Source organism: Paralcaligenes sp. KSB-10 (assembly GCF_021266465.1).
Classification (GTDB): Bacteria; Pseudomonadota; Gammaproteobacteria; order Burkholderiales; family Burkholderiaceae_B.
In genome coordinates this window covers 1603791-1719133 of sequence record NZ_CP089848.1, presented here as the reverse complement: position 1 = coordinate 1719133, position 115343 = coordinate 1603791, and the positions used below count along the sequence as shown (strand labels likewise).

The following is a 115343-nucleotide window of genomic DNA, read 5'->3' as shown; positions in this document are numbered from 1 at the left end:
GCCACTTCCGGCGGCAATTGCTGACCTTGAACCGACGGAATAGGGGCTTGGTCGGGCGAGTTTTGAGCCAGGTTTTCAAGCACCTCCGCCAGGGGGTCCTTATCGCCGCCGTTGTCCATGATGGCCATCAAGGGATCCTGGGCCACCTTGGGGTACAGGTCGAGGACCAGGCGGAACTTGTATTCACCCACGGGTTTGAGTGTAAAGACCTGGGGTGCGATAGCCTGCTTCAGGTCGAATACAAGGCGGATCACATCGGGACGGTTTTGAGCGACGCGTACCGAGGAAATATAGGGATCGTTGGGCCGTACCTTGGAAACCAGGTCGTTGATCGCGCGGCTCATCGACAAACCCTGTATATCGACCACCAGCCGATTGGGGTTTTCGAGCGTGAAATGCTCGGCCTTGAGCTCGGTGTCCATTTCCAGCGTGACACGGGTGTATTCGTCGGCGGGCCAGGTGCGTACGGCCAGGATGGTTCCCGCCATGGCCAGGCTTGGAATCACGGGCAGTACGAGCAGTGTGGCGGCGGTCGCTATGAGGCGGCGCCGGGATTGTCCTTTTTGGGAGATCCCGACGGGAGAAGGGCGAGTGTAGTCAGCCATAATTGTCCTCTGTTGCTATATGCGGTCAGACGGGCTGATCGGCCGATTTCTGCGTAGCCGAGGCTGATTTCAAGGTCGGGAGGAGGTAATAACGCGCCTGCTTGCTCTGGCCACTCGATCAACACTACAGCTTCTTTTTGCAAAATATCCCGAAACCCGGCGTCTATCCATTCGCGTGAATCTCTAAATCTATAGAAATCAAGATGATAGAAGTATAAGTTAAAAAGTTTATAGGTTTCAAGTAGCGCGTAGCTCGGACTCTTTATTCTGCCGGTGATTCCAGCCGCTTGTAACAGGGCTCGTGCGAAGCTGGTTTTGCCTGTGCCCAGGTCTCCTTGAAGATGGATGCGGCCGCCCCGATGCTCGGGCCCCAGCGTTTCATCTGTGCCGCACAACAGAGGTGCAAATCGCTTGGCCAGTGCTATTGTGGCTTCTTCATCTTCCAAATACAGTTCAACTGTACTGATTGCATGGTTATCGTGCACGATGGGTATGCCTGTTTCAAAGAGAGCCGATCATCAGCCAAAAGGGAATGGTCAAGGCCGACAGGAGGGTTCCCAGCGACATGATTCCGGCGACCAGTCGCCCGTTTCCGCCCATCCTGGCTGCCAAAACGTGCGCCGAAGAGGCTGTTGGAAGAGCACCAAATAACAACAGTATTTGTCGTTCCGCGGGAGGCATATGCAGCACCCAGCCAATAAAAATGGCCGCTATCGGCGTCAGCAGCAGGCGTACGGCGACCATCCAGCCGATCAGTTTCTCCTGGCCCCGGCCGCTGGACAGCGAAAGCGTAGCGCCGACACACATGAGCCCGACCGCAATCGCGCATGCGCCCAGTCTGCCCAGGGTGACGTCTATCGGCTTGGGAATGGGTACGCCCAGCATATTGGCCAGCAGCCCCAGGACGGTGGCAATGATGAATGGGTTGCGAAGAATTTCCTTGAATACCTTGCCGCCATTTTGCCGTGCCAGGGCATGGACCGCAGCCATATTGCTGAACGGCACGGCAATCCCGACGATGACCGCCATAGTGGTCTGGCCTGCTGCGCCGCCCAGGCCGCCCGCCAGCGAAAGCCCTATGAAGGTGTTGAAACGAAAGGCGCACTGCGTGGCCGACGCGTGCGCGACGGGATCGGGGCGCAGCAGCGGAACAGCAAGCCAGGCCATGGCTACGCCAAAGGCCATCACGCTTATCGTGGCCTGGAATAGCAGAGAGGCGCTGCCCAGGCTGAGGGGCGTCTGTGTGATGGAATGGAATAGCAAAGCTGGGAAAAGTACGAAGTAAACAAGCTTTTCGGCATTCTGGAAGAATTCACGCGAGAAATTCAGCTTGTGAAGCAGGGTCCAGCCCAGCGCAATAAGCAGGAAATCGGGCAGTACAAGCGGGATAACGGACATTGAAAGTGGCGTATCTGATGGGTTCTTAGGGTAATTGCGGCGTATCAATATGCATCAATGATGGTATCCTGCTGCCTTTGCTGCCGGGCGCAAGGCAAGAATTTTAACTGCTCGGCAGAATTATAAATATCTACCTTTAGGAGAGCGTTTAATGACTTTGTATTCCTCGAAATTCGCGGCTTTGGCTATCGTAGCCGGATGCGCCTCGGCATTTGCCGCCCCATCCGTCCATGCCGCTGGTTTCCCCGAACACTCCATACGAGTCATCGTGCCCTTTGCTCCCGGCGGCTCAACCGACATCGTCGCACGAATCGTGTCGCAACGCATGAGCCAGGTGCTGGGCCAACCCATGGTGGTAGAAAACAAGGGCGGCGCGGGCGGCGCAATTGGCGCGACCGAAGCCGCGCGTGCCAAACCCGACGGATACACGCTGTCGATCGCCACCGTGTCGACCATGGCGGTCAACCCTGCCTGCCGTCCCAAGGACCTTACCTACAATCCGCTTACCGACTTCCTGCCCGTCACCAATTTTGCCAATGTGCCGAACGTGATCGAAGTCAATCCGAAATTCCCGGCACAAAACTTCAAGGACTTTGTTGCCGTCCTGAAGAAGAACCCAGGCAAATATTCCTTCGGCAGCTCGGGTACATGCGGTGTTCTGCACCTGTTCGGCGAGGCCTTCAAGATGGCTACCGGTACTGACATCGTTCACGTTCCATACAAAGGTTCGGGCCCGGCTGTAACCGATGCCGTCGGCGGCCAGATCGAAATCCTGTTCGACAACATGCCTTCTTCCATGCCGCAAATCCAGGCAGGCCATTTGCGTGCCCTGGCCGTGGCGTGGCCTGAGCGCCTTACTGCGCTCAAAGATGTGCCGACATTGGCCGAATTGGGCTACCCCCAGTTGAATCAGCCAGCCTGGTACGGCTTGCTGGCTCCCAAGGGAACTCCGGTGGAAATCATCAATAAATTGCATGATGCCGCGGTCGTTGCCCTGAAAGACCCCAAAGTCATCGATGCTCTTGAAAAGCAGGGTGCAAAACCCTCGGGCAATACTCCCGCCGAGTTCGCCAAGGAAATCAAAGAGCAATACGATTGGGCCAAAGGTGTGGTCACCAAAGGCCATATCAGCATGAAGTAACACCTGTGCTGCCTGCGGGCCTTGCAAGATCCGGCGTTTTGGCGCCGATTTCGAGGTCCGGTTTTCAGGCTGCCGACAAGCCCCGCTGGTTTCTTGCCGCGGGGCTTGTTTTTGATGGTCTGTTTGGCACCAGCCCAAGACAGCATGCGCTTCTTGCTATACTTCCGCTTTGCATACGTCTCCATAGTTAAATGGATATAACTTTCCCCTCCTGAAATTTTGGGCACCTGGCAGCGAAAGGGCCAGCGTGAATGCGCTTAACGTCGGTGAACCCCCTGTGCAAACGAGGCAATACCGAGCGAAGCCTGCCATGCAGGAACGTGTAGAGACTCGACAGGCGCAACCTGCGGCCAAGGCCATGGTTAAGATAGAGTCCAGACCACAAACCAGACGGGCGATGAAAATCGTAGTGGTATGAAGGGAAGATTGCAGGTTCGATTCCTGCTGGAGACGCCAGATATCGGTATACAGACATCTGCAACCTTATACGAAACCCGCATACTTATTGGCATAGCGGGTTTTTTTTGTCTGTGAGTGTCTGCATGAATGGATAGTCAGTGGCGTTCGACTGGGGGGTACATTAGGGGTATCTGATGACATGCTTGTAGGAGGTACCCTCGCATGATGCTCAAAGACACTCGGTGTAGGTTTCGGCTAGTTCGGTTTCAGGCTAGTACCGTTTTGGCACACCTACCCCTATTCAGGGCGCCTGTGTCGATGATTTGATTGGCTTAATTGAGTAACTACGAAAATACCTTGCCTTATGTAGTTAGTGTAACTACAATAATCATATGGAAATCACATTCGATCCAGCCAAGGATATCGTAAACCGTGAAAAACACGGTGTATCGTTGACATTGGCGGCGAGATTTGAATGGGATGAGGCTGTAGTCTGGGAAGATGCACGGCGTCCTTACGGAGAGGCACGCCAGATTGCCCTGGGCTACATTGGTCAGCGCTTGCATTGTGTCGTGTTTGTTGACCGTGAAGAGCAGCGCCGAATTATCAGCCTGCGTAAGGCTAATAGTAGGGAGGTAAATATTTATGCCCAAGCTTAAACCTGGAACGATTGTTCCAACTCCTGAGGAAGATGCTGCGATCAACGCCGGCATCGCGGCTGACCCAGACACCTACGAACTGAGCTCGGCCGAAGTAAAGCAATTAAAGCGAGTCGGGCGCCCCCGTAGCGAATCGCCCAAGGTGGCGCTGACGGTGCGGTATGACGCGGATATTATCGAAGCATTCAAGTCTGGGGGCGAAGGGTGGCAGACACGGATGAATAGTGCGTTGCGGGATTGGCTGCGGACTCATCGGGTGTGAGTATCCGGCTGGATGCACCCCTTGATAGGGGGCGGGGCAGAAGAAAACCCGCCGGGGTGCGGAAAGTTGTGAGGCTGGCTTTAATGTCGATTACGCAGATTGGGATATCGATGGTATTTCATCGTCTAAAACTTGGAGATTGTTGCTGAAGAACATAATCTCGGATCCAACGTACCGTTTTTGTGCGGTGTAGCTTAAACCATAGGTTAAAGACCGAGACAGGGCATACATGGTTTGGATTTCCTTAACGTTGTCGTATGAGACTACCCAGGGTCGTTTAAATTTTCCACTTTGTCTTTGTAATAGGGTAGCGATTTGTTCGTGATCTTCGTGTCCGTAGAAGTTCCGATAGAGTCCTTGTCCCTTCATGTAATACGGAGGGTCCAGATAAACTAAAGAACACTTTGGCAATAGCTGATGACACCTGGATAGCAGCGTCAATGCGTCTTCGTTGTATACCGTGATATTCTTTGCTGAGGCTGCGATTCTCTCAATGCGCTTGACCAGCACATCTTTTTTGAAGCGGGCGTCAAGCTTGTATGCGCCGGCCTGCTCAAGCCCACCTATCACCCCAGCCTTGAGGATTCCCGATCGATTGGTGCGGTTCATAAACAGGGTAGCGAATCCACGTTCAGGCTGATCAACCTGAACGTTTCCGCGAAGTACGTCACGCCAGTAATACCACTGTTCCATAGTAACAGGCGTGTCGCGAACTAATTTCAGGACAGCTTCTGGCGTCTGTGTCACGCTAATCCAGAAATCGTAGACAGCTGGGTCATAGTCATTGATGTGAACATGCGCTGCGAAGCCGTGAAACAAAAGCTCCAATGCAACGGCGGCGCCACCCGCGTAGGGCTCCAAGTAATGGCCACCGGCAAGTCCATTCGCCTCCATTGTGCTAGCAATGAATGGAGCAAACTTGGCTTTCCCACCAGGGTAACGTAGTGGTGTGTAGAGCTTATTTGAATACATGAGAGATTGCAGTCTACCAGTGTCATATGTGCTTGGTCAGCCACATTTTAAAGGCGTTCAGCTGTGCGTGCTGCGGCGGCAGTGAATGCAGCAACAAATGCGTCAGCTTCCTTAGAATACACTTTGCTCCAAAGAGTTAACACTTCCCAGCTGTTTAGAGCCTTCCAGTGTTTCCGCCACCACGCTTTGCTTTTTTCACGATTATTGTTTGAACCGTCTCCGTCTAAGAAGAAAGTGCTAGTGATCTTGTTGCTTGTTGGATTTTTGGTCTTCAGGAGGCGCAGCGCATCGTAAAGTGGACCGTCGTCTGCCCTACACATTGCTCGCAAGAAATTTTTGATAGTGTTTTCCGGCGATCTATCTGTCCCAGTGGCGGACGGTGTGCATGGTAGCTTGACAACATTTCCATGACGCCCCGCCTTTTTTGTAACTTTCGTATCGCTATCGACGACTAGGACCCGATCGCAAAAAATTGGATCGTTATTAGGCAACGCTGCCAATATTGACCCGCCAACGCCAAGAGAAGTTAATTTCAAGGAATGGCCTAGTTTGCGTGACAATGCCCCTCGCTTTCCCCGTGGGATCAACGCCTCACAGAACTGCTTTGCTTCCACATCTTCGAAATAAACACATAGCTTCTGTGCATCCTTCACCGATGCCGTCTCGTCTGCATCGGGCTCCAGCGCCATGTCACTCAGAATAGCGTCTAAGGACTGGTCCTCCGCTAGCCGCGGATGCTTCGTGTCCACCAAATATACGACCGAATCAGGGGCGTGCCCATCTCCCTTTCCGTCGGGATGCAATGCAGCTATCATTCGCGGCGAATGCGTCGTAGCAACGATCTGCAGACGTAATTGATTCGCCTTGGTTTTGAGAGCAAGAATAAGCCTGTCGATGGCATGCGGATGAAACCCGACGTCCATTTCGTCAATAATAAGTAGTCCGCCAGGATAGGTATCTCCTAGTTCTCTCTGCAGCCGATTGAATGAAGCTAGGGCTGTGGCAATGCTGCCGAGGCTATCTTGCCCCATAGAAATCGCCAGCGTTTCATGTCCAGGATAGCCAGGGTGGGCAGAGCGTTTTCTAACACCTCTTATCGATTGGTGTGTGATTTCGCTGGTCACATCGCTGCCAACAATCACTGAATTTACGAAATCAGCAATAAGTTGACGGTCGGACCCTTCCATCTCTTTGAGCGGGGTGCTAGTCACTTCCTTTTCATCTGCCTCACCGACAGAAGCAAGTCGTCTCATGCCAAGATAGATGGTTGGAAGTGGGATTTTTGCATCAGGCCCAATCCAATCATCATCAATTGGATCCACCGTACGGGGAACCATCCTTGCGCGTCGATATTCGCTGCGACGTGTTAGCGAACAACGCTTGCGCACAAGCCGCTCTCCAACGGCTGCATCCACAATTGGTGCTGCGCTTGGACTCTCTTGGTTGATATCGACCTCGTTAAGAGCGACATAAATTATACGCTCTATATTAGTATAGAACGGTTCTCGAAAATAGCTTTTTTGCTCACTGTCCGTAAGTCCAAAAGTGTTAGACAGCAGGCCGAGGATGGTAGATTTACCGATTCCGTTGTGACCGGCGATGAGAGTGATTCTTTCGGATATATCAATGCGGCAATTGCGAAGTTTACGAAATGGGGGGGTGTTAAATGTGATCGCAGATACCTTGATTTGATTTTCGACGTTTGTTACCACCTCTAGTTCTCCTGAAACGCGTTCGCGCACGAAACTCTAGCGGACTCAGCAATTGCTGCATTTCCGCACATAACTCTTCTTTCCTCTATCCGAATAGCAGAACGTTCCGACCCCTTCCAGCAAAGCCAAACCAGAATCACGACCCTGACAGCAGTAATTTGCCTCTGGCATCCAGTCGTGTACTGTGTGGATCATTTAATCAGCATCCTCATGGGCATCATTCGCAGGGAAACACCTTGACCATCGTTCCATAAAAGATAACGGCAGCTGGAAGATGTCTAAGAGCAGGCTCGTCGTGGAGTGCCTTTATGAATATATCGGCGACCTGGCCGTAAGTCACCTTGTCCGGTTTGCAGTAGGAAGGGGTCTGTTTGTTGGCAATGGCCTGTATCGCAATACCTTGCGCAAGACCGGCTGTATACAAAACACATTCTGCGCGTCCGGTGCTTCCTCCCTTGCACATCTCATACATAAAGTTCCCGCTATCAATATCCTCAGGTAGGGATGATGCCTTGGCGGCAAATACGCTTGCGGATGAAACACAGAGAAGGATTAGAGTGGCGGCGTGGGTGAGTTCAGATTTCGGTACGGCTTTCATCTTGGGTTTCCCGTAGGCGGAGGCCTAGCTCCGATTATTTTGTTAATCAGATAACGCTCCCCACTACTACATCTGATTGTATGTGTTTGTAACGCCATGGGACAAAATTATCAACCTTTCATTGAATGTGGCTTTGCAACCCCAATGCGTGATCCTTGGGGGTACATTTGGAGGTATTTTTAGATATTAATTTTTCTATACCGTTTTATTCATGCGGTGTTCAAATCGTAGTTCGCCGTCTGCTGGGACGCCAACTATCAATATACAGACATCTGCAACCCTATACGAAACCCGCATGCTTATTGGCATGGCGGGTTTTTTGTTGTCTGTGATCGTCTGTTTGAACGGATAGTCAGTGCCGGCATTTAGGCGGTACTTTTGGCGGTATCTTCACATAACAGCCGCTAATAGCTTGTCAGTGTGATGGAGGCGGTCTGAATTTTGTTATAACAATAAAAATCGTATTTACATGACATTATTTACGATGCTTTCTGGATAGTGAAATGATTTTTGAGTTTTTCACAAAAATTGTGATATCAATTTAATTTTTAATTATCTAAAATCTTCCTAAATACCCTTAAATTAGAATTTAATTTTTAAATTAATATATTTTTGAAATAAAAATGCATTAAAAGGCCTTGTTTTTGGTCTTTTGGTTCTGTTAGTATTGTTATAACAAAATAAATGGAATTCCTTTGAAGCCCGACTCCAATCCCGTATTTGATCGCAGTCCAGTACTTGGCAGACTGAGCATTACCGAGGGCAACAACACAGAACATGCTCCTGAGTCTCCTGCGCTCGACCGCGAAGGCAATCTCGAAGATGCCGCATACGAGAACATGCGCGAGGCGCTGATGGAAGGTCGCTTTAAGCCCGGCCAGACCTTCACTATTCGTGGCCTCGCTCAAGTATTCGGCACCAGCGTAATGCCGGTGCGAGACGCTTTGAAACGGCTCGTCGCCGAGCGTGCCCTGACACTGCTGCCGAATCGTTCCGTCATCCTGCCGCTGATGTCGCGCGAACGCTTTCAAGAGATTTTGCAGATTAGGCTCAGTCTCGAAACCATGATCACCGAGCGAGCCGCGTTGCTTATCGGCCCCGACATCATCGAAGCCATGGCTCGCGATCACGAAGACATGTGCCGCGCGGCAGCTTCTGGCGAAAAAGAGCTATACCTCTCCGCTAATCGCCGTTTCCACTTCCGTCTCTATGAATCGGCCAAAAGCCTGGTCATGCTGCCTTTCATCGAGAGCCTGTGGATGCAGATCGGCCCATATCTCAACCAGATATTCAAACCTGGCGAGCGCAGCATCGATATCGCCGACCACCACCATACCGACGTGCTGCGCGCACTGCGGCGCCGCGATGGCGCCGCAGCTGCCCAGGCCATATGGCATGACCTATCCGATGCCGCTGATTCGATTCTCGTCACCAACTTGTTTTCTGAGGATTTGCATGGCTAACATTAAGCCCGAAGGCCGGGTCGCCCTGGTAACCGGAGCCGCGCGCGGAATCGGCGCCGCCACGGCCGTGGCATTGGCTCGGCGCGGTATAGCATCTGTGCTCGCTGTGCGAAAACCCGAAGCGGCTCATGGCACCGCCGACGCCGTCGGAAAACTCGGCATTGCATGCCGGGTCGAAACCTGCGATGTAGCCGACCATGCCTCAGTCGAGCGCTGCATCGCCAGCACGCTTGAGGCCTGGGGTAGGCTCGACATAGTCATCAACAACGCAGGCCAGGTCGAACCTCAGGCGCCACTGGCGCAGACCGACCCCGCCGAATGGGAACAGGCCATTTCGGTCAATCTTGTCGGCCCGTATAACGTCATTCACGCCGCACTGCCCGAATTGCTCCGACGTCAGGGCACCATCGTGAATATTTCGACCGGCGCGGCGCACGCACCCCGCGACGGATGGTCAGCCTACTGCAGTGCGAAAGCCGGGCTTTATATGCTGAGCCGCTCGTTGCTCAATGAATATGGCAAACAGGGCCTTTCGGTCTACAGCCTACAACCGGGGCTGGTCGATACCGAAATGCAAGTGCGCATCCGTAACGTGGGTATCAACGAGATCAGCCGCGTGCCGCGGGAAAAGCTGGCGCCGCCGGAGTTGTCGGCCGGTGTGATCGCGTGGCTTGCCGCGACCTCCCCGCGCGACCTGATGGGCAGCGACCTGTCAACTGGCGACTCGATGCTGCTCGAACGCGCTTGTGTCGCGGGCTGACTGAGGCATCGAATCTCCAACTATCGTCAATTTCCCTCACGACAATCTCTTCTGCCGGCAACCTATACAGGACATTTCATGGCTAAAAGACGCAAAGTCATCATCAGTTGCGCCGTCACCGGGTCGATCAATACACCTTCGATGTCGCCCCATCTACCAGTGACCCCGGAGGAAATCGCAGCGGCATCCGTTGGGGCCGCTGCCGCCGGCGCCGCTATCATCCATTTGCATGCGCGTGATCCCATCGACGGGCATCCGGTCCAGGAGCCGGAAATGTTTATGCGCTTCCTGCCAATCATACGCGAGTCGTGCGACGCGGTGGTCAACATCACCACCGGCGGCGCGCCGACAATGACTGTTGAGGAAAGACTGCAGCCCGCTTTGCAGTTGAAACCCGAAGTGGCATCGCTGAACATGGGCTCGATGAATTTCGGCCTGTATGAGGTTCTCGATCGCTACAAAACCTTCAAGCATGATTGGGAACGCCCATATCTGGCCGATAGCGATGATCGCGTCTTCAAAAACACTTTCAGAGATATCGCCTATGTGCTCCAGTCCTGCAGCGGTAACGGAACTCGCTTCGAGTTTGAGTGCTACGACATCAGCCATCTTTATACGGTCGCGCATTTCCTCGACCGCGGACTGATCAACGGGCCGCTGTTCATCCAATCGGTGTTCGGCATACGCGGCGGCATCGGTCCGCATCCGGAAGATGTGCTGCACATGAAGCGCACTGCGGACCGTCTGTTTGGCGATGAGCTGGTCTGGTCGGTGCTGGGGGCCGGACGCAACCAGATGTTCGTCGCCGCGCAGTCAGCTGTCATGGGGGGCAATGTGCGGGTCGGTCTGGAGGATAGCTTGTGGCTCGGACCTGGCACGCTGGCACAAAGCAATGCCGAACAGGTCTCCAAAATCAGGCGCATCCTGGAAGAACTCGGCCTGTCTATCGCTACGCCCGAAGAGGCACGCGGCATGCTGGAACTGAAAGGCGCCAGCCATGTCGCCTTTTGATTGGCCCAACTTTCGGGCCCACCCAACTCACGTAGAAAACGAGGTGTTTTGATGAGCAATAGCAACGTGGCCGACCGCGTCGGCGTCGACAAGATCACCACCTATATCGGTGCCGAAATCTCCGGTGTCGATCTATCCAAGCCGCTCGATGACCCAACCTTCCAGGCCATCCATAATGCGCTAATGGACAATCTGGTCATTTTTTTCCGGGACCAGGTGATGGCTCCGGAACAGCAAAAGGCATTCGGCCGTAGATTCGGCGAACTGCATATCCACCCGGGTGCACCCATTTTGCATGAGGAAGAAGAGGGCCGGCCACGCCTAGGCGAACTGACCCATATTCCCTATGCATATGGCATAGAAGGGCACCCCGAGGTGCTTGCCATCTATGCCGATGAGAACTCCAAGCGCATCGCGGGCGAGGAATGGCATTCCGACGTTTCCTGCGAAGCCGAGCCGCCGATGGGAAGCATCTTGCGTCTTACCCAGGTACCGCCTAGCGGAGGCGACACACTGTTCTCCAGTATGTATGCCGCCTACGATGCGCTGTCCGAGCGTATGAAGGATTTCCTTGGCGGACTTACGGCCTCGCACGATGGCGCAACTTATGGCAAGAATTTCGAAAACCGGGCGGGTAAAACGCATCCGCACGCCGAGCATCCCCTCGTTCGCACACATCCCGTGACGGGACGCAAGGCCTTGTTCGTGAACCGAACTTTCACCACACGCATCGTTGAGTTGAACAATGCGGAAAGTGACGCCTTGCTGCAGATGCTGTTCCGCCATTGCGAAAACCCGGTATTCCAGTGCCGTTTCCGCTGGAGACCGAATTCGGTCGCATTCTGGGATAACCGCTGCGCCATGCACAACGCCATGTGGGACTACTACCCGAACCGTCGCCATGGTTATCGCGTGACCATTCAGGGGGATCGCCCGTTCTACAGAGCGTAGAAGATAGAACAGTACAAGGTGCGCACCCTATGGTCAATCCATGTGCCACGGCTGGATTGGAATGCAAGCCACTACTAGTAAAGGTCTGCGCTCGAGACGGGCTTGGTGGCTATAAAAAAGGAGATAAGGCATGAAGAAATCGTTATTCTGTTCCATCGCCACCGCAGCCATAATTGGCGGTGCTTTTGTTCCAGCACACGCCGAAAGCGCCTATCCCGTCAGGCCAATTCGCCTCCTTGTCGGATTTGCGGCGGGCGGTCCGACAGACGTCATAGCCCGAGTCCTGGCCAAGGATATGTCAGTAACCTTGAAACAAAACATTTATGTTGAAAACAAGGTGGGCGCAACGGGCATGATTGCGATCCGGGAGGTAAAAAATGCCGCTCCAGACGGCTACACACTGCTTTTTTCAGCTCCCGGGCTGAATGTCGATCCACTCATCATGGGCAAGAAAGCAGGGTTCGACCCGAAGACTGATTTTGCTCCAATTTCCAATGCCGCCACGCTGCCTATGGTGATAATCAATGCGTATAGTTCGCCGATCAAGACTCTACCGGAGCTGCTCGAGCAAGCGCGCACGAAACCGGGGACAGTCAGTTTTGGCTCTTCAGGCATAGGCGGCCCCGGGCATCTTGCGGGCGAATTGCTTGCCACGCGGGCCAAAGTCAAAATGATGCATGTGCCGTTCAAAGGCAATGGGCCCGCATTATTGGAAGTAATGGCTGGACGGGTGGATTTCATCTTCTACCCGATGCTCGGCATTCCCAGCAATGTTGCCGCCAAGCGTATCAAGATCCTGGCGGTCGGTACCCCAAAAAGGCTTCCTCAGTTCCCCGATGTGCCGACGATGTCGGAAGCGGGCTTTCCTGGTTTTGAGGAAACCGCGCCATGGGTCGGCATGCTCGCTCCGGCCCACACTCCTCCGGCCATTATCAATCGTCTGAACGAGGCCATGGTGAAGGCGCTGGCCAAACCAGATGTGAAGGCGCAGCTGGAAAATCTGGGCGCTGTGATCGTGGGAGATACACCGGCCGAATTCGCTTCCTACCTCAAGCGCGACTATAGCCGTTGGGAAAGCGTCATCAAGGCGGCGGCAATCAAGCCAGAAGACCACTGAGCCCACCTTGTTCCAAACTCCATCCAAGCTGGCCGGTGCTATTGAAATAATCCATGCTGAAAAAAGGAAGCCCACATGAAAACGCAAAGAACCTCTGATTCAACCCCGCTATCCGATGACCATATGGCGCGCGGCGATTGGAATCCGCTATGGGACCAGTTACGCGCGCTTGATCCGGAATTCATGGAGGCCTATCTGGCCCTGCGCAGCGTGCCGATTCGCAACGGTCCGCTGCCAGCCAAGTTCAAAGAGTTGATCCTGGTTGCCATCAATGCGGCAACCACTCACCTGTATGCCCCGGGTGTACGCCGACATATGCGCAATGCATTGAAACTTGGCGCTACGCCGGAGGAAGTGCTGGAAGTGATCCAGTTAACCACTTTGCTGGGCGTCCATTCTTGTAATCTGGCCATTCCAATCCTGATGGAAGAAGTAGCCAGCAATTCAAAAGAAAATAGATAAAACATAGCGCTATATAGTAGCCAGGAGACATATCATGACTGTCCGCCGTACTTTGCTGAAATCAGCCGTATTCTTTTTTGCCTTCCCTGCTCTGGCGCTTGCGGGGAGCCCGGAGCCGAGCTATCCGTCGCGGTCCGTCACCATCATCGTGCCTTTCGCGCCGGGGCAATCCGGCGACATTCTTGCCCGCGTGCTTGGCGAATGGCTGGGCAAACTGTGGGGCAAGCCTGTGCTGGTCGAGAACAAGGGCGGCGTGGGCGGCTCAATCGGCAGCATAGCCGCAGCGCATGCCGCAGCCGATGGCTATACCTTATTGATGGGCTCCACCGGCCCGACCGTGATCTCGCCGCAGTTGTTGAAAAGCGCCCACTACGATTCGCGCAAGGACTTCACGCCTATCATCGCCGTAGCGGGTGTACCGCAGATGATGCTGGTTGCCGCCAAGTCGAAATACAAAACCATGCAGGATGTGATTGATGATGCAAAGAAAAATCCCGGCAAGCTCAGCTACGGCTCAGGAGGCAACGGCTCGTTGGCACAATTGACCATGGAAATTTTCAAGCATCGCGCCGGGGTTGATATTACCCATATTCCATACAAAGGTGCGGCCCCGGCTTATACAGATCTGCTCGCCGGGCGCCTTCAAGTTATGTTCGATACCACTCCAGCCGCGATCGGCTTTGTCAAATCTGGGCAACTGCGATTTTTGGCCGCATCGACGTCGAAGCGGACACCTGCGGCTCCGGATGTTCCAACAGTCAGCGAAGCCGGCCTGCCCGGTTTCAATGTGCTCGGATGGCTAGGAATTCTGGCGCCCGCCGGTTTAAAGCCGGAACTACAGCAGCGGCTGAATCATGATTTCCAGAAGGCGCTGGATGATCCGGGGGTCAGGCAGAGGCTGCACACTCTGGGGATGACACCGATAGGAGGCAGCGCGAACGAGTTCAAGAAGTTTATCGATGATGAATATGAGAAGTTTGGCAGTGCGATCAAGGCTGCGAACATACGACTCGAGTAATGTGGCAATTGGGTGAGCGTTTATCGGCTCGATCAGTTCAGGGGCTGCCGAAAAACTCGCCCGGCGTCGCGGCTAAGTGCTCGCGAAAAGATGCCATGCCATTTACGGATGAGGGCATGCGCACGACGTGCAGATCGTGGAATATTACTGAGGGAGTTGATGATGGTTCGTGAAATTGCTTCAGTGACCCCGGGGAGCTGTTGCAAGAAGAGTTTTTGACTCCGATGGGCATCAGTCAGTACCAACTGGCCAAAGAGATTGGCGTGTCGGCGCGGCGCATGACACAGAGATCGCCAAGGACGCGCTGGCCGATGTGCTGGCCAAGATTCGACCGCTGGAGCATGCCTAAGCAAAGAAAGACCCGCCGGAGCGGGTGTCGGTTTGATTATGGTTGCAATTGGCTATAAGCATAATTGAGTTAATCGAAGAACGTTTAGACGGCCGCACATTGACTCGAGTAAACTAGCGCTTCTGCTTTCCGAGGAGCTCGCATGAAAAAGACAGGATGGTTCGAGGCGCAAGAGAAACCTTGCCATGTGGGCTTCTATGAAGCCAAGTTTCCGGATGGGCGCGTCAAGCGCATCCGGTTTTCCAAAAATAAATGGGCGAGTGGCGGATTCACGCATTGGCGCGGCCGAACAGTGATATTGGCTGATGAAAAAAGAGATGAACTTCGGGCGCGATTGAGCCCAGCCCCGGACTCGGTACGATCCAAAAAGGTTGCCAGCGCTGCTAAACGGCTGGCCCGCCATTACGTAGGAATTGAAAGCAAGGGTATTGATGTTGTCTTTTTCTATCAAATAGCCCTGGCGCGAGGCGCAAAATTATTGCTTGCGGACAAAAAGGCGCTTAAGCGAGCGGTGGAAAAGCTTACAAGTAATGACAGAATGAACGTAGAGAAAAAATTAAGCGGACTAGGTATAAGTTCGTTGAAAGCATCTTAAAACCAATTCATAGTTCGCCGTCTGCCGGCTTGGCCTACGGATGCCAGGTTGCCCGTGCCTTGATAAGCCGCTGTGCCGCCCCATCACTTTCATAGCTCAGCGCGGCCGACAGTGCTTCGGCTGCACGCTTAAGCTGTGGCGCAAAGCCGGCAAGCTTGGTCTCGACGCCGGCTTCCGCCGGCGCGCCTATGCATAGTGCCCCGATTATCCGCCACCGACTCCCAAAAACGGGTACTCCAATACTTGCGGAGGTCACTTTCGCCTCGCCGACGGTGACGTGATAGCCACGAGCCCGGATCTCGTCATAAAGCTTTCCCTGCTGTCCCGCCGCGGCGAGTATCACTTTTCCCGCCGCGCCCCGATCCAGCGGCATTGATTCACCCACTGTCGCACGATTATGTTGAGCGTCCGGATACTGAACCTTGACCAATCGAATGCGCCGGCCGCCGTCTCGCACGAAGAAGGAAGTGTCCTCTCCAATTGAGTCGGAAAGCCTGCGCAGCGCAGGCTCGATGTTTTCTCGAATGTCGAATGCTATTTGATAGCGGGCGCCAAGCGATGCCGTGGCTGGACCCAGCCGCCACTGTGCGTTGTCGTTCTGGACGGCATAGCCGCTGGACTCCAGGGTTTTGAGCAGCCGTAGCGTTGTTGATTTCGCAAGCCTGACCCGCCGTGCAATTTCGCTTAGCCCGAGATGAGGTTCTTCCATCGTGAAAATATCGAGGATGGCCAGAGCGCGTGTTGCGGCAGTAACCAGGGTTGATTCAGGGTTTGCACTCATTTCCAGATACCTATCGGTCCATCAGACGGAACGATATTGTAATGCCTTGGCCTCGGCCCTAAGCTTCGTTTTCAGAGCAAGGGTCGGAAGGATTGCTTGCTTTAAAGAGCCTGGCATCAAGGTTTAATTATCAAGGAGACAATATGAATCGACGTTTTGTACGACTGGCGCTTGCCGCCGTTGGGCTTTGGGGGGCCCTTATTGGTACCGCGGCTGCCAAATATCCGGACAAACCCCTGCGTATGATTGTTCCCTATGCCGCGGGCGGCGGAGTGGACAATATAACGCGAGTCGTGGCCAAAGGACTGGGCACTCGACTTGATCAGTCTATTGTCGTGGATAATCGCCCCGGTGCAAGTGCGAATATCGGCGCCAATATGGTTGCCAAGGCCTCTGCGGATGGCTACACCTTGCTGATCGGCGCCACGTTTCTTGCGTTCAACCGGGCTACGACGACAAACTTGCCCTATGACGCGGCCAAGGATCTCATCCCAGTGGCGCGTTTGGGCAAAGCGCCTTTTGTGCTCGTAGTTCCTGCTGTCTTGCCGATCAAGACGGTGGCGGAACTCGTGGCATATATGAAAGCGAATCCGAACAAAGCCTCGTATGGCGCTGTGGGCGCCGGTTCTCCGACGAACTTGATTTTCCCGAAGAATACGAACACCCAGCCCATTCAGATTCTTTACAAGGGAGGTGCTGCCGCCATGCCTGACCTGATCGCGGGCCGGCTTACTTTCATGATTCAAACCGCGAGCGAGGTGTTGCCGCTTATCCGCAGCGGGAAGCTGCGCGCCTTGGCTGTTACTGGTTTGACGCGCTTCAATCAACTTCCCGACGTTCCGACCATGAAGGAGGCGGGTGTTCCCGATCTGGAGAGCACGGGCTGGTGGGGTGTGTTTGCTCCCGCGAATACGCCCGCGGCTATCGTTAAACGGCTTTCAGACGAGGTTCAACTCGTCATGAAGCAGCCAGATGTGATTGCCGCCCTGTACAAGATGGGCATTGAATCCGCGCCTATGCCGAGCTCTGAATTCCGGCCATTTTTTGATCAGGAATTAAAGAGTTACGCCGATGTCGCACGCCAGTTCAACCTGACGGTCAATTAGCGGCATTCATTCTCCGGGGCTCTCAGGAACCCCAGTCCTTTATTAAGGAATTCTCATGCAGGCAGGTTTTCAGGTTCTTAAGCGTCGTAGCGCTGTTGGTAGCGAGTGGGCAGACAAATTTTCCGCGATTCCTGTGGCTAATATTAGCGATTCGATGTCACGCTTGAATTCCGGTGGTGCTGCGCTGCGCCCGCTCCATGCCGGTGGAGTGCTGTGCGGGCCGGCATTGACGGTAAAGAGCTGCCCCGGCGACAACCTGATGACACACATGGCGTTGAACCTGGCTGTGGCAGGTGATGTGATTGTCGTGGATGCGGGCGGCGACCTGAGCAACGCGATCATTGGAGAGCGGATGCTTGCATACTGCATCGCCAAGAAGTTTGCAGGCATTGTCATCAATGGCGCAGTACGTGACTTCGGCTGGATTCGCCGCCAGAGTTTCCCTGTGTATGCTTGCGGCATTACCCATCAAGGCCCCTACAAGAATGGGCCGGGTGAAATCAACACCCCGGTTTCGATCGGTGGAATGGTGGTCGCCCCTGGAGATCTGATGGTGGGCGACGACGACGGGCTGATCTGCATCCCACAGGCGAATGTGGCGGATGTCTACGCCAAGTCAGCCGCCAAGTTCGAACACGAGAGTCGAACTTTCGCCGCCATCGGGCAAGGGGATAACAATGCCGATGGCTATCGTGCCCAGCTCATGAAACTCGGGTGCTATTTTGAGGAGTAGGGCTCTGGTGGAGCAAGCGCGCCAAGCGCTCTGAAAATGCGCGACTGCGTACAAACTACATGGCATCCAGCCACCCGTTTCAGGACATAGATAAACATGATCATAGATTGCCACGGCCACTACACTACCGCCCCTGCGGCGCTGAAAGACTACCGGGCCCGCCAGACTGCCGCATTTGATGTGGGCCAAGTACTTGCGCCCGATTTTACGATCAGCGACGATGAAATCCGAGAATCCCTGGAAAAAAACCAGTTGCGCATTCAGCGCGAGCGCGGCGTGGATGTCACGCTGTTCTCTCCTATTGCCGGCGCCATGGCACACCATGTCGGGGACGCGGCGACCAGCCAGCACTGGACGCGCGCCTGCAATGACCTGATTCACCGGGCGGTGGAACTGTATCCCGACCAGCTCGTGGGGGTATGCCAATTGCCTCAATCGCCGGGCGTCGGCCCGGCAAACTGCATTGAGGAACTGGTACGTTGCGTGGAGGAGCTGGGTTTTGTTGGCTGCAACCTGAATCCCGATCCAACCGATGGGTATTGGACTGATCCGCCCCTGACTCAACGACATTGGTATCCGCTGTTCGAGAAGCTGGTGGAACTCGACGTACCCGCAATGATTCACGTAAGCTGCTCATGCAATCCCAATTTCCATCACACGGGAGCACACTATCTGAACGGCGATACCACGGCATTCATGCAGTTTCTACTGTCGGATATTTTCAAGGATTTTCCGACATTGCGATTCATAATCCCTCATGGCGGCGGCGCGGTACCCTATCACTGGGGGCGCTATCGTGGCCTGGCGCAGCAACTCAATCGACCGCTCCTGGAAGAGATGATGAGTAATGTGTTCTTTGACACCTGCGTGTATCATCGGCCCGGCATCGAGCTGCTGCTTGATGTGGTGCCGGCCGACAATGTGCTGTTTGCCTCCGAGATCATTGGTGCAGTTAAGGGTATAGACCCGCGCACGGGATATCACTATGACGATACCAAACGGTATATCGATGCGGTGACTTGGCTGGCACCGGAACATCGCTCCAAGGTCCTGGGTGGGAATGCATTGCGGGTCTATCCGCGCCTGGCGCAACGTTTGCGCGCGCGCGGACTTTTAAGCGCCCCGTCGCAAAGCTAATTCTTTAATCAATATTTGCCTATTAAAATAGGTAATTTGCTAAATATCCTACTTTAATAGTATTTCCTATTGATTTTAAGCGCCTGCTAATATAGGATATTTAATAATTATCCTATTTTATCAGACATGACCACGCTTCTTCAGCTTTCCATCTGGCTTCGCCAACAGTTGTCGCGCTATGGCGGCACACAAGAGTCTTTGCGTCTCGATGCGGGCATCTCGCGTCAGACGCTGACTAATGTACTGAGCGGCGCCGTTGATTACAAGGTGACGACGCTGCTTGCCGTTGCCGACCGGCTTGGCCTCGATGTGGTGCTGGTGCCCAAGGGCGCCGCCGCGGGCCTTCAACTCACCCCGCCCGATGCCTCGCCGCTTGTGAAGACCGGTGTTCAGGCTGCTCTTGAAAAGCTTCGCGCCGGTGCAGGCCACCAGGAGAATGGGTCGTGAATGTCAAAGCCTTGGAAATCCGTATTGGCGCCCTGCGGGTAGGCGTGCTTTTTCAGTATGCGCAGGAAGGGGCTCCAGTGGTCAATAGGTTTGTGGCAGATCCGGTGTTTATCGAGACTCGCGAACCGCCGCTGGTGTCATTAGCGTATCTGGCGGCAACCCCCCAGGAACAGCCGCTCCTTTGGCGCGATTATCGCAGTGCGCGATTCAACGGCCAGCTCTCGAAAGATGGGCGCTCCTGGCTTTTGCCGGCATTTTTTCAGAATCTGCTGCCCGAAGGCGTGTTTCGCGACCAGATTGCGAAACTTCGTCATTGTGAAAAAGATGATCACTTCGAACTGCTGGCGGCCTGCGGCAAGGATTTGCCCGGCAATGTCTACGCCTTGCCCACGCAGATGAGCCGCGAGGAACTGGGGCACTATGTCACGCAAGACGCCGATGCGCTGGAGATGACCGTGACGGCCGACCCTCTGGAAGAAGGTGTATCGCTTTCCGGGGTGCAGCCCAAGCTGGGGGTCATCAAGGACGGCGACCGGTATGTGGGGCGCACCAAAGATCAGGACACTCACATTATCGCCAAGCTGCCGGTGGTGGCTTATCCTTTGCTGCCCGAGGTTGAAGACCTCTCCCTGCGATTGGCCGCGGCAGCCGGTGTTCGTGTGTGCGACGCGTACCTGGAGCCGCTGGGCCGGCTGGCCGCTCAACATCATTACGATCTGGGCGAGCCCGACAAAAAAACGAATTTTCTGGCAGTCGTGCGTTATGACCGTCAGCCGGGTGCGCGAACGCATTGCGAGGACTTCGCCCAAATACTGGGGGTCATGCCGGAGGACAAGTATTCGCTCGATTACTCCTATCTGGATATCGGCGCCACGTTTCTCGCCTATCCGAGTCTGGGCGAGGCGGCGGTGCACGAGCTGTTGCGCCGCATAGTGGTCAACGAGATGCTGGGCAATCCGGATATGCATCTGAAAAACGTGGGGCTATGGTACCCGGACGGGAAAACCCCTGAATTACCCCCGGCCTACGATATAGTGGCGCACATCGTGTACACCCCGCTTCAGGGGCATGGCCTGCGTATACTGCCGGCAGACTACGCCGCTCAGCTGCCAAAAAAGGATCAGGCCGCCACCCCCCCACGCAAGCTGGCCATGTCGCCAGCCGTGTTGCGCAAATTTTGCGACGCACTGGGGATTGCGGAAAAGCCCGCCGCAACGGCGGTGGCCAATTGCGTCAAACAAGCGTACGAGACATGGCCCGCGCTGATCGACGCTTCTTTATTGACGTTAATGCAGAAAGAAAAATTGGCTTCTCATTTCAGAGCGCACCCTCTTGTGGCCGGGTTGTTTCGCCGTAGGTATTCTTGACCCGTCTGGATACCAGCAAATAGCAAGTCCAGGTGGCTGCGAAGAGGGTGGTGGCGGCCAACGATGAGTAGTCTTGCTCCAGCAAATACTCGCCAAAATACGAATTCGCCATGGCCAGCTCCGCACTGGCGGATATCGGGCCCGCAATCCACAGCGCGGCAATAACTGCTTTTATGGTGCTTGCAGTTTCGCGCCTGACGAGCAGGAATACGCAGGCGAGCAGCAATAATGTTTCAAACCAGGCCATGCTCATGGCGTAGCGCATGTATTCATGATATTTGGGATTGCCCAGCGCGGAGGGGACAAGCGTCTCTATTTGATCTTTGACACGATAGAACTCGCCGAGCTCTTGCGCGCCCCAAAAGATCAAAAAAACAGACAATACGATCAACCATCCGCCATAGCCGGCAATGGCCGCTCTTTGGCCAGGATTCTTTTTATCGGCCGATCTGGCGTTCAGGACGCCCAGGCCGGCGACGGCGATAAAAACAACAAAATGCCAAATGTTCCACGTTCCCATTTCATCCTCTTTCACTATGAAACCAAGTAATTTGCCCTAAGGCTTATTTTGTATCGACGGATTGCCGGTATTTGAACGGGCTCCTGCCGCAGGCGGTTCGCCGTACGAGTCGCCGGATTGGCCCTGTTGGTACGTTGGCGAATTGCCGTATTTGTCGCGCCGGCCAGTGGGCTTGTCGGTAGGCGTGCGGTCGTGCCTGTCTTGCAGGGAGTCATAGTTGGGCAGGCGGATCGGGCCGGGGTTGCTATCCATTTGCGGCTGCCCGTAGCCGCCATGGTTATCGGAGTAGTTTGGAAGCCGGAGTTGCCCTATTGCAGGGACGGTCATGGCCAGGGTCGCCAGGGCAAGCAGCAATTGAGCGATAGTTTTCATTTTTTTCGTTTCTTTTTATGGCAAGGGCCGTAACGTTCGTACTTTATTACGAATTATGTGCATGTGTTTGTAATGCTGTCCGGGAAAAGTATCAAGCTATTTGATAGCCTTGGGCATGCCGGCAGGCAAATTCTTTTCCGGCACATGATTTACAAGGAGTTCACCGCCACGATTTTGGTGTGCGTCATGCAGTGTGCGTTGATTTTGTATAAAAAAACGAAATAGCCTATGCCCAGGGTAACGATGCTGATCAGGATCCAGAGCAGGATGTTGCCTATGATGCTGGCCAGGTCGATAGTGCAGACCAGGCGGCCGATTTTTTTCCCGGTTCCGTCGTAGGCGTATGTTTTTCCAATGATGAACTTCTGCATATAGTAGGGAAAAACGAACAGGGCGATGCCGAACGTTACAAGGGTCAAAACAATCCATATGATCAGATGCCCGATGACGTCCATGAAGCCCAATTCCGACTTCAGTTGCAGATTCTGGAATCCATGGGCTACCGGGGATTTCGGTACGTCATGCGGCTGTGCGCTTGGCGCCTTGGGTGCCGCCGCGTCGAAGTGCTGTTGGTAGGACATGGGTGAAGCCTCTTGAAAAAAGTTTATGCATAGTGGGAAGCCCGTGCGAGGTGCGCTCTCTGGGCCGGGATGTGTTACGGTGGTCGGCAGGTCATCAACAGGAGGCCGCCATGAAGCAGCTCATGCTATACCGGCAGATCAATCAGCGCCGTATGAGTGCATTTTATCTTTCACCGCAACACGGCAGTGAAGCGAAGCCGTTCTCGCAGGACCAGCTTTTTCTCGACACGCATGTCCCCACCGAAGACCGCCCTCGATCATTGCGGGAAATGTTTGCGGATATTGAATACGACAATGAAGATGACGGCCTTTAAGCCATTGATGTGGCCAAGAGCCACAACATATATTGCTTTGAGGAACCTTGACAAGGTGGTGCATGATAGTTGTGGCCTGTTGCTACATCTTGGCAAATGCTGATTTCAAATAGTCGACAAAGACGCGTACTGCTCGCGGCACATAGGCGCTGTAAGGGCGTATGGCGTAAATGGCATCGCCAAATACGCCTACTGGCTTCCAGTCGGGCAATAAATGAGTCAGGCGCCGCGCGGCCAGGTCTTGCAGCGCGCTGAAGTCGGGCAGCAGTGCGATGCCCTGGCCGGCCAATACGATTTCACGCAGTGCCTCGCTGTTGTTGGCGCAAAAATTGCCGCGAATTGCCACGCTGCGCCGCTCTTTTTTGCGTTGGCCCGACTCGAAAAGCCACGTTGGCGATGTCGCCGCGCGTAAATAATACAGGCAGTTATGGCCGCTGAGGTCTTCCGGTTTTTTGGGCATGCCCTGTTTTTTCAGGTAAGCCGGGGTTGCCACCAACAAGGTTCTTGAAGGCCGCAATAGCCATGCCACGTGGGTTTCAGGCACATTGGTGGTGTGGCGTATGGCTAAGTCGAAACCTTCTTGCGTCAGCGAGCTCAGGTGATCGGACAGTTCGATTTCCAGGCGTATGTCCGGGTAATCTTGCAGGAATGCATTGATCAGGGGAATGATTTTCTGCCTTCCCAATGCTACAGGCGCGGTAATACGCACGACACCGCTAGGCACGTCGGCCAGGTCTTTGATGCTGGCGAAGCCTTGTTCGATGGCGTCGAAACTGTGCCGTGTGTTCTTCACCAGCGCTTCGCCGGGTTCGGTGAGCCGCACGCTGCGCGTGGTGCGGCGTACCAGCGCAACGCCGGCAAATTGCTCCAGCTCCGCAATGCGCAGGCTGACCGCAGCTTTGCTGACGCCGAGGCGTTTTGCCGTGGCGGTATAGCTGCCGGTGGTTGACAGCATGGTCAGCCAGTAAATGTGCGACCACATCAGTTCGTTTTTATGTTCTTTCATATGTGTATTGTCTATTATTTTAAACAATGAATCCAGTAATCTGGCCTTGTTTGGGTGTAATGATCTGCCTATACTTGGTTCATCACTACCCCTACATCCATGGAAAACCTGTGAGCACTCCCCAAGCCTATACCGATCGAAATGATGTCGTGAATTTTATAAATGGCGCTGCCGTTGCCGGCACCAGCCAGCGCAAGCAGGACGTATTCAACCCGTCCACAGGCGTGGTGGCCCGCCAGCTTGTGTTGTCCTCTACAGACGATGTCGCCGCCGCGGTGGCAGCCGCCAAGGCCGCGTCACAGGGCTGGGCGAATACGCCTCCGGTCCGCCGCGCGCGCATCATGAATAAATTCCTCAACTTGATGAATGAGCACACCGATGCGTTGGCCGCCATGATTACGGCCGAGCACGGCAAGGTATTCACCGATGCGCAGGGCGAAGTGGCTCGAGGCATCGACATTATCGAGTTTGCCTGCGGCATTCCGCAGTTGTTGAAAGGAGACTACACCGAACAAGTCTCCAACGGCATCGATAACTGGACCATGCGCCAGCCTTTGGGCGTGGTCGCCGGCATTACGCCTTTCAATTTTCCATGTATGGTGCCTTGCTGGATGTTTCCGGTTGCCATTGCAGCGGGCAACACTTTTGTTCTGAAGCCCAGCGAGCGCGATCCAAGCGCTTCCCTTTATATGGCCAGGCTGCTGAAAGAAGCCGGTCTGCCCGATGGTGTCTTTAACGTCGTGCAGGGCGATAAGGCCGCGGTGGATGCCTTGCTGGAACATCCCGATGTTGCGGCAATCAGCTTCGTGGGTTCGACGCCGATCGCCCATTACATTCACGAACGCGGCGCGCATTTCGGCAAGCGCGTGCAGGCACTGGGCGGTGCCAAGAACCATATGGTCGTCATGCCCGATGCCGATATCCCACGTACGGTCGATGCTCTTGTTGGAGCGGCTTACGGGTCGGCCGGTGAACGCTGCATGGCGATTTCCGTTGCGGTCATGGTGGGCGATGTGGGAAAGAAAATCATGCCTTTGCTCGAAGAGCGCGCCAAAACATTGAAGATAAAAGACGGCATGAACCTTGACGCCGAAATGGGCCCGGTGGTTACCCGGCAAGCCAAGGAGCGCATCGAGGGCTATATCGAAGCAGGCGTGAAGCAAGGCGCCAGGCTGGTGGTCGATGGCCGGGGTCATAAAGTAAACGGTCACGAAAACGGCTTCTATGTGGGCGGCACATTGTTCGATGACGTAACGCCCGACATGACGATTTATAAAGAAGAGATCTTCGGGCCTGTCCTGGCGTGCGTGCACGTGCACGATTTTGGCGAAGCGGTCGATCTCATCAATAAACATGAATTCGGCAACGGGGTTTCATGCTTTACCAGCGACGGTCATATTGCCCGCGAGTTTGCGCGCCGTATTCAGGTTGGCATGGTGGGCATCAACGTGCCTATTCCGGTTCCCATGTCATGGCACGGTTTTGGCGGCTGGAAGCGCAGTCTGTTTGGCGACACGCATGCCTTTGGCGAAGAGGGCGTCCGCTTTTATACCAAGCAGAAGTCGGTCATGCAGCGCTGGCCCGAGAATATCGACAAAGGCAACGAGTTCGTGATGCCGACGGTATAGCATCGGATCCGGGTTGTTCTGCGGTATGGGGCTTCGGCCCCATTTTTATTTGGGCCTGGCAGAAATGAAAGTAAATGTAATTTAATTTGCCGTAAACCGGGACTTTCCTTACGATTCAATAAATATTTTAAAAATAAAAGTTCGCAATCCGAATATATAGGAGTTCATGGAGATGAAAACAGCAGTCCGCCTCTTGGTTTCTTTAGTAATAAAATAAAAATTCGCAATCCGAATAAAAGGAAACCCCTGTGAAATCGACCAAACCCGAGGTGCTTAAGGCTGACGACGATCGTTCCTCGTCGAAGAATACGGTTATGTCGCTCGCCAAAGGCTTCAAGATTCTTGAAGCCTTCACCGCCGCTCAACCTGATCTGACCATGGCCGAGGTAGCCAGGCGGGCAGGTATCGATAACGCCACGGCATTCCGTTTTTTGAATACGCTGGTCAATCTGGGTTATGTAGAAAAGGTTGCCGATACCCGCTTGTTCCGCTTGTCTTTCAAGGTACTGGACCTGGGCTTCAATGCCATTGCGCATTCCGACCTGCGCACCAATGCCCGTCCGATCCTGAGGAGCCTGGTTGGCGAGGTGCGCGAGGTTGCCTCCATAGGCGTGCTTGAGGGCTCCGAGGTGCTTTATGCGGAGCGCGTCCAGGCGGGGCTTACCCGGCTGGGCGTCGATATACGGATAGGTAGCCGGGTTCCCGTTTATTCCTCGGCGATAGGTCATGCCATTCTGGCGTGGTGCCCAAGGGAATTTCAAATTCAAGTCCTTGAAGGGGCGCCGAGAAAACAGCTTACGACAACCACATTGGTTGGCCTGGGCGAATTGATACGGCGCCTCGAAGAAGTCAGGAAGCAGGGCTATGCCGTGTCCAATCAGGAAACCGTGTCTGGCCTGTATGTGGTGGCGGCGCCGATTCTGGATATCGATAGCGTGCCTCTGGCTGCGTTGAGCGTGGCGACACCTGCCTTTAACACGACCCTGAGCCAATTCAAGAGCGACGCAATCGGCCCGGTGACGGATGCCGCGAAAAAATTATCGAAAGCATTGCAAACCAATGGCGGTTTTACCTTGTCGAGTCACGCATAAGCGCAAGACAAAGCCGGCCGAATCAGGATTTAAAAAGGAGACATCGTGTCAAACGTAAATTTTCACGGAATTATTCCGGCCATTGCGGTTCCATTCAACGACGATTTCAGCATTGACGAGCCCGAGCTGCGTCGTTTTGCGCGCTGGCTCGCCCAGCAAAAAGGCGTCACGGCGCTGATGACCAATGGCCACACGGGCGAGGTGTTTTCCTTGACTGCCCGCGAACGGGCCCAAGTAACCCGGATTACGGCCGATGCGGTCAAAGATATATGTCCCGTCGTTTCTTCTATCGTCTGCGAAGGAATCAGCGAGGCCAAGGAACATGTGGCGATGGCGAAAGAGGCAGGCGCGCAGGCCCTGGATGTCATGCCGCCTCACCACTGGTTGCGCTTCGGCTTCAAACCCGAACATTGCATCGACTATTTCACGGCGATCGGCGAGGCCAGCGGGCTTCCGCTGGTTGCCCATATCTACCCGGCCTGGACTCGCGCCTCCTTCCCCAGCGCGTTGTTGGCGGAATTGGCAAAGCTTCCGTATGTTCATGCGTTCAAGATTGGAACGCGCGAAATGAATAAGTATGCCCGCGATTTGAAGGCAATCAGGGAAGCCGATGCTTCCAAGGCACTTTTGACATGCCATGACGAATATCTTCTGGCTTCGATGGTTCAGGGTATAGACGGTGCTCTGGTCGGCTTTGCGTCGTTGGTGCCAGGCCTTATCTATGAATTATTGCAGGCGGTGAAAAAAGGCGATCTTACTGAAGCGATGAAAGTGCAGGCGCTGATCGATCCCTTGAAAGATGCCGTGTACGGTGCGGGAGAACCTACCGGCGAGGCGCATGGCCGCATGAAATCGGCCATGGCGCGAGCCGGGATCATACGCAGCGACACGGTCAGACCGCCTACCCATTCTCCGTCTGTGGCCGAAATGAAGGCCATCGATGCCGCACTGTTGAACGCGGGGCTGTTAAAGAAAAATGCCGCGTGATTTTCAGCTCTGGTATGGCTGATCGGGCTGGCTGATGGAAAGTCCGAGTATGCCGATTGATAAGATTGGAGACATAAATGGCTGTTCTAATGGAGGCGCCCCAGCAAAGCGCAACAGCGGATCGATCCGCGGCTGACCCGATTATCGAGATCAGGAATTTAAGCAAAACATACTATACGCAGTCGGGCGATGTAAAAGCCTTGAACAACATTTCCCTGAATATTGCCAGCGGCGAATTCGTCACGATTGTCGGTCCTTCGGGTTGCGGGAAAAGCACCTTGCTGCGCATGCTGGCGGGGCTTGAGGATTGCGAGGAGGGGGTTCTCGCCCTGGACGGAAAACAAATCAAGGGCTCGTCGCACGATGTCGGCGTTGTGTTCCAGGCGGCCAATCTGCTGCCCTGGTTCACGGTGCGGCAGAATGTGCTGCTGCCTACGCGGGTTGGGAAGCGGGGCAGCGAGGGCTATACCGACGTCGATGAGCTATTGGAAATGACAGGCCTGGCCGATTTCGGCAATAAGTATCCCTATGAGTTGTCGGGCGGGATGCAGCAGCGCGCGGGTATTTGCCGGGCTCTTGTGCGCAATCCCCGGATATTGTTGATGGACGAGCCTTTCGGTGCCCTGGATGCATTGACACGCGAGCGCATGAACCTCGAGCTCCAGCGTATTTGGCGGGCAAGCAATAAAACGGTCATCCTGATTACCCACAGCATTTCAGAGGCAGTGTTTCTTGGGGACCGGGTCATTGTGATGTCGTCGCGGCCAGGCACCATACTGCAAGATTTGAAAGTCGATATCGACCGCCCAAGGGCCTTCGACACTATCCTCAACTACCCGAGCTATGCGGAATTATCGCGCGAAATTCGCGGGCTCCTGAATGCCGAAGGAGGTATCGAATGAATACGGCTCTATCTCAATCCGGCGCCAATTCAGCGTCTCCGGTTCTGTCCATGACTCAAGGCCGCGATATGGCTCCAGCTTCAAGTAAAAATACGGCTGTCGGTGTGCAGAAACGTCGTAAACAGAAAGGCATAAACGGTCCGCTCATAACGACTATTGGCCTGATCGTGATAATAATTATTTGGGATCTGAGTGTGCGTTTTTTGCATGTTCCCAAATATATTCTCCCTTCTCCCGAGTCGGTCGCCTATGCCTTGTGGTCGGGCCTGGCTGTGTCGGTTACCAACCCGGTGGGCTTCTACGTACCCTTGTGGAGTACCTTTTCGAACGCGGCCATAGGGTTCTTTTTCGGAACGGCGGCGGGCCTGGTTCTGGGTTCGTTGATGGCTGAAAGCCGCACCGTTGAAAAACTGGTGATGCCATACGCCTTTGCCCTGCAGAGCTTGCCGAAAGTAGCCATTGCGCCGCTTGTGGTGATTTGGCTTGGGTTCGGCGACGGTTCGAAAATCGCCATTGCCGCGCTGCTGGCTTTCTTCCCTATCCTGATCAACAGCTTTACCGGTTTGCGTTCAACAGAACCGGAGCGGATCGACCTGATGAAATCCCTGTCCGCATCGGCCTTTGAAACATACCGGTTGGTGAAACTGCCCAATGCCGCGCCCTATATTTTTGCGGGACTGGACATGGCTGTGGTGTATGCCTTGCTGGGCACTATCGTGGCCGAATTCCTGGGCGCTCAACAAGGGATGGGTGTTGTCATTACACAGGCCCAGGCCGTGACCGATGTGGCCGGTGTTTTTGCCGCACTGATCATTCTGGGAGCGATGGGCATTGGATTGCATGCCCTGGTGCATGGAGCGGAAAAACGCATTGTCCACTGGACAGAACGCAACAAAAACTAAAGTGTATTTAAAGGAGAGAGACATGAAAATTTCACGTAGAGAGTTTGTGATGGCGTCGGGGGCATTTGCCGCCAGTTTGGCGGTAAGCCCGAAAATAGCGCTGGCCGCGGCAGATTTACCGAAATTGAAGTTGGGTGTGGGCTTGAAAGCCATGAGTCCGATCGTGATTAATCTGGTCATAGGCGAAGTGCTTGGCTATAACAAGGCCGAAGGCTTTTCGGTTGTCGCTCAGGTATTGGGATCGAATGCGAACGTCCAGGTTGCGGTCGATCGCGGCGAAGTTGATTTCGGCGTTGGCGTGCCTTCGTTCGGCCTGCCGGTATTGGCGCAAGGAGAATGGAAAAAATCCATTAACTTTTATGAATACACCTATCCGTATAAATGGGATATCGCGGTCCTGCCGAAATCCACCATCAACAGCTACAAAGATCTGAAAGGCAAGCGAATAGGTGTGTCTGGGTTCGGCGCTACCGATTATCCCGTCACCAAGAACGTTCTGCAGTCGCTTGGCTTCGACCCCGACAAAGACTTCAAATGGGTTGCCGTGGGCGGCGGCGTGCCCGCGGGTGTCGCCCTGGAGCGCGGCCAAATCGATGCACTGGCCTACTATGACGTGGGATTCGGCCTGATCGAAGCCGCGGGCCTGCCGTTCAGGCTGGTGCCGCGTCCACCCAAGCTGCCGCTGATCGGCGGACAATTCCTGGAAACTCAGGTGGATCGGCTGCGAAAGAACAAGGCCCAGGTCATTGGTTTGGGCCGTGCTGTTTGCAAGTCTTCGAATTTCATTCTTGCCAATCCCAAGGCAGGAGCTCTGGCATTTCTGCGCATGTACCCGGAGGCTGCGCCGCGGGGAAGCTCACAGGAGAAGGCGGTCGATTCAATCTATCACGCCATTGACCGGCGGATAAAACTGTATTCTCCGCCTTATCCCGGCGCAAAAATGGGCAGTATCAATGTCAAAGAGCTGCAGACCGAAGCGGCAATGAATCACTGGAATATTTCCGACTATGGTCCCTTCTATACGAACGATCTGATTGATGAGATCAACAACTTCGATCTTGAAAAAATCCGTCGCCAGGCCAAGGAATACAGCTAGTGAGCGCAGCAGAAGGAGGGCGCGAAAATGACGAATCCTCCAGAACCAGGCATGCCATTGTCACCGGAGCCAGTTCGGGAATAGGCGCGGCCATAGCCCAGTGTCTGCTTGCGCACGGCTGGCGGGTTACCGGGCTTGACCGTCAGGAAACTCCTGGCGGGCCTAAGCCCGATGGCTATGAGTTTGAACGCATCGACCTTTCCGACACCGGCGCTATCGCCGCTTTGTTCTCCGGATATCGGGCCGTCGATGCATTAGTCCATGCCGCCGGCTTTATGCGTGTCAATCCGGTCGGTGCGTTGAACATGCAAGATGGCGAAGCCATGTGGCGTGTTCACGTCCTGGCTGCCGAAGCCATGATCAACGCAATGGTTCCAGGTATGCCCGATGGAGGAAGAATCCTATTGGTAGGAAGCAGAACCGCGATGGGAGCGGCGGGCCGCAGCCAGTATGCGGCGACCAAGGCGGCCTTGCTTGGACTGGCCCGGTCCTGTGCCCTGGAGTTGGCTTCCCGAGGCATTACGGTTAATGTAATCGCTCCGGGAGCCACTGAAACACCTATGCTGCACGACCCCGCTCGCCAAGGGACCCCCCCAAGGCTGCCGCCGATCGGGCGATTCATCCAGCCGCGCGAGATAGCGGAGTTGGCGGCTTATTTATTGGGCCCGTTCGGCGCAGCGATTACGGGTCAACAAATTACCATTTGTGGAGGAAGCTCTCTTTGAGCGGCCTGTGGGCCGATTATTGAATCATCAGTATTCCCCTGAGCAATTCAAAGAGATGGACGATATGAAAATACTTGAAATTCGTGAAGTCACCAAGCCGATCGCTTCACCGATCCGCAATGCCTATATTGATTTTTCAAAAATGACGAGCAGTCTTGTCGCCGTTATTACCGATGTGGTCAGGGACGGCAGGCGGGTTGTAGGCTACGGGTTCAATTCAAACGGCCGCTACGGGCAGGGCGGCCTGATTCGCGAGCGCTTCATGCAGCGGATAGCCGATGCCGATCCGGTGTCTTTACTGAACGATGAGCACGATAATCTGGACCCCGACCGGATATGGTCGACCTTAATGACCAACGAGAAGCCGGGTGGGCATGGTGAGCGGTCCGTGGCGGTGGGAACCATCGATATGGCGGTTTGGGATGCCGTGGCAAAAATCGCGGGCAAGCCTCTGTTTCGCTTATTGGCGGAGCGCCACAAGCATGAGGCCAACCCGAAGGTGTTCGTGTATGCGGCAGGCGGCTATTATTATCCGGGCAAGGATCTGTCGGCGCTGCGGTCAGAGATGCGCAGCTATCTGGACCGCGGCTACAACGTCGTCAAGATGAAAATTGGCGGAGCTTCCGTATCCGACGATGCGAAGCGAATAGAGGCCGTATTGGCCGAGATCGGCGGCCAGGCGCAACTGGCTGTGGATGCCAACGGACGCTTCGATCTGGATACCGCGATCGACTACGCCAAGATGCTCAGAGCCTATCCCTTGTTTTGGTACGAAGAAGCGGGGGATCCCCTCGATTACCGTCTGCAGGCCGTGCTGGCCGACTATTATCCCAATCCGATGGCGACCGGCGAAAATCTCTTCAGTCATCAGGACGCCCGCAATCTGCTGAGGTATGGCGGGATGAGGCCGGACCGGGATTGGCTGCAGTTCGATTGCGCGCTGTCGTACGGCCTTTGCGAGTACCTGCGTACGCTGGAAGAGCTGAAAATCGCCGGATGGTCTTTCGACCGATGCATTCCGCACGGTGGGCACCAGATGTCCCTGAATATTGCTGCGGGCCTGGGTTTGGGCGGCAATGAAAGTTACCCGGATCTGTTCCAGCCTTATGGCGGCTTTCCCGATGGTGTTGCGGTCGAGAACGGCCATATCGTCATGCCCGAGCTGCCAGGCATAGGGTTTGAAGGAAAGCAGGCGCTATACCAGGAGATGCGCAATCTGGCTCAATGACGCGTATCAAGGCGTGTCGTGTCTTGCATGGGGCCGATGGCCCCATTTTTCTTTCCGCGGGCGCCTGTAACGCAGCGAAATAACTACTTTCCACAAGACTCTCTCAGTCTCCATCCAAAGGCTTATGATGCTCACGTCACGCACTTGAGCATCGTATTCAGGTGTCCCGCACAGGCGCGTGGCGGCTCCCGGAAGCTCAAGTCCTGGGAGAAAATGTTGGAGTTCATCTCATGAAAAAAGCAGTGGTGTCCGCAGCCTTGTTTTCCTTGTTTTTGGGCGGCTGTGTTGCCTATGTGCCGGCGCACAGAAGAGTCGTCGTCGAACATCCCCGCGTCGTGGAAGTTCGCCCCGCGCCGCCTCCAGTCATTGTGGTGCAGCCTCGGCGCAGATACTATTACGGTGGCCCGTCTTACTAGGAAAGTCGATGCTGCTCAGCCTTTGGGCAGATTGACCTGTACCGGTTTGGCTTGCAGCAGGCGGGCCAGGGTGTCCGAGGGCAGGCTGATGATATAGCCGCGGCGCCCGCCGTTCAGATAGATCGTCGGATAATCGAGCAGGCTGGCTTCCACCCAGACCGGCATTTTCTTGCGCGTGGCAAAGGGCGAAGTGCCGCCTACCTGGTAGCCCGAATGCTTTTGCGCAATGTCGGGTGCGCAGGGGCCGACTTTTTTGACACCGATCTGGCGCGCCAGATTTTTGGTCGACACCTCGCAATCGCCATGCATGAGAACAACCAGGGGGTGGCCGTGTTCATCTTCCATGATCAGGGTCTTGGCCATGGCGTGCGGGTCGATGCCCAATTGTCTGGCGGCTTCCGGCGCTCCGCCGTGATCGATATATTCGTAAGAGTGCTCGGCGAAGGCAACGCCATTTTTTTTCAGGAATTGCGTGGCCGGGGTTTCCGAGACGTGTTTGGCTTTGGACATGGCGTGTGATGGCGGGAATAAAAAGGGTCAGGCGCGCGGGTGGTGCTTGGCATGCAAAGCCTTGAGCCGCTCGCGCGCGACGTGAGTATAAATCTGGGTGGTCGAGATATCGGCATGCCCCAGCAGCATTTGAACGACGCGCAGATCGGCGCCATGATTGAGCAGGTGGGTGGCAAAGGCGTGCCTTAAAACATGGGGCGACAGCGGAGTGTTTATATCGGCCAGCAAGGCGTATTTCTTGACAATCAGCCAGAACGACTGGCGTGTCATGGCAGCGGCCCTGGCGGTGACGAACAAGGCGTTGCAGCTGCGGCGCCCAAGCAGCGCGGGGCGCGACTGCTGCAGATATAGATCGATCCAGTGCGAGGCCTCGGCGCCCAATGGGACCAGGCGATCCTTGCCGCCTTTGCCCATGATGACTCGTACCACGCCTTCGTTAAGGCTGACGTCGAGCAGACTCAAGTTGACGAGTTCGGATACTCGCAGGCCGGTGGCGTACAGTGTTTCGAGCATGGCCCGGTCGCGTCGTCCGAGGTCGCTGCGTTCGTCGGGCGCGTCCAGTAATTGCTCAACCTGGTTTTCCGATAGGGTTTTGGGAAAGCGCGCAGCCTGTTTGGCGGCATGCAGGGTCAGGCAAGGGTTGCCGTCGGCTCGTCCCTGGCGCAGGGCCCAGATGTAATAGCGCTTCAAGGCCGCCAGGCGTCGATTGGCCGTGCTGGCCTTGGATGTGGCGTGGCGTGCCGCAAACCAATCCTGGATATCGGCTGCCTGGGCCTGATCGAGGTTTTTTTTTGTCTTGCCGTCGAGCCACTGGGCAAAGGCGGTGAGATCCCGGCGGTAGGCAGCCAATGTGTTCTCGGCCAAACCGTCTTCGAGCCAGACGGCGTCCAGGAACGTGTCTATCGAAGCGGGGGCGGGAAAAGTCAAGATGCTGGCCAAAAAGGTGGGTTCATGCATGAACAGGGTATCTGGCTTTTATTCTATACGACACGAATCAGGGCTTGTGAAGAAGGATGCGGATTGGGATGCTGACAGAGCGATTCCGCCAATCAGGGTTTGACTATCGTTATATACCTATATATATTTCGATACGGTACCGCCGGAAGTTGCGATGGTCGGCCGTGTTGGGCCAGCGCCGTCCCGGTCGGCCGCTTGTCAGCCGAAATTGAAAAAGGAGACCGCAGTGAAAAAATGGTTGCCCGCAGCAGCTATGGCCTTGAGTGCCCTGCTTTGCATGCCGGCCGCGTCGGCCGATGAACTGGTGATATCGGCAGCGGCGAGCTTGACCAATGCATTCAAGGCAGTGGCCCAGAAATTCGAAAGCCAGAATCCCGGCGTGCATGTGCTGCTGAGTTTCGGCGCGTCGGACGTAGTCTTGCAGCAGATCATCAACGGGGCCCCGGCCGACATATTTGCCTCCGCGGATCAGAAATCCATGGACAAGGCGGTTGCCGCCAAAGTCGTCGATCCGGCTTCACGGCGCGATTTTGCACGCAATGAAGTGGTCTTGATTGTGCCGGCCGATAGCACGCTGGGCTTGCATTCGGCCAAGGATTTGACCAAGGCCGGCGTCAAGCGTGTGACCTATGGCAATCCGGCTTCGGTGCCGGTGGGGCGTTATACCCAGGCGGCGCTGAAGAGGGTGGAATTGTGGGAACCTTTGCAAGGCAAGGCGGTGCTGGCGCAAAACGTGCGCCAGGCGCTGGATTATGTAGCGCGCGATGAGGTGGACGCGGGCTTTGTGTTTGCCACCGATGCGGCCATCATGCCCGACAAGGTCAAGGTGCTTCAGTCCCTGGCCACGCCCGAGCCGGTACTGTATCCGATTGCCCTGACTGTGCGCGAACATCGCAGCTCCCATGCGCAGGCGTTCCTCAAGTTCGTATTGTCTTCCGAAGGCCAGGCGATTTTAGCGCGCTATGGATTCAGGAAGCCATGACGCCATGGCAGGATGCGCCGGGCATCGGCCCGTCGCCAAATCGGGAATAGAACGGCTCAAGGCCATAGCCATATTCAAATAGCCATGAACGGATACGGATTCACGGTCCCATTATTGCTCTCGCTCAAGGTTGCGGGCTGGGCAACTTTTTTTGCGACAGTGCTGGGTGTGGGCCTGGGTTTCGGGCTGTCTCGCTGGCGTTCGCAGTGGTGCGATTTTGTTGATTCGGTGTTGACGCTGCCCATGGTTCTGCCGCCTACGGTCATGGGCTATTACCTGCTGGTGCTGTTTGGTCGCCGCGGCTGGCTGGGCGAAGTCCTGGCCCGATGGGGCATAGACCTTGTGTTTACCTGGCAAGGGGCGGTGATGGCCGCGACGGTGGTGGCGTTTCCGATGGTGTTGAAGTCGGCGCGCGCGTCGTTTCAGGAAATCGACCCGCAGCTCGAAAACGCGGCGCGCATTCTGGGGGTAAGCGAGGCGGCGTTGTTTTTCAGGGTGATGCTGCCGCTTGCTTCACGGGGTATTTTTGCCGGTGTTCTGCTGGCATTTGCGCGTGCCCTGGGCGAATTCGGCGCAACCTTGATGATAGCGGGCAGCATTCCGGGGCGAACCCAGACCTTGTCGATCGCCATTTATGAAGCGGTACAGGCCGGCGATGATAGCCTGGCGAACATACTGGTACTGATTACCTCTTTGACGTGCATAGTGGTGCTTTGGGCCGCAAGCCGCCTTTTGCCGGCCAATTCGCGCAAAACGGTCCGTCGGATGCGTTCATGAGCATCAGCATTCAAATTGCCCGTCGGCTCCTTGCCGGCGATCGCGAATTCTCGCTGGATGTGGCCTTCGACACAGACCAGCGCCGGATCGCCCTTTTTGGTCCGTCCGGGGCCGGGAAAACTTTAACGCTGCAATCGATAGCGGGTTTGATGCGGCCCGATAGCGGACGTATCGTTCTCAACGGCAGGACGCTTTTCGATTCGGACAAGCAGCTTTGCCTGATGCCTCAGGCACGCAGGGTAGCGTATTTGTTTCAGGACTATGGCTTGTTTCCGCACTTGACTGTGCTGCAGAACATTTGCTTTGGCCTGAGCCGCGGCTGGCGCAATCCCGGGCGCCGTATCGTTCCGGAGGCGGCCGGCAAGTGGATAGCGGCCTTTGAGCTGGAGGCCATTATTCACAGCTATCCGGCGGAAATATCGGGTGGGCAAAAGCAGCGGGTGGCGCTGGCGCGTGCGCTTGCCGTCGAGCCCGAGATATTGCTGCTCGATGAACCCCTGGCTGCGCTGGACGCCACTTTACGGAAGAAAATGCGCATCGAGCTGTCGGCTTTGCAGCGGCGGCTCGATATACCCATGATAGTCATCACGCACGATCCGGACGATGTGCGGGAATTGGCCGATCATGTCTACGAAATCCGGGATGGAAAAATCACAGGCTCGGCCAGCCCTTTGGAATTGCTTGCGCGCAGCGTGTAATGCTGCGTCTGTTGACTAGAGCGTTTTTGGTTCGAGTGGGTTACGGCGTTTGGGTGTTTACGGCATTCTTCGATGGATGGGGTATTGGTATTTACGTTTTGGTAGCTTTGGTATTTAAAGACGCCGTCTATCGGGGCTTGGGGTCAGGGCCGGCACGGCGTGCTTGATCCGGATCTACCTCGTCCAGGCGGGCGTCGGGCCAAACTCGCTACGCCGCTGGCGCGGCTACGCTCAAACATGGCCCGCCGAAAGCCCCCGCCTTCCCTACGGTAGCATCCGGCGCACGCCTTACGCCGGCCCTGACCCCAAGCCCCGATAGACGGCTCACGTTACGGCATGCCTGGAATTGCATCACGGGATGCCTGGAATTTACGTGCTCGCACCTACCGTTAATGGGCCTGCACCCATAGAACCGTTAACGTGCCCGCACTCATGCCCTCTATCACGTGGCCGTATCTACTTCGATTGACTTCTTGATGGATTGACGACTCGATTGACTAAACGCCCGCCGCCTCAACGTATCCCGTGATTGGCTAAACGCCGCTTCCCCAACATATACCCCGATGCATTGCTTCAACGCGAGCCGCAGGGTGGGCGGTGCTGTGTAGTCCGGCGGTAGTCCAGCGCCGGGTGCTGACGAAGGGAAGGCGGGGGCCTTCGGTGGGCCCTGTCTGAGTGGCGCCCCGCATCGCGGGGCGACGCGAGTTGGCCCGACGCCCGCCTGGACGAGGCAGACCCGGGCAGTCGGGGTGCGTAGCACCACGACCGCTGGACGTGCCGGACTACACAGCACCGCCCACCCTGCGGCGTCTTTATAGAATTAACCGCCGCCTACACAGCAACGCACAGATCAAAGTCACGACCCAAGCCTAAAAACAGCTCAAAACGAAAGTCGCTGAAACGCGCCCAGCGTCGTAAACACTCAAACCAAAATCGTCAGTCTGTCACCCCCAGCATCACGCTGGAGGCTTTGAAGATGGCAATGGCCGGATCGCCTTCCTTCAGATTCAAAGACGAGACGCTTTCCAGAGAGACTATCGCGGCAATGATACTGCCCTGATCGAGCTCAATGCACACTTCGGCATTGACGGCCCCGTTGACAATGCGGCTGATGCGTCCCTGCAATTGGTTGCGGGCCGACAGCCTCAGCCCTGCGCCCGGCAGCCCGACGATGACCGACGAGGCCTTGATGAAAGCCAGGGCCCGCTTGCCGGGTGCGAGTTCGAGGTTCTGCACGCTTTCTTTGGTAATCGATGCCACCAGCTCGTAGCCCTTGCCGAGATCGAGAATCACTTCGTCGTTGACAGCCCCCGATTTGATCTGCCTGATGCTTGCTGCCAGTTTGTTGCGGGCGGATGTTTGAATCATCATGTGCTGGATCAGTTCGAGGTTGTGGGCGGATTGCCGGCCCGCCTTGGCTAGAATAGCCATGAAACGCTGGTGCTCGGCATTGAGCGTCTGGTAGATTTGAATCAGTTCCAGGGCACGTGCAGTCAGACGCGCGCCGCCGCCTCGCTGGCCACCGGTATTGCGTAGCACCAAGGGTTCGCCGGCCAGATTGTTCATGGTATCGACAGCATCCCAGGCGGCCTTGTAGCTCAAGCCGATTTTTTTTGCAGCGGCCGTAATCGAACCTTCCTGGCCTATGGCGTCAAGCAAGGCCATGCGCTTTTGATTTCCCCAGCTCTGGGTGCCCGAACGAAATGAAATCGAGCCAGTAAGTTCTACCGGTTCGGGCATCGGGGGGTTTTTGCGTGGGCTGCTCATGCTTCCAGTGTAATGGCGCTGCGGCTAGGGCGGCAACCTGCTTTAATATGCAGACACGCGGCAGCGGATTATTTGTGCCTGGCTATCGCCGCTGCTTGACCATCATGGCTTGTGGCCTGGGAAAATGCAAAAAACAATGAATGCTATGCATGCTCCAATTTCTTTAATTGATCTGGCCGGCCTGCCCAGCACCGAAACGCTGGTGCTGACGGTCAACAACCGGTATGCGCGTCGCATGATTTCAGAGTTGTCCGCCGGGCTCGGGGCCGAACGCGGGGTCATGGCGCTGCCCGATATTTTGCCTTTGGGCGCCTGGCTGAAGCAGGCCGACGATCAATTGGCTTTCGCGCCCGAGAAGGCGCTGCCTTCCTATGCATTGGATGCCTTTGGCGCGCGGCAGCTATGGCAGAGAACCATTGCGGAAGCCGAGTCGAACCATGTTTTACTGGATGTGGCGCAGGCGGCGCGCCTGGCTATGGAGGCTGACCGGCTGCTGTCGGAGTGGCGCATAACCGTGAGCGTGGAGAACGAAACCAGCGATTATCAACGCTTTCATGTCTGGCGGGACCTGTACCGGGCTCGCCTGGTCGGCCTGGATGCCGAAGATGGCAACCAGGCGTACGAACGCATCCTGAAAGCCATTGAGGCAGGGCGTCTGGCAGCGCCTTTTCGTATTTTGATCCTGGCGGGTTTTAACGAGCTGTCACCGCGGTTCTCAAGTTTGCTGCGGGGTTTGTCGGAACAAGGGGTAGAGATCAGGAGCTTGCAGGTCCGGCAAGTCCGTGCCGATCGGATTGCGCGTATTCAGGCATCGGACCCGGATTCCGAATGGCGTTTGGCGGCCCAGTGGGCCGCGGACAGCTTGCGTCAGAATCCGCAAGGGCGTTATGCCATTGTCGCCGCCCGGCTCGAGACGGATGTGGCGCTGGCCCATCGGGTGTTGCGCGAGGCCCTGGGAGAGACGCAGACCGAGACTGCCGCACCTTATAACGTGGCGGTGGCCCGTGCCTTGTTCGAGTGGCCTTTGGTGCGTGCGGCTTTAGCCTGGCTGGAAATAATTGCCACCTACGCGCGAAAGAAATATTGCACGCCCGAGTTATTGGGGCAAGCGCTGCTGGCGGGGTACTGCGAGGCGGATTTTCCGGAATCGTCGGGGCGCGCCATGATCGATGCGCTGTGGCGCAAAAAAGCGCGGCTCAGGGTGTCGAATGCGGCGTTTGGCGAGTTGCTCGCTCAATTTGCGCCTCGCCTTGCGCAGGCATGGCAGGCTTTGACGGATGATGCGGCGCGCGATATCGGGCGTGCCGCCGTCGATACCTGGGTGCGGCGTTTCCGAAGCATGTTGCAAGCCTTGGGGTTCCCTGGAGACGCGGCGCTGGATAGCCATGCCTATCAGGTCATGGAGGCGTTTGATGCGTTGCTGGCTCGTTTGGGCAAGCAGGCGCCGGTACTGGGAGACATCGATTTCCCTGTCGCCTTGGGCCTGCTCAGGCAACTGGCCATCGAAACTCCATTTCAGCCGCAGCGCGACCCCTCGGCTCGCCTCGACGTTCTGGGGTTTCTCGAGGCGGAAGGAGGGAGCTGGGATGGGTTATGGATATTGGGCTTGAGCGATGAGGTCCTGCCGGCATCCTCCAAACCCAATCCGTTCATTCCGCTGGCCGCTCTGCGTCAGGCCAATGCCCCACGAGCCACGCCGGAGCGGGAATTGCAGTGGGCGGGTGATATGTATGAAGCCTTGTTGTGCTGCGCGCCGCAAATCTGGCTTAGCCATCCCCAGCACGAAGGAGAGCGTGAGCTGCGGCCGAGCCCCTTTATAGCCGAGCTTGCTGCGCAAGTGTGCACGTCGCATTTGCCCGAGCAGGCTCCCGCACTGCTCGAAAGCCTGGCCGACGATCAGGGGCCGGCGCTGGGGGCCGGCGGCGCGACCAAGGGCGGCATCGGCGTTATCGACACACAGGCGCGCAATCCCTTATGGGCGTTCGTCAAATATCGTCTGGGTGCGAGCCAGCTCGGCAGTTATGCCGAAATCGCCGATCAGAATGCGCGAGGCCTGTTTTTACACCGCGCCATTGAACTGGTGTGGCACATGATCGACAGTCAGGCTGCATTGCAGCGCTTGCAGGCAAGTGCGCGCTTGCGGGAACTGGTGGAAGAATCCGTGCGGCAGGCTGCGGATGAATGCCTGGCCGACTATGGCCGGGTTCTTAAAAGCCTGGAGGTCGAGCGCGGCATCAAGGTGTTGCACGCATGGCTTGAGCTGGAACTGGCGCGCACGCCTTTCAGCGTACGCGATGTCGAGCAAACCTACAATTGGTCGCACGGCGCCCTGGAGCTGAGCTTGCGCCTCGATCGTATCGACCAGCTTGCCGACGGGCGTCTGGCGATTATCGACTACAAGTCGGGTGCGGCGCGGATCGACCCGAAAAGCAGCTGGATGCGGCCACGGCCGGTCGACTTGCAGTTGCCGTTTTATGCGGCTGTACTGGCCCATGAAGACAGCCGGGTTGCTGCGCTGATTCTTGCCAGGCTGCATGCAAAGCAGGTCGAGGTCAAAGGCCTGGCCGATGGCGATTACGGTTTTGAAGGCTTGGGCGGCCTGGGCGATTGGCCGGCGTTTTCAGATTATTCGTGGGAGCGGTTGATGGACGAGTGGCGGCTGGCCATAGAGAGCCTGGCCCAGGAATACGAGATGGGCGTTGCACATAATCAGATTGCGCGTCCGGCCGACCTCGATTATTGCGATGTACTGCCTTTCTTGCGCTTGGGCGAGGAGATCAAGCATGTCGGTTAATCTGCCCAGCGACAGTGGGGTGCGCGCCGCGGCCATCGATCCCTCCCGTTCTTTTCTTATCCAGGCACCGGCGGGATCGGGTAAAACCGAGTTGCTGACGGACCGTATCCTGGCTTTGCTGGCCACTGTCAAGCGGCCGGAGGAGATCGTAGCGATTACGTTTACGCGTAAAGCGGCCTCGGAAATGCATGCCCGCGTACTGGCCAAGCTGCAGATGGGCCTTGGGGAGGCTCCGGCCGAAGCCCACAAGCAGCGCAGCTGGCAACTGGCTCGTGAAGCGATGCGGTGCGATGCGGAACAGGGATGGAATCTGCTGCAGTATCCGGCCCGCTTGAGCATACGCACGATTGATTCGTTCTGTACCTATCTGGTTCGAGCCATGCCGTGGTTGAGTTCATTGGGGGGCCTGCCGTCGATTACCGATGATGCGCGCGAGCATTACGAAGCAGCGGCGCGGGCAACCCTGGAGATGGTCGACGAATCCGAGCCGGTGGCAAGGTTGGTCGCTCATCTTGATGTCGATACGCGGGCGGCGGAAAGCCTGGTCGCCGATATGCTGGCCAGCCGCGATCAATGGCTGCCGTTGCTGGGCAGCGGCGCCGACGCGCAGCAGTTGCTTGATCACCTGAATGAGGCGCTTGAAGAAGACTTGACACGCCTTGCATCGCTCATGCCTTCGGGTTGGTCTGAGGCACTGGCTCCTTCGGTATCGCGCGCCGCGGCAAACCTGGCCGCCGGCAGCGAAACCATGGATCTAAATGCCTTGCAGGACTGGCAGGGCGAGCCTCTGGGAACCAGCGCCCATGACCTTGAGCAATGGCAGGCGCTGGCCCAGGTATTGCTGACTTCGACCAATGCCCTGCGCCGTACGGTGACCAAGAAACAGGGTTTCGAGGCCAAGTCCGACTACAAAGAGAATTTTTTGCGTTGGCTTGAAGGCGTCGATGCGCAGGAACCGTGGCTGTCCGCCCTGGCCGATGTGCGGCAGGCTCCGGCGCATGGCTATAGTCCCGATCAGATCGAAATCCTGCGCGCCTTGATTCAGGTTTTGTGGCTGGCTTCGGCCCAGCTTACTTTGCGTTTTACCGAGAAAAGCGAGATCGATTTTATTGAAATTTCCCAGCGAGCCCTGCTGGCCTTGGGTCAGGCCGACGACCCCAGCGACCTGCTGCTGAAACTCGACGCGTCGATCAGGCACCTGCTGGTGGACGAGTTCCAGGACACCAGCCAATCGCAAATCGATCTGCTGGAGCGCCTGACCGCGGGCTGGAACCAGGGCGACGGTCGTACGGTATTTCTGGTGGGCGATCCCATGCAGTCGATTTACCGTTTTCGCAAGGCCGAGGTGGGCTGGTTCCTGAAAGTGCAGGAGCGCGGTTTGACCAATGTCCCGCTTACCGCCCTGAAGCTGACGAATAATTTCCGGTCCCAGGCGAACGTGGTCAAATGGGTCAATGACGTTTTTGAGCCGCTTTTTCCGCCGCAGGCCAACTCCGCCATGGGGGCAATTCCCTATACGCCGTCGGTTGCGTTCAATGGCGGACTGGCGGGCGATGCCGTCGTATTCCATCCTGTGTGGGATACGGCTGGCGAGGAATCCGCGGAGATGGAAATTTCGTCCGTTGCCGCGGAGTCGATCGCGATCCGACTGGCCGGCGAAGCCCTGGCACGCAATCCCGATAGTGAGCATCCGGTGGCGATTCTGGTCAGAGCCCGTTCTCATCTTGATAATCTGGTGGGGCGGCTGGCACAGGAAGGCATTCCATGCCGTGCTGTCGAACTGGTGTCGCTCAAGTCCCGCCAAGTAGTCAGCGACCTGGTGCAACTGGCGCGAGCCCTGCTGCATCACGCCGATCGACTGGCCTGGTTATCGGTCTTGCGCTCACCTGTCTGCGGCTTGACGCTGGCCAGTTTGCATACTCTGTTCGGAAGCGACCATTTCCAGGCCGCTCCCATGGTGTTGTCGGCGTGGCTGAAACTCGATGCGCAAGGCAAGACGGGCCTGGAGCCTGGCGAAGCCAGGCGTTTACGCAGGGTGGCGTCAATTTTGCTTGACCAGGGCAATCGCTCCGGCAGCGTGCCTTTTGCGGCGTGGCTCGAGCGCTGCTGGCAACGTCTTGGAGGGCCGGCTGTGTATCCCGGCGCAAGCGACCAGGCCGATGCGGAGCGAGTCTTCCGCCTGATCGAAAAGCTGGCGCCTTACGGTGCCCTCGATCCGGCCGACCTGGACCTGCATCTGGATCATTTGTACGCTGCGCCAAATAGCGCCGGCCACGCGGTCGAAGTCATGACCATACATAAATCCAAGGGCTTGCAGTTCGACACGGTTATTTTGATGGGTCTGCACCGCCGGCCCCGTCCCGAGGCCCAGAAGCTGGTTCGTTTCGAGCAAAGCGAAGGGCGTCTCTTGTTGGGGCCGATCAGGCACCGCGCCTCGGATGAGCCGGATCCTGTGTCGTCCTATCTGGCCGAGCGCGAAAAGAAACGCGCCAGCTACGAGACCGATCGCCTGTTGTATGTGGCGGTGACGCGCGCGCGCGAACAGTTGCATTTGATAGGGATGCTGGGATTGGACGATAAAAAAGAGGGGCGTACGATCAAGGCGCCGGCAGCGGGCAGCTTGCTGGGACGCTTGTGGGAACATATTCAGCAGCCCGCCGCGCCGTCTCTGGTAGAGCGGACTGACCCCATCCCGCCGTTGGCGCCGGTGGCGGCCTCGCGCCGGCTTGTGCGTGTGGGCGAGAACGATCTGCCGGCTGTCGAGCCGCCACGCGTTGCGGTGCAACGCGGCGCGGCCTGGCAATGGCAGGAGGAATCCGGCGACGAGGCGGCCATAGGTACGGTGGCGCATGCCTGGCTGGAGCACATCGGCAAGGAAGGCCTCGAACAGTGGCCCGCCCAGCGTGTCGACGACAGCGTGGAAATCATGAGGACCCAGCTCGGCCGTGCCGGTGTGCCGCGAACTGCGCTGGATGCGGCTGCGGATGCCGTTCGCCAAACCCTGGTGGCGACGCTGGCGAGCAGCCGCGGACAATGGCTGTTGCGGGCGGCAAGAGCCTACCGCGAATGGTCTCTGCTGGATGCGGCCGGACGTGTGTCGGTGATCGATCTGGCTATTTCGGAAGAAAAAGGCTGGCTGGTGGTCGATTACAAAACCGGAATACCCTGGCCGGACGATACGCCGGACACATTCGCCGCCCGCATGCGCGAGCGTCATGGCGCGCAGATACAGCGCTATTGTTCGCAGGTGTCGGCGCTGGACGGCCGCCCGGCGCGAGGGGCGCTTTATTTTCCGCGGGCGGATATCTGGGTGGAGTGTTAAAAAGCCGTGTGGAATCATCATTTTGCGATTCAGGCCGGCCGTGCGCCCAGCCCTGCAGGCAACTCCTGTTAAACTCTCAATCGGCGGGCCCCTTCGCATGGTTCGGCGGTGAACCTGGTCAGGTCGGGAACGAAGCAGCCATAGTCGCTTAGGATCAGTGCCGAAGTCAGGCTCGCCTTTCTTGCTTTAGCCTCGTTTGTCCTTCAAATACCCCCCAAGCCCCCTCGAATCCGGTAAACTTTTCGTTTATCTTTAAATAGTCTCAGGGCTTTACACTCTCGCATGACTTATTTGGTACTGGCGCGTAAATGGCGGCCTCGTTCGTTTGACACCCTTATCGGGCAGGACCATGTGGTCCGGGCGCTGACGCATGCGCTGTCGACCCAGCGCCTGCACCATGCGTGGCTGTTCACGGGAACCCGCGGTGTCGGTAAAACCACCTTGTCCCGCATTCTGGCCAAATCCCTGAATTGTGAAACAGGTATTACGGCAACGCCCTGCGGCGTATGCCGCGCCTGTACCGAGATCGATTCCGGGCGCTTTGTCGATTACCTGGAGCTCGATGCCGCTTCCAACCGCGGCGTCGACGAAATGACGCAACTGCTCGAGCAGGCGGTGTACTCGCCCAGCGTGGGTCGCTTCAAGGTTTACATGATCGATGAAGTGCACATGCTTACCGGGCATGCGTTCAACGCCATGCTCAAAACGCTTGAAGAGCCGCCGCCTCACGTCAAGTTCATTCTGGCTACAACCGATCCGCAGAAGATCCCGGTCACCGTGCTGTCCCGCTGCCTGCAGTTCAATCTGAAGCAGATGGCATCCGAGTCTATCGTCGATCATTTGCAAAGCGTACTCGGACAAGAGGGCATTGCTTACGAGAAACCCGCTTTGCGTTTGCTGGCCCAGGCCGCATCGGGGTCCATGCGCGATGCCCTGTCGCTGGCGGATCAGGCGATTGCCTACAGCGCGGGCCATCTCACGACCGAATCCATTCAGGGCATGCTGGGTACGATCGACCAGCGCCATTTGCTGCGTCTGTTGCAGGCTCTGTCGTCCGCCAGCGCCAAAGAGGTTCTGCTGGTGGCCGACGAACTCGCCACTCGCGGCTTATCCTATTCCGGGGCCTTGGCCGATTTGGCCGTGCTGTTGTCGCGCATCGCCATCGAGCAGCGCGTTGGCGGCACGATCCCCGACGACGATCCCGTTGCCGGCGATGTCATGGCCTTGGCCCGCGGCATGCATCCGGATCTGGTGCAGCTGTTTTATTCCGTTGCGGTGCATAGCCGCCACGAGTTGGCGCTTGCGCCAGACGAATATGCGGGATTTGTGATGGCCTGCCTGCGCATGCTGGCCTTGGCGCCCACCTCCGGTGAAAGCGACGCTCAATCGATTCCAGCGCCGGCCCCGGCTGATATTCCGAAGCCTGTGCCAGCGGTTTCGGAGCCTGTTGCGCCTCGAGTCGCCGCTCCAGAGGCAGCCAGTGGCCCCGTTCACTCCGCCACGGCAGCGGAGCCTTTGCCTGTCGTCCCGGCGGCTCCGCCTGTTGAAACGCGTGTCCCGACTCCGGAGGCATCGCCGCCTGACTTCCCGGCCGAGCCGGAGCCCTACGATCCCGGCGACATTCCCGCCTGGGAGAACGAACCTCTCAGCGATCCCTCCGGGTTCGAAGCAATCGATCAGGCAAGCTTCGATAATGCCGATCCCGAAACGTTTCTGGACGCCGGCGCTCAGGCCGCACCGGTATTTGTTCCAGAACGATCCAAGACGAAATCGCCCAGGCTGCGCGACATGACCGCCGCCGCCTGGCCGGCATTGGCGGCGCGCCTGCCCTTGAGCGGCCTGGCCGCCGAACTGGCGCGCCAGAGCGAGTGGCTGGGGTCGCAGGGCGATCAGGTCAATCTGCGTGTGGCCATCCGCTCTTTGGCGGAAAGTCCGGGCAAGTCCCGTCTGTGCACGGTGCTGTCCGAGCATTTCGGTACGGTAGTTTCCGTCGACGTGGAATACGGCCAGACTGGCGACGAAACGGCGCATGCGGTGGCGCAGGCGCATCGCGCGGCACGTCAGCAAGAGGCCGAGCAGGCGGTTCAAACCGACCCGCTGGTGCAATCGCTGATCAACGATTTTGGGGCAAGGGTGGTACCGGGATCGGTCCAGGCCGCGCCCATTACACCCAAGGCAGCTTAAGCCGCCTTTATCTTTTTATTCAGGACAGTTCATTATGATGAAAGGCCAGATCGCCGGCTTGATGCGTCAAGCTCAGCAGATGCAGGAAAACATGAAAAAGGCTCAGGAAGCCTTGGCGGAAATCGTGGTGGAAGGCGCTTCCGGCGGTGGCCTGGTCAAAGTCTCCATGAGCTGCCGGCACGATGTAAAGCGGGTCACGATCGATCCCAGCCTGCTGGCCGACGACAAGGACATGCTCGAAGACCTGGTTGCCGCGGCATTCAACGATGCGCTGCGCAAGGCTGAAGCCACTTCGCAGGAAAAAATGTCGGCTGTCACGGCCGGCATGCCTATGCCTCCCGGGATGAAACTGCCGTTCTGATGGATGCTCCGCTGCCCGAACCCGAACCGCTCAAGGCGCTTATAGAGGCGCTGCGCCGCTTGCCTGGCGTAGGGGTGCGCTCGGCACGCCGCATGGCTTACCACCTGCTGCAGCACGACCTGGCTGGAGCCGATTTGCTCAGCCGTGCCTTGGCGGGCGCTGCGCAGGGGCTGCGCCATTGCGCGCGCTGCAACAGCTTTACCGAAGATGAAGTTTGCGCCACGTGCCTCAATCCCAAGCGCGACCAGGCTGTGCTGTGCGTGGTGGAGACGCCCGCCGATCAGAACATGATCGAATCAAGCCACGGATACCGGGGCCTGTATTACGTGCTGATGGGCCGTTTGGCGCCGCTTGAAGGCGTGGGGCCGCAGGAACTGGAGTTCGACCGCTTGCTGCAGCGCGTCGGCGACGGAGTGGTGCGTGAAGTCATCCTGGCGACCAACTTCACGGCCGAGGGCGAGACCACGGCTCATTATTTGTCCGAATTGCTGCGCTCCAAGGGCTTGGCCGTGACGCGCCTGGCCAGAGGCGTTCCGGCCGGCAGCGAGCTTGAATACGTGGACGCCGGAACGATTGCATGGGCTCTCATGGAGCGCCGCGTCACTTGACGGTTTTTTGATGCGGCTTGAAGTATCGTCAATGAAATGTAGTGAAATACCCGATTAGCCGGGCTTGTGTTCTCGGGTAATATCTGGAAATTATAAGCCAGACGCGGCCTTTGTAAGGTGTTTCAGGCAAGCAGGCTCCACGCGCTGCATGTCACTTGCTGCTATCTGATATATGAATGCCGGCTTGCCCGGTTTGTTTTTATTCGATGGACAACTCAGGAGGTCACTTATGTCTATATCTCGTCGTGATTTACTAAAATTGGCGGGTGTTGCAGGTGCTGCGACGATCGCTCCAGGTCTGGTGCGCGCCCAGGGAATCGAGAAGAAAGATGTGCAAATCGCCGTAGGCGGCCAGGCTCTCATTTATTATCTGCCCCTGTCCATCGCCGAACTCAAAGGCTATTTCAAGGATGAAGGCCTGAACGCCAAGGTCATCGACTTTGCCGGTGGCTCCAAAGCCTTGCAGGCCGTGGTGGGGGGCAGCGCCGATGTGGTGTCGGGCGCCTTCGAACATACCATTCTGCTGCAATCCAAAGGGCAGTTCTATCGCACTTTTGCTCAGCAGGGGCGCGCTCCCATGATTGTTTTGGGGGTATCCACCAAAACCATGGCCGGCTATAAAACCCCTGCCGACCTCAAGGGCAAGAAAATCGGTGTTACCGCACCGGGCTCGTCCACCAATATGATGGCCAGCTTCTTCCTGGCCAAGCATGGCCTGAAGCCTTCCGATGTTTCTTTTATCGGCGTGGGCGCGGGCTCCGGCGCCATCACGGCGCTGCGCACCGGACAGATCGATGCCATAGCCAATCTCGATCCGGTCATCAGTACGCTGGTGCATGCCAAAGAATTGAAGATCATCGCCGATACGCGTACGCTCAAAGACACCAAGGAAATCTTCGGCGGCAATATGCCTTCCGGTTGCCTGTACACCTCGCAGGCCTTCATCGATAAAAACCCCAACACGACCCAGGCGCTGGCCAACGCCATTGTGCGCGCCGACAAATGGATACAGGCGGCCAGCTTCGACGACATCGCCAAGGTTGTGCCTAAGTCTTATTTGCTGGGCGACCCCGATCTATACAAGCTTGCCTTGCAGGGCAATAAAGAAGCGCTCTCGCCCGACGGCATGGTTCCGTCCGATGGCCCGCAAACGGCCTTGAAAGCCCAGGCTGCCTACATCGCGAATTTCGCCGCGGACAAAATCAATCTCTCCAAGATCTGGACGAACGATTTCGTCATCAAAGCCAACAAGAAATATCCTCATGCCTGACGCAGCGCTTTTACTGGATAACATCACCTGCACTTTTGTATCGCGCGAGGGTGATCAGCAGCGCTACACGGCTGTCAAGGAGTCTACTCTGGCCATTGCACCGGGCGAGTTCGTCTCGGTCGTAGGGCCAACGGGCTGCGGCAAGTCGACCTTGCTCAACGTGGGGGCCGGCTTGCTTGCTCCTTCGTCGGGGCAGGTCAAGGTCTTCGGAGAAACCTTGGCCGGCATCAATCATCGCGCCGGGTACATGTTTCAGGGCGAGGCATTGCTGCCCTGGCGCAATGCGCTCGACAACGTGACGGCGGGGCTCGAGTTCGCGGATGTGCCACGCGCCGAGGCCCAGAGCAGGGGCAATGAATGGCTGAAACGTGTAGGCCTGGGAGGCTTTGAAGACCGTTACCCACACCAGATGTCCGGGGGGATGCGCAAACGCGTGATGCTGGCCCAGACACTGATACGCGACCCCGACATCATCCTGATGGATGAGCCGTTTTCCGCGCTCGACATTCAAACCCGGCAGCTCATGGAAAACGAGGTGCTCGATTTATGGATGGCCAAGCGCAAGGCGGTCTTGTTCATTACTCACGACCTCGATGAAGCCATCGCCATGAGCGATCGGGTCGTGGTGTTGTCGGCGGGCCCGGCCACTCATCCCATAGGTGAGTTCGATATCGATATTCCCCGGCCGCGCGATGTGGCCGAAGTTCGAACCAATCCCCGGTTCGTGGAACTGCACCAGGCGATCTGGGATGTTCTGCGTGAAGAAGTACTCAAGGGCTATGCCCAACAGAAGCGGGCCTGAGATGTCCAAGTTATTCAAATTCAACTCTTCAGCCATGCGTTTTTGGCAACTGCTGCTACTGACGGTAATTCTTGTCAGCTGGTATTTTGCGTCGCAAAACGTGAATTTCGCATTTTTCTTCGGCCAACCCGTCGAGGTCGTCAAGATCATCTGGGCCTGGTTCGTGGTCAATGGCGATATCTATCAGCATCTTGGCGTTACCCTTACCGAAACCGTGCTGGCATTTTTCATCGGAACGATTTCGGGCCTGGGAGTGGGGCTGTGGCTGGGCCTGTCGCGAGGTGCCAGCGCCATTCTCGATCCTTACATCAAGGCGGCCAACTCCATGCCGCGGGTCATCCTGGCTCCTATCTTCGGCATGTGGTTCGGCCTGGGCATATGGTCCAAGGTGGCGCTGGCGGTAACCCTGGTGTTTTTCATCGTGTTTTTCAACGTATACCAGGGTGTGCGCGAGGTCAGCAGCACCTTGCTCGACAATGCGCGCATGCTCGGTGCGAACCGCAAGCAATTGCTGCGCCATGTGTATATTCCGTCTGCAACAAGCTGGGTGTTTTCAAGCCTGCATACCTCGGTGGGGCTGGCCTTTGTAGGGGCGGTCGTCGGCGAATACCTGGGTTCGGCCAGCGGCGTAGGCTATCTCATCCTGCAGGCCGAAGGCACTCTGGATGTGAATACGGTATTTGCGGGAATCGTGGTGCTCACCGTTTTTGCGCTGGTACTCGATGGCATCGTGACCTTCGTGGAACAGCGACTGCTGGTCTGGAAGCCTCAGTCAGGGGAAACCGAAAAGCTGTAGAGGCTTGAGGAAGGCCGGCATGGTGGTAGATACTGTCTTGGACGTCAATAGACGGTAGCGTAGAGAGGGCCCTCGTGGCCGTCATTCGGCGTTCAGAAAACCGCTCCCTTGTTTTCCGACACAGGCTTGGGCCGCTACACCTGCCCGTATGAGCCCGTCCGTTCAATTCAAAGACACTGGCGCGCCTGCTCGATGAGTGCATCCAGCTTGACGGCATCGGCGGCAAACAGGCGTATGCCTTCGGCCAGCTTTTCGGTAGCCATTGCATCTTGATTGAGTTCCGTGCGGAAGGCGATTTCGTTGCTGATAGCCAGCGGTGGCGGGTTCTTCCTGGATTGTGCGGCATCGAGCTGCGGTGTAACCGGTTCATTGCTGCCGGCCAGCAGGCCGAGCAATTCCGGGCTGATGGTCAGGAGGTCGCAGCCGGCCAGCGCCAGGATCTGGCCAAGGTTGCGAAAGCTGGCCCCCATGATTTCCGTGGCAATATCGTGGGCCTTGTAGTAATCGTAGATTTGGCTGACCGACTGTACGCCCGGATCGTTCTTGCCCGAGTTGGCTGCCTCGTCCCAGTGTTCGCCGGCGGCTTTTTTGTGCCAGTCGTAAATTCGGCCGACAAACGGCGAAATCAGCTGGACCTTGGCGTCGGCGCAGGCGTAGGCCTGGGGCTTGGAGAACATAAGCGTCAGGTTGCAGCGGATTCCCTCTGTTTGCAGTATCCGTGCCGCCTGTATTCCTTCCCAGGTAGCGGCGATTTTGATCAAGACCCGTTCGCGCGGAATGCCCGCCAGGCGATACAGATCGATCAGGTGGCGGGCGCGTTCGAGGGTGGCCTTGGTATCGAAGGAAAGCCGGGCATCCACCTCGGTTGAAACACGTCCGGGCACTATATTGAGGATTTCCAGGCCAAAGGCCACCAGCAGGCGATTGCCTTGTTCGGTAACCGAGGCGCTCGGGTGATCGGTGACCACTTTGTCGAGCAGCGGCCGGTAGGCGTCTTTCTGTATGGCTTTGAAAATCAATGACGGATTGGTCGTGGCATCGGTCGGCCGATGCTTGCTCATGGTTTCAAAGTCGCCGGTATCGGCAACTACCGTGGTGTAAAGACGCAAGGAATCGAGTTGGCTTGGCATATTTATGAGAGTAGAAGGTAAAAAGGCGCTGCGGCCATTGTGGGTGATTTTCGGTTACTGCTCAATATAGCAATATAGGCCCTGTTCGGACCTCGATTGTCGCCCAAATCGTGTCTCAAGGTATAATCCCAAGGTTTACTTATTGACTTTATAACCGGGGTTTACTGTGCTGCCGTCACTTTTTCCCGAGGGATCCGCTGCGTTTCCTCCTGCAATCCTAGCTTTGGCGGACGGTACCATCTTCAAGGGTGTCTCTATCGGCGCCGATGGCCATTCCGTCGCCGAGGTTGTTTTCAACACCGCCATGACGGGTTATCAGGAAATCCTGACCGACCCCAGCTACAGCGGCCAAATTGTTACCTTGACTTACCCTCATATCGGGAATACCGGCGTGAACGCCGAAGACGTCGAGTCGTCCCGTGTTCACGCCGCGGGCCTGGTGGTTCGGGACTGCTCCCTGCGGGTTTCCAGTTTCCGGGCCACGCAGTCCCTGCCCGATTACCTGAAAGCGCAGGGCGTCGTGGCGATCGCGGGTGTCGATACCCGCAAACTTACCCGTATCTTGCGCGAGGGTGGTGCGCAGGGCGCATGCATCCTGGTGGGATCCGACGCGGAACGCGCAGTCAAGCTGGCGCAGGGGTTTCCGGGCATGTCCGGGCAAGACCTGGCCAAAGTGGTTTCCATAAAAAACTCCGAACCGTGGCAAGAAGGCACCTGGCAGCTTGGGCAGGGCTTTAGCCGACCCGCATCCGGCAAATATCATGTGGTGGCTTACGATTTCGGCGTTAAAACCAATATCTTGCGCCTGATGGCGGATCGGGGTTGCCGCATTACGGTCGTGCCCGCTCAAATGCCCGTGGCCGATGTGCTGGCGCTCAAACCCGACGGACTGTTTTTGTCGAACGGGCCTGGCGATCCGGAGCCCTGCGACTATGCCATTGAAACGACCAAGGCTGCATATGCCAAAAAGATCCCCTTGTTCGGAATCTGCCTCGGCCAGCAGATCATGGGCCTGGCACTGGGCGGCAAAACCATCAAAATGAAAACAGGCCACCATGGCGCCAACCATCCAGTCCAGGAATTGAGCTCCGGCCGTGTGTTCATTACCAGCCAGAATCATGGCTTTGCGGTTGATCCCGCTTCCTTGCCGGCCAATGTGCGCGTTACCCATGTATCGTTGTTCGACGGCACGCTGCAAGGCTTCGAGCTGACTGATTGCCCTGCATTCTGCTTCCAGGGCCATCCCGAAGCCAGCCCCGGCCCCCACGATATTGTGGTGTTATTCGATAAATTCATAAGCCTTATGGCCGGACAGAACCAGATCTAGCATTATGCCCAAGCGTACAGACATACAAAGCATTCTTATTATTGGCGCCGGCCCGATCATTATCGGCCAGGCCTGCGAATTCGACTATTCAGGGGCCCAGGCCTGCAAGGCCCTGAAAGACGAGGGTTATCGCACCATACTGGTGAACAGCAATCCTGCCACCATCATGACCGACCCTGAAACCGCCGATGTAACCTACATCGAGCCCATCACGTGGCAGGTGGTCGAAAAAATCATCGAACGCGAAAAACCCGATGCCCTGTTGCCCACCATGGGTGGGCAAACGGCCTTGAATTGCGCGCTCGACCTGGCACGCCATGGGGTGCTTGAGAAGCATGGGGTCGAACTCATCGGCGCAAACGAGCACGCTATCGAGAAAGCCGAAGACCGTCAGAAATTCAAGCAGGCCATGACCTCCATCGGTCTTGAGTCGGCCAAGTCGGGTGTGGCTCATTCCATGGATGAGGCCTGGGAAGTGCAGCGCCGCATTGCCATGGACGCCGAAACCTCGGGTTTTCCGGTGGTAATCCGCCCGAGCTTCACAATGGGCGGATCCGGGGGCGGAATTGCCTATAACCCGGAAGAGTTCGAAACGATTTGCCGTCGCGGCCTGGAAGCCTCGCCTACCAATGAGCTCCTGATCGAGGAGTCCTTGCTGGGCTGGAAGGAATACGAGATGGAAGTCGTGCGCGACAAGGCCGACAACTGCATTATTGTCTGCTCCATCGAAAACCTGGACCCCATGGGCGTGCATACCGGCGATTCGATTACTGTGGCCCCGGCGCAAACCCTGACTGATAAAGAATATCAAATCATGCGCAACGCCTCGATCGCGGTGCTGCGCGAAATCGGCGTCGATACGGGTGGTTCCAACGTGCAGTTTGCCGTCAATCCGGAAAACGGCCGCATGATCGTGATTGAAATGAATCCGCGTGTGTCCCGTTCGTCGGCGCTGGCCTCGAAGGCCACCGGCTTTCCGATCGCCAAGGTTGCGGCGCGGCTGGCCGTGGGTTATACGCTGGACGAGCTCAAAAATGAAATCACGGGCGGAGCTACGCCTGCGTCATTCGAGCCTTCGATCGATTATGTGGTCACAAAAGTGCCGCGCTTTGCGTTCGAAAAATTTCCCCAGGCCGATTCACGCCTGACGACGCAGATGAAGTCTGTGGGCGAAGTCATGGCGATTGGGCGTACGTTCCAGGAGTCTTTCCAGAAAGCGCTGCGCGGCCTGGAAGTCGGCGTGGACGGCTTGAATCAGAAAACCACCGATCGTGAAAAATTGCAGGTCGAGCTGGGCGAGCCCGGCCCCGAGCGGATCTGGTACGTGGGCGATGCATTTGCGCAAGGCTTCAGCCTGGAAGAAGTCCATGCCCTGACCCGTATCGATCCGTGGTTTTTGGCCCAAATCAAGGAAATCGTCGATATCGAACTGGCGCTTGAACAGAAAACACTGGCTGAACTCGATCATCAAACCATCCTGGAACTTAAACGCCATGGTTTTTCCGATCGCCGTTTGGCATTTCTGCTCGATACGTCCGAGGCTGAGGTACGCAAGCTGCGTCACCAGTTGGGTGTACGTCCCGTGTACAAACGGGTGGATACCTGCGCCGCCGAGTTTTCAACCCGTACCGCGTACATGTACTCCACCTATGAGGAAGAGTGCGAAGCGGCGCCTACCGATCGCAAGAAAATCATTGTGCTGGGCGGCGGCCCGAACCGGATCGGACAGGGCATCGAGTTCGACTACTGCTGCGTCCATGCCGCGCTGGCACTGCGTGCGGACGGCTATGAAACCATCATGGTCAACTGCAATCCCGAAACCGTATCGACCGATTACGATACATCGGATCGCTTGTATTTCGAGCCCTTGACGCTCGAAGACGTGCTTGAAATCGTGCACAAGGAAAATCCCGTGGGCATGATTGTCCAGTACGGCGGCCAGACGCCGCTCAAGCTGGCGCGCGCCCTCGAGGCCAATGGCGTGCCTATTATCGGCACCAGTCCGGAATCGATCGATGTTGCCGAAGATCGCGAGCGGTTCCAGAAGCTTCTGACCAAACTGGGCTTGCGTCAGCCGCCCAACCGTACGGCACGCACCGAAGGGGAAGCCCTCGCGCATGCGGCGGAAATCGGCTACCCGCTGGTCGTACGCCCCAGTTATGTGCTGGGCGGCCGTGCCATGGAAATCGTGCATGAACAGCAGGATCTTGAGCGTTACATGCGCGAGGCGGTGAAGGTCAGCAACGATTCTCCGGTGCTGCTGGACCATTTCCTGAACAATGCCACCGAGGTCGATGTCGATTGCCTGGCCGATGACGAAGGAGTATTCATTGGCGGCGTGATGGAACACATCGAGCAGGCGGGGGTGCATTCGGGCGATTCGGCTTGCAGCCTGCCGCCTTATTCTCTGTCGCAAGAGGTCATCGCGGAGATCAAGCGCCAGACCTCGCTGATGGCCCGGGCGCTCAAGGTCAAAGGATTGATGAACGTTCAGTTTGCCATTCAGGATGGCGATGTATATGTGCTGGAAGTCAATCCTCGCGCTTCTCGCACGGTGCCTTTCGTGTCGAAGGCAACGGGCTTGCAGCTGGCCAAGATTGCGGCGCGCGCCATGGCCGGCAAGACACTTGCCGAGCAAGGCGTGATCAACGAAACCAAGCTGCCTTATTTTGCGGTCAAGGAAGCGGTATTCCCCTTCGTCAAGTTCCCCGGCGTCGACACCATTCTCGGGCCTGAAATGAAATCGACCGGCGAAGTAATGGGCGTAGGCGAAAGCTTTGGCGAGGCCTTCGTCAAATCGCAGTTGGCGGCAGGAGTGCAATTGCCCGAATCCGGCGTGGTGTTCATCAGCGTCCGCACACAAGACAAGCCTCGTGCGGTCGAGGTTGCCCGCGGCCTGGTCGAGCTGGGTTTCAAAGTGGTTGCCACGCGCGGTACGGCGGCGGCCATTGAAGCCGCGGGCCTGCCGGTGCAAGTCGTCAACAAAGTCACCGAGGGGCGCCCTCACATCGTCGACATGATCAAGAACGGCGAAATCTCGCTGGTCATCAATACTGTCGAAGAGCGCCGCAACGCGATTGCCGATTCACGCATGATACGTACTCATGCGCTGGCGTCGCGGGTAACGTTCTTCACGACAATCGCCGGGGCCAGCGCCGCCGTCGAGGGCCTGCAGTACATTCGGCGCGGCGGCGGGCTGAAAGTGTATTCCCTGCAGGATCTGCACGCCTCGTTGCGGACTCATTGATGAATGCGGCCCGGTGCGTGCGGGCCGTTGCAACGGGTGCTCGATGACTCGCGTGTTCATCACCGGCGCCAGCAGCGGCATAGGAGCTGCGCTGGCTTCGGTTTATGCGCATCGCGGGGCGCAACTGGCCTTGCTGGGCCGCCGGGAAGATGCCTTGCAAGCCCTCGAGGCCTCTCTGCCGGGCGAGCATCGCATCTATGTGCTCGATGTTCGCGACCGGCAGGCATTGCATGCTGCGGCGATCGATTTTCTGGCGGCCGGCGATGTCGATGTCGTGATAGCCAGCGCGGGAATCAGCGTCGGCACCTCAACGGAAGAGCTGGACGACTACCAGGTCTTCGAGTCGATTATCGCCACCAATCTGAACGCCACCGTGGCGACTTTCGAGCCGTTTATCGCTTCAATGAAAAAGCGCGGCCAGGGACGGCTGGTAGGCGTTGCCAGCGTGGCCGCGGTACGCGGCTTGCCGGGGGCCGGTGCTTACAGCGCGTCGAAAGCGGCGGTTAGAAATTACTGCGAAAGCTTGAGGGTCGAGTTGAGCCTGTCGGGGGTCAAGGTGGTCACCCTGGCCCCGGGCTTTATCCAGACGCCCATGACGGCCCATAATCCGTACAAAATGCCTTTTTTGATGCCCGTGGGCCAATTCGCCCGGGAAGCCGTGCGGGCTATCGATCGGGGCCTGTCTTATATTGTCATTCCATGGCAAATGGGCTGGGTGGCGCGACTCCTGCGCGTCGTGCCCGATCGTCTGTACGATTATTTTGCGGCGCGCCGCAAGCGCAAGCCGCGACAAACCCGGTAAACGGAAAATTACGTTTGGCGCCTCGTGCCGGGCGCCTGAGTCGAGTTTTTTGTTTCCGTTCGGATCTGTCGGTTCAGGATCCGGGATCGGGCTCTATTTCGCCGTCGACATAGAACCACTGCTGGTTCTCTCGCACAAAACGGCTTTTTTCTTTGAGGCGATGGGCCCGGCCGGCTTCGCGATAGCGCGCCGTGAACTCCACCTGCGACTGATTTTCGCTGGGCTGGCTATGGTTGTGTACCCTCAGGCCAAGCCAGCGTACCCCATGAGGAGCCCCGGGTGGCTCCAGATCGAGTTGCTGTGGACGCGTGGACTCATGCCAGGTGGACAGGATGTAGGCTGCCTCGCCGAGCGTATATGCCGTATAGCGCGAGCGCATCAGTTGCTCGGCGGTGGGCGCGTGACGAGTGCCGTCGATATAGGGTTGGCAGCACTGGGCGTAAGCGGTGCTTCCATTGAATCCGCCGCAAGGGCAGGTGCTTGGCGCCGGTTTGATTGTTGAATGTTTTTTCATCGGGTTTCGTGAGATTGTAAACGGCCGATCTGGGTGGCTGCCGTGTAAATCATATAAATCTTGCCGCCGGGGGCATGCGAAACGTACACTCTCGCCTCAGTGAATCCTTTAAATCCTTACAAGGCCGCGACATGTTCAATTCGTACTTTCCCCGTTGGCGTCAAGTGCCCGGCGGCTCCCAGGGCCTGGTGGTACAGCCCGACGAGCGATTGTCGTGGACTCAAAGTATAGCCATGGGTGCGCAGCACGTGGTGGCGATGTTCGGTTCGACCATCCTGGCTCCTTTGCTCATGGGGTTCGATACCAATGTTGCCATCCTTATGTCGGGCATAGGCACGCTGGTGTTCTTTTTATTCGTGGGCGGGCGGGTTCCCAGCTATCTGGGGTCGAGCTTTGCATTCATTGGCGGGGTGATCGCCGTGACCGGCTACGCCGGGGCAGGCGCCAACGGCAATATAGGCCTGGCTCTCGGTGCAATCATCGCCTGCGGCCTGGTCTATACCCTGATAGGCTGCCTGGTCTGGTGGCTGAATGTCCGGTCTGGCGGAGGTGCCGGCTGGATCGACGCCTTGATGCCGCCTGTGGTCACCGGTGCGATTGTGGCCGTGATCGGATTGAACCTGGCTCCTATTGCCGCCAAGGGCGCCATGGGCGGCAGCACTTTTGATGCATTGATGGCGCTGGTGACGGTTCTGTGTGTGGGGGGAGTCGCCGTATATGCCCGCGGCACCATGCAGCGACTGCTGATTCTGGTGGGCTTGCTGCTGGCATGCGCGCTGTATGCCGTGTTGACCAATGGCCTGGGTTTTGGGCGCCCGATCGATTTCAGCGCCGTGTCTGCGGCGGCATGGTTGGGCTTGCCCCGGTTTCAGTCGCCTGTGTTCAGTGTTCATGCCATGAGCGTGATTGTGCCGGTCGCCGTGATATTGGTGGCGGAAAACCTGGGGCACATCAAGGCGGTCAGCGCCATGACGGGTAAAAACCTGGATGTTTACCTGGGCCGGGCATTCGTGGGAGACGGCGTGGCAACCATGATTTCCGGAGCGTTCGGGGGCACGGGTGTGACGACCTATGCTGAAAACATTGGCGTGATGACCGTGACGCGAATTTATTCCACACTGGTATTCGTGATCGCGGCCGTCGTGGCCATTTTGCTGGGTTTTTCGCCCAAATTCGGTGCCTTGATTCAAACCATACCTGGCCCGGTTCTGGGCGGCATGTCGGTCGTGGTATTTGGCCTGATCGCTATTGCCGGAGCGCGGATCTGGGTCGTGAATCAGGTCGATTTCAGCGATAACCGCAACTTGATCGTCGCTGCGGTTACCCTGATTCTGGGGGCGGGGAATTTTTCCCTGCAATTCGGCGCTTTCAGGCTCGATGGCATAGGCACAGCCACCTTCGGCTCCATCATTTTGTATGCATTGCTGAAATTGGGGCATGGTCGAGGGCCGAAAAAAGCCTGAAAACTTGTTTTTTTTCATGATCTTAGGTATATTTATAAGGGAAAACCCTTATAAATAGATGGTGGAGCTTGCAATTTACTCCAACATTGCCGACAATAGCTTCACATCCCCGGTTCTACCGAGCCGGGGATTTATTTTGAGCCGAGTCAAAGCTGCCATAGCTAAAAAACCAGCACATCTTTCCGGCTCGTAAATCGGTCAGTCTGTAGCTGCCCACGTATTTATTACTAATTAGGCGCTCCTATGTGAGGAGCGTCTTTTTACTTTTTATTCAGGAAAATTATGTCTGCGATCCCGTTAACCGCTCGCGGCGCTGAGCGCTTGCAAGTAGAATTGCATCGTTTGAAAACTGTCGAGCGTCCCGAGGTTATTAATGCCATTGCCGAAGCGCGCGCGCAAGGCGACCTCTCCGAAAATGCCGAGTACGATGCCGCACGCGAACGCCAGGGCTTCGTCGAAGGCCGCATTCAAGAGCTCGAAAGCACCTTGTCCAATGCGCAAATCATCGATCCATCCGCGCTCGATGTAGAAGGCAAGGCGGTGTTCGGCGCTACCGTTGAAATCGAGGACCTCGCATCCGGCGAACGGGTGACCTATCAAATCGTGGGCGATGTCGAAGCCGATATCCGTTCCAACCTGATTTCCGTTTCCAGTCCGGTCGCGCGTGCCCTGATCGGCAAGGGTGAAGGCGATGTGGTCGAAGTCAAGGCGCCGGCCGGCATTCGTGAATACGAAGTTTTGGGAGTCAGCTATCTCTGATGCGGGGAAGGGCCGCTTTGTCGCGGCCATTGGCGCCTGGCGCTGCGATTGCCGCGTTTAGCGTTTGTCTCCGCGGCCGGCAGTTCGTCGCGCACCCGCGCGCAGCGACAAGGCGCTTCCGCTGCGGCGAGGGATGCCATGCGCGGGTTTGTCACCCGCTATGACCGCGGCGGCACGGCGCGCCCGTGGCGAGACTGTATTATTGTCGCGCTCTGCCTTTTTGGCGGCGCGTTCGGCTTTTTCGGTGCGGCGCGTACGTGTAACGCCCGATGCGGCCTGTTTCTTAGGGGTGTGTGGCTCTGACGGCTTGCGTCGCGCACGTGTGGCATTGACCGCGTCGGCCTGGGCGCGCATGGCTTCTACGTCGGGGCGGTAGATAATCAGGGTTTTGCCCAAATGGTGCACCGGGGCGCAAGACAAGGATTCGCAAATCGCCTCGAGCATGGTTTCGCGCGCGTCCCGCTCTTCTCCGCCGACACGCACCTTGATAAGATGATGGGCGCTCAGGTTGCGATCGATTTCTTTGAGTACGGATTCAGACAAACCCCGGTCTCCGATCAGGACGACGGGGCGCAGTGGGTGGGCGGCGGCGCGTAAGGCGCTACGCTCTTGAGATGATATGTCGAGTTTTGGCATAATGAGATTGTACGGGAATGGCCAAAAAAAAATTTTCAAAAGAATGGATACAACAACATATTAACGATCCTTACGTCAAAATGGCGCAACAAAAAGGATATCGGGCGCGGGCTGCCTTCAAATTGGCCGAAATTCTCGATACCGAAAAATTGATGCGCCGCGGTAATATCGTGGTTGATTTGGGCTCGGCGCCCGGAAGTTGGTCGCAGATAGCGCGTGAGCGCCTGCTCGGCGCGGGCGGAGTCATAGACGGCCGCATCATTGCGCTGGACCTGCTGCCCATGGAGCCCATAGCGGGAGTCGAGTTCATCCTGGGAGATTTCCGCGATGACGCGGTGCTGGACCAGCTAAAAAAACTGGTGGGCGACCAGCAAATCGATCTTGTAATCTCGGATATGGCCCCCAATCTATCTGGGGTAGGCTCGGCCGATTCGGCGCGAATCCAGCATGTTTGCGATCTTGCCCTCGAATTTGCCTGCCAGCATCTCAAACCGGACGGCGCTCTTATAGTCAAAGCTTTTCATGGCAGTGGCTTTTCCCAAATTGTGGAGTCGTTCAAACAGCATTTTCAACGGGTAGTCGAACGTAAACCCAAGGCATCACGCGATAAATCCTCGGAAACTTTTCTGGTTGCCCGCCGGCTCAAGTCCTGATGATTCCTAAACAAGATTTTTTCTATCGGGTTAGAATGAATCATTGACATACTTGTCTGGCTGCCGTAAGTGCGGGGGCGCTCGACAAGTCGAAGTTACACGTAGGAGGTTGGCTTTGAACAACTCGTTTTCCAAGGTGGCGATCTGGATGGTGATCGCTCTGGTGCTGTTTACGGTTTTTAAGCAGTTCGACGGGCGTGCCGCCTCTACCGAGACGGTCACCTATACTCAATTCATGAGCGACGCGCAAGCCGGGCGCATCAGCAAGGTCGACATCCAGGGCGATACGCTTTATGTGACTCCCGATGCCGGGCGTCCCTATAATCTGACCTCGCCGGGCGATCTCTGGATGGTACCGGAGCTGGTCAAATATGGCGTTCAGGTTTCGGGCAAAGCGCGCGAAGAGCCCTCGTTCCTGACCAGCCTGTTCATTTCCTGGTTCCCCATGCTGCTCCTGATCGGTGTATGGATATTCTTCATGCGCCAAATGCAGGGGGGAGGCAAGGGCGGTGCGTTCAGCTTTGGCAAATCGCGCGCGCGCATGCTCGATGAAAACACCAATAACATTACGTTTGCCGATGTCGCCGGGTGCGACGAGGCCAAAGAAGATGTGCAAGAGCTGGTCGATTTCCTGCGCGACCCGACCCGGTTCCAGCGCCTGGGCGGGCGTATTCCGCGTGGCGTGCTGATGGTGGGCTCGCCCGGTACGGGTAAGACCCTGCTGGCCAAAGCCATTGCCGGTGAAGCCAAGGTGCCGTTCTTCAGCATTTCGGGTTCGGATTTCGTTGAAATGTTCGTGGGCGTGGGCGCGGCCCGCGTGCGCGACATGTTCGAAAATGCCAAGAAGCAGTCTCCCTGCATTATTTTCATCGATGAAATCGATGCCGTGGGTCGCCAGCGCGGCGCCGGCCTGGGTGGTGGCAACGACGAACGCGAGCAAACGCTTAACCAGATGCTGGTCGAGATGGATGGCTTCGAGTCGGGGCAGGGCGTTATCGTGATTGCCGCTACCAACCGTCCCGATGTGCTCGATCCGGCGCTGTTGCGTCCGGGGCGTTTCGATCGTCAGGTGGTGGTGAACCTGCCCGATATCCGTGGGCGCGAGCAAATCCTGAAAGTGCATATGCGCAAGGTGCCTTTGGCGACCAACGTCGATGCGCTGGTTCTGGCACGCGGCACGCCTGGATTTTCGGGCGCCGATCTGGCCAATCTGGTCAATGAAGCGGCGCTGTTTGCCGCACGGCGCAGCGGCCGCACTGTCGACATGAGCGACTTTGAGAAAGCCAAAGACAAAATCATCATGGGCGCCGAACGCCGTTCCATCGTCATGCCCGAGGAAGAGCGTAAAAATACGGCTTATCACGAGTCCGGTCATGCGCTGGTGGCGCGTATGCTGCCCAAGACCGACCCGGTGCACAAGGTTACGATCATTCCGCGCGGCCGCGCCTTGGGCGTCACCATGCAATTGCCTGAAGGCGATCGCTACAGCATGGATAAAGAGCGTCTGCTCAATACCATTGCCGTATTGTTCGGCGGACGTATCGCCGAAGAAATTTTCATGCATCAAATGACTACCGGCGCCTCGAACGATTTCGAGCGGGCCACGGCGATTGCGCGCGACATCGTCACGCGTTACGGCATGACCGACTCTCTGGGGCCGGTCGTATACGCCGAGAACGAAGGCGAAGTATTCCTGGGACGCAGCGTAACCAAAACCACGCATGTCTCCGAGGCCACCATGCAAAAGGTGGATCACGAAATCCGTTCGATCATCGATGAGCAATATGCTGTTGCACGCAAGATCATCGAAGACAATCGCGACAAAATGGAAGCCATGACGGCTGCCTTGCTCGAATGGGAAACCATCGACGCCGATCAGATCAAAGACATCATGGAAGGCCGCCCTCCACGGCCGCCCAAGGTGCCGCAGGTACCCTCGGATACCTCCGACAATACACCGCCCACCGGCTTGTCGTCGGCAGGCGGCAGCAGCAGCGCGGCAGCCACCCCCGTCTAGAAGCGCTTCGCATTCCAATGGGCACAACGACGTGGCTGTGTGGGCGCTTCGAACTGCGGTTCGAGCGCCCATTGGTTATGGGAATCGTCAATGTCACCCGGGATTCCTTTTCCGACGGGGCCTTGTATTTTGAGACCGACGCCGCGATTGCCCATGCCCAGGCCCTGATTGCCGAAGGCGCCGATATCGTGGATATCGGCGCGGAGTCGACCCGCCCAGGCGCTGATGCCATCCCCGCGGACGAAGAGCTAAGACGGCTTTTGCCGGTGATTGAAGCCTTGCGCGACAGCGGTGTGCCTTTGTCTGTCGATACGTTCAAGCCGGAAGTCATGCGGGCCGTGCTGGGAGCCGGGGCCGACATCATCAATGATATCTATGGTTTTCGCCAACCTGGCGCCATCGACGCTGTAGCGCAGTCGCGCTGCGGCTTGTGCGTGATGCATATGCAGGGCGAGCCGCGCACTATGCAGCAGGCCCCTAAATATAATGATGTATTGCAGGACGTCAAACAATTCCTGCAGGAACGTCTGGATGCAATGCTGCGATGCGGAATACAGCCGCGGCGTATAGTGCTGGATCCTGGGTTCGGTTTCGGCAAAACCCACCCGCAAAATTATTTATTGCTGCAGCACCTCGCGCAGGTCCGGATTGCGGGCTACCCTTTGTTGCTGGGTTTGTCGCGCAAATCGATGATAGGCCATATTACCGGCCGCCCGGCCCCCGAGCGGGTGGCAGGCAGCCTCGCGGCCGCCCTGGCTGGCATTGCCCGTGGCGCCGAAATCGTGCGTGTGCACGATGTATCGGCAACGGTCGACGCCATCAAGGTGTGGCAGGCAATAGAACATGGAGTCTCTTTATGAGTCAACGCAAGTATTTTGGTACCGATGGTGTCCGTGGCGAGGTGGGAGGCCCCACCATCAATGCCGAGTTTGCCCTGCGCCTGGGCTACGCGGCCGGGCGTGTGCTGGCGCGGCAAAACCCCGGGCGCGGACGCCCGACCGTGCTTATCGGCAAAGACACGCGGATATCCGGCTACATGCTCGAGTCCGCGCTCGAGGCCGGGCTGTCCGCGGCGGGCATCGATGTGCTGCTGGCGGGCCCGATACCGACGCCTGCCGTGGCTTACCTGACGCGCACCTTGCGTCTGGTGGCGGGCATCGTCATCAGTGCGTCGCACAATCCGTATCAGGACAACGGCATCAAGTTTTTCTCGGCCCAGGGCATGAAGTTGCCCGACGATGTCGAAGAGCAGATCGAGGCCGCTATTGCCGAGCCTTTGGGCTGCGTGAGTTCCGAAGCCTTGGGCCGGGCCCGCCGCATCGATGATGCCGCGGGGCGCTATATCGAATTCTGCAAGAGCACCTTTCCCAACGAGCTTGATTTGTCGGGCTTGAAAATCGTGGTCGACGCCGCGCATGGCGCGGCCTACCATGTCGCCCCTCACGTATTTCGGGAGCTCGGCGCCGATGTTCACGCCATCGGGTGCCAGCCCGACGGCTTCAATATCAACGAAGGTGTGGGGGCTCTGCACCCCGAGCAGCTCATCGCCGAGGTGCAGGCCAAAGGCGCCGATATCGGGATTGCCCTGGATGGCGACGCGGACCGGCTGCAAATGGTCGATGGCTCCGGGCGGCTCTTCAATGGCGACGAGCTGCTGTACGCCATCGTCCGGGGCCGTATGGCCGCAGGCAAGGTCGATGGTGTCGTGGGTACACTGATGACCAACTTCGGCTTTGAAAAGCAGATGCAGGCCCTGGGAGTCGGTTTTGACCGAGCCAAGGTGGGCGATCGCTATGTGCTTGAAAGCATGCTCAATCGCGGCTGGCTATACGGCGGCGAGAGCTCCGGGCATCTTTTGTGTCTCGATTGCCACACAACGGGCGACGGCATTATTGCCGCGCTGCAGGTCCTGACCGGCATGCGGCGCAGTGGCGAAACCTTGGCCAGCCAGGTGGCTGAATTGAAAATGTATCCGCAAAAAATGGTCAATGTACCTTTGGCGCCCGGTATCAAATGGGAGTCTCATGCCGGACTCATGCAGGCCAAGTCGCAGGTTGAACAGCAATTGGGTGGGCGGGGCCGTGTGCTGATTCGCGCTTCGGGAACAGAGCCCAAGCTGCGTCTGATGGTTGAGGCCGAAGATGCCGCGCTGGCCGAGCAGGGCGTGCGGCAACTTGTTGCGGTAAATTTAACAAAGGGGTAACGTGGCTATCAAAAACCTGTAACATTTAACGTGCACAATCGTGAAATGTTGGCGGAGTGATCCCTATGTTAGAACTTGCACGAATACAATCCAACGCGATTCCTGGCGGGGCCTGGCCCAGTCTGCCGACCAGCGGCCTGGTCATGGGCCTGGCCCGTACCAACGAAGAGCTGGAGGCGATCCAGCGCTTGCGGTACAACGTATTCACCGAGGAAATGAATGCGGTTTTTCCCGATGCTGTCGATGGTCTCGATTGTGATCGCTTCGATCCCTGGTGCGAGCACCTTATGGTGAAGGAAATCGATTCGGGTCGAGTCGTGGGCACCTATCGCTTAATGACGGCGGCCAACGCCAGAAAAGCCGGAGGCTATTATTCCGAGTCGGAGTTCGATCTGAGCGGCCTGGGAACAATACGCGAGGATCTGGTCGAGGTAGGGCGTTCATGTACGCATGCCGATTATCGCAGTGGTTCGGTCATCATGCTGTTATGGTCGGGAGTCGCCAGGCTGGTCGACAGCATAGGCGCACGCTATGTGCTGGGGTGCGCCAGTGTGAGCCTGCGTGACGACGGCATCACGGCCGCCGAAGTATGGCGCGCCGCCCGCAAGGCCTTGCAAAGCAAGCCCGATTTGCCGATTGTGAAGCCGCGTTATCGTTATCCGACCGAACGGCTCGACAGCACATTGCCGGCTCGCGTGCCGCCTCTCATCAAGGGGTATCTGAAGCTGGGGGCAACCATTTGCGGTGAGCCGGCCTGGGACCCCGATTTCAACACGGCCGATTTCCCGGTGTTGCTCGATATGACATGCATGGACAGCCGGTACCGCCGCCATTTTGGCCTCGACGAAATAGTCGCTGTTGCGGCCTGAACGGCGTGGCCCTGGATTCAGGTTTCGTCCAGTTCGAACTTGAAGTCGCCCTTGTTCCATTCTGCCATTTCACCACGCAAGGTATAGGCGGACAACGCGTGGTCGGCGAGCCATGATTTTTGCACGCGGACGCGTATTGTATTGGCGCTGGCGTTGATGGCAAGAGGCAGGGTATTTGTGTCTTCACGCCGCCGCGACAACAGTACGGCCAGGCGCAAACACAGTAGCGTAAGCCATTGCGCCCGGCTAGACTCGTGTACACGCAGTTTGTTTATTTTTCCCTGATGGCCAAGCGCAAACCAGGCCAGCAATGCCTGCGCATCATTGGAAAATCCCGGCATGTCGGCATGCTCGAGTATGTAGGCGCTGTGCTTGTGGTAATCGGCGTGCGCAATCGATATGCCGATTTCGTGCAGGTCGGCGGCCCAGGACAAAGTACGTGCAAGGTCTTGTTTTTCGTCGTCGCCGAAGCCGATTTGCTCGAAAAAACTCAGGGCCAGTTTTTTTACGCGCGCCGCCTGGCTGGTATCGACGTGATAGCGTTTGATGAACTGGAGTACGGTTTCATAGCGCTTGTCGTGCGGCGAATCGCGTCCGAGCAGGTCGTACAGAACGCCCATACGCAAAGCCCCGTCGCCGGGCATCATCAGCTTGATTTTCAGCTCATGGAAGGCAGCCAGCATGATGGCCAGTCCACTGGCCAGCACCGGTGCCCGGTCGGTCTTGAGCCCGGGTAGTGTGCCGACCACGACCCGGCCGTCGTGTATCAGCTTGGCCTTGAGCTTTTCCAGGCCGCCCAGCGTAATGCCTTTTTTCGACATGCCGCCTTCAGTCAGCACGGCGTAGAGGCCTTTGGCCGTTCCGGATGATCCGTACGCTTCCTGCCAGCCGGTTTTTCGGTAGAGTCTTGAAATAGCTTCGAGTTCGCGACGGGCCGCCAGCTGGGCCTGTTCCATTCTAGCCTCGGTAATACGCCCATCGGGGAAAAAGTGTTGCCCGAAGCTCACACAGCCCATATATAGCGATGCCATGTGCAGCGGATCGTAGCCCCGGCCAATGATGACTTCGGTCGAGCCGCCGCCTATGTCGATAACCAGCCGCTTGTTGGTGGATGGCGGAAGTTCATTGGCCACGCCGGAAAAAATCAGGCGTGCTTCTTCCTGGCCCGCAATGACTTCAATGGGGAAGCCCAGAGCCGCTTCAGCGCGAGGCAGAATATCGCCCACGTTGCGCGCCACCCGGAATGTATTGGTGGCTACGGCCCGCACGCGGTTGGGGTGGAATCCCGAAATACGCTCGCCGAATCGCTTCAGCACCGTAATGGCGCGTTCTATGGCTTCCTGATCGAGTTTTTTGTCGGGGCCCAGGCCGGCAGCCAGGCGTACGGACTCTTTAAGCCGGTCGATGGCATAGATTTGTGCAATGCCGTCGTGCTGTACGACGCGGCCGATAGACAGTCGGAAGCTGTTTGAGCCGAGATCGACTGCAGCAAGTAATTGGTCCATTCTGGGGAATTTATAATGAATACTTCCAGATTATAAGGACCGAAACCGCCAGTGTTGGGTCCGGGCCGCGATTATGAGTGAAAAGCACGGTTTTGCGTGGAGTTGGGCCGACGCTGTTGCATAATCTCTTAGAGTGTCACATAACTGTCAAAAAAATACTGTAAAAGATTCTGCCCCCCGTCTTATGGATACTGTATGTCTCTTTCTTTTCCCGAGTCGACGCTGCTGAATCGCGAACTGTCTTTGCTGAAGTTCAACGAGCGTGTATTGGCTATGGCTGAAAGCCGCGCTACTCCGCTGCTGGAACGGCTACGCTATCTATGCATAGTCAGTTCAAATCTGGACGAATTTTTTGAAATCCGCATTTCCAGCCTGAAAGAGCAGCAGTTGCAGAACTCGGGCCTGATCGGAGGAGATGGGCTAACCCCGAACGAGGCCTTCGAGCGCGTCCAGGTGGCGGCGCACAGTGTGATAGAACGGCAGAATGCGCTATTGATGACGCAGATCCTGCCCAAGCTTATGGCCGAAGGCATCGGATTGCTCGATCCTTCCTCCTGGACCGACGCTTTGCGCGAGTGGGCTCATGCCACTTTCAATCGGGATGTCATGCCGATGCTGACGCCCATAGGGCTCGATCCGGCCCATCCCTTTCCACGGGTTTATAACAAAAGTCTGAATTTCATCATTTCGCTGTCGGGACAGGATGCATTCGGCCGCCGCGCCTCGATCGCAATTGTCCAGGCGCCCCGCGCCTTGCCGCGATTGATCAAAGTACCCTCCGAGATTGCCGGCATCCCCAACGGATTCATGTTCCTCACCGCCCTGATCAGCGCCTTTGTGGGCGAGTTGTTTCCAGGGCTCGAGGTCAAGGGCTGCCACCAGTGGCGTGTGACACGCAACAGTGATTTGTTTGTCGACGAGGAAGAAATCACGAATTTGCGGCAAGCTCTGCAGGGCGAGCTATCGCAGCGTAATTTTGGCGCCGCGGTCAGGCTTGAAATCGATCATCTCATGCCGCCCGAACTGGCTTCTTTTCTTCAGCGCGAGTTTTCTCTGGAACCCCGGGACACGTATCGGGTCAGCGGCCCGGTCAATCTGTCGCGTTTGATGCATCTGTGCAACACGGTTGAACGCCCCGATCTGCTGTTTCCCGATTATCGGCCCAAAGTGCCCGCGCCGTTCGACGAAGTCCTGGACAAGCCCGACGAGCTGTTCGCGGCGATTGCCGAGCGTGACCGCCTGCTGCACCATCCCTATCAGTCTTTCCAGCCTGTGATCAGTTTTTTGACGGCCGCCGCGTTCGATCCGAACGTAGTCGCCATCAAGCAGACCATCTATCGTACCGGCGAAGATTCCGAGCTGATGCGCCTGCTGCTGACCGCGGCCAAGGCGGGCAAGGAAGTGACCGTGGTGGTCGAACTGATGGCGCGCTTCGACGAACAAACCAATATCAATTGGGCGGCAAAGCTCGAGGCGGTAGGGGCGCATGTCAGTTACGGGGTTGTAGCGCACAAGACTCACGCCAAAATGGTGCTTGTATTGAGGCGTGAAAAAGGCCTGATCAGGCGCTATGGCCATTTGGGCACAGGCAATTATCATCCGCGTACCAGCAAGCTTTACACTGATTTCGGCCTGCTGACGGCAAATCCCAAGATGTGTGAAGACATGGACAAGATTTTTTCGCTGCTGACGGGCTTGGGTGCGCGCCGTCCCCTGAAAATGCTGCTGCAGTCGCCCTTTACCCTGCATGAAACCATGGTGGCCATGATACGGGCCGAGGCCATTCAAGCCAAGGCGGGCCAAAAGGCGCGTGTCATGGCCAAAATGAATTCGCTGCTGGAACCCATCGTAATCGACGAGCTCTACAAGGCGAGCCAGGCAGGCGTCAAGATCGATCTGATCGTCCGCGGGGCGTGCGCCCTGCGCGCGGGTGTTCCCGGGCTGTCTGAAAATATCCAGGTAAGGTCCGTGATCGGGCGTTTTCTGGAGCATTCCAGGGTGTTTTATTTCTATAACCAGGGCGAAGAAAATGTGTATCTGGCTTCGGCCGACTGGATGGACCGGAATTTCTTCCGTCGGGTCGAAGTGGGTTTTCCCATTTTGGACAAATCCCTGAAAAAACGCGTCATCAGCGAAGCGTTTACCTGCGCGCTGCGGGACAATCAGCTGTCGTGGCGCGAGCAGCCGGACGGAAGTTATGTCAAGGTTAAAAGCCGTGGCGCGGCTTTCAACTTGCATAATCATCTGATGCAGGTGCTCGGGGCGTGACATTGATTTGAATTGTCACGAACATGTCATATTCGAGGTTTAGCATTGCGTTTGTTCAGGTTATGCCTGTACTTATTGTTCATCAGTCCTAAAGGATCTCTTGATGTTTAAACGCGTTATATTGCAAATCTCGATCGGCATGGCTATTGGTGCAGCGGCACTGTCAGCTCATGCTGCGGACATTACCGGCGCAGGCGCGTCGTTCCCCTATCCCGTTTATGCCAAATGGGCGGCCGAATACAAAGAACAAACAGGTAACCGTGTCAATTACCAGTCCATCGGTTCCGGCGGCGGCCAGCAGCAGATCATTGCGAAAACAGTCGATTTCGGTGCGTCTGATGACCCGATGAAGGGCGATGCCCTGGACAAGAACGGCCTGTTTCAGTTCCCGGCCGTAATCGGCGGCACCGTGCCCGTTGTCAATGTCGATGGCATCAAGGCCGGCCAGCTCAAGCTGTCTGGCGCGGTTCTTGCCGACATCTTCCTGGGTAAAGTCGCCAAATGGGACGATGCCGCCATCAAGGCGCTGAACCCCGGCTTGGCGCTGCCAAGCAAGTCGATTATCGTGGTCCATCGTTCGGACGGTTCGGGCACGACTTTCGGCTGGACCAACTACCTGTCCAAGGTTTCACCTGCCTGGAAATCGCAGGTTGGCGAAGGCAAGGCCGTCAAGTGGCCTGTCGGTCAAGGCGGCAAGGGTAACGAAGGCGTTGCCGCGTATGTGCGTCAGTTGAAAGACTCGATCGGCTATGTCGAATATGCCTATGCCAAGCAAAACAATCTTGCCTGGACCCAGTTGCAGAACAAGGATGGCAAATTCGTGCAGCCTACTCAGCCTGCCTTTGCCGCAGCGGCCGCCAATGCCGACTGGAAGAGCGCGCCTGGAATGGGCGTGGTGCTGACCGACGAGCCCGGTGCGCAGTCCTGGCCTGTGACATCCGCCACGTTCATTCTGGTGCACAAGAAGCAGGACAAGCCGGAAGCAGCCAAACAAGTACTGGCCTTTTTCGACTGGGCCTTCAAAAAAGGCGGCAAATCGGCTGAAGCGCTCGACTATGTTCCTTTGCCTGACGCGGTAACCAGCCAGATTACCGCACTCTGGAAATCCGAGATCAAAGGCCCCGACGGCGCCCCGATCTGGAAATAAGCGTTAAATCAAGGGCTTGTGTGTTTTTGCAAGCCCTGGAGACGGTGCCGTCTGCATGGCACCGTCTTTGTTGTGTAAAAATGGCAGTGAATTTCTTTGTGATCCCCTCTAAAAACAGGAACCTCGCGTGCTTGCATTACTGAGTGTAATAAAGAACCGGCTGTCATGAAAAACCCCCAGAACGTTTTCATGGACACGCTGTTCAGGAACCTGACGCGCACTTTTGCTTTCCTGGTGTTTGCGCTGCTGGCGGCCATCATGGTGTCGCTGATCTATGGCAGCCGCGAATCCATCCTCGCCTACGGAATATCGTTCCTGTGGACCAACGATTGGGATCCCGTCCGCAATATCTATGGCGCCATGGTGCCGGTCGTGGGCACTTTGCTGACCTCGCTGATCGCCCTGGCCATAGCCGTTCCCATATCCTTCGGCATTGCCATGTTTCTGACCGAATTGTCGCCTACCTGGCTGCGCAGGCCGTTGGGCACCGCAATTGAAATGCTTGCGGCGATACCTTCGATTATCTATGGCATGTGGGGGCTATTTGTTTTTGTGCCGGTTTTTCAGGAATACATACAGCCGCCCTTGATTGCGTTTTTTGAACCCATACCTGTATTAAACGAGCTGTTTGCCGGTCCTCCGTTCGGGATTGGGATTTTTACGGCGGGGCTTATCCTGTCGATCATGGTGATCCCGTTCATTACGGCGGTGATGCGCGATGTATTCGAAGTGGTTCCGCCCATGTTCAAGGAATCGGCATACGGTCTGGGCAGCACGACCTGGGAAGTCGTTTGGAAGGTGGTGCTGCCTTTCACTAAAAACGGCGTTATCGGCGGCATTATGCTGGGCTTGGGGCGTGCCCTGGGCGAAACCATGGCGGTGACCTTCGTGATCGGCAATGCATTCAACTTGCCAAGCTCTGTTTTCTCGCCGTCCAACTCGATCGCATCGGCTCTGGCCAATGAGTTCAACGAAGCGGGGGGTATGCAAAAATCCGCCTTGCTCGAACTGGGGCTTATTCTGTTCCTGATTACCACGGTGGTCCTGGCGTTGTCTAAAATGCTTTTGCTTCGTTTGTCCAAAAACGAAGGCACTTCGCATTAACCGGATACATTCATGTTCAATCCCGACTCGACCGTCAGCGTTTCCAATAAAGTATATAAGCGCCGTCACCGCTTCAATCGCCTTATGCTGACTTTGTCGCTGGCGACTCTGTTGTTTGGCCTGTTCTGGTTGTGCTGGATCATTCTTACCCTGATCTACAAGGGCGGCCCGGCTCTTTCCTATACTTTGTTCACGCAAAATACTCCACCGCCCGGTGCGAACGGAGGGCTGCTCAACGCCATTTTCGGCAGTGTGATGATGTCGGCGGTGGGTACCCTGATTGGTACGCCTATCGGGGTGCTGGCTGGCACTTACCTTGCCGAATACGGAAAACGCGGCTGGCTGGCGCCGGCTACGCGATTCCTGAACGATGTGTTGTTGTCGGCTCCGTCGATTATTATCGGCTTGTTCATTTATGCGATTTATGTGGCCCAGGTAGGCCATTATTCCGGCTGGGCAGGCGCATTCGCCTTGGCGATTCTGGTCATACCCGTGGTAGTGCGCTCTACCGACAATATGCTGATGCTGGTTCCCAATAGCTTGCGGGAAGCCGCTGCCGCGCTGGGGTGCCCGCAATGGCGCATTATTACCCTGATCTGCTACCGGGCAGCCCGTTCGGGCATCATGACGGGGGTGCTTCTGGCGATTGCCCGCATTTCGGGCGAAACCGCCCCCTTGCTGTTTACCGCCTTGAATAATCAATTCATGTCCGTGGATATGAATACCCCCATGGCCAACTTGCCGGTCGTGATTTTCCAGTATGCGGCGAGTCCGTTCGCCGACTGGAACAGATTGGCATGGGCCGGTGCTACGCTGATCACTTTGCTGGTGCTGGGCATCAATATCGCCGCACGCTCTTTTTTCCGTAAATAAAATAGAACGAGGGCCAATGCCTTCGTGGCTGGACTGACTATGCAAACTTCCATACCCGCAGGACAAGTAAAAATCGATGTCAAGAACCTCAATTTTTATTATGGCAAGTTTCACGCCATACGCGACGTTAACCTGTCGATTCAGGAAAACAAGGTAACGGCTTTTATCGGGCCGTCGGGCTGTGGGAAATCGACGCTGCTGCGAACCTTCAACCGTATGTTCGAGCTGTATCCGGGGCAACGCGCCGAAGGCGAGATCAATCTTGATGGCGAGAATCTGCTGACGTCGAAAATGGACATCTCGCTGATACGGGCAAAAGTCGGTATGGTGTTTCAGAAGCCGACTCCATTCCCCATGAGCATCTACGACAACATTGCGTTTGGCGTGCGTTTATTCGAAAAACTCAGCAAAGGCGAAATGGACGAGCGTGTGGAATGGGCGCTTTCCAAGGCGGCTTTGTGGAATGAGGTCAAAGACAAGCTGAACCAAAGCGGCAACGGCCTGTCGGGCGGCCAGCAGCAGCGCCTGTGCATTGCCCGCGGAGTCGCCATCAAACCCGAAGTCCTGCTGCTTGATGAGCCGTGTTCGGCCCTCGACCCCATTTCCACCGCCAAGATCGAAGAGCTGATCGCCGAATTGAAATCGGACTACACGGTGGTCATTGTGACCCACAATATGCAGCAGGCCGCGCGCTGCTCCGACTACACCGCGTACATGTACCTGGGCGAACTCATGGAGTACGGCGAAACCGATCAAATCTTCGTCAAGCCTGCACGCAAAGAAACCGAAGATTACATTACCGGCCGATTTGGCTGAGGCCTGTATCGGCCTGGGTGGAAGCTGCTGCCGGCAAGAACCGGCAGCTTGCCCGGCCTGCGGGCGATTGCGTGGACCGTTTCAGTTCCAGGAGCCGCCTTTGCCGCCGACGCTGTAGCGGCCGGCGCCAAGCAGCAGGATAGCCACGCTGCCGAACAAATAGAAATACTGCAATTCGACTTGCGCGCCGCCGTTGTTGCTCAGGTGGAATAACTGTGCGCTGTGAACCAGGGCCAGCGCCACCACCATGTTGATCGCGGCGAGCAGGCCGCCCAGGCGAGTATATAGGCCCAGGATAATAAGGACGGGTGCAAGCACTTCACCCAGGTAGACCGCCCAGGCGAAGAATGCGGGCAGGCCGTGCGCCGTCGCCATGTTTGCGATAAAGCTAGTCCCGTGAAGTATTTTGGAAATGCCGTGCAGCAGCAACAGAATGCCCAGGGTCAGGCGCAGAACCAGCTTGCCAAGATCGTCGTGTGAGTTTGCGGACATAGAAGTAATACCCCGTGATAAAAATAAAATGCCGGTTTTTGGCAACTGGCCGACATTATAGGGGGAGTATGGCTGGTTTTTATAAACCGGTACCGACAAACGCCTGCAATTCCTTGGTCCCGGGCCGATCGAGAATCTCGGGGCCGCCTGTTTCCCAGACGAACCCGTCCTTCATGTATATCACCCGGTCGGCCAGTTTGCGGGCAAAGCCCATTTCGTGGGTGACCAGGATCATGGTCATGCCGCCGGCGGCCAAGTCTTCTATGACCTTCAGGACTTCTCCTGTAAGCTGCGGGTCGAGCGCCGATGTGACTTCGTCGAACAGCATGACCTTCGGGGCCATCGCCAGCGAGCGGGCGATGGCCACCCGCTGTTGCTGCCCCCCCGATAGCTGCTCGGGGTAGCTATCCGCCTTTTCCACCAGGCCTACTTTATTCAGGACATTCAGTGCAATTTCCCTGGCTTCGTGCTTGGGCAATTTCTTGATGTGCCGCAAGGAAAGAACAATGTTTTTCTCGACGGTCAGGTGGGGAAACAGGTTGTAGCTTTGGAACACAATGCCCACGTCTCGCCGCAACTGCTTCAAATCGACGCAGTGCGCGCCGACATTGTGGCCGCAAACCTGGATATGCCCTCCATCGATTTTTTCCAGGTAGTCGATACACCGCAAAGCCGTACTCTTGCCCGAGCCGCTTTGACCGATGATGGCCACAACCTCGCCTTTCTGCACTTCAAAACTGATGCCTTTGAGCACGGCATTCGAGCCGAACTTCTTGTGGACATTGTCGAATTTAACTATAGCTGTCATGCCGGTTCTCTAGAGGGATTTCACGAGGCGTTTGTGATTTTTTCCGGCAGATCGACTCCGTTGTATTTTTTGTAGAACTGATTCAGCTTTCCATTTTTCAGATTTGTCTTGATCCAGCCGTTGATCCAGTTTTTAAGATCTGTGTCGCCTTTGCGCACTCCCACCCCAAAAGAGATTTCCTTCAAGGTGAATTTGCTTTCCAGATGCAGCGCCGGATTTTTTTCATTCATCAGCTTGACCATTGCCGGGTTTTGCGCAACCAATTTGACCTGCCCGCTGGTGACCGAAGTCAGGGTAGTGGCTTCGTCGTCGAACCTGACGATTTGCGCCGAAGGCGGTGCCACTTTGGTAACGGCAACGTCATTGGTAGTGCCACGGGTCGCGGCAATGCGTTTGCCGGCCAAGTCGGCGGGAGTATGAATGTTCATCGATACCGGGGCGGCAAGCACGTTCAGAACGGCTGCGTACGGCATCGAGAAATCAATGACCTGCTGACGTTCCGGCGTCACGGCCAGCGTTGAAATAACGATGTCGGCGCGCTTGCTGATCAGAAAGGGAATCCGGTTCGGCCCCGTGGTGGGCACGATTTCCAGTTTGACACCCAGATCCTGGGCCAGCAGTTGTGCCGTATTGACGTCATATCCTTCGGCTTCCAGGTTTGGCCCTTTGAAGCCGAACGGAGGATTGCCCAAGTCGATGGCTACTTTGATGACCTTATGGGCCTTGATATCCGACAAGGTATCCGCCTGGACGGCGCCGTGCGCCATAATGAATGCGGACAGCATGCCGATCATGAAGAGTTGCTTTTTCATTCCTGCTCCTGTGATGTTTAGCTATTTTTTTAGCTTGTCTTCCATTTTTTTGCTTAAAACGGAAAGGGGGAAACAAATGACAAAATACAGACAAGCAGCCAAGCCGAAATACAGGAATGGCTGAAAAGTGGAGTTGTTCAATATTTTCGAGTTGTAGGCCAATTCGGCGTAACCCACTACCAGCGACGCTATCGATGTATTCTTGACGAGCTGAACCATGAAGCCCACGGTAGGGGGTAAGGCAAGCTTGAATGCTTGTGGCAGCACGATCAGGAACAACCTCTGGGTTTTGTTGAAACCCAGGCATTCCGAGGCTTCCCATTGCTGCCTGGGCACCGCCTTGATGCAGCCTTGCCATATTTCTCCAAAATATGAAGACGCATAAAACGTAAGCGCCACGGTGGCGGCAAGCAAGGGGCTTAGTGTGAGCCCGAACAGACTGGGCCCGTAAAAACTGATGCCCATCAGGACAAGCAATGGAATGCCTTGCAATACGGCAACATATATAGAGCCGGAAAAATGCACATATCTGTTTTTTGATATTTTCAGCAGACTGACGATAAAACCCAGCAGGCCGCCAAATAGGAAAGCCAACAGACTAAGGATGATGGTGCCTTTGAAGCCATCCAGCAAAAAGAGAAGTTGATGCGTATTCATGTCGGTTGGCGTGATGATCAGCTACAGCGGCGTGCCCAGTTTGCGTTGTCGTGGAAATATGAATTTGCCGAACAGTACAAACAGGTAACGCACCAGGAAGGACAGGAGCAAATAGATCACGCCCAGTACCAGGAAAGCCTCGAAGTTTCGGAAGGTAAGGCTTTGAATCCTGGCGACCGCGCCAAACAGTTCATCCACGCCGACAGCCGACAATATGCTGGAGGCCAGCATCAATAATACATATTGGCTGATCAGAGACGGATAGACTCGTTCCATGGACGGAGCCAGTACAACGTAAAAAAATGTTTGGACTCTGTTGTGCCCTAGGCATTCCGCAGCTTCTATTTGGCCTTTGTGTATGGATTCGATACCGGCGCGCATGATTTCCGCCGTGTATGCACTGACGTTGATAACCAGGGCTATGGTGGCGCCTGCAAGTATGGGCAAATCGATATTGATGCTGGCCAGCCCGAAAATCAGAAAATAGGCCTGGATCAGTAATGGAGTATTGCGGATGATTTCTATATAGGCTATGGCTAGAAGGCGCCCGGGCCTGAACGTGCTGATCCGCATATAGGCCAATGCGGTGCCAACAATAAACCCCAGGACCGTTGCCAATGCCGTCAGCTTGACTGTGGTCCACAGTCCCTGCGCTATCAAGGGCCAGTATTGGAGAATAATTTCAAAATTGAACGTGTAATTCACGGTTCGGGCCGCTCCCGCAGAGTGCCAGCGGCCTTGGAAATTTCATTTAAAAGAAAAGGCATAAACTGCCGATAGAGGATTTCCGGCCTGATGATTGGTTCAAAATTGTGGGTACTCATGCGTACAACGCTGATCATGTGTTGGGTAAGTTATCGGACATGGTAGGTTGCGTGGCCGAGCAGGGTCAACTTAGCAATTACCCTGATATACTAATATATAAGTATTGGTTCAGCATTGATTTATTGGCGATTTTTCAGGCTGACCGTGATAGGATTCTTCAAGAACTCCAGTTAATATTTTTCATGCAAGGTGAAGAGCGATGTGGGAAGTAAGCCAGCGGTATCCCGATCCCAGGATTGAAATCTTCCACAGGAATTTCGAAAAATACCGCTTGTTCAGCGCCGCCGTTGAACAGCTGGCTACAGGAACGCGCTGGGGGGAAGGCCCTGTCTGGTTCGGTGACGGACGATACTTGCTGTGGAGCGACGTGCCCAATAGCAGAATCATGAAATGGGAAGAAAGCAGCGGCAGCGTGTCGGTGTATCGCGGGCCCAGCAATCATGCCAACGGCAATACACGTGATCGACAGGGAAGGCTGGTCACATGCGAACATGGCTCGCGTCGGGTCACCCGAACGGAATACGACGGGTCCATTACGGTTCTGGCCGATTCGTTTGACGGCAAGCCCCTTAATTCACCCAACGATATTGTCGTGAGTTCCGACGGAGCGGTCTGGTTTACCGATCCGCCGTTCGGTCTGCATAATTTTTACGAAGGCACTGTGGCAAAGCAGGAGCTTCCCGCCAATGTCTACCGCATCGACGGCGGCACAGGAAAGCTTTCTGTCGTGGCGTCCGATATCGAAGGCCCCAACGGCTTGTGTTTTTCGCCCGACGAAAAATTGCTATACATCGTGGCTTCGCGCGCGCGCCCCAATCGCCTGATCTACGCCTTCGATGTCACCGCCGATCTCCAGGGCATAACGAACAAGCGGACCCTGATCGATTGCGGGGCAGGTACTTCCGACGGCATCCGATGCGACGAAGACGGTAACTTGTGGTGCGGGTGGGGCATGGGGACCGAAGAGCTGGACGGTGTGCGGGTATTTGACAATACCGGCGCGCCGCTTGGGCATATACATCTTCCCGAGCGATGCGCCAACATCTGTTTTGGCGGGCAGCATAATAATCAGTTGTTCATGGCGGCCGGGAAAGCCTTGTACCGGCTGTTTGTCAATACTCGCGGGGCTATTCGATAGCGGGTGGCCAAAGTATCAACAGCCTACCGAAGTTGCGCCCGCAAGCTTTTGCAGTGCCTGCATATCAAGAAGCTGGACTTCGCGCTGATGGATGCGAATCAGGCCGTCGCGTCCAAAACGGGACAGCAGGCGGCTGACTGTTTCCAGTGTCAATCCCAGGTAGTTGCCCAGGTTTTCCCGGCTCATGCGCAAGAGAAATTCAGTCGACGAGTAGCCCAGGGCCGACAGGCGCTGGGACATGTTCAATAGAAATAAAGCTATGCGTTGCTCTGAACGCAAACCTCCCATGGACATGGCCATCTGCTGGGAGCGCTGGATTTCCTTGCTCATCAAACGCCTGAATTGTTGTTGCAAAACAGGCAGATGCTGAGCAAGCAGATCCATTTCGTCGAGGCGAATGACGCATACCTCGGTGTTTTCCATGGCGATGGCGTTTGACGGCTGCCGCATGTCGGCCAGGCCGTCCAGGCCAGTGATTTCCCCGGGCAATAGAAAACCGGTGATTTGAACCTGGCCGGATGCATCTTCAAGCTGGGTTTTGATTGATCCGGAACGTATGGCATAGACGGCTTCGACCTTATCGCCAAGGCGAAACAACGCAGTGGCTTTTTGCAGCTGGATCCGTTCCTTGATGAGTTGGTCGAGCGTGGTGCGCTGCTCATGCGACATGCCCAAGGGCAAGCACAGATCGCTCAGCATGCAAGTCGAGCAATGGGTCGCATCGGCCGTGACGGAAAAGGTCTTTCGCATACGTTTCTTACATTATCAGAAAATTTGTCTACCGCTTACCAGCGGTCGAATCGAAAGAATCGGCAACTTTTGATGGCATGACAGCATGCCCTGTCTCATCCACTACCTGGATGCAAGTTTAGCATTGACATCTTCCCTGTGCCTTTGTCGTTGTAATTCGTGGCATTCAAGGAGGGTCAGGGCACCTGTGCGAGGCGCCCGTTACCTGCGGGGAGCTATCGGCGGCCTATTCAGCTTGGGCCAAATAGCAGGGCTTGTCCGTGCGCATCAAATGGAATAAAGGCATCGGCGGCACCGGCCTTGATTGCTTCCACCATGCTGTTCAAAGCGGCTTCGACCTGCTCCGGGGTAGGCGGGACCCCGTTTTTGCCCGAAAGCGCCGCGGTGAAAACAATGGCCCACTCCGGCAGGAACTGGTGGGATTCCTCAAGCAGTCCGTTGAACTCGCCCAGTTCTTCCGGCGCCTTGTCGAGGCATATCAGGGGTATCAGCGCGCCCCCCGTTCCAGCTTCGAAGGCGGAACGTTGCTCCGGCGTACAGTCATCGGGCAGCTCCGTTTTAGTAAATACGAAAAGAAGCTTTTGCGGCTCTTTTTGCAACCGTGCCGCCTGCACCAGATCGTCGAAACTTGAAATTTCCATTAGGTATGTTCCTCCCACCTGGTGGCGATAAGGGCAGCGCGAGGCGGACGGCTTGGTTGAGCGTCACCGCTTCGCCCATCTAGCTGAGTATGCCTTACATTGGATTGATACAGTAGTATCAGCGATACCCAGACAATCCCATAAAGCAGCATGAAGCAACTGGAACGCACAGCGAACCAGTCGAGAATAATACCGAACAAAATGGGCAGCAAGAATCCACCTAGACCTCCCGCCAGGCCGACAATGCCTGTCACCACACCCATTTGTTCCGGGAAATCGTCGGCGACATACTTAAACGTGGACGCCATGCCGAACGCAAACACCACGCCTAGAATGAATAGCAGTGCGATGAACACCGGGACCCCAAGATGGATATGGAAGCTGCGCGGGCCGTTGATCGTGTTCACGATGAAAGAGGTGTCCGGATACGACAGCAGGAACAGGCATATCCATGCGACCCAAAGCCCCCACCAGGTGACTTTATGTGCGCCGAATCGATCGGCAAGGCTGCCTCCGACGGCTCGCAGTATCGAGCCTGGCAGCGAGAAGCCGGCAGCCAGGGCTGCCGCGGCCACGACCGAAATCCCGAATTCCCCCTTCAGATACTGCGGAATCCAAAGCGACAAGGCGGTGAAGCCGCCGAAGCAGATTGAATAATATTGACAGTATTTCCAGACTTTGGGATCTTTCAGAACCAAAAACTGTTTGGTCCATGGTCCGGTTGCGTTTTTCCGGGCGCCGGGGTCGGCCATGGAGCCGAGCCAAAAAACGATGGCTGTCACGAGTAACGCGACCGCGTAGATCTTCGGCACTGTCCTCCAGCCGTAGGTGGCCTGCAGCGAGGGCGTAATGAAAAGATTCACGGCGGCGCCTACCGTTCCCGCGCCGAAAAAACCCATGGCGAAGCCTCGCCTTTCGGGTGGGAAGAAGCGGGCCACGTAGGGAGTTCCCACCGCGAACGATGCCCCCACGGCCCCCAGGCACAGTCCGATCGCAAGAAACTCCCACAACACCGTCGCATACGAGACCAGGTAAACCGGAACAGCGCAAAGAACCAGTAATAGCGTCATGACCAGGCGGCCGCCGAAACGATCCGTCCAGATGCCCAGCGGCAAACGCAAAAGGGCGCCGGTCAGAACCGGCATTGCGGTCAGTAGCCCGAATTCGGTGCTGTTCAGCCCAAGCTCGGTTCGCAGTTCGATACCGATCACGCCGAACATCATCCAGACTACGAAGCAAACCATAAATGCCAGCGTAGTGACGCATAAAACCAGCATCGGACTTTTTTGCGAGGCCATAAGCGCTCCAATGATTGTTACTGCAGCAGAGGCCCTGGCCGTACATCCAGCGTAATGCCGGTCACGTCGGCGCCGGACACCAGAAGCGTCAGGTATTGCTGAATCGATTTATGCCGCACGTGCTCTGAGAGATAGAGCCCGATTGACTCCCGCACACTTTCGTACGGAAGTGGGGTGCCTGGAATCCGGCGCTCCACCAGCACAATATGAAAACCGTAGCGTGAGTTGACCAGTCCGGGCAGCAAGCCGGTGCGTGTGGTGCCGAAAATCGCCGCCTCAAATTCGGGTACGCTTTCTCCTTGAGTCAACTGCCCCAGGTTTCCTCCTGCCTGGCCCGAGGGGCAGTTCGATAAAGCCGCGGCGAGCGCTTCGAAGCGCTCGGGATATTGCATGAGTTCACGGTGTGCTTGCTCCGCGCGGGCACGAATTTTCGTCATTGTCGATTTCTTCGTCAAGGCGAAGAGAATGTGGCGGGCAAAGACCAGTTCAGGGCTGCTGAATTTCTGTGCGTTTGCGGTGTAGTAACGTCGGCATTCCTCGTCCGATGGGGTCGGAGTCGTGCAATCCATTTCCAGCAGATGGTCAATGGCCCCGTCGTCAAGTTCAGCGCCTTTTTGCAATATGCCGTTTTCGACGGCCTTTTGTGTCAATAGTTCGCGCACCACCAGCGCCAGGCGCGCCGCGTGGCTGGCGTCGGCCTTGTCCGCATGGCAAGCCAATTCGGTCACGATCGCGCCGGCATCGATCGTGACGCCATTGACGCTTAGTTCTATATTGTCAGCTGTTGATGTATCCATTGTGGTTGAGTGCATGGTCATGTTCTCGATTCAGCGCTTGCGCACGATTTGTTGGGGGCGAAACAGATAGCCAACAGTCGCCACGCCGCTCCATATGTGAACCAGGCGTGTAAATGGAGAGATCAGAAAGATCGTGAATCCGAGCGCGATGTGGGCTTTATAGACCAGCGGCACATGGGCGATAAGGCCGGCGACTCCGGGCTGGAACGTGACGATTCCCTTTACGTAGTCGCTAAGGATTTCGAACATGACGCCGTCCATATGGGCCAGCGATATTGGAACCGTAGCCAACCCCAGGGCGAGTTGCAGCCATAATATCGCGGCGACCAGAATATCCATGCGCGTGCTGTTGGTGCGGATTCGCGGATCCGATAGCCGGCGATAGAGCAAGACCGACAAGCCGATGATCGCCACGATTCCGGCGCTACCCCCCGCAGCCATCGCCACGAACTGATGTTGCGAAGCGTTCAGAAAGGGAGCAACCATCCAGTGCGGCGCGAGAAATCCAACGAAATGGCCGCCAATCACGATCAATACACCGACATGGAACAGCGTGCTGCCCAGGCGCAGCTGCCGGCGTCTTAGCAGTTGAGATGAATCACTTTTCCAGGTGTACTGTTCGCGGTCAAATCTGATCAGGCTGCTGGCCAGCCATATCGCAAGACAGATGTAAGGATACACACCGAACAAGAATGAATTAGTAAAAGCTTGATTCATGAGGCATTTCCAACAAGACTTTTGTTTTCGGAGGCCTGCGGCATGTACCAATGCCGTTGCTTTTCACTAGCGTGAAGGCCGTTTTTCATAAAACCGGATGGGCTGGGGCTGCGCTGAACCGGGGGCTTGCGCACCAAGAAAACTCACAGGCTCGTCTTCCCATTCGCGGTCCAGCGCAGGGCCATCGACCTCGCGGTTTGCATAGGCGTCGGCGACGGAGATGGCCGCGGCCAACGGCTTTTCACCGGCAAGTGGCAACAATGCGGCGACCGCGGCGAAATAAGGCGTATTGCGTTCGGCAAGCCGGGTCGCAATGGCCCGCACGATATCGGCGATTTCGCCCAGTAAGGCAGTGGCTTGTTCGAGTGTTTCTTGCGCCAGAAATTCCAGGAATACGGGTAAATAGTCCGGCAGTTCGGACTGGCCCAGGAATAGGCCTTTTGCTTCGTACATGGCGATCAAGTCGACCATGGCCTGCCCGCGATCGCGCGACTCGCCATGGACGTGTTCAAACAGATAGAGGGACGTAGCCTGGCCGCGGTCGAAGGTTTCCACATAATCTTCCTGCAGATCCATGAGTGGGCGTGTCGACAGCAGGTCGAGCAGATCGCTCAGGCTTGAGCGTGTGGCCGGCGTAAACGCTGGATGCTGGATCAGCACGGCGCGAATCTCGGCCAATTGGCCGACCAGCGACTGATCGGGATAATCCAGCAGCGCGCTCAACATGCTGAAAATGGCTTGATTGTCTTTCATCTTATTTGTCCGCCGCATGTATTGGAATCGTCTTTCGTTCCTTGCTGATGCCTTTGCGGCCGCCAAACAGACTGGTTTCAGAGGTGCCGTCTGAACAACCGTTGCCGAATGAGAAACCGCAGGAGGCGCGCAGGTCGAAGGCATCTTCCGCGTATTCGCGGTGCGTGCTTGGAATGACGAATCGATCTTCGTAGTTGGCGATGGCCAGATAGCGGTACATTTCATCGACTTGTGCGATGCTCAGATCGACTTCGTAGAGCAATTCCGGGTTTTCTCTACGATCGACATGGCGCCCGCGCATGAAGGCGCGCATCGCCAGCATGCGCTTGAGTGCCAGGCGCACGGGCGGTTCGTGGCCGGCTGTGAGCAGGTTGGCCAAGTAGCGCAGCGGGATGCGTAGCGAATCGACATCGGGCAGCAGCCCATTCATGCCGAGCCGGCCGTCATTGGCGGCCGAGTTGATGGGTGAAAGAGGGGGCACATACCACACCATGGGCAGTGTCCGGTATTCGGGGTGCAGCGGAAAGGCGACTTTCCACTCAACCGCCATCTTGTATACGGGCGAGCGGCGAGCGGCCTCAAGCCAATTGTCCGGCACGCCGTCGCGAGCGGCTTGCTCGCGCACGGCCGGATCGTCCGGATCGAGAAAGATCGAGAGCTGGGCTTCATACAGATCTTTGGGATCGGTAACCGATGCGGCGGCCTGGATCTGGTCTGCGTCGTAAAGCAGGACGCCCAGATAGCGAATCCGCCCCACGCAAGTTTCCGAACAGACGGTGGGTTGGCCCGCTTCGATACGCGGATAGCAGAAAATGCATTTTTCCGATTTTCCGCTTTTCCAGTTGTAGTAAATCTTCTTGTAGGGGCATCCCGAGACGCACATGCGCCAGCCGCGGCACTTGTCCTGATCAATCAGAACGATTCCGTCTTCTTCACGCTTGTATATCGCTCCGGAAGGACAGGAGGCCACACAGGCCGGGTTAAGGCAGTGCTCGCATAGCCGCGGCAAATACATCATGAAGGTATTTTCAAACTCGCCGTGAATATCCGTCTGTACTTGGTCGAAATTGTAGTCTTGCTTGCGTTTTTCGAACTCGCCGCCAAGGATTTCCTCCCAGTTTGGCCCCCATTCGATTTTTTCCAACCGATCGCCGGTGATGAGCGAGCGCGGCCGTGCAACCGGTCCGACCTTGACGTCGCCGGCTTCTTGCAAATGCGCATAGTCGAACGTGAACGGTTCGTAGTAATCGTCGATCTCGGGCAAGTTCGGATTGCCAAAAATGTTGGCAAGCACGCGCCACTTGCTGCCGGCGCGAAGCTCAATCTTGCCGTTGGCCTTGCGCTTCCATCCGCCATTCCAGCGATCCTGGTTTTCCCAGTCCTTGGGGTAACCAATGCCTGGCTTGGTTTCGACATTATTGAACCATGCGTACTCCATCCCTTCGCGCGAGGTCCAGACGTTTTTGCATGTGACGGAGCACGTATGACAGCCTATGCACTTGTCCAGATTCATCACCATGCCGATTTGGGCGCGGATTTTCATCGTTTTCCTCCCATTTCATCGCCGATCGCCGAAAGCGCCTGGTCGCTTTCTTCATCCGTCCAGTCGACCGCCTTCATCTTGCGTATGATGACGAATTCGTCGCGATTCGAGCCGACCGTGCCGTAATAATTGAAGCCGTAGGAAAGCTGCGCATAACCGCCGATCATGTGAGTAGGCTTGATCATGATGCGCGTGACTGAATTATGGATGCCGCGTACACCAGTGGTTTCGGTTCTGGGTGTGTTGATGATCTTTTCCTGCGCGTGGTACATCATGACCGCACCCTCGGGAATGCGCTGGCTGACGACCGCCCTGGCGCTCAATGCGCCGTTCAGGTTAAAGGCTTCGATCCAATCGTTGTCGACCACGCCGATTTTCCTGGCGTCGACCTCGGACATCCAGACGATCGGGCCACCACGCGAAAGCGTGAGCATCAACAGATTGTCGGAGTAGGTGCTGTGTATGCCCCATTTCTGATGAGGCGTCAGAAAATTCAACGCGATCTCGGGATTGCCATTGGAGCGGCTGCCTTCCATGCCCGTCGTGCTGCGTGTGTCGATAGGTGCCTTGTAGACACATAGCGACTCGCCGAAATCTCGCATCCAGGCGTGATCCTGATAGAGCTGCTGGCGCCCGGAGAGGGTACGCCATGGGATCAGTTCATGCACATTTGAGTAGCCTGCGTTATAGGACACATGCTCGGATTCGATTCCGCTCCAGGTGGGCGATGAGATGATCTTGCGCGGCTGCGCCTGGATATCGCGAAAGCGGATTTTTTCGTCTTCGCGTGCGCGCGCCAGGTGTGTGTGATCGATCCCGGTGAGCGTCGACAACGCTTGCCATGCCTTGACGGCCACTGCGCCGTTGGTTTCCGGCGCGAGCGAAAGAACCACTTCGGCCGCGTCGATTCCCGAAAGAATTTGTGGCCGCCCGTGCGATACGCCTTCGTCGACGACGGTATGGTTCAATGCTCGAAGCTGTTCGATTTCTTCGCCGGTTTTCCAGGTGATGCCTTTACCGCCGTTGCCCAATGAGTCGAGGAGCGGCCCGAGCGAGGTGAATTTACGATAAGTGTTCGGATAGTCCCGTTCAACGGCGACAATACTTCCCATGGTTTTCCCTGGAACCGGTTCGCATTCGTTCTTACTCCAGTTGGCTATTGCCCCGGTCTGGGCTATCTCCCCCGGGCTGTCATGCTGGAGCGGCGACAGCACGATGTCATGCTCGACACCCAAATGCCCTTCGGTCAGCTCAGAGAATTTTTTGGCTATGCCTTTGTAAATCTCCCAATCGCTTTTGGACTGCCATGCGGGATCGACCGCCGCCGATAGCGGATGAATGAACGGATGCATATCGGACGTATTCATATCGTCCTTTTCATACCAGGTCGCGGTGGGCAGAACGATGTCTGAATACAGGCAGGTGGTTGACATCCTGAAGTCGAGCGTCACAACCAGGTCGAGCTTGCCCTCCGGCGCTTTTTCATGCCACTTCACTTCCTTTGGCAAAATACCAGCGCTCGAACCCAGGTCCTTTCCTTGCACGCCATGCTTGGCGCCCAGCAGGTGTTTGAGAAAATACTCATGCCCTTTCCCCGATGATCCAAGCAGGTTCGAGCGCCAGATGAAAAGATTTCTGGGGAAATTTTCTTCAGCATCGGGATCGATGCAAGACATCTCTAGAGTACCGTTCCTGAGTTCTTTCGCGACATAGGCAGCGGCGTCCGAGCCGGCAGCTGCTTTGCCGATCTCAAGTGGATTGGTCTTGAACTGCGGCGCGGAGGGCAACCATCCCATCCGCTCGGCGCTGACGTTGTAGTCGATCGGACTTTGAGCAAACTGTTTGCGATCGGCCAGCGGCGACAGCAATTCGGTGACATTCATCGTTTCATAGCGCCACTGATCGCTGTGCGCGTAGAAGAACGAGGTTCCATTCATGAAGCGCGGCGGACGATGCCAGTCGGTTGCGAAGGCGAGCGGCAGCCAACCCGTTTGCGGCCGAAGCTTTTCCTGACCCACATAATGCGACCAGCCTCCGCCTGACTTGCCTATGCATCCGCACATGACGAGAAGATTGATGATGGATCGATAGCTCATGTCCATGTTGAACCAGTGGTTCAAGCCGGCGCCGACGATCACCATCGATTTGCCTTCGGTCTTGTGGGCATTGTCGGCGAATTCGCGTGCAACATTGATGACATCGTTGCGGCTGACGCCCGTGATTTTTTCCTGCCAGGCAGGCGTATAAGGCACATCGTCGTCGAAACTGGCGGCGACATTGGGGCCGCCCAGCCCTTGATCCACTCCATAGTTGGCAATGAACAGGTCGTACACGGTTGCTACCAGCACTTCGCCATGGCGGGTCGCAACCTTACGCACCCCGATGCGGCGCTGCAGCACGCCGGCGTGGCCCGTATGCGTGAAATGGGTGTGTTCAACGTTGCCGAAATAGGGGAAGGCAACGTCGATTACCTCATCGTGGTTCGCGGCGAACGACATGGCTGGCCGAATCGGATTGCCACGGCTGTCTTCTTCGCGCAGATTCCATTTTCCGGCGTCGCCACCTTCTTTTTGGCCCCAGCGAAAGCCTACCGAACCTACCGGCGCCACAAGCTTTCCGCTCAATTCATCGAACGCGACCGTTTTCGAGGCGGCATTGTTTTCCTGCCCAAGAGCATCGTCGAATTCCTCGGATCTCAGCAAGCGCTCCGGTACGTAATGATCTCCTTGCTTGACCACTCGCACCAGCAGCGGCATGTCGGTAAAGCGCCTGCAGTAGTCCGCGAAGTAATCGCTTTTGCCTGAAACGTGAAATTCCTTGAGCACGACATGCCCCATGGCCAGGCCGAGTGCAGCATCGGTGCCTTGCTTGGGGTGCAGCCAGATATCGCCGAACTTGGCGCCTTCGGCATAGTCGGGAAAAACCGATACGACCTTGGTGCCGCGATACCGGACCTCGGTCATGAAATGGGCGTCGGGGGTACGCGTTTGCGGTACGTTCGAGCCCCACATCATGATAAAAGTCGAGTTGTACCAGTCGGCCGATTCCGGAACGTCGGTTTGTTCTCCCCAGGTTTGCGGCGAGGCGGGCGGCAGATCGCAATACCAGTCGTAAAAGCTTAAGTTGACGCCACCGATCAGCGACAGATAGCGGCTGCCTGCCGCGTAGGAAATCATCGACATCGCGGGTATGGGTGAAAAGCCGACCACCCGGTCCGGGCCATGCCGCTTGATGGTGTGAATGTTCGCCGCGGCGATCATTTCGTTGACTTCATCCCAGCTTGACCGGATGAAACCGCCAAGGCCGCGGCGGCGCGTATACGAGGCGCGAGCCTCCGGGTCGTCGACAATGGCGCTCCAGGCTTCCACCGGCGCGAGCGTCAAGCGTTTTTCACGCCACCGTTTGAGCAAGGCGCCGCGAACCAGCGGGTATTTAAGACGATTTGCGCTGTAGAGATACCACGAATACGATGCGCCGCGCGCACAACCACGCGGTTCGTGATTCGGCATGTCGGGGCGGGTGCGCGGATAATCGGTTTGCTGGGTTTCCCACGTGACTATCCCGCTTTTGACATATATTTTCCACGAGCACGAACCGGTACAGTTGACGCCGTGAGTGGAGCGGACGATCTTGTCATGCTGCCATCGTTTTCGATAGGCATCTTCCCACCCTCGATCTTCATTGGTGGTCATGCCGTGGCCATCCGAGAAAGTGGGTCTTGACGTGGAAAAATATTTCAGGCGATCAACAAAATGGCTCAACTGAACTGCTCCAAGTCATGCAAAGCATGAAATTTAAATGCCGGGATTGCATTGTCGACGTGACTTGAAGCAGCTTAATGGAGTACTCGTGAACGACATTTGCGCTAGCGCAAACTTTCTGCAACTTTTTTTAGTTATTGTGTAACCGCAGCAAATCGCAGTCTTGATTTAAGTAGACGGCACAGCTTCGTCTCCGGCATGAAACCACACTCAAATCAATTTTAATGTTAGGATTGCGTGGATTGCGGTTCAGGTGCGTCATCGGATTCAGTAAGCCGGCTTAGATAAACTGGCAGGAGATACGTGTGGAGCATGAGCAGCGTACGCAACAAGAATCTCTCGAAGTCAAGACTACGACCTGCTATATGTGCGCCTGTCGGTGCGGCATACGGGTGCATCTGCGCGACGGCGAGGTCCGCTACATAGACGGCAATCCCAACCATCCTCTCAATCAGGGGGTGATCTGCGCCAAAGGTTCGTCGGGCATCATGAAGCAGTATTCGCCGGCGCGCCTGACCCAGCCGCTGATGCGCAAGCCCGGTACCGAACGTGGCGCCGCGCAGTTCGAGCCGGTGTCCTGGGATCAGGTCTTTTCCTTGCTGGAAAAGCGCCTTGCCCATTTGCGCGCCACCGACCCCAAGCAGTTTGCGCTTTTCACCGGCCGCGACCAGATGCAGGCGCTGACCGGCTTGTTCGCCAAGCAGTTTGGCACGCCGAACTACGCGGCGCATGGCGGCTTCTGTTCGGCCAACATGGCGGCGGGCATGATCTACACGATAGGCGGATCGTTCTGGGAGTTCGGAGGGCCCGATCTCGATCAGGCCAAGCTATTCCTGATGATAGGCACCGCCGAAGACCATCATTCGAATCCCCTGAAAATCGCCATTTCCAAGTTCAAGCGCGCGGGCGGGCGTTTTATCGCGATCAACCCGGTGCGTACCGGTTACGCGGCGATCGCCGACGAATGGGTGCCGATCCGGCCCGGGACCGATGGGGCGCTGTTTATGGCGTTGATTCACGAACTGATTGAACAGGATGCCTATGACCATGAATTCGTCGCGCGTTATACGAATGCGGGCGAACTGGTCGACATGGCGGTTGGCAGCGACACATTCGGCCTGTTCGTCCAGGATAGCGGCAGCCCCGAATTAAATTCCATGTATGCGCAGAATCGCATGTGGTGGGACGCGAAAACCGGCAAGGCGGTGTTGCAGCACACGCCCGGCGCAGAGCCGGCGCTGGACGGCCGCTACACGCTTGAGGATGGCACGCCGGTCGCGCCGTCATTCGCCTTGCTGCGCGAGCGCGCCGCCGCCTGTACCCCCGAGTGGGCCGCGTCGATCACCGGCATTGCGGCCGATACCATACGGCGCATCGCGGGCGAAATGATCCAGACTTCGCGCCAGCACAAGATCGAACTGCCGATCCGCTGGACCGATTCATGGGGCGTTATGCACGAAACGGTGCGCGGCAATCCTGTTGCGTTCCATGCCATGCGCGGGCTGGCCGCACACTCCAACGGCTTCCAGACCATACGCGCGCTATCGGTGCTGATGTCGATGCTTGGCACGATCGATACCCCGGGGGGGTTCCGGCACAAGTCGCCGTATCCGCGCGCGGTGCCGCCATCGGCCAAGCCTCCGAAGAGCCCGGACGAAGTCAAACCGGATACGCCGCTGCCCAGCGGCCCGCTGGGTTGGCCGGCGGCGCCCGAAGACCTTTTCATCGACGAGCAGGGCACTCCGGTACGGATCGACAAGGCGTTCTCGTGGGAATTTCCGCTGGCCGTGCACGGCTTGATGCACAGCCTCATCACCAACGCATGGCGCGGTGATCCTTACCCCATCGATACCTTGATGATCTTCATGGCCAACATGGCGTGGAACTCGTCGATGAACACCGTCGAAGTCCGGAAGATGCTGGCAGACAAGCGTGAAGACGGCGAATACAAGATCCCGTTCCTGGTGGTGTGCGATGCGTTCCAATCGGAGATGACGGCCTTTGCCGATCTGATCCTGCCCGATACCACGTACCTTGAACGGCACGACGTGATGTCCATGCTGGACCGTCCCATTTCCGAATTCGATGGCCCGGCCGATTCCGTGCGCGTGCCGGTCGTGCCGCCCACGGGCCAGTGCAAACCCTTTCAGGAGGTGCTGGTCGAGCTGGCCGGCCGGCTCAAATTGCCGGCGTTCACGACTTCTGAAGGCAAGCCCAAATACCGAGACTACCCGGATTTCATCGTCAATTACGAGACGGCACCCAATTCGGGCATAGGCTTCCTGATTGGCTGGCGTGGCAAGAACGGCGACAAGTCGCTGGTCGGCGAACCCAATCCGAACCAATGGGAGCAGTACGCGAAGAACGATTGCTTCCACCACTACGTTCTGCCCGAAACATTCCAGTACATGCGTAATTGCAACGGCCCCTACCTGAAATGGGCGGTCGAAAACGGGTTGCGCAAGTTCGATCAACCCATCGTAATCCAGCTGTATTCGGACGTCATGCAGAAGTTCCGGCTCGCGGCTCAGGGCAAGACCCGCGGGCGGCAGCCCCCGGACCATCTGCGCGCCCGGATCGACCGCTATTTCGATCCGCTGCCCTTCTGGTACGAGCCCCTGGAAAGCGGTGTGACCGATTTACAGGAGTTCCCACTGACGGCGATCACACAGCGGCCGATGGCGATGTACCATTCCTGGGATTCGCAAAATGCGTGGCTGCGGCAGATCCACAGCGAGAACTATCTGTTCGTCAATCCGAAGGTGGCCGCGCAGAGCGGCATTGCCGATGGCGGCTGGATATACGTGGAATCGCCCTGGGGCAAAGTGCGCTGCATGGCGCGCTACAGCGAGGCGGTAGAGCCCGGCACGGTCTGGACATGGAATGCGATCGGCAAAGCGGCGGGCGCCTGGAACCTGGGGCCGGATGCCAACGAATCGCAGCGCGGCTTTTTGCTCAATCACTTGATCACCGATGAATTGCCGGCGGAAAATGGACAGGCGCGCCTGTCGAACTCCGACCCCATCACTGGGCAAGCCGGCTGGTTCGACGTCAGGGTGCGCATCTATCCCGCGCAGGCCGACGAGGCCGGCACAAGCTTGCCGCAATTTGCGCCGATGGTGCCGATGCCCGGCTCCATCAACGTCGTCACGCGGATGGTTCAAACCTACTTCGCGGGGCGCGGCGAATTTGCCGCAAGGCTGCGCCGCGCCGTAAAAAACAAATAAGGAAGGCGATATGACCCAGATGGCGCTGGTAATCGACTTGAATGTATGTGTGGGTTGCCATGCGTGCGTGATGAGCTGCAAGGAATGGAACACATCGGGCGAGGCCGGTAGCCTGGCCGACTTGCAACCGTACGATGCCGATCCCGAAGGCACGTTCTTCAACCGGGTGCAGACCTACGAGGCTGGCGAGTTCCCGGCAACGGATACGATCCATTTTCCCAAATCCTGCCTGCACTGCGAAGATCCCCCGTGCGTGCCGGTTTGCCCCACCGGCGCCAGTTACAAGCGTGAGGGAGACGGTTTGGTCCTGGTCGATTACGACAAATGCATAGGCTGTAATTATTGTGCCTGGGCCTGTCCTTATGGGGCGCGCGAACTGGATCCGAAGCGCAAGGAAATGACCAAATGCACGCTGTGTGCGGATCGTATCGGCAACGAAGCGCTGCCCGAGCCTGACCGCAAGCCCGCGTGCGTGCTCGCCTGTCCGACTTCGGCGCGGCTGTTCGGCGATATCCACGATCCGGACTCAGATGTTTCGCAGGCCATCCGCGAGCGCGGCGGCTATCAGCTAATGCCCGAATGGGGCACGCACCCGGCCAATCATTACCTGCCGCGGCGCAAGACTGAAGCGCATGGATGCTCGACGCACACATGTTCCTGCGGCTCAGCGTCGCAGCCGCAAGCCGAGAGCCTGGAAGGGCAGCTCGAAAGTGGCCATCTGCATCTTGCGTCTGTGGCGGCTCATGCCTGATGTTCGATTAATCGCCTACACAACGTGGTGAGGTCGCGCAGCCCGCACCGGGCCCGCGCAGACCTATCAGCAAGGAGAGTGCAATGCGGCCCGCCTTTTCGGTCGTGTTCTTGACAACATTATGCGGCGCTGCGCAAGGGCTGATCCTGGCGCTGGTCGCGATGGAGCTTGCGGCTGGCGCGGGCGTGCTGGCGCCACCTGCGCCGGCATTCTATGTTGCCGGGGCGGCCACGGCCGTCGTGCTTGGCGGTCTGGGCCTGCTGGCGTCATTTTTCCATCTTGGGCACCCGGAGCGCGCCTGGCGTGCGATTGCCATGTGGCGTACATCATGGCTGTCGCGCGAATGTCTTGCCTTGCCGGTGTTTCTTGCGCTTGCATTCATGTATGGCGGCGCCCATGCGCTGAGCCTGCCGCAAGGCTATACGCTGGCCCTGGGAATCGTCACTGTGCTTGCCGCAGCAGTGCTGTTCGTGTGCACGGCCATGATCTATTCGTGCCTGCGTTTTCTGCAGGAATGGGCAAGCCCCTGGACGATGGTGAATTTCGTGTTGCTGGGCTGCGCTTCGGGCTTCACCCTGGCAGCGCTGTGCGCCGCGTGTTTCGCTCCATGGCTCGCAGGGAACCTGGCGCTTTGCGCGTGTGTGTTGACGGTGGCCGGATGCCTGTCGCGGCTGGCCTCGCTGGCTCGCAATGCCCGGCTGCGGCCCAAGTCGACGGTGCAAAGCGCCACAGGTATTGTGGCGCAGAAAGTGGTTCAGAAGTCCCGCGGCTTTACCGGAAGCACGTTCAATATGCGGGAGTTCTTTCACGGCAAATCCCCGCGCACGCTGCAGACGGTCAAATACGGTTTTTTGCTTGGCGCGTTCCTCGTTCCTTTCATCTTGCTGGTGCTGTCGCTGTTCTTGCCAACGCCCGTCGCCCTGCTGCTTGTCGCTTTCGTGGTTCAGTATGCCGGCTTGGTCGCCGAACGATGGTTCTTCTTTGCCGAGGCGCAACATCCGCAGAATATCTATTACCAGCAGGTGTCTTGATCGGCCCGCGGCGGCGGTGAAACGCCAGGCTCTACAGGGCCTTTATGGTCTTTGCGCGTGATTGGGCTGGCGTGTCGGGTGAAGCCATTCATTAGGGTGGGTACAGACTGAACTCTGAGCCGTGCTTATTTGCATGCTCAAGGCCATTTCTTTCGCGGGGCTGATTGTGCAAGCTACCAAGACGGCGCCCCGGCAATCTGGTATGATCATGGACTTTTCGGGGCGTAGCGCAGTCTGGTAGCGCATCTGGTTTGGGACCAGAGGGTCGAAGGTTCGAATCCTTTCGCCCCGACCAATAAAATCAAGGGGTTAGCTACTTTCAGGAGCTAACCCCTTTCCCATTCTGACCCAGCCTTCAATTTTGCGCTATGTCAGGCGGCCTGGCCTTGCCCCGCCTCGGGTTCGTCGCGCCGCCGTTCGATCCGCACCCGGGCGATCCGGTGCCCGTCGATGTGCAGGATTTCAAAGCGGATGTGGCCGTGGGCCTGCATAAGCGTATATTCGTCGCCTGGCTCGGGCAGGCGCCCGAACTGGTTCAGCAGGTAGCCGGCCAGGGTGGTGTAGTCGTCGGATTCGTTGACCAGGCCGTCGATCTCCAGTTCTTGTTCAAGCTGGTGCAGATCGGTGGAGCCGTCGACTTTCCAGCGGTTTTCCCCGTCGGCGAGTATGTCTGGGGCTTCGTCTTCGTCGGGGAAGTCGCCGGCTATGGCCTCGAAAACGTCGATGGGAGTCACCAGCCCTTCGATGGTGCCGAATTCATCTGTGACGATCACCAGTTGCCCTCGGGCGCGCTTGAGCGTATGGATCAGATCCAGGATGGGGATGGATTCGTGCACGATGATGGGCGGACGCAAGCCCTGCACTTTTATTTTTCCGAGCAGGATGAGGTCGCTCATCATGTCTTTGGCGCGGCCGATGCCGATGATCTCGTCCAGCGAGCCCCGGCAAACCGGGAAGAAGCCGTGCGGGGTATTTTTAATGTTCTTTTCGATGTCCCGTGCGTCGTCGTCCAGGTTGATCCAGCTGATATCGGTGCGCGGCGTCATGATGGAGTGGATGCTGCGGTCCGCCAGCTTGAGTACTCCGCTGACCATATTGCGTTCTTCGACGCCGAACGGAACCTGGCCCTGGGCGGCGACGAGATCGGTTTCCGGGGATTCGTCCTGGACGACAGGGCGCTTGCCCAGCATGCGCATAATGCCTTCGGCTGTACGCTCCCGCATGGGGCGGCGGGAATTCGCCGTCATGAGGTTGCGGCGGGCGATTTGATTCAGCGCTTCGATCAAGACGGCAAAACCGATGGCGGCATATAGGTAGCCTTTGGGCACATTGAAGCCGAACCCTTCGGCCACCAGCGCAAAGCCGATCATGAGCAAAAAACCCAGGCACAGGACAATGACGGTGGGGTGGGCATTGACCAGCCGGGTGAGCGGCTTGGAGGCAACCGCCATGGCGGCGACGGCAATGATTACGGCAGCCATCATGATTTCAATCTGGTTGACCATGCCTACGGCTGTAATGACCGCATCAAGGGAAAATACCGCGTCCAGGACCACTATCTGGGTCACGATGACCCAGAAGCCCGCATGAAGGCGCGCCCCGCTGGCCTGGGGGGCTTTGCCTTCGATGCGCTCGTGCATTTCCGTGGTGCCTTTGAACACCAGGAAAAATCCGCCCAGAATCAATATCAGGTCGCGCCCCGAAAAATCGAACGGGCCAATGGAGACCAGTGGCGTGGTCAGGGCGAATGCCCACGACACGACAGAAAGCAGGGCCAGTCGCATGAGCAACGCCAGCGACAAGCCTATGATGCGCGCTTTGTCGCGTTGTGCCGCGGGTAGTTTATCGGCCAGAATGGCAATGAAAATCAAATTGTCGATGCCCAGGACAATTTCCAGCACGACCAGCGTCAGCAAGCCGACCCACATGGTGGGGTCCAGCAGCAACTCCATCCGGAACTCCATATACCAAAACGAAAAGTATAATGAAAAACCGACGGATTTTTAGCGGATTTGGCCAATAATCGGAAATACTGAAAAATCGGCCCGATCTTCGGCATCCTGTCACAAAGTTGTTGAACAAATGGCGCTACAGTGGGTGTTGATGTTGAAATGCATCTCCTATAAGTACACATTGCGTGAGGATATTGAACATGAGCAAGAAATTATTGATGCTGGTGGGCGATTACGCCGAAGACTACGAAACCATGGTCCCGTTCCAGACTTTGCTGACGGTGGGGCATGTTGTGCATGCCGTGTGTCCGGATAAAAAGGCTGGGGATTCGGTTGCCACGGCAATCCACGATTTTGAAGGTGCGCAAACCTATAGTGAAAAGCCCGGCCATCGCTTTGCGCTCAATTACGATTTCGACAAAGTGGATCCTGCGCAATACGATGGGCTGGTGATACCCGGCGGACGGGCGCCGGAGTATCTGCGCATGAACGCCAGGGTGCTCGATATTGTGCGTCATTTCGACTCGGCTAAAAAGCCGATAGCGGCAGTGTGCCACGGCGCGCAAATCCTGGCTGCCGCGGGAATTTTAAAAGGGCGCACCTGCTCGGCCTACCCGGCTTGCGCCGCCGAAGTCAGGCTGGCTGGCGGCACGTATGCCGAGATAGCCATTGATCAGGCGCATACCGACGGCAATCTGGTTACCGCGCCGGCGTGGCCGGCCCATCCTGCCTGGATGGCGCAGTTCCTGGCGGTGCTGGGCACCAGGATCCAGCTTTAAAGGCCCGTTGGGATGCCGGCCTTCCGGGCCGGCATCACTTGCCCAGGCGGGTGCGTAATTCCGTGGCGGCCTGCCGCATGGAGATTTTCGTAGCGGGAACGTCGGCCAGGGCATTGAGCAGGCCCCAGTCGTGGATCAGGCCGTTATAGCGCGTGACGGTAACATCCACGCCGGCGGCGTCAAGCTTGCGCCCATAGGCTTCTCCTTCGTCGCGCAACACATCGAATTCGGCCGTTTGAATCAGGGCGGGGGGTAGGCCTTTCAATTGATCGAGACTGGCCTGCAAGGGCGACGCGTGAATTTCCTGGCGTTGGCTCGCATCGGGCGCGTAGTTGTCCCAGAACCATTGCATCATGCTTCTTGTCAGAAAATAGCCGTCGGGTATTTGCCTGTACGACGCCGATTCGAAGTCGGCATTGGTCACCGGCCAGAGCAGGACCTGGGCTTTAAGCTCGGGCGTGCCTTTTTCCCTGGCCATGATGCTGACAACTGCGGCCATGTTGCCGCCCACACTGTTGCCGGCAACGGCCAGTCGCGTGCCGTCGACATCGATTTCGTGCCCATGCTCGGCCACCCATTTTGTGGCGGCATAAGCCTGGCTGGTCGGTACGGGGTAATGAGCATCGGGTGAGGGCGTGTAGTTTACAAAAACCGCTACCGCGCCCGACCCGGCCACCAGGTCCCGCACCAGGCGTTCGTGCGTCGGGTAGTCGCCCAGTACCCAGCCGCCGCCGTGAAAGAACATGAATGCCGGCAAGACTCCCTTGGCTCCGAAGGGGCGCACGATGGTCAGCCGGAGAGTGTGGCCGTCGGCTGTAATGGTTTTTTCGGAAACATCGGCCCTGGGAAGCTGCAGCGGCACACTGGCCTGCGCGCCGGCCAGGACGGCACGCGCTTCAAGGGGCGACAATTGCTCCAGCGGCTTTCCTCCACCCGAATTGAGTATGTTCAGAAACGCCCTGATGCGGCGATCGACGGGAAATTCATCTGCGCAGGCGGATGGGGTATTCGAATGTGTATTCATGGATAGAATCCTTTTCTGGTTGAGGCTCCTTCGTGGGAAACAGAATAGCGGCCTGGATGGCCCGGAACTCCGAGGCTTTTCAGTGCATGTGATAGCCTGGCCTGGATGCACGGATCTTGGTCCGTTTGCCCAGTAGCCTGTGATAAACGCCGTACCAGCGCAGGCGACCCAATCCGAAGCCGACGATGAGGAAAAAAATCGCATTGGAAAGGTATGACCACATGGCAATCTCCTTTTAATCCCGCATCATGGTTCGCGGTGCCGGATGACTTGAGGTTTAAGTTTCAGCAGATCGCCTATTTTCTGCGCGGCGGCGTCGGCCTCCTGTCTGGTCTTGTAGCCACGGACCACGACGTTGGTATATTCCTTGCCGTTCAAACGTATGGGAGCTTCCATGGTTTTGTAGTGGTTCGCATCCAGGGCCTTGAGCACGTCTTCGGCATGCTCGAACACGCCAACCTGCACAGAATAGGATTCCGGGCCGGAAGGCTGCAAGGCGGCCCGAACGGGTTTGCCTGGGAGCGGCGGTTTTGGTTTTTGCGGCGGCTTGATCTGCTCGACTGGCGCCGCGGGCGCGGGAACAGGCGCCACGGCATTGACCGGGCCCATGCAGACCGAGACGATGCGTTCGGGCAGGAGGAGGCTGGCCTGAGGCGGAGCCGTGGCGCCGGCCGGTGGATCGAGCGCGGCGATCTGATCTTTGTTCTGTGCAAGCTGTGCGCTCAGGCGGTCTGCTTCCTGGAAGGCGGCAAGTAGCGGGGCTTGTCCCTGCTGGCTATATGTCAGCAGAATGAATTTGATGTTGGCCGCATTCAGCGATTTTGCATTGGCGGGAAAATCTCCAGGAGTATAGCGATGCTGGCCGCTGGAAAATTCACGCAGGAAATCGATGAATCCGCGAGCGCCTCCCCAGCGCTTGACCAGGCTGAGGTCCCCGATCTGTATTGTCAGCACGGTATCGCCGCACGTTGCCAGCGACCACGGAAAGATCGCACTGTTTGGAAAATTCAGGTTTTCCAGCGTCAGGGTCTTGGAGGCGCATTGCACACTAAGTGTGACACTCTGCGGCAAAACGCGGGCACCCGGATTGACCAACGCGGGTACCGTGCTCAGCGCCACGCTGGCAACGGTGGCTTCCTGCTTGGCGATTTGCTGCTCGAGCGCGGCATTCTGCTGCGTCAGGGCGGCAACCTTGGCCTGTGAGCTTTCGTTCTTGCGCTGATCGACCAGCAGTGTTACCTGGCTCAATTGCGAGTGATTGGCAAATGCATAGAATTGGCCGTTCAACGCGATTTCCCGGCCCATGGCCAGGCGCGGAGTATACCGAATGGTGCCGCGATCGACGAAATTCTTGATTGGCCCGTCGAGGAATGCTTTTACCTGGCCGCGATCTCCATAAAGCAGCTTGTTGATCAGTCCGACATCGGTAACGCCTTGAATGGCGCTGACTACCGAGCTTTCCCACTCGCTCTGCAAGCCGCAGGCGGCCGACCGGCCGGCATAGTCCAGCGTAAAGTCGAGCGGGCCCTGCATCAGTTTCCAGATCGGGTCGGTGCTCGAATCGGGGACGCCGCCTATTTGTTTGCGCAGTGCGTCGAAGGATTGTTTGGCATCGATCAAAGGCACCGCCTTGACGTTCGGATCGTGGCCGAAAGACCAGATCTGCACGGCAGCCTGCATTGCGGTGCCCTGGCCTTGAAGCAGAGGTGTAATGCTTGCCTGGACCCCTTTATGGTAGGCATTCAGCGTGTCGAGGGACTGTTGGTCGTTGCGCAGGTAATCCAGGCTCTTCAGTGACCCGCCTTTGGGCAGGTGTTGCAGCACGTCCGCACCCAGGCCATTGACTATGCTGGCCTTTTGCAAGGCGCCCGACAACCCGGTTTTTGGGGATTCCTCTGCCAGTTTGACCAGATTTTCAAGGTGGATAACCTGCCTGACCCATTCCGGCCGTTTCTCCTGCGGCACTCGGCTTCCGACCGTGGCAAGATCGCTTACCAGCCGGCTGTAGGGGCCGTTGCGGCCCATCAGGGCGGACAGGACCGCACGTCGTGAGTTTTCGTCGGGTAGCCGATCTGCCGCATAGGGGAAATTCACGACAAATTCGTGCCAGTATTTCAGGCCAGCCTGAAGATAATGTTGTTCAAAGGTTGCATGGCGTTCCTCCCAGACGGCTGTGTTGCCGCTGGCGGAGCCAATCTGGGCAAGGAATGCCGAGACGGCGCGTTCGCCGTCGGAGGTGAGCGCCGCGGGGATCTCGACCTGGTCGCTGGTTTGCGGAATGTTCCAGTAGTCGGTAATGCGTATTGGCGACAGATACCCCTGGAGTTGCACCCACGAATAGATCCATTGTATGGGCCGGTCCGGTAGCTCCAGGCCATTCAGGGTATGGCGCAATGCATCGCGATTCTCGGCGAGCAGATCGGGGTTGATTTGCCATGCAAGGAAATGCCGATACAGATCGCCCAGCATCTGGATATCGACCCCGCTGGGTGCCGATGCTCCGGTGCTTTTGTATATTTCGGACAATTCGGGGCCCGGCGCGGGCAACTGCGAGATGTCTTGCTTCTGTAAAGCGCCGTTGATCAGGTTGATGCGGCGCACCAGGGTTTGCGCCCAGGCAGCGAGAAGCAGATCGTTTTTTTCGTGTGGAATTAAAGGCAGGCTGGTGCTCAGCAGGGGGTCGAGCTGCGCGTTGATAATATGCTTCTGGAAGTTATCGATATAGTGTGCGCGCAAGGTGTTTTCCACCGTATCCACATTCCGCTGGAAGGGTAGCCACCGGGTTTTCCAGTCGCGCCGCTCCTGCAAGGTAAGGATGGTGTCGCGAGTGCGTTGCAGTACCGCGAGATCGGGGCCGAGCTTGCCGGAAAATTGGCTTTGGGCCATATCGTTGATGCCGGCCAACTGATGTCTGGCGACCCGGGCGCCCTGTATCAGCACAAGAGCCACTCCAACGCACACGACTAGCCAGGCGATTACGGCAGCATGCCGCAGCAGGCGGCGCCAGTGGCGCCAGCGTTCGATGGGTTTCCAGGCATGGCGCTGCATGGGCAGCAGCCGGTCGAAAAGCTCGGGCATGAACCAGCCCGTCTCGCTGGCCTCGCCCGGCTTGGCGGTTAGAAACAAACCCTGCAGCAAAGGTGTTTCCGCATAAGGCGTTGCCTGAAATGCGGAGTGCATAACCTTGTCCAGACGCAATGCCAACAGATTCAATCGTTCCGGCAATCCGAAGGCGGTGTTGTCGGGGAGCTTGCGCATGCCTTGCAGAATGCGCAGGTCGAGCATCCGCTGCACCAGGCTTGCGAATGCCTTGGCAATGAATTGCGCCGCGCTGACTTGCGAGTCGGCGCTCAAATAGCCCATAGGCTGATTGCGTAGTTCGGGATCGAGCGATTCTCCCCAGGCGCGAAAGCCTGGAAATGTTTCGCAGCCGGTCAGTACAAGGTAGACCGGCATGCGTACATCGTAGATTCGGGTGAGTTCGTCCAGCCTTTTACGCAGCCTGCGGCCGGTCTCGGCCAGTTCGGTATCGTCGCTGAGCATGAGCCATTCGACGCCCAGGGTCGCGATTACACCATTGAGCGGTTCGCGGCGGCGGGTGTGCATCATCCAGTGCAGCAGGCGGCGCCAGTACTGGGAGCCGGGTATGGCGTTATCGTCGCTCAGGTCGTCGGCCGGGTCCAGTACGACGCCGTTGCGCAATAGCCACCAACGCAATGCGGGCGGTTCGTCGCTTTCGGCATGGACGGGAGCGGCTCCCGAGATGCGTTGCAGTAAATCGGATTTGCCGCTGGCTTCATTGCCCAATGAAAGGAACCATGGCAGCACGTAGAGAGGCGATCCAAAGCGCGACAGACGGGATTGTTTGAGTGTGTGTATTCCCGCCTTCCAGTCTTTGTCGACATGCTTCAGGTCGACAGCGCCGCTGTTGCCGACGGGGCGCGCCAGCCTGCGGCGCAGGCGCCAGGCCAGCCAGCGCCGCCGCAGCCAGGCCAGAACCCACCCTCCTGCCAGCAGGGCGATGAACACCAGGACCCATCGCCACTCGGGCCAGCCCAAATACAATCCCAGTATCCAGCAGGCCAATGCGAGGACAACGAAGCCGATCAAGCAGGCGAGTAGGACGAATAGTTTTTTTATCATTGCAGCAGTAAAAAGAAAGTCGGTTTCATGGCTTGAGAGTGGATGTAAGCGGGCCCAGCAGTTGTGCCGCCTGTTGATCGACGCCGTGATTCAGGAAAAAATAAAGAATGAGCAGGCAGAACAGAGGCAGAGCGACCAGCAAAAAGGCAGGGTAGGACGGGCCGCTGTTGCGTGCCGGCTGCGCAGGTGCCTTGGCCTCCAGGCCCGCCATGGGAAACAGCAGCTGGTTTGTCTCCAGAGGAGCCATTGCGCGTTCCTGTGCCACGCGCGCCAGGACTTTCTGGCGGTATCCGGCGAGTTCGCCCGCCGGGCGATGGGAATAGCGGCCGTTGAATCCGGCCAGCAACATCAGTGCGTAAATTTCACGTACCTCTATGTTCTCGTCGGGCAAGGCTTCGAGCCGTTCGAAGAATTCTGTGCCGGCCCGTGTGGTCGAGAAATAATGCCGCTGCAGAGGTGCGATGCGCCAGGCGGAGGCTCCTGCCCAGGTATGCGTCATGGCCAGTTCGTCGATCCACGCAACGACTGCAAAAAGCGCGGACTGGATATCGGGCAACTGGAAGCCTTGGTTCAGTGCTTGCGCGCTGGCGTCATCCAGCATGGTTTTCATTTTTTCAGCGAGTGTCGTGGTGGTTTGCGCCGGATCGTCCGCAGCAGCGCCAGCCGCTTCCATCGCAGGTATCCAGAATTGAGCTAGACGCACGGTTTCATCCTTTTATGACAATCAGTTCCAGGCGCAGATCGGCCGGTGCGCCAGGCAGGAACAGCGCCAGGCTTCCCGCACGTGTAACGGCATCCCATTCTTCCGATAAGCTTTCCAGGCGAAAGTACGTTGCACCGGCGCGTCGAGGCATTCCCAGCGGCAGCGTTTTCAGGGGAAGCATTTCGATGCCGGGCAAAGAGCGCGTGATCAGTGTTTCTATTTGATCGGGCACACCGAGTTTGGCTTCCAGCGCCATTTTTTGACCAAGATCCAAGGGGTCCAGCGTGCTGCGGGCCATTAAATAATAACGATGGCGGGCGCCGAAAAACTCCGGCCGCATTTCAGCGCGGAACAGGTCCGACGAGGCGCCATCCTGTTCAAAGTGGACCAGCATTTCCGGCCCTACCGTGATTTCATTGAGCAGGCGGCGCGTGACATCGATAATGCCCTTCAGGGATGGGCCGATTTCCATATGGCGATAGGTGTCGATCAACCGTTGGCCGTCGCGAGTCTCGCCCAGCAAATCGCAGTATTCCGAAAAGGTGCTGAGTTCGCCCACCAATTGGCGCAGCAGGCTGTAGACGAGCCAGGGATGTGTCTGCGGCGTTTCCAGCATGCCGTTCAACTGAGGTCCGTAGCGGTTCAGAACCGACAAGGCCAATACCGGCCCGAACTGGCTATCATTGCCAGCGCGGCTGTTCATGGGTTGCTTGAAAATTTCCAGTTGACGTGCGCGGCCGATGACATCGTCGCGCAGTTCGCGCACTAGTTGCTGCAAGGCCGGCGATGCGGCCAGATTCAGGCAGGGAGGCACAAAATTCGGGCTTATGCGAATGACATCGCCATCCTGCTCCAGGCGAACCAGCGGCAGCAATTCGTATTGGCCCAGGTTTTCCAGTTCGTCGTCCCAGAACAGGCGCAGCACATAATTCATGAAGGCAACGCGTCCCGCCGGCCCGGCTGTGTAGCGATCGGGCACGGTGGGCGGATCCGCCGCGACAATCAGGCGGGCATCGGCCTGGCTGGCATCGTCGAGCTTTTCATATGTCTGGACATTGACCTGTTCGTCTTCAAGACGCCGCAAGCCGATATATACGGTGCGCGGGCCGCTGGAAAAATCGGATAGCTCGAAGGTCAGGGCGCCTATCAGCGCATTGCCCGGACTTTCTGTAAGAGCGCCGTCGCGCCATCGCACGGCAACTTGTTCGACCACCAGTTGGCGCGCGGCGAGAGCCGTCTCGCTGATCTTCAAGGCACCCAGGCCCCACATCCAGGGGGCCGTCAATTCCAGCATGCGGGCCTGGGTTTGCTCGATCCAGGCGTCGTGATACTGGAAATGGTGAGGCTGCAGGAACAGGCCCTGATGCCAGAATAGCGGTTGATTGCGATTGATGCTCATGCGTTGCTTGCCTGGGTCATTTTTTAGAAGGGGTTGTCTTGGAATCGGTCGCTGCCTTGTTGGGTACCAGACCGGCTTCGGGCTGCGTCGGAGTGATCGAAGGTATGCGGCTGTCGGGCGCGTCCAGAATGCTGTTCGGGCCCAGAAGCAGGTCGATTTTCAGTGGTGTGGGCGTTGCATTGTGATTCTTGATGAGAAACCCGCTGGATTCGATATCGACGCCGATACGGTAAAGGCGCGTGCTGCGCGGCGCGTCCAGGTGGTAGTAGCCTGCGGCCAGGCCCACGTACTTGGCGTTTTCAGCGCGAGGCACCGAAATGCTGCGCTGTTCGCCCGGAGCAATGAACAGCCGTTGCAGGGAAAGCATGCCCACCGGCGCGCTGTTGGCCAGCAGAAGCTGCGTCAGCTTGGCCGGGTCGCTGGAGTAGGGGGTAAATACCGTGGGATCGGCAAATTGAACTACGGTCAGGGCAAGTGTATGTGCCTGTCCCTCGGACAGGTTCAGCTGCGGATTGGCTCGAACATCGATCTGTATGCCGTCGGCGCCGTAGGTCCACTTCAATGCTTTCAGGGCGTCTGCCTTGGACGAGCCGCCCAGCATGCTGGACGAACAGGCCGACAGGGCCACCACGCAACATAATACGGCTGCGGTACGCAGCAATGAGAAAGGCAATGAATAGTGCCGTGCGGACATATCGGTTCCTTAGCTCATGGCCATGACGACGACCTGCTCGCCGGGGGAGACGGCCAGGCCGATTGTATTTTCGGAATTCTGGGTCGTCATGTCGGTTAGCCGGACGGCGGGCATGCCTCCGACCATGACGGACACGCTGGAAGTGGTGAACATGACTTCTCCCATGATTTCGCTGCTGACAACCCCGCCCTCGATTCCGGCCTGATCGCCGTTGCTCATCAGAATCGAGGAACCGACGTTAAGCGCGGGCATGGCCACGACAAGCACATTTTCCACTATGGCTCCCGGGTTGGCCTCCAGCGTCGTGGCCAGATTCGGGTAAGGTATGGGTACGACGGCGGGTCCGACCTGCGTCTTGCAAATGTCGGGGACCGTGGCGCTGGTCATTGCCCCTCCGGTGGTCAGCATAAACATGATGTCATCTCCTGATTCATCCTATCTGAATCGAATCGGCATTCAGCGCCACTCGATCCTGGGCGTTCATATCGGCCGTTCCGGCCTGCAGTGTCCAGTCGCGATCAACCAGTTGGCGCAACGATTGCGCGGAAGACTCTTCGTGGCCTGTCACTTTGCGCACACTGCAGCCGAAATGAGTTTCGCTGCGAGCGGCAATATTCAATCGAGTCCCGCCGCAGACATCGGTACGTGCCTGCCAGGTACTCTGGATGGCGTCGCCCGATATGTGCAGAGTCTGGCACGATACATTCGCCTGTTCGAAGGCGGCGCTCCACTGCTGCGCGCTGAATTCCATTCCTGCGCCGGAGTCTAGCGCTATTCCGTGGCGTGCGGTAATTTCAAGCTTCCCCTGCGGCAGGTTCAGACGCAGCGTGCCTGGAACTGAAATTTCCGCCGGCTCGTCGGGTTTGGCCCGTTCCAGCACGGTCAGGATATAGCCTTGATTGCCGACGACCGATGCCAGCACCAGATCGCCCACCTCGGGCTGCAGCAGGCAACCGGCCGCGGCCGTGAGCCATAGTCGTCCAGTATCCAGCACAGCCCCGAAGCGCTGTCCGTCGCGCATCGCCAATCGCATGTGGTGCAGCGAGGCGTTGGCGGGCGTTGCGGTGGCAGCGCGGCCGGCGAGCTTGTCGGGAATTCGAATTGGGCTGCTTGATATCGACATGGCAGGACTCATTGCAAACGGTTAAAAAGGCGGGCGCCATAATTCGGCGGCTCGAAGTTCAGGGTCGTCGCGACGCACATTGAGCAGAATCGCGTCGCGCCATGCGGCGTCAGGCAATTCTGCGGCATGCAGGCGTGCTCCGGTCAGATCGGCATGGGAAAAATCGGCATGCGCGGCTTGCAGGTATCCGAGATTCGCATCCGCCAGTTGGGCGTGGCTGAATGTCAAGGCAATGGATTTGGCTTCGGAGAAACGCGCTCCGGATAGCTTTGCCCGAGAAAAATCGGCATGATCCAATCTTGCCAGATCAAAAATTGCTCCTTCGATATTGGCATCGCAGAAGCGGGCCTTTTCGAGTTCGGCGCAATAGAATGAGGTATTCGGCGCGATCATGCCGCTGAAGTCCGCATCGCGGGCCTGCACTCTATTAAATGAGCATAGGCGCAGCGTTGCTCCTGCCAGCGTTGTGCCATTCAGCTGGCTGTCGGGCAGGTGGGTTTTCTCCCATACCGCGTTGCGCAGATCCAGCCCGCTGATGTCGCACATCGAAAGCCGTGCTTCTTTCAGTCGTGCCGTGGCCATCCGGCAGCCGGGGAAAGCGCTGGCGGCGACGGATAGGCGGGTCAGATCGGCCAGGCTGAAATCACAATCCTGCCAGCGGCAATCTTTCATTTTTGTAAAGCCCAACAATGCGGACTTGAACGATGCGGCCGTGCCCCGGCACGCATGAAAGCCGGACTTTTCCAGCCTGCATTCATCGAATCGCGCGTTATCCAGCTGGCAATCGTGCCAGGTGGTTTGCGATAGGTTGGCGCCATCGAAACGGGCGCCGCGGGCATCGGTTTTGTCAAAGCGCACGCCGGATAGATCCGCATTGCGGTAATCGCCGTTTGCCAAAATTCCCTTTGGCAAAGGCCTGTTTTGTGCCTTGGCGGCCAGCAGAGTATCCAGAGTGAGCACAGCGTCGGTCATGCGTGCTCCTGTATCAAACGGCAACGTGTCAGCAAGGCCTGGTCCAGCAGTATGCCTTGAGCGCTTGCGGTACGTGTCGAGGCCGCATGCAGATTGGCACCGCTCCAGTCGATATTTTCCAGTATTGCGCGGGCAAAGCGTGATTTCATCAGATTCGCTCCGCGCCAACTGGCGCCGGCAATACGGCTGCCGGTGAAATCCGCATGGCGCGCCACCAAGTGCCAGCCGTCGCTTGCGCTCAGATCGCATTCTTTTATAAAGGCCTGGTCCAGGCAGGTTTCCCGCAAGGACGCCTGGACCAGCAGGGTATTTTGCAGGCTGGCGCGCGTCAGGTTGGCGCCGTCGAATCGGGCCTGCTGCAGATTGGTGCCAGCCATGCTGCGCAGCCCTTGCATGCGAGCCTGCCTGAAGCTGGCCGCGATCGCCTGACAGCCAAGCAAGGTAGTGCCGGCCAGAGACGCGTGGTCGAAGCAGGCCGCATCCATGACGCATTTGCTGAATCGTGCACGGTCCAGCACGCCTTCGGCCGCGTTGGCCGCGTTCAGGCGGCATTCGCTGAAAGAGGCCTTCGCTGCCTGGATACTCGTGAGATCGGCATGCTCGAAGCCGCATTTATCCGCGTTGGCGTCGCGCCACTGTGTGGCGGCCAATTTGGCATGGGTAAATTGGCAGTTTTTCAACCTGGCCTGCGTCAGGTCGGCAGCGTTCAGCGACGCGTGATCCAGACGGCAATCGGCAAGTTGTGCCCGCTGCAATTGAGCCTGGTCCAGATGGGCTCCATCGAGATCGCAGCCGTCCAGTTGTGCTTCGGTCAGGCGCGCCTTGTGCAGCGTAGTACCGCGTAGAATGCAGGCATGCAGGCGCGCGCGGGACAAATCGATACCGCTCAGGTCCAGCCCCGAAAGGTCTTCTCCATCCAGCTCGGTCCATGCCGCTGATAAGCCGGCGCGGTGGCGGGCCACCAGTTCGTCCCGGCCGAGCTTGCGGCGCGGACCGTCGGGCAGCGCGTCGCCGGCGAGTGGGGTGTCGGCCGCGGCATCGGCGCCGGCTTCGGTTTTACCGCCGGCGGGCTTGAGCGAGGCAACCTTGGCTTTGATTTCCGCGGCTTTCTTTTCCACTGAGTCCATCTTGCCCAGAGCGGCTTTCATTTCCGCGGTCAGGGCGGCTTTCTTTACGTCGGAAACGGACAGGCCGGCGATCAGCGCAAGCGGATCGGGCTCCGGCTGAGTGCGGGCGCTCGCAGCCGCCTTGTCCATGTCGATGCCGTATTGCGCCAGGTGGGCGCGTGCTTCAGCCTGGGCTTGATTCAATGCCGCTTTGACTTGCGATCGAATGGCATCGGCCGTCATGGGTGTGGCCGACCTCGAAGCCAATGCATTGGCTGTGGAAGGCGGCATATTTTCCAGCGGCGTTTTTATGCCGTATGCCTGGAAGTGAGCCTCGGCCTCGCTCCTGACTTCTTTTTGGGCCTTGGCAATTGCCTGGGCAATACCGGCGCGGTGCGCCTCGGCCTTCTTGGCCAGGGCGGCGCTTTGTTCAGCCAGTGCGGCCGCAGACAAACCCGTGGCGGGAGCCGACAGAGTTGTACTGCCCGAGGTTCCCTTGATTTTGACCTTGTCCGCGGTACGCCACATTTGCGCATAGTGTTCGCTGGACAGTGCCGTGTCCGATAACTTCTCGGTAAACACGGCCAGGCCGGCAAGGTCGCTTGCGTCTTCGTAACGCACCGCAAGCTCTGCTCTATACAGCACAATGACACGCGAGTCGTTCGGAAACAGCCAGACGGTATCCAGGTCGAGCGGCAGCTCGCGGCTTTGTTCGGGGCTGGCCTTGGCGCTGGCAAGCAGGCGCGGCCGCAATCCCGGCAGTTGCCCGCTTTGTTCCGGCAGCGTGGCATGCATGTGGGTGGCCGACCAGCCCTCGTTGCCCTGCCAGTACGTTGTGGTGCATTGATCCTGCGGCACGCCGTCGAACCAGCGCGGGTCCGTGTCGTCGGGCAGCCAGGGCATGCGTTCGCGCTCCCAGCTTTGATCGAGCTTGCCAAGCCAGCGAGTGATATCGGGGCTGCCTTGGGGCAAGGGGCTGAATGTGGCGACGGGCGCTACATCGGATGGCGACAGCACGGGCGCATTGGGAAGTTCCACATTGGGCAGCATTTGCCCCTCGGCGCCCCCGGGCTCGATAAAATGGCCGCGCCCGTATGGATTGGCGGGCCAGTCGCGCGCGCCATAGGCATAGGCCAAGCCTATGTCCTGGGTCAGGAAAGCTTGGGGTTCGCTGGCGCGCCAGCCGGTCGCCGCACGCACCCAGCTGCGATTTCCCTGCACCAGCAGGCGCTTGCCGAGCGTTCCGACTGTGGCGGCAACAGTGAGCCCGGTAACAGGAACACCACCCGGCGCACATGCGTGACCGGCCACGGCAAAGACCCCGCGCCTGCGTTTTACGCCTATGTCGAAAGGCTCGTTCGGAAACTGCGGCGCCAGCCAGGCCCAGGCCGCCTGTTCGCTCAGCCGGGATCCGTCGCGCTCGCAGACATAACCTACCGTCACGGTCAGCAAGGGCTGTCCTCCGCGGGACTGACGTCCCAGGATGATTAGCGTGTCGGAGGGCTTGGCAATTTTCATGTTTATGGCCTAGCCTATTTCGACCAGGGCGCCGATGATGGTTACGTCAGTGCCCTGGATAACGACATCGGCGGCGGAAAATAGGCTTGCGAGCCCGGTGCCTCTGATCAATACTTCCCCTCCCGCCGCCGCTATGGATGCTGTCTCGTCGATCGTGCCCGCCTTGAATGCTTCACCCAGTACGGTTGTCGAGACAGCACCTGTAATGCTGATGTCACCTGTGCTGTCCAGGGTTGCCGTTGCCGGGGTGAGATTGAAATCCGTTGTGCCTGTGGAGAGAGTTATGTCCGGTGCCGTAACCAGGTACGTCGCACTTGCCCGGGTATTGGAAGTGGCGACATTTTCTTGTTTGTCGATGATGGTGGCTGTCCAGTCGCCTCCGGTCCAGGTAGCGCTGCCGAAGTTGAAAGTATGGTCGGTATAGGTGGTGGTGGTCTTTACCGCGCTGAAGTCCTTGACGGGGCTCAGGGCGTATTTGAAGATGGCTGAGACATTGGTGTCTATTGCTATGCCTTCCGTGGATACCACTTTTGCGCCAAGGCAATGGACCACCGACAGCCCTTCGATGCTCTGGATATTGGCACCGACGAAGTTGCTGACTACCAGGCCGCCCGTCGCGCCCACCGAGACGCCGGGCGGCAGGCCCTTTGCTATGGTCGAGGCGAAGCCCGAAAGGGCATCTTTGCCTGCTTTCATGCTCAGATGGCCGGGCACATTGATCCACATGCTGGTGTCGGCATGGAGCTCGCCGTGGCCTTCCGTGCGCAGATTGAAACCGTCGGCGACCGAGCTTTCATCGGACTTGCCCAGATTGAGTGCGGTTTTTTGAGTTGGCGAGGAAAGCAGGATTGCCGGATCGGAGCCGGTTGCGGTGTTGCCCGCATCGGCGGCGGAGTCGCGCAATGCAAGCATATTGCCTGCCGGTGTGACCACTAGATGTTCGGCCGTATTTTTCGAATTCACGACGCTGGGCGCTTCGGAGTTGGGAAGCGCCGACATGATCACCGGGCGGTTCGGATCGCCGTTGATGAAAGAGATCAGTACTTCCGTTCCTTCGCGTAGAGGAAAATGCATGCCTGCGGGAGTCAGGTCCTTGCTGGAAGCGCCACCTGCATAAGGGGTCGCCATGCGCACCCACGCCGAGTTGCGTGTACCTTTGTACTGTTGTCGGATGAAGCAGAACCGCACCTTGTAGCGGCCCAGGTCGTCTGTTTGCGCGTAGCGTTTTGCTTTTACGACAGTGTCTGTATCGGCCGTTCCTGTGTCTATAAAGCCGTTGACCACGCGCGTGATCTCAGGCACGGGTGTAGTGCGTGGGGGCCGGAATTGCAGGGGAGTCTTGTTCGCGACAGGGTTCTGCCAGCGGGGCAGGGCGACAAAATGGCCGCGATACGGCGGTTCGTCGTCGTCCTCGGAGGTTTCCAGCGCCTGATGGCCCCGATGCGAAATCTCCACGATGTAATAATCCTTGGCCGAACTTTGACGATGATATTCGTATACGGTCAATGCGCGTCCCGCACCCAGGCCGGGGGTGCGTGATTCGCCGTTGACATGCAGGCTCTGGCAAAGCGCTTCCTCTGCCCGCCACTTGGCCAGTGCGGCGCCGGAGGTATCGTTATTGCCATCCAGGTGCTCGAATTGATCATCGTACCGATGGCGTTCGCCCTGGCTGTTGATCGGCTCGGATACGCTGGCCGTACTGGTCAGATTGATTGTGGTGTTGTCATACACGGGTGAAGTGTGCAGGGTGACCGTCTTGGGGTGCAGCCCGATTTGGCGGTTCAGGCGCTTGATCGCGATTTCTTTTGCATCGGTGTTGAGTTCACCCTTTGGATAGAATACGGCCGTGATCGCTTCTTGCGGCTGCTGGCTTGCATCGTTGGCAAAGACCACCGATTCCTGGCCGCCTGCCTGTTCAAACCAGAAATAGACTCCGTAGAATTCGAGCTGCCGCATCAGGAAGTCCAGGCAGTTTTCTTCGAACTGACAGACGAATTCCTGCTTGGTTGCCGCCAGGTTGCTTGCCAGAATGCGATAGTCGTATGCGGCTCCCGCTGTGTACGGCTGCACCAGGCCTATCTGTTTGAGCAACTGGACAATGATATCGTCAAGCTGCTTGTCCAGGTAAATATCCGACCAATGCCACGAACGCAGGCGGACCAGGCGCGGCTCCAGAACTACCTTGTAGAAATCGTAGACATCGTCGCAGCCATCCTGGCTCACCTGCGTGATAATGCCGCTCCAGCTGGAGCGCGACCCATCGGGCTTCCTGGCGGTGAGAGTGGCAGCCTGGTCCAGGAGCTTTTCCAGCTCCAGTTCGAGCTTGCGCTCTTTGAGCGCCAGCGTTACCTCAAACCGGTATGGCCTGGATACGGCTTCCGTGCCGGTCCAGTGCGTGACCACGCCGTGATGGCCGGATAGCTGGCTTTCCAGTGCCTCGCATTGAAATTTGAAGTTGTGTTCTTCTGCCATCGTCCCTAGTCCTCCGTCATGGCTATCTGCCAATCATCGGCTTGCCCGGGGGACACGTGCAGGCCGGTAAGCTTGCGGCCTTCCGCCAGAGCCCCGAGTACAGCGTTGGATAGCTGTGGCGTCAAGCTTTTGCGCAAGATGAAATCGATGTTGCGCGCGCCGCTGTCCACCTCGGTGCACCGTGCCGCAATAGTCTCGGCCACGGTGGGGTCGAAATCCAGCCGGATGCGATTGGCTGCCGCCAGCCGTTGCGTCAGCCGCGACAGCTTCAGGCTCACAATGCCGGCCAGTTCGGAAGGTGGAAGAGTGTAGTACGGCACGACATTCATGCGTGCGAGGAGAGCCGGTTTGAAATGGCGTGCCAGCACCGGGTGAATGGCATTGATCAGGGTGTCGGGATCGGGCCTGCCGTCACGCGACAGGGTGGTAATTTCATCGGTCGCCAGATTGCTGGTTAAAAACACGACCGTATTGCTGAAATCGATGATCCTGCCTTCGCCGTCAGCCAAGGTGCCTTTGTCGAACACCTGGTAAAAGATATTGACCACATCCAGGTGCGCTTTTTCGACTTCGTCCAGCAGCACCACGCTATAGGGGCGTTTGCGTACCGCCTCGGTCAGGACACCGCCCTCGCCGTAGCCTACATAACCCGGAGGCGACCCCACCAGGCGGCTGACAGTATGTTTTTCCTGAAATTCGCTCATGTTGATGGCCACCAGCGCCTGGTCGCCGCCAAACAATTGATCCGCGATAGCCAATGCTGTTTCGGTTTTCCCCACGCCCGACGGGCCCACCAGCAGAAACACCCCCATCGGCTGTTGCGGGTCGCGCAAGCCCGATTGTGCCGCCTTCAAGGTGGCCGTGATCTGATCGACGGCGTGATCCTGGCCTCTGATGCGCTCCTTGACATGGCCCGCCAATGCCAGAATGCCGTCCACGGCATCGCGCTGCATTTTTCCCAGCGGCACGCCAGTCCAGTCGGAGACGACCTTGGCCACGGCATCGGGATCGGTTTCTATGAATACGCGTGGCGTATTGCCTTGAAGTGTGGCCAGGGCCTGCCGAGCCGCTTCAAGTTCGGCCTTGACGGAGGCTATGTCTGCGGCCGGCGCAGAGGGTTCTGTCTGGGGGGCGTCGGCTTGGACGCCATCGGCCTCGGCAACTTCGGGCGCAGGCATGGCGACGGATTCGGCTGCCTGGCCGGCTTGCGCTGCCTCGACTTCACCCAGCTTGCGGCGCAATTCCAGCACGCGTTCCGCGGCTTCCTTTTCCGCCTGCCAGCTTGCTTCGAGCGTTTGCCGTTGTTCATCCACGGCGGCGTGCTCCGCTTCAAGCGCAGCGATTCGTTCGTCGTTATCGTTGCGGCCGAACCGTGCGTCGCGAACCAGCGCGACACGTTCGCGCTCCAGCCCGGCGAGCTTGCGTTCCAGCTTTTCCAACTCGGCCGGCTTCATGCCCAGCCCGATACGCACACGGGCAGTGGCGGTATCGAGCAGGTCGACCGCCTTGTCCGGCAGCAGGCGGCCGGTAATGTAGCGGCTGGACAACTCAGCGGCGGCCACGATGGCGTCATCGCGGACGGTCACGCCGTGCGCCGTTTCATACTGGTCTTTCAGGCCCCGCAGAATCTGCACGGTAGTGGCCACGTCCGGCTCGTCCAGTTTTACGACCTGGAAGCGGCGGGCCAATGCCGGGTCTTTCTCGAAATATTTTTTGTATTCGGACCATGTCGTGGCCGCGATGGTGCGCAGTTCGCCGCGGGCCAGCGCGGGCTTGAGCAGATTCGCCGCATCCGAGCCACCGGCCTGGCCGCCGGCACCGATCAGCATATGCGCTTCGTCGATAAACAGAATGATGGGGTGAGCCGAGCCCTTGATTTCATCGATGACGCCGCGCAGGCGGTTTTCGAACTCGCCCTTGACGCTGGCGCCGGCTTCCAGCAAACCCAGGTCCAGCCCGAGCAGGCGTGTGTTGCGCAGGAATTCGGGTACTTCATTGTTGACGATGGCCAGGGCCAGCCCTTCCACCACGGCGGTTTTTCCCACGCCCGGTTCGCCGACGCAAATCGGATTGTTCTTGCGGCGTCGAGCCAGAATGTCGATCATCTGGCGGATTTCGTCATCGCGCCCGAATACCGGATCGATTTTTCCGGAACGCGCCTTGGCTGTGAAATCTTCGCAGAAGCGGTTGATGGCGGCTTCACCCGGACTTGCGCCGGCGGCGGGTCCGCCTGCCGCGCCAGGCTGCGCGTCGCTATGCGCGGAGACTTCGGACGAGCCGTCGACGATCTGGTCGAATTCCGCGGTCAATGTTTCGCGCGATATATTGCGCAAGGTGTCCGCGTAGCGTGTGCCCGCTCCGTAATAGCTCAGCCGTGCCAGCAGAGCCAGCAGCATGGCACCGCTGCGCACCCGGGTTTCGCCCAGGGTAACGGAGGCAATCAGCCACGATTCCTGCACCCATTCGGTCAGCAGGCCGGAAAATGTGGGGCGCCCCGGATTGCCGTTCTTGAGGCCGGCCAGGGTGTCGTCGATTTGCGCGGTCAGGCGCAATGGGTCGATCTCGAAGCGGGCCAGAATTTTATATACATCGCACGAGGGATCGTCCAGCAGGCGGCGCAACATATGCTCGATGCTGATTTCGTAATGGTTGCGAGCCAGGGTCAGTCCCGCAGCACCTTCCAGCGCCGCCGTGCAAGCCGGGTTGAGGCGTCCGAATAGCGGTTTCAGTTCTACCAGCATCATTGCAAGGTCCTTTCGTGAAAGCGGGATGAATCAGTGTCTATGGGCAGATAGATTTCGTCATAGTGCGGCCCGGGGTGCCGCGTATCCGGTTCGGGCAGCCATGTATCCCAGCCCAGCTGGTGCCATCCTCCCCCAAGACTGACACCTTCGCGTTGCGAAGGCGGAACTTTGAGGCCAAGCACGCAGCGCAGCGGTGTTCGGAGATAAAGCGCGATGCTGCGCGCCAGGCGCTCGTGCAATGGCGCGCCGGGCAGCAAGGCATGAAACTGCGCGCGCGGAATGGGTCCCACATGCACGATCAAGCTGCTCGATCGTTGGGTAATCTGTTTGCCCAGCAGAATGTCTTCGCCCAGTTGGGTGGCTTGTTCGCCCAGCAGGCAGCGGGACGGCAGGGGGATGGCGACGGTTTCGGTTACGCATGGCTCCACGTCCACAGGCAAGCCATCCAGCAAGCCCGAAACCAGGGCCTGCAAACCCAGGGCCGAGCGCGGAAACTGGTTGAAATTGCCGGCATGAGGCAATAAGGAACGCGCATCTGCCAGGTGCTGAGGGCCACAACTGGATAGCCCTACAAGGGCAAACAGCTGGTCGAGCCGGTTTGTGTCGTGACGTTCGCCTATCGTCAGCCACAGGCGGTTCTTTTCCCAGGCGCGGAACAGCAAGGGATACAGTTCGGCATGCAGAATGTCGAGAAAATCGCGCATCGAGGAATTGCCCTGCAGCTTTTCCTCGATCAGGTCT

At 57.3% G+C, this 115343-nt stretch carries 102 protein-coding genes, 1 tRNA gene and 1 other RNA gene (2 of these 104 cut by a window edge); 59 read left to right on the top strand and 45 right to left on the bottom strand.

What is annotated here, in order from left to right:
• The 3 genes in view from LSG25_RS07815 to LSG25_RS07805 are tightly spaced (at most 16 nt apart) and all read right to left on the bottom strand, a layout consistent with a single transcriptional unit that may run on beyond the window.
• Positions 1–605 carry the beginning of an N-acetylmuramoyl-L-alanine amidase gene (locus LSG25_RS07815; protein ID WP_232744118.1) on the bottom strand. Its footprint begins 757 nt before the window's first position, so 605 of the gene's 1362 nt are visible here — the first part of the coding sequence; its start codon is at positions 603–605; the stop codon falls past the left edge of the window.
• The gene (tsaE, locus tag LSG25_RS07810; RefSeq protein WP_232744117.1) at positions 536–1090 is read right to left on the bottom strand and encodes a tRNA (adenosine(37)-N6)-threonylcarbamoyltransferase complex ATPase subunit type 1 TsaE; all 555 of its coding nucleotides are present in this window, start codon (positions 1088–1090) and stop codon (positions 536–538) included. The genes LSG25_RS07815 and tsaE overlap by 70 nt, the downstream gene beginning before the upstream one ends.
• 16 nt (positions 1091–1106) lie before the next feature.
• Entirely contained in the window at positions 1107–2003 is an 897-nt protein-coding gene (locus LSG25_RS07805) for an AEC family transporter (protein WP_232744116.1), read from the bottom strand.
• Between the two features lie 151 nt (positions 2004–2154).
• On the opposite strand from LSG25_RS07805, the gene LSG25_RS07800 reads away from it, so the two are divergent.
• From LSG25_RS07800 to LSG25_RS07790, 3 genes are all read left to right on the top strand, one after another.
• Positions 2155–3144 carry a tripartite tricarboxylate transporter substrate binding protein BugE gene (locus LSG25_RS07800; RefSeq protein ID WP_232744115.1) on the top strand — a complete coding sequence of 330 codons (990 nt, stop codon included), beginning with the start codon at positions 2155–2157 and terminating at the stop codon, positions 3142–3144.
• Between the two features lie 791 nt (positions 3145–3935).
• On the top strand, positions 3936–4202 hold the full coding sequence (locus tag LSG25_RS07795) for a BrnT family toxin (protein ID WP_232744114.1): 267 nt from the start codon (positions 3936–3938) through the stop codon (positions 4200–4202).
• Positions 4189–4464, top strand: coding sequence for a BrnA antitoxin family protein (locus LSG25_RS07790; protein ID WP_232744113.1), 276 nt, complete (start codon positions 4189–4191; stop codon positions 4462–4464). Before LSG25_RS07795 ends, LSG25_RS07790 begins: the two co-directional genes overlap by 14 nt.
• Before the next feature lie 90 nt (positions 4465–4554).
• Here the strand turns inward: LSG25_RS07790 and LSG25_RS07785 are convergent, their stop codons facing one another.
• The 3 genes from LSG25_RS07785 to LSG25_RS07775 form a co-directional block, all read right to left on the bottom strand.
• Positions 4555–5436 carry a DNA adenine methylase gene (locus LSG25_RS07785; RefSeq protein WP_232744112.1) on the bottom strand — a complete coding sequence of 294 codons (882 nt, stop codon included), beginning with the start codon at positions 5434–5436 and terminating at the stop codon, positions 4555–4557.
• Positions 5437–5483: 47 nt separating this feature from the next.
• Positions 5484–7178, bottom strand: coding sequence for an AAA family ATPase (locus LSG25_RS07780; RefSeq protein WP_232744111.1), 1695 nt, complete (start codon positions 7176–7178; stop codon positions 5484–5486).
• A 187-nt stretch (positions 7179–7365) separates the two neighbouring features.
• Entirely contained in the window at positions 7366–7746 is a 381-nt protein-coding gene (locus LSG25_RS07775) for a Rap1a/Tai family immunity protein (RefSeq protein WP_232744110.1), read from the bottom strand.
• A gap of 695 nt (positions 7747–8441) precedes the next feature.
• Here LSG25_RS07775 and LSG25_RS07770 point away from each other — a divergent pair.
• The 8 genes from LSG25_RS07770 (at position 8442) to LSG25_RS07735 (ending at position 15472) form a co-directional block, all read left to right on the top strand.
• Complete coding sequence (locus LSG25_RS07770) at positions 8442–9209, top strand: GntR family transcriptional regulator (RefSeq protein ID WP_232744109.1); 768 nt, start codon at positions 8442–8444, stop codon at positions 9207–9209.
• Positions 9202–9969 carry an SDR family NAD(P)-dependent oxidoreductase gene (locus tag LSG25_RS07765; RefSeq protein ID WP_232744108.1) on the top strand — a complete coding sequence of 256 codons (768 nt, stop codon included), beginning with the start codon at positions 9202–9204 and terminating at the stop codon, positions 9967–9969. The genes LSG25_RS07770 and LSG25_RS07765 overlap by 8 nt, the downstream gene beginning before the upstream one ends.
• A gap of 78 nt (positions 9970–10047) precedes the next feature.
• The gene (locus LSG25_RS07760; RefSeq protein ID WP_232744107.1) at positions 10048–10980 is read left to right on the top strand and encodes a 3-keto-5-aminohexanoate cleavage protein; all 933 of its coding nucleotides are present in this window, start codon (positions 10048–10050) and stop codon (positions 10978–10980) included.
• Positions 10981–11031: 51 nt separating this feature from the next.
• The gene (locus LSG25_RS07755; protein WP_232744106.1) at positions 11032–11931 is read left to right on the top strand and encodes a TauD/TfdA family dioxygenase; all 900 of its coding nucleotides are present in this window, start codon (positions 11032–11034) and stop codon (positions 11929–11931) included.
• 130 nt (positions 11932–12061) lie between these two features.
• Positions 12062–13048, top strand: coding sequence for a tripartite tricarboxylate transporter substrate binding protein (locus tag LSG25_RS07750; RefSeq protein ID WP_232744105.1), 987 nt, complete (start codon positions 12062–12064; stop codon positions 13046–13048).
• Between the two features lie 75 nt (positions 13049–13123).
• Positions 13124–13510 carry a carboxymuconolactone decarboxylase family protein gene (locus LSG25_RS07745; RefSeq protein ID WP_232744104.1) on the top strand — a complete coding sequence of 129 codons (387 nt, stop codon included), beginning with the start codon at positions 13124–13126 and terminating at the stop codon, positions 13508–13510.
• Between the two features lie 34 nt (positions 13511–13544).
• On the top strand, positions 13545–14528 hold the full coding sequence (locus LSG25_RS07740) for a tripartite tricarboxylate transporter substrate binding protein (protein WP_232744103.1): 984 nt from the start codon (positions 13545–13547) through the stop codon (positions 14526–14528).
• 491 nt (positions 14529–15019) lie between these two features.
• The gene (locus LSG25_RS07735; protein WP_232744102.1) at positions 15020–15472 is read left to right on the top strand and encodes a hypothetical protein; all 453 of its coding nucleotides are present in this window, start codon (positions 15020–15022) and stop codon (positions 15470–15472) included.
• Between the two features lie 34 nt (positions 15473–15506).
• On the opposite strand, the gene LSG25_RS07730 is transcribed toward LSG25_RS07735, so the two are convergent.
• Entirely contained in the window at positions 15507–16253 is a 747-nt protein-coding gene (locus LSG25_RS07730) for an IclR family transcriptional regulator (RefSeq protein ID WP_232744101.1), read from the bottom strand.
• A 143-nt stretch (positions 16254–16396) separates the two neighbouring features.
• On the opposite strand from LSG25_RS07730, the gene LSG25_RS07725 reads away from it, so the two are divergent.
• The 5 genes from LSG25_RS07725 to LSG25_RS07705 all read left to right on the top strand — a co-directional run bounded on the left by LSG25_RS07725 (position 16397) and on the right by LSG25_RS07705 (position 21043).
• Positions 16397–17359, top strand: a complete 963-nt coding sequence (locus LSG25_RS07725) for a tripartite tricarboxylate transporter substrate binding protein (protein WP_232744100.1) — start codon at positions 16397–16399, stop codon at positions 17357–17359.
• 55 nt (positions 17360–17414) lie between these two features.
• The gene (locus LSG25_RS07720; protein ID WP_232744099.1) at positions 17415–18092 is read left to right on the top strand and encodes an RraA family protein; all 678 of its coding nucleotides are present in this window, start codon (positions 17415–17417) and stop codon (positions 18090–18092) included.
• Positions 18093–18188: 96 nt separating this feature from the next.
• Positions 18189–19229: an amidohydrolase family protein gene (locus tag LSG25_RS07715; protein ID WP_232744098.1), complete on the top strand. Its 1041-nt coding sequence runs from the start codon at positions 18189–18191 to the stop codon at positions 19227–19229.
• 126 nt (positions 19230–19355) lie between these two features.
• The gene (locus tag LSG25_RS07710; protein WP_232744097.1) at positions 19356–19676 is read left to right on the top strand and encodes a helix-turn-helix transcriptional regulator; all 321 of its coding nucleotides are present in this window, start codon (positions 19356–19358) and stop codon (positions 19674–19676) included.
• On the top strand, positions 19673–21043 hold the full coding sequence (locus LSG25_RS07705; RefSeq protein WP_232744096.1) for a type II toxin-antitoxin system HipA family toxin: 1371 nt from the start codon (positions 19673–19675) through the stop codon (positions 21041–21043). Before LSG25_RS07710 ends, LSG25_RS07705 begins: the two co-directional genes overlap by 4 nt.
• On the opposite strand, the gene LSG25_RS07700 is transcribed toward LSG25_RS07705, so the two are convergent.
• From LSG25_RS07700 to LSG25_RS07690, 3 genes are all read right to left on the bottom strand, one after another.
• The gene (locus LSG25_RS07700; protein ID WP_232744095.1) at positions 20994–21563 is read right to left on the bottom strand and encodes a DUF2569 family protein; all 570 of its coding nucleotides are present in this window, start codon (positions 21561–21563) and stop codon (positions 20994–20996) included. The two genes, LSG25_RS07705 and LSG25_RS07700, sit on opposite strands and share 50 nt — an antisense overlap.
• A gap of 36 nt (positions 21564–21599) precedes the next feature.
• Positions 21600–21935: a hypothetical protein gene (locus LSG25_RS07695; RefSeq protein ID WP_232744094.1), complete on the bottom strand. Its 336-nt coding sequence runs from the start codon at positions 21933–21935 to the stop codon at positions 21600–21602.
• A gap of 149 nt (positions 21936–22084) precedes the next feature.
• Positions 22085–22516 carry a DUF4234 domain-containing protein gene (locus LSG25_RS07690; protein ID WP_232744093.1) on the bottom strand — a complete coding sequence of 144 codons (432 nt, stop codon included), beginning with the start codon at positions 22514–22516 and terminating at the stop codon, positions 22085–22087.
• A 110-nt stretch (positions 22517–22626) separates the two neighbouring features.
• Between LSG25_RS07690 and LSG25_RS07685 the strand changes: the two genes are divergently transcribed.
• The gene (locus tag LSG25_RS07685; RefSeq protein ID WP_232744092.1) at positions 22627–22830 is read left to right on the top strand and encodes a hypothetical protein; all 204 of its coding nucleotides are present in this window, start codon (positions 22627–22629) and stop codon (positions 22828–22830) included.
• 82 nt (positions 22831–22912) lie between these two features.
• On the opposite strand, the gene LSG25_RS07680 is transcribed toward LSG25_RS07685, so the two are convergent.
• The gene (locus LSG25_RS07680) at positions 22913–23836 is read right to left on the bottom strand and encodes a LysR family transcriptional regulator (RefSeq protein ID WP_232744091.1); all 924 of its coding nucleotides are present in this window, start codon (positions 23834–23836) and stop codon (positions 22913–22915) included.
• 110 nt (positions 23837–23946) lie between these two features.
• On the opposite strand from LSG25_RS07680, the gene LSG25_RS07675 reads away from it, so the two are divergent.
• The 9 genes from LSG25_RS07675 to LSG25_RS07635 all read left to right on the top strand — a co-directional run bounded on the left by LSG25_RS07675 (position 23947) and on the right by LSG25_RS07635 (position 32811).
• Positions 23947–25464: a CoA-acylating methylmalonate-semialdehyde dehydrogenase gene (locus LSG25_RS07675; RefSeq protein ID WP_232744090.1), complete on the top strand. Its 1518-nt coding sequence runs from the start codon at positions 23947–23949 to the stop codon at positions 25462–25464.
• Between the two features lie 248 nt (positions 25465–25712).
• Complete coding sequence (locus LSG25_RS07670) at positions 25713–26555, top strand: IclR family transcriptional regulator (protein ID WP_232744089.1); 843 nt, start codon at positions 25713–25715, stop codon at positions 26553–26555.
• A 45-nt stretch (positions 26556–26600) separates the two neighbouring features.
• A complete protein-coding gene (locus LSG25_RS07665) occupies positions 26601–27542 on the top strand; it encodes a dihydrodipicolinate synthase family protein (RefSeq protein ID WP_370635970.1) in 942 nt (313 codons plus the stop codon).
• A 77-nt stretch (positions 27543–27619) separates the two neighbouring features.
• Positions 27620–28444: an ABC transporter ATP-binding protein gene (locus LSG25_RS07660; RefSeq protein WP_232744088.1), complete on the top strand. Its 825-nt coding sequence runs from the start codon at positions 27620–27622 to the stop codon at positions 28442–28444.
• Positions 28441–29346, top strand: a complete 906-nt coding sequence (locus LSG25_RS07655; RefSeq protein WP_232744087.1) for an ABC transporter permease — start codon at positions 28441–28443, stop codon at positions 29344–29346. Before LSG25_RS07660 ends, LSG25_RS07655 begins: the two co-directional genes overlap by 4 nt.
• Positions 29347–29368: 22 nt before the next feature.
• Positions 29369–30442 carry an ABC transporter substrate-binding protein gene (locus tag LSG25_RS07650; protein ID WP_232744086.1) on the top strand — a complete coding sequence of 358 codons (1074 nt, stop codon included), beginning with the start codon at positions 29369–29371 and terminating at the stop codon, positions 30440–30442.
• Positions 30442–31167: an SDR family NAD(P)-dependent oxidoreductase gene (locus tag LSG25_RS07645; RefSeq protein WP_232744085.1), complete on the top strand. Its 726-nt coding sequence runs from the start codon at positions 30442–30444 to the stop codon at positions 31165–31167. The genes LSG25_RS07650 and LSG25_RS07645 overlap by 1 nt, the downstream gene beginning before the upstream one ends.
• A 64-nt stretch (positions 31168–31231) precedes the next feature.
• Positions 31232–32395 (top strand): mandelate racemase/muconate lactonizing enzyme family protein, encoded by a 1164-nt coding sequence (locus LSG25_RS07640; protein ID WP_232744084.1) that lies wholly within the window; start codon positions 31232–31234, stop codon positions 32393–32395.
• A 230-nt stretch (positions 32396–32625) separates the two neighbouring features.
• Entirely contained in the window at positions 32626–32811 is a 186-nt protein-coding gene (locus LSG25_RS07635; RefSeq protein WP_232744083.1) for a hypothetical protein, read from the top strand.
• 15 nt (positions 32812–32826) lie between these two features.
• On the opposite strand, the gene LSG25_RS07630 is transcribed toward LSG25_RS07635, so the two are convergent.
• Together LSG25_RS07630 and xerD are read right to left on the bottom strand one after the other, a co-directional pair.
• Complete coding sequence (locus tag LSG25_RS07630) at positions 32827–33321, bottom strand: aminoacyl-tRNA deacylase (protein WP_232744082.1); 495 nt, start codon at positions 33319–33321, stop codon at positions 32827–32829.
• Positions 33322–33348: 27 nt separating this feature from the next.
• Complete coding sequence (gene xerD / locus LSG25_RS07625; protein ID WP_370636001.1) at positions 33349–34260, bottom strand: site-specific tyrosine recombinase XerD; 912 nt, start codon at positions 34258–34260, stop codon at positions 33349–33351.
• Positions 34261–34531: 271 nt separating this feature from the next.
• On the opposite strand from xerD, the gene modA reads away from it, so the two are divergent.
• The 3 genes from modA to LSG25_RS07610 all read left to right on the top strand — a co-directional run bounded on the left by modA (position 34532) and on the right by LSG25_RS07610 (position 36735).
• Positions 34532–35260 (top strand): molybdate ABC transporter substrate-binding protein, encoded by a 729-nt coding sequence (gene modA, locus LSG25_RS07620; RefSeq protein WP_232744608.1) that lies wholly within the window; start codon positions 34532–34534, stop codon positions 35258–35260.
• An 84-nt stretch (positions 35261–35344) separates the two neighbouring features.
• A complete protein-coding gene (gene modB / locus LSG25_RS07615) occupies positions 35345–36037 on the top strand; it encodes a molybdate ABC transporter permease subunit (RefSeq protein WP_232744080.1) in 693 nt (230 codons plus the stop codon).
• Positions 36034–36735 carry a sulfate/molybdate ABC transporter ATP-binding protein gene (locus tag LSG25_RS07610; protein ID WP_232744079.1) on the top strand — a complete coding sequence of 234 codons (702 nt, stop codon included), beginning with the start codon at positions 36034–36036 and terminating at the stop codon, positions 36733–36735. The genes modB and LSG25_RS07610 overlap by 4 nt, the downstream gene beginning before the upstream one ends.
• A gap of 936 nt (positions 36736–37671) precedes the next feature.
• On the opposite strand, the gene LSG25_RS07605 is transcribed toward LSG25_RS07610, so the two are convergent.
• Positions 37672–38502, bottom strand: coding sequence for a TOBE domain-containing protein (locus tag LSG25_RS07605; protein ID WP_232744078.1), 831 nt, complete (start codon positions 38500–38502; stop codon positions 37672–37674).
• A 136-nt stretch (positions 38503–38638) separates the two neighbouring features.
• On the opposite strand from LSG25_RS07605, the gene LSG25_RS07600 reads away from it, so the two are divergent.
• The 9 genes from LSG25_RS07600 to LSG25_RS07560 all read left to right on the top strand — a co-directional run bounded on the left by LSG25_RS07600 (position 38639) and on the right by LSG25_RS07560 (position 50639).
• Positions 38639–41296, top strand: coding sequence for a PD-(D/E)XK nuclease family protein (locus LSG25_RS07600; RefSeq protein WP_232744077.1), 2658 nt, complete (start codon positions 38639–38641; stop codon positions 41294–41296).
• Positions 41286–44618: an exodeoxyribonuclease V subunit beta gene (locus LSG25_RS07595; RefSeq protein ID WP_232744076.1), complete on the top strand. Its 3333-nt coding sequence runs from the start codon at positions 41286–41288 to the stop codon at positions 44616–44618. Before LSG25_RS07600 ends, LSG25_RS07595 begins: the two co-directional genes overlap by 11 nt.
• A gap of 82 nt (positions 44619–44700) precedes the next feature.
• Positions 44701–44798, top strand: an RNA gene (gene ffs, locus LSG25_RS07590) — signal recognition particle sRNA small type.
• A 102-nt stretch (positions 44799–44900) separates the two neighbouring features.
• Entirely contained in the window at positions 44901–46802 is a 1902-nt protein-coding gene (gene dnaX, locus LSG25_RS07585; RefSeq protein WP_232744075.1) for a DNA polymerase III subunit gamma/tau, read from the top strand.
• A gap of 34 nt (positions 46803–46836) precedes the next feature.
• Positions 46837–47163, top strand: a complete 327-nt coding sequence (locus tag LSG25_RS07580) for a YbaB/EbfC family nucleoid-associated protein (RefSeq protein WP_232744074.1) — start codon at positions 46837–46839, stop codon at positions 47161–47163.
• Positions 47163–47771, top strand: a complete 609-nt coding sequence (recR, locus tag LSG25_RS07575) for a recombination mediator RecR (protein WP_232744073.1) — start codon at positions 47163–47165, stop codon at positions 47769–47771. Before LSG25_RS07580 ends, recR begins: the two co-directional genes overlap by 1 nt.
• Positions 47772–48000: 229 nt before the next feature.
• Positions 48001–49041, top strand: a complete 1041-nt coding sequence (locus LSG25_RS07570; protein ID WP_232744072.1) for a substrate-binding domain-containing protein — start codon at positions 48001–48003, stop codon at positions 49039–49041.
• Positions 49034–49843, top strand: coding sequence for an ABC transporter ATP-binding protein (locus LSG25_RS07565; RefSeq protein ID WP_232744071.1), 810 nt, complete (start codon positions 49034–49036; stop codon positions 49841–49843). The genes LSG25_RS07570 and LSG25_RS07565 overlap by 8 nt, the downstream gene beginning before the upstream one ends.
• A gap of 1 nt (position 49844) precedes the next feature.
• Positions 49845–50639 (top strand): ABC transporter permease, encoded by a 795-nt coding sequence (locus LSG25_RS07560; RefSeq protein WP_232744070.1) that lies wholly within the window; start codon positions 49845–49847, stop codon positions 50637–50639.
• A 167-nt stretch (positions 50640–50806) separates the two neighbouring features.
• Here the strand turns inward: LSG25_RS07560 and tal are convergent, their stop codons facing one another.
• The gene (gene tal / locus LSG25_RS07555; RefSeq protein ID WP_232744069.1) at positions 50807–51769 is read right to left on the bottom strand and encodes a transaldolase; all 963 of its coding nucleotides are present in this window, start codon (positions 51767–51769) and stop codon (positions 50807–50809) included.
• Positions 51770–51935: 166 nt separating this feature from the next.
• Between tal and carA the strand changes: the two genes are divergently transcribed.
• From carA to LSG25_RS07540, 3 genes are read left to right on the top strand one after another with little or no spacing between them, the layout of a single operon-like run.
• Complete coding sequence (carA, locus tag LSG25_RS07550) at positions 51936–53096, top strand: glutamine-hydrolyzing carbamoyl-phosphate synthase small subunit (protein WP_232744068.1); 1161 nt, start codon at positions 51936–51938, stop codon at positions 53094–53096.
• A gap of 4 nt (positions 53097–53100) precedes the next feature.
• Positions 53101–56343: a carbamoyl-phosphate synthase large subunit gene (gene carB, locus LSG25_RS07545; RefSeq protein WP_232744067.1), complete on the top strand. Its 3243-nt coding sequence runs from the start codon at positions 53101–53103 to the stop codon at positions 56341–56343.
• A gap of 43 nt (positions 56344–56386) precedes the next feature.
• Positions 56387–57145 carry an SDR family oxidoreductase gene (locus LSG25_RS07540; RefSeq protein ID WP_232744066.1) on the top strand — a complete coding sequence of 253 codons (759 nt, stop codon included), beginning with the start codon at positions 56387–56389 and terminating at the stop codon, positions 57143–57145.
• Positions 57146–57218: 73 nt separating this feature from the next.
• On the opposite strand, the gene LSG25_RS07535 is transcribed toward LSG25_RS07540, so the two are convergent.
• Entirely contained in the window at positions 57219–57659 is a 441-nt protein-coding gene (locus LSG25_RS07535; RefSeq protein ID WP_232744065.1) for a YchJ family protein, read from the bottom strand.
• Positions 57660–57790: 131 nt separating this feature from the next.
• On the opposite strand from LSG25_RS07535, the gene LSG25_RS07530 reads away from it, so the two are divergent.
• Both LSG25_RS07530 and greA read left to right on the top strand, forming a co-directional pair.
• A complete protein-coding gene (locus LSG25_RS07530; protein WP_232744064.1) occupies positions 57791–59122 on the top strand; it encodes a solute carrier family 23 protein in 1332 nt (443 codons plus the stop codon).
• A 282-nt stretch (positions 59123–59404) separates the two neighbouring features.
• Positions 59405–59881, top strand: coding sequence for a transcription elongation factor GreA (gene greA / locus LSG25_RS07525; RefSeq protein WP_232744063.1), 477 nt, complete (start codon positions 59405–59407; stop codon positions 59879–59881).
• 57 nt (positions 59882–59938) lie between these two features.
• Here greA and LSG25_RS07520 read toward each other — a convergent pair whose 3' ends face one another.
• Positions 59939–60517 (bottom strand): YhbY family RNA-binding protein, encoded by a 579-nt coding sequence (locus tag LSG25_RS07520; protein WP_232744062.1) that lies wholly within the window; start codon positions 60515–60517, stop codon positions 59939–59941.
• Between the two features lie 17 nt (positions 60518–60534).
• Here LSG25_RS07520 and LSG25_RS07515 point away from each other — a divergent pair, with 17 nt between their 5' ends.
• The 5 genes from LSG25_RS07515 (at position 60535) to LSG25_RS07495 (ending at position 66259) form a co-directional block, all read left to right on the top strand.
• Positions 60535–61170, top strand: a complete 636-nt coding sequence (locus LSG25_RS07515; RefSeq protein ID WP_232744061.1) for an RlmE family RNA methyltransferase — start codon at positions 60535–60537, stop codon at positions 61168–61170.
• A 115-nt stretch (positions 61171–61285) separates the two neighbouring features.
• A complete protein-coding gene (ftsH, locus tag LSG25_RS07510; protein WP_232744060.1) occupies positions 61286–63187 on the top strand; it encodes an ATP-dependent zinc metalloprotease FtsH in 1902 nt (633 codons plus the stop codon).
• 17 nt (positions 63188–63204) lie between these two features.
• Positions 63205–64047 (top strand): dihydropteroate synthase, encoded by an 843-nt coding sequence (folP, locus tag LSG25_RS07505; protein WP_232744059.1) that lies wholly within the window; start codon positions 63205–63207, stop codon positions 64045–64047.
• Positions 64044–65390, top strand: coding sequence for a phosphoglucosamine mutase (glmM, locus tag LSG25_RS07500; protein ID WP_232744058.1), 1347 nt, complete (start codon positions 64044–64046; stop codon positions 65388–65390). Before folP ends, glmM begins: the two co-directional genes overlap by 4 nt.
• 65 nt (positions 65391–65455) lie before the next feature.
• The gene (locus LSG25_RS07495; RefSeq protein ID WP_232744057.1) at positions 65456–66259 is read left to right on the top strand and encodes a GNAT family N-acetyltransferase; all 804 of its coding nucleotides are present in this window, start codon (positions 65456–65458) and stop codon (positions 66257–66259) included.
• Positions 66260–66276: 17 nt separating this feature from the next.
• Here the strand turns inward: LSG25_RS07495 and LSG25_RS07490 are convergent, their stop codons facing one another.
• Positions 66277–67764 (bottom strand): Ppx/GppA phosphatase family protein, encoded by a 1488-nt coding sequence (locus LSG25_RS07490; protein ID WP_232744056.1) that lies wholly within the window; start codon positions 67762–67764, stop codon positions 66277–66279.
• Between the two features lie 195 nt (positions 67765–67959).
• On the opposite strand from LSG25_RS07490, the gene ppk1 reads away from it, so the two are divergent.
• The 5 genes from ppk1 (at position 67960) to pstB (ending at position 73972) form a co-directional block, all read left to right on the top strand.
• Positions 67960–70032: a polyphosphate kinase 1 gene (ppk1, locus tag LSG25_RS07485; RefSeq protein ID WP_232744055.1), complete on the top strand. Its 2073-nt coding sequence runs from the start codon at positions 67960–67962 to the stop codon at positions 70030–70032.
• Between the two features lie 103 nt (positions 70033–70135).
• Entirely contained in the window at positions 70136–71179 is a 1044-nt protein-coding gene (gene pstS / locus LSG25_RS07480; protein ID WP_232744054.1) for a phosphate ABC transporter substrate-binding protein PstS, read from the top strand.
• A gap of 165 nt (positions 71180–71344) precedes the next feature.
• Entirely contained in the window at positions 71345–72283 is a 939-nt protein-coding gene (gene pstC, locus LSG25_RS07475) for a phosphate ABC transporter permease subunit PstC (protein WP_232744053.1), read from the top strand.
• 12 nt (positions 72284–72295) lie between these two features.
• Entirely contained in the window at positions 72296–73156 is an 861-nt protein-coding gene (gene pstA, locus LSG25_RS07470) for a phosphate ABC transporter permease PstA (protein ID WP_232744052.1), read from the top strand.
• A 39-nt stretch (positions 73157–73195) separates the two neighbouring features.
• Positions 73196–73972, top strand: coding sequence for a phosphate ABC transporter ATP-binding protein PstB (gene pstB / locus LSG25_RS07465; RefSeq protein WP_232744051.1), 777 nt, complete (start codon positions 73196–73198; stop codon positions 73970–73972).
• 81 nt (positions 73973–74053) lie between these two features.
• On the opposite strand, the gene LSG25_RS07460 is transcribed toward pstB, so the two are convergent.
• The 5 genes from LSG25_RS07460 to LSG25_RS07440 all read right to left on the bottom strand — a co-directional run bounded on the left by LSG25_RS07460 (position 74054) and on the right by LSG25_RS07440 (position 77446).
• Positions 74054–74464: a DoxX family protein gene (locus LSG25_RS07460; protein WP_232744050.1), complete on the bottom strand. Its 411-nt coding sequence runs from the start codon at positions 74462–74464 to the stop codon at positions 74054–74056.
• 79 nt (positions 74465–74543) lie between these two features.
• Positions 74544–75272, bottom strand: a complete 729-nt coding sequence (locus LSG25_RS07455) for an amino acid ABC transporter ATP-binding protein (RefSeq protein WP_232744049.1) — start codon at positions 75270–75272, stop codon at positions 74544–74546.
• A gap of 20 nt (positions 75273–75292) precedes the next feature.
• Positions 75293–76084 carry a transporter substrate-binding domain-containing protein gene (locus LSG25_RS07450; protein ID WP_232744048.1) on the bottom strand — a complete coding sequence of 264 codons (792 nt, stop codon included), beginning with the start codon at positions 76082–76084 and terminating at the stop codon, positions 75293–75295.
• Between the two features lie 21 nt (positions 76085–76105).
• Positions 76106–76741, bottom strand: coding sequence for an amino acid ABC transporter permease (locus tag LSG25_RS07445; RefSeq protein WP_232744047.1), 636 nt, complete (start codon positions 76739–76741; stop codon positions 76106–76108).
• Between the two features lie 21 nt (positions 76742–76762).
• On the bottom strand, positions 76763–77446 hold the full coding sequence (locus LSG25_RS07440; protein WP_232744046.1) for an amino acid ABC transporter permease: 684 nt from the start codon (positions 77444–77446) through the stop codon (positions 76763–76765).
• Positions 77447–77765: 319 nt separating this feature from the next.
• Here LSG25_RS07440 and LSG25_RS07435 point away from each other — a divergent pair, with 319 nt between their 5' ends.
• A complete protein-coding gene (locus tag LSG25_RS07435) occupies positions 77766–78704 on the top strand; it encodes an SMP-30/gluconolactonase/LRE family protein (RefSeq protein WP_232744045.1) in 939 nt (312 codons plus the stop codon).
• Positions 78705–78719: 15 nt separating this feature from the next.
• Here LSG25_RS07435 and LSG25_RS07430 read toward each other — a convergent pair whose 3' ends face one another.
• The 8 genes from LSG25_RS07430 to LSG25_RS07395 all read right to left on the bottom strand — a co-directional run bounded on the left by LSG25_RS07430 (position 78720) and on the right by LSG25_RS07395 (position 88964).
• Positions 78720–79454: a helix-turn-helix domain-containing protein gene (locus LSG25_RS07430; protein ID WP_232744044.1), complete on the bottom strand. Its 735-nt coding sequence runs from the start codon at positions 79452–79454 to the stop codon at positions 78720–78722.
• 230 nt (positions 79455–79684) lie between these two features.
• On the bottom strand, positions 79685–80095 hold the full coding sequence (locus LSG25_RS07425) for a ribonucleotide reductase subunit alpha (protein WP_232744043.1): 411 nt from the start codon (positions 80093–80095) through the stop codon (positions 79685–79687).
• Positions 80095–81393 (bottom strand): nitrate/nitrite transporter, encoded by a 1299-nt coding sequence (locus LSG25_RS07420; RefSeq protein WP_232744042.1) that lies wholly within the window; start codon positions 81391–81393, stop codon positions 80095–80097. Before LSG25_RS07420 ends, LSG25_RS07425 begins: the two co-directional genes overlap by 1 nt.
• Before the next feature lie 17 nt (positions 81394–81410).
• The gene (locus tag LSG25_RS07415; RefSeq protein WP_232744041.1) at positions 81411–82205 is read right to left on the bottom strand and encodes a peptidylprolyl isomerase; all 795 of its coding nucleotides are present in this window, start codon (positions 82203–82205) and stop codon (positions 81411–81413) included.
• A 15-nt stretch (positions 82206–82220) separates the two neighbouring features.
• Entirely contained in the window at positions 82221–82907 is a 687-nt protein-coding gene (gene narI, locus LSG25_RS07410; RefSeq protein ID WP_232744040.1) for a respiratory nitrate reductase subunit gamma, read from the bottom strand.
• 66 nt (positions 82908–82973) lie between these two features.
• The gene (gene narJ / locus LSG25_RS07405; RefSeq protein WP_232744039.1) at positions 82974–83660 is read right to left on the bottom strand and encodes a nitrate reductase molybdenum cofactor assembly chaperone; all 687 of its coding nucleotides are present in this window, start codon (positions 83658–83660) and stop codon (positions 82974–82976) included.
• A 1-nt stretch (position 83661) separates the two neighbouring features.
• On the bottom strand, positions 83662–85203 hold the full coding sequence (gene narH / locus LSG25_RS07400; RefSeq protein WP_232744038.1) for a nitrate reductase subunit beta: 1542 nt from the start codon (positions 85201–85203) through the stop codon (positions 83662–83664).
• Entirely contained in the window at positions 85200–88964 is a 3765-nt protein-coding gene (locus LSG25_RS07395) for a nitrate reductase subunit alpha (RefSeq protein WP_232744037.1), read from the bottom strand. The genes narH and LSG25_RS07395 overlap by 4 nt, the downstream gene beginning before the upstream one ends.
• 305 nt (positions 88965–89269) lie before the next feature.
• On the opposite strand from LSG25_RS07395, the gene LSG25_RS07390 reads away from it, so the two are divergent.
• The 4 genes from LSG25_RS07390 to LSG25_RS07375 all read left to right on the top strand — a co-directional run bounded on the left by LSG25_RS07390 (position 89270) and on the right by LSG25_RS07375 (position 94268).
• The gene (locus LSG25_RS07390; RefSeq protein ID WP_255696694.1) at positions 89270–92191 is read left to right on the top strand and encodes a molybdopterin oxidoreductase family protein; all 2922 of its coding nucleotides are present in this window, start codon (positions 89270–89272) and stop codon (positions 92189–92191) included.
• 10 nt (positions 92192–92201) lie between these two features.
• The gene (locus tag LSG25_RS07385; RefSeq protein ID WP_232744036.1) at positions 92202–92942 is read left to right on the top strand and encodes a 4Fe-4S dicluster domain-containing protein; all 741 of its coding nucleotides are present in this window, start codon (positions 92202–92204) and stop codon (positions 92940–92942) included.
• An 83-nt stretch (positions 92943–93025) separates the two neighbouring features.
• The gene (locus LSG25_RS07380; protein WP_232744035.1) at positions 93026–93973 is read left to right on the top strand and encodes a DmsC/YnfH family molybdoenzyme membrane anchor subunit; all 948 of its coding nucleotides are present in this window, start codon (positions 93026–93028) and stop codon (positions 93971–93973) included.
• Between the two features lie 218 nt (positions 93974–94191).
• Positions 94192–94268, top strand: a tRNA-Pro gene (locus LSG25_RS07375).
• Positions 94269–94344: 76 nt separating this feature from the next.
• Here the strand turns inward: LSG25_RS07375 and LSG25_RS07370 are convergent.
• Complete coding sequence (locus tag LSG25_RS07370) at positions 94345–95925, bottom strand: TerC family protein (RefSeq protein WP_232744034.1); 1581 nt, start codon at positions 95923–95925, stop codon at positions 94345–94347.
• A 200-nt stretch (positions 95926–96125) separates the two neighbouring features.
• On the opposite strand from LSG25_RS07370, the gene LSG25_RS07365 reads away from it, so the two are divergent.
• Positions 96126–96704: a DJ-1/PfpI family protein gene (locus LSG25_RS07365; protein WP_232744033.1), complete on the top strand. Its 579-nt coding sequence runs from the start codon at positions 96126–96128 to the stop codon at positions 96702–96704.
• 34 nt (positions 96705–96738) lie between these two features.
• Here the strand turns inward: LSG25_RS07365 and LSG25_RS07360 are convergent, their stop codons facing one another.
• The 13 genes from LSG25_RS07360 to tssG form a co-directional block, all read right to left on the bottom strand.
• The gene (locus LSG25_RS07360) at positions 96739–97728 is read right to left on the bottom strand and encodes an alpha/beta hydrolase (protein ID WP_232744032.1); all 990 of its coding nucleotides are present in this window, start codon (positions 97726–97728) and stop codon (positions 96739–96741) included.
• A gap of 79 nt (positions 97729–97807) precedes the next feature.
• Entirely contained in the window at positions 97808–97951 is a 144-nt protein-coding gene (locus LSG25_RS07355) for a hypothetical protein (protein WP_232744031.1), read from the bottom strand.
• A 23-nt stretch (positions 97952–97974) separates the two neighbouring features.
• Positions 97975–101793 (bottom strand): SPOR domain-containing protein, encoded by a 3819-nt coding sequence (locus tag LSG25_RS07350; protein WP_232744030.1) that lies wholly within the window; start codon positions 101791–101793, stop codon positions 97975–97977.
• 103 nt (positions 101794–101896) lie between these two features.
• Positions 101897–102574 (bottom strand): DotU family type IV/VI secretion system protein, encoded by a 678-nt coding sequence (locus LSG25_RS07345; RefSeq protein WP_232744029.1) that lies wholly within the window; start codon positions 102572–102574, stop codon positions 101897–101899.
• A 4-nt stretch (positions 102575–102578) separates the two neighbouring features.
• On the bottom strand, positions 102579–103973 hold the full coding sequence (tssK, locus tag LSG25_RS07340; RefSeq protein ID WP_232744028.1) for a type VI secretion system baseplate subunit TssK: 1395 nt from the start codon (positions 103971–103973) through the stop codon (positions 102579–102581).
• A gap of 16 nt (positions 103974–103989) precedes the next feature.
• Positions 103990–104667 (bottom strand): type VI secretion system lipoprotein TssJ, encoded by a 678-nt coding sequence (gene tssJ / locus LSG25_RS07335; protein WP_232744027.1) that lies wholly within the window; start codon positions 104665–104667, stop codon positions 103990–103992.
• Between the two features lie 9 nt (positions 104668–104676).
• Positions 104677–105081, bottom strand: coding sequence for a DUF4150 domain-containing protein (locus tag LSG25_RS07330; protein WP_232744026.1), 405 nt, complete (start codon positions 105079–105081; stop codon positions 104677–104679).
• 16 nt (positions 105082–105097) lie between these two features.
• Positions 105098–105790 (bottom strand): DUF3540 domain-containing protein, encoded by a 693-nt coding sequence (locus LSG25_RS07325; protein ID WP_232744025.1) that lies wholly within the window; start codon positions 105788–105790, stop codon positions 105098–105100.
• A gap of 21 nt (positions 105791–105811) precedes the next feature.
• Positions 105812–106762 (bottom strand): pentapeptide repeat-containing protein, encoded by a 951-nt coding sequence (locus LSG25_RS07320; protein WP_232744024.1) that lies wholly within the window; start codon positions 106760–106762, stop codon positions 105812–105814.
• Positions 106759–109386 (bottom strand): DUF2169 domain-containing protein, encoded by a 2628-nt coding sequence (locus LSG25_RS07315; protein WP_232744023.1) that lies wholly within the window; start codon positions 109384–109386, stop codon positions 106759–106761. Before LSG25_RS07315 ends, LSG25_RS07320 begins: the two co-directional genes overlap by 4 nt.
• 9 nt (positions 109387–109395) lie before the next feature.
• Positions 109396–111858, bottom strand: a complete 2463-nt coding sequence (locus LSG25_RS07310; protein WP_232744022.1) for a type VI secretion system Vgr family protein — start codon at positions 111856–111858, stop codon at positions 109396–109398.
• Positions 111859–111863: 5 nt separating this feature from the next.
• Positions 111864–114602: a type VI secretion system ATPase TssH gene (gene tssH / locus LSG25_RS07305; protein ID WP_232744021.1), complete on the bottom strand. Its 2739-nt coding sequence runs from the start codon at positions 114600–114602 to the stop codon at positions 111864–111866.
• A protein-coding gene (tssG, locus tag LSG25_RS07300; RefSeq protein WP_232744020.1) for a type VI secretion system baseplate subunit TssG crosses the window boundary here: on the bottom strand, positions 114599–115343 show its 3' portion. Its footprint extends 293 nt past the window's final position; only the last 745 of its 1038 coding nucleotides appear in the window; its start codon lies beyond the right edge, outside the window; it ends in the stop codon at positions 114599–114601. The genes tssH and tssG overlap by 4 nt, the downstream gene beginning before the upstream one ends.

What these genes read in the sequence shown, in the direction of transcription:
- LSG25_RS07785 (WP_232744112.1), bottom strand. Translation starts at nt 5,436, where the DNA reads ATGTATTCAAATAAGCTCTACACACCACTACGTTACCCTGGTGGGAAA.
- LSG25_RS07495 (WP_232744057.1), top strand. Translation starts at nt 65,456, where the DNA reads ATGTTAGAACTTGCACGAATACAATCCAACGCGATTCCTGGCGGGGCC.
- LSG25_RS07610 (WP_232744079.1), top strand. Translation starts at nt 36,034, where the DNA reads ATGAGCATCAGCATTCAAATTGCCCGTCGGCTCCTTGCCGGCGATCGC.
- LSG25_RS07690 (WP_232744093.1), bottom strand. Translation starts at nt 22,516, where the DNA reads ATGTCCTACCAACAGCACTTCGACGCGGCGGCACCCAAGGCGCCAAGC.
- tssH (WP_232744021.1), bottom strand. Translation starts at nt 114,602, where the DNA reads ATGATGCTGGTAGAACTGAAACCGCTATTCGGACGCCTCAACCCGGCT.
- modA (WP_232744608.1), top strand. Translation starts at nt 34,532, where the DNA reads ATGGCCTTGAGTGCCCTGCTTTGCATGCCGGCCGCGTCGGCCGATGAA.
- pstC (WP_232744053.1), top strand. Translation starts at nt 71,345, where the DNA reads ATGAAAAACCCCCAGAACGTTTTCATGGACACGCTGTTCAGGAACCTG.
- LSG25_RS07640 (WP_232744084.1), top strand. Translation starts at nt 31,232, where the DNA reads ATGAAAATACTTGAAATTCGTGAAGTCACCAAGCCGATCGCTTCACCG.
- LSG25_RS07600 (WP_232744077.1), top strand. Translation starts at nt 38,639, where the DNA reads ATGAATGCTATGCATGCTCCAATTTCTTTAATTGATCTGGCCGGCCTG.
- ppk1 (WP_232744055.1), top strand. Translation starts at nt 67,960, where the DNA reads ATGTCTCTTTCTTTTCCCGAGTCGACGCTGCTGAATCGCGAACTGTCT.
- LSG25_RS07325 (WP_232744025.1), bottom strand. Translation starts at nt 105,790, where the DNA reads ATGTCGATATCAAGCAGCCCAATTCGAATTCCCGACAAGCTCGCCGGC.
- narJ (WP_232744039.1), bottom strand. Translation starts at nt 83,660, where the DNA reads ATGAAAGACAATCAAGCCATTTTCAGCATGTTGAGCGCGCTGCTGGAT.
- LSG25_RS07425 (WP_232744043.1), bottom strand. Translation starts at nt 80,095, where the DNA reads ATGGAAATTTCAAGTTTCGACGATCTGGTGCAGGCGGCACGGTTGCAA.
- LSG25_RS07445 (WP_232744047.1), bottom strand. Translation starts at nt 76,741, where the DNA reads ATGAATACGCATCAACTTCTCTTTTTGCTGGATGGCTTCAAAGGCACC.
- tssJ (WP_232744027.1), bottom strand. Translation starts at nt 104,667, where the DNA reads ATGTCCGCACGGCACTATTCATTGCCTTTCTCATTGCTGCGTACCGCA.
- LSG25_RS07570 (WP_232744072.1), top strand. Translation starts at nt 48,001, where the DNA reads ATGTCTATATCTCGTCGTGATTTACTAAAATTGGCGGGTGTTGCAGGT.
- LSG25_RS07775 (WP_232744110.1), bottom strand. Translation starts at nt 7,746, where the DNA reads ATGAAAGCCGTACCGAAATCTGAACTCACCCACGCCGCCACTCTAATC.
- LSG25_RS07370 (WP_232744034.1), bottom strand. Translation starts at nt 95,925, where the DNA reads ATGGAGTTGCTGCTGGACCCCACCATGTGGGTCGGCTTGCTGACGCTG.
- LSG25_RS07760 (WP_232744107.1), top strand. Translation starts at nt 10,048, where the DNA reads ATGGCTAAAAGACGCAAAGTCATCATCAGTTGCGCCGTCACCGGGTCG.
- LSG25_RS07580 (WP_232744074.1), top strand. Translation starts at nt 46,837, where the DNA reads ATGATGAAAGGCCAGATCGCCGGCTTGATGCGTCAAGCTCAGCAGATG.
- LSG25_RS07700 (WP_232744095.1), bottom strand. Translation starts at nt 21,563, where the DNA reads ATGGGAACGTGGAACATTTGGCATTTTGTTGTTTTTATCGCCGTCGCC.
- LSG25_RS07715 (WP_232744098.1), top strand. Translation starts at nt 18,189, where the DNA reads ATGATCATAGATTGCCACGGCCACTACACTACCGCCCCTGCGGCGCTG.
- LSG25_RS07635 (WP_232744083.1), top strand. Translation starts at nt 32,626, where the DNA reads ATGAAAAAAGCAGTGGTGTCCGCAGCCTTGTTTTCCTTGTTTTTGGGC.
- LSG25_RS07730 (WP_232744101.1), bottom strand. Translation starts at nt 16,253, where the DNA reads ATGAGTGCAAACCCTGAATCAACCCTGGTTACTGCCGCAACACGCGCT.
- narI (WP_232744040.1), bottom strand. Translation starts at nt 82,907, where the DNA reads ATGAATCAAGCTTTTACTAATTCATTCTTGTTCGGTGTGTATCCTTAC.
- LSG25_RS07315 (WP_232744023.1), bottom strand. Translation starts at nt 109,386, where the DNA reads ATGAAAATTGCCAAGCCCTCCGACACGCTAATCATCCTGGGACGTCAG.
- LSG25_RS07795 (WP_232744114.1), top strand. Translation starts at nt 3,936, where the DNA reads ATGGAAATCACATTCGATCCAGCCAAGGATATCGTAAACCGTGAAAAA.
- LSG25_RS07695 (WP_232744094.1), bottom strand. Translation starts at nt 21,935, where the DNA reads ATGAAAACTATCGCTCAATTGCTGCTTGCCCTGGCGACCCTGGCCATG.
- pstB (WP_232744051.1), top strand. Translation starts at nt 73,196, where the DNA reads ATGCAAACTTCCATACCCGCAGGACAAGTAAAAATCGATGTCAAGAAC.
- LSG25_RS07320 (WP_232744024.1), bottom strand. Translation starts at nt 106,762, where the DNA reads ATGACCGACGCTGTGCTCACTCTGGATACTCTGCTGGCCGCCAAGGCA.
- LSG25_RS07765 (WP_232744108.1), top strand. Translation starts at nt 9,202, where the DNA reads ATGGCTAACATTAAGCCCGAAGGCCGGGTCGCCCTGGTAACCGGAGCC.
- LSG25_RS07805 (WP_232744116.1), bottom strand. Translation starts at nt 2,003, where the DNA reads ATGTCCGTTATCCCGCTTGTACTGCCCGATTTCCTGCTTATTGCGCTG.
- LSG25_RS07595 (WP_232744076.1), top strand. Translation starts at nt 41,286, where the DNA reads ATGTCGGTTAATCTGCCCAGCGACAGTGGGGTGCGCGCCGCGGCCATC.
- LSG25_RS07380 (WP_232744035.1), top strand. Translation starts at nt 93,026, where the DNA reads ATGCGGCCCGCCTTTTCGGTCGTGTTCTTGACAACATTATGCGGCGCT.
- LSG25_RS07720 (WP_232744099.1), top strand. Translation starts at nt 17,415, where the DNA reads ATGCAGGCAGGTTTTCAGGTTCTTAAGCGTCGTAGCGCTGTTGGTAGC.
- pstS (WP_232744054.1), top strand. Translation starts at nt 70,136, where the DNA reads ATGTTTAAACGCGTTATATTGCAAATCTCGATCGGCATGGCTATTGGT.
- LSG25_RS07630 (WP_232744082.1), bottom strand. Translation starts at nt 33,321, where the DNA reads ATGTCCAAAGCCAAACACGTCTCGGAAACCCCGGCCACGCAATTCCTG.
- LSG25_RS07435 (WP_232744045.1), top strand. Translation starts at nt 77,766, where the DNA reads ATGTGGGAAGTAAGCCAGCGGTATCCCGATCCCAGGATTGAAATCTTC.
- LSG25_RS07740 (WP_232744103.1), top strand. Translation starts at nt 13,545, where the DNA reads ATGACTGTCCGCCGTACTTTGCTGAAATCAGCCGTATTCTTTTTTGCC.
- LSG25_RS07605 (WP_232744078.1), bottom strand. Translation starts at nt 38,502, where the DNA reads ATGAGCAGCCCACGCAAAAACCCCCCGATGCCCGAACCGGTAGAACTT.
- glmM (WP_232744058.1), top strand. Translation starts at nt 64,044, where the DNA reads ATGAGTCAACGCAAGTATTTTGGTACCGATGGTGTCCGTGGCGAGGTG.
- dnaX (WP_232744075.1), top strand. Translation starts at nt 44,901, where the DNA reads ATGACTTATTTGGTACTGGCGCGTAAATGGCGGCCTCGTTCGTTTGAC.
- LSG25_RS07800 (WP_232744115.1), top strand. Translation starts at nt 2,155, where the DNA reads ATGACTTTGTATTCCTCGAAATTCGCGGCTTTGGCTATCGTAGCCGGA.
- folP (WP_232744059.1), top strand. Translation starts at nt 63,205, where the DNA reads ATGGGCACAACGACGTGGCTGTGTGGGCGCTTCGAACTGCGGTTCGAG.
- LSG25_RS07755 (WP_232744106.1), top strand. Translation starts at nt 11,032, where the DNA reads ATGAGCAATAGCAACGTGGCCGACCGCGTCGGCGTCGACAAGATCACC.
- tal (WP_232744069.1), bottom strand. Translation starts at nt 51,769, where the DNA reads ATGCCAAGCCAACTCGATTCCTTGCGTCTTTACACCACGGTAGTTGCC.
- LSG25_RS07310 (WP_232744022.1), bottom strand. Translation starts at nt 111,858, where the DNA reads ATGGCAGAAGAACACAACTTCAAATTTCAATGCGAGGCACTGGAAAGC.
- LSG25_RS07560 (WP_232744070.1), top strand. Translation starts at nt 49,845, where the DNA reads ATGTCCAAGTTATTCAAATTCAACTCTTCAGCCATGCGTTTTTGGCAA.
- LSG25_RS07750 (WP_232744105.1), top strand. Translation starts at nt 12,062, where the DNA reads ATGAAGAAATCGTTATTCTGTTCCATCGCCACCGCAGCCATAATTGGC.
- LSG25_RS07460 (WP_232744050.1), bottom strand. Translation starts at nt 74,464, where the DNA reads ATGTCCGCAAACTCACACGACGATCTTGGCAAGCTGGTTCTGCGCCTG.
- LSG25_RS07660 (WP_232744088.1), top strand. Translation starts at nt 27,620, where the DNA reads ATGGCTGTTCTAATGGAGGCGCCCCAGCAAAGCGCAACAGCGGATCGA.
- LSG25_RS07450 (WP_232744048.1), bottom strand. Translation starts at nt 76,084, where the DNA reads ATGAAAAAGCAACTCTTCATGATCGGCATGCTGTCCGCATTCATTATG.
- LSG25_RS07490 (WP_232744056.1), bottom strand. Translation starts at nt 67,764, where the DNA reads ATGGACCAATTACTTGCTGCAGTCGATCTCGGCTCAAACAGCTTCCGA.
- LSG25_RS07520 (WP_232744062.1), bottom strand. Translation starts at nt 60,517, where the DNA reads ATGCCAAAACTCGACATATCATCTCAAGAGCGTAGCGCCTTACGCGCC.
- LSG25_RS07680 (WP_232744091.1), bottom strand. Translation starts at nt 23,836, where the DNA reads ATGAAAGAACATAAAAACGAACTGATGTGGTCGCACATTTACTGGCTG.
- greA (WP_232744063.1), top strand. Translation starts at nt 59,405, where the DNA reads ATGTCTGCGATCCCGTTAACCGCTCGCGGCGCTGAGCGCTTGCAAGTA.
- carB (WP_232744067.1), top strand. Translation starts at nt 53,101, where the DNA reads ATGCCCAAGCGTACAGACATACAAAGCATTCTTATTATTGGCGCCGGC.
- LSG25_RS07330 (WP_232744026.1), bottom strand. Translation starts at nt 105,081, where the DNA reads ATGTTTATGCTGACCACCGGAGGGGCAATGACCAGCGCCACGGTCCCC.
- LSG25_RS07710 (WP_232744097.1), top strand. Translation starts at nt 19,356, where the DNA reads ATGACCACGCTTCTTCAGCTTTCCATCTGGCTTCGCCAACAGTTGTCG.
- LSG25_RS07650 (WP_232744086.1), top strand. Translation starts at nt 29,369, where the DNA reads ATGAAAATTTCACGTAGAGAGTTTGTGATGGCGTCGGGGGCATTTGCC.
- LSG25_RS07790 (WP_232744113.1), top strand. Translation starts at nt 4,189, where the DNA reads ATGCCCAAGCTTAAACCTGGAACGATTGTTCCAACTCCTGAGGAAGAT.
- LSG25_RS07355 (WP_232744031.1), bottom strand. Translation starts at nt 97,951, where the DNA reads ATGTGGTCATACCTTTCCAATGCGATTTTTTTCCTCATCGTCGGCTTC.
- LSG25_RS07725 (WP_232744100.1), top strand. Translation starts at nt 16,397, where the DNA reads ATGAATCGACGTTTTGTACGACTGGCGCTTGCCGCCGTTGGGCTTTGG.
- modB (WP_232744080.1), top strand. Translation starts at nt 35,345, where the DNA reads ATGAACGGATACGGATTCACGGTCCCATTATTGCTCTCGCTCAAGGTT.
- LSG25_RS07540 (WP_232744066.1), top strand. Translation starts at nt 56,387, where the DNA reads ATGACTCGCGTGTTCATCACCGGCGCCAGCAGCGGCATAGGAGCTGCG.
- LSG25_RS07535 (WP_232744065.1), bottom strand. Translation starts at nt 57,659, where the DNA reads ATGAAAAAACATTCAACAATCAAACCGGCGCCAAGCACCTGCCCTTGC.
- LSG25_RS07430 (WP_232744044.1), bottom strand. Translation starts at nt 79,454, where the DNA reads ATGCGAAAGACCTTTTCCGTCACGGCCGATGCGACCCATTGCTCGACT.
- pstA (WP_232744052.1), top strand. Translation starts at nt 72,296, where the DNA reads ATGTTCAATCCCGACTCGACCGTCAGCGTTTCCAATAAAGTATATAAG.
- LSG25_RS07455 (WP_232744049.1), bottom strand. Translation starts at nt 75,272, where the DNA reads ATGACAGCTATAGTTAAATTCGACAATGTCCACAAGAAGTTCGGCTCG.
- LSG25_RS07565 (WP_232744071.1), top strand. Translation starts at nt 49,034, where the DNA reads ATGCCTGACGCAGCGCTTTTACTGGATAACATCACCTGCACTTTTGTA.
- LSG25_RS07415 (WP_232744041.1), bottom strand. Translation starts at nt 82,205, where the DNA reads ATGCACTCAACCACAATGGATACATCAACAGCTGACAATATAGAACTA.
- LSG25_RS07420 (WP_232744042.1), bottom strand. Translation starts at nt 81,393, where the DNA reads ATGGCCTCGCAAAAAAGTCCGATGCTGGTTTTATGCGTCACTACGCTG.
- recR (WP_232744073.1), top strand. Translation starts at nt 47,163, where the DNA reads ATGGATGCTCCGCTGCCCGAACCCGAACCGCTCAAGGCGCTTATAGAG.
- LSG25_RS07655 (WP_232744087.1), top strand. Translation starts at nt 28,441, where the DNA reads ATGAATACGGCTCTATCTCAATCCGGCGCCAATTCAGCGTCTCCGGTT.
- LSG25_RS07515 (WP_232744061.1), top strand. Translation starts at nt 60,535, where the DNA reads ATGGCCAAAAAAAAATTTTCAAAAGAATGGATACAACAACATATTAAC.
- tssK (WP_232744028.1), bottom strand. Translation starts at nt 103,973, where the DNA reads ATGAGCATCAATCGCAATCAACCGCTATTCTGGCATCAGGGCCTGTTC.
- LSG25_RS07385 (WP_232744036.1), top strand. Translation starts at nt 92,202, where the DNA reads ATGACCCAGATGGCGCTGGTAATCGACTTGAATGTATGTGTGGGTTGC.
- LSG25_RS07735 (WP_232744102.1), top strand. Translation starts at nt 15,020, where the DNA reads ATGAAAAAGACAGGATGGTTCGAGGCGCAAGAGAAACCTTGCCATGTG.
- LSG25_RS07365 (WP_232744033.1), top strand. Translation starts at nt 96,126, where the DNA reads ATGAGCAAGAAATTATTGATGCTGGTGGGCGATTACGCCGAAGACTAC.
- LSG25_RS07745 (WP_232744104.1), top strand. Translation starts at nt 13,124, where the DNA reads ATGAAAACGCAAAGAACCTCTGATTCAACCCCGCTATCCGATGACCAT.
- LSG25_RS07360 (WP_232744032.1), bottom strand. Translation starts at nt 97,728, where the DNA reads ATGAATACACATTCGAATACCCCATCCGCCTGCGCAGATGAATTTCCC.
- narH (WP_232744038.1), bottom strand. Translation starts at nt 85,203, where the DNA reads ATGAAAATCCGCGCCCAAATCGGCATGGTGATGAATCTGGACAAGTGC.
- LSG25_RS07685 (WP_232744092.1), top strand. Translation starts at nt 22,627, where the DNA reads ATGAAGCAGCTCATGCTATACCGGCAGATCAATCAGCGCCGTATGAGT.
- LSG25_RS07530 (WP_232744064.1), top strand. Translation starts at nt 57,791, where the DNA reads ATGTTCAATTCGTACTTTCCCCGTTGGCGTCAAGTGCCCGGCGGCTCC.